Below are 115343 nucleotides of genomic sequence, written 5' to 3'. Positions count from 1 at the left end.
GCCGAGCATATTTCAAACGAGTAGTCTCTAGCGTATGAAAGCGAAATTTTATATCATGCCCGATTCTGTCACCACTGACAGCGAAGCACTCGATAAAATAGTGTGTGAGATCCTCGCACAGTACTATCGAAATGGTGAGCGAATACAAGTGTATACCTCATCAAAACAGCACGCAGAGCGGTTAGACGAAGTGTTATGGCAATTTGAGCCAGAACAATTTGTACCGCACAATCTCAGTGGTGAAGGCCCTCAAGGTGGGGCGCCAGTCGAAATATCTTGGCAGGCACCAAGGCAACGTCGCCAGTGTTTAGTGAACCTCACCAACACCGCGCCAGATTTTGCCCGAAATTTTCAGCATATTATCGATTTTGTGCCAGCAGATGAAACCGGTAAAGCTGCGGCTAGAGAACGTTATCGAGTGTATCGCCAACAGGGTCTACAATTAGACACCGTAGCGTACACAAACCCAGACATTACATAGAGTCAGTACATCCAATGGAAAAGACCTACAACCCAAGCGCAATTGAACAAGCGCTATATCAAGAATGGGAACAACAAGGCCACTTTAAGCCGCATGGCGATACATCTAAAGAAGCCTACAGCATCATGATCCCACCGCCTAACGTAACTGGCAGCTTGCATATGGGACATGCGTTTCAAGACACCATTATGGATACGCTGATCCGCTACCAACGCATGCGAGGTAAAAACACCTTATGGCAAGTTGGTACCGACCACGCCGGTATCGCTACGCAAATGGTCGTAGAGCGTAAGATCGCAGCAGAAGAAGACAAAACTAAGCACGATTACGGCCGTGAAGCCTTTATCGACAAAATTTGGGACTGGAAAGCCGAATCTGGCGGTACCATTACTAAGCAGCTACGCCGTTTAGGTGCATCGGTAGACTGGGAGCGTGAACGCTTCACCATGGATGACGGCATGTCTAAAGCTGTTGAAGAAGCCTTTGTACGTTTATACGAAGATGATTTAATTTACCGTGGAAAGCGCCTAGTAAACTGGGATCCAAAGCTTCATACCGCTATTTCAGACTTAGAAGTAGAAAACAAAGAGCAAAAAGGCCACATGTGGCATTTGCGTTACCCACTGGCAGATGGTGAAACCACCAGCGAAGGTAAGAACTACCTAGTGGTTGCTACCACCCGCCCAGAAACCATGCTGGGTGATACTGGTGTTGCGGTTAACCCCGAAGATCCGCGCTACCAAGCGCTAATTGGTAAGTTTATTGAACTACCTTTAGTTGGCCGTCGCATTCCAATTGTTGGCGACGAACACGCCGATATGGAAAAGGGCACGGGCTGTGTAAAAATCACCCCCGCTCACGATTTCAATGACTGCGAAGTAGGTAAACGCCATCAATTGCCAATGATCAACATTCTTACCTTGAATGCTGATATTCGCGATGCAGCAGAAGTATTTAATACTAACGGTGAACCCTCAAACGCTTATCCAACAGATATTCCTGCAGAGTTTCAAGGTTTAGAGCGCTTTGCAGCACGCAAAGCGATTGTTGCCAAGTTTGATGAATTAGGTTTACTTGAAGAAGTTGCCGACCACAACAACACCGTGCCTTACGGTGACCGTGGTGGCGTAGTGATTGAGCCAATGCTTACCGACCAATGGTATGTACGCGCAGCACCACTAGCTAAAACTGCGACAGAAGCCGTTGAAAACGGTGATATTAAATTTGTCCCTCAGCAATACGAAAACATGTACTTCTCTTGGATGCGTGACATTCAAGATTGGTGTATATCTCGCCAACTTTGGTGGGGTCACCGCATTCCTGCTTGGTACGACGAATCAGGCAAAGTATACGTAGGCCGTAACGAAGCCGAAGTACGCAGCAAACACAGCTTGGCTGACGATGTTGTGCTTCGCCAAGACGACGATGTATTAGATACCTGGTTCTCTTCAGGCTTATGGACATTCGCCACGCAAGGCTGGCCTGAAAAAACGCCGAACCTCGCCACCTTCCACCCAAGTGATGTGTTGGTTACCGGTTTTGACATTATTTTCTTCTGGGTAGCCAGAATGATCATGATGACCATGTATTTCATGAAAGACGAAAACAACAAGCCACAAGTACCGTTTAAAACCGTGTATGTAACGGGGCTTATTCGTGATGAAAATGGCGACAAGATGTCTAAGTCTAAGGGTAACGTGCTTGACCCGTTAGACATGATTGACGGTATCGATTTAGAAAGCTTAGTGACCAAGCGTTGTGGCAACATGATGCAGCCGCAGCTCGCCAAGAAAATTGAAAAAGATACCCGTAAAACCTTTGAAGACGGCATTGAAGCCCACGGTACTGATGCCCTGCGTTTCACCCTTGCTGCCATGGCTACAACAGGTCGTGACATTAACTGGGACATGAACCGCCTGGAGGGTTACCGTAACTTCTGTAACAAGTTATGGAATGCTAGCCGTTACGTACTAATGAATACCGAAGAGCAAGATTGCGGTATAGACGGTGGCGAAATGGAGTTTTCGCTGGCTGATCGTTGGATTGAAGGCCAATACCAACAAACCGTTAAAGCTTACCGTGAAGCACTGGATACTTACCGCTTCGACATTGCTGCCCAGCTAATCTACGAATTCACCTGGAATCAGTTCTGTGGTTGGTATTTAGAGCTGACTAAACCAGTATTGTTTAAAGGCACTGAAGCCCAGCAACGTGGTACACGTAATACTCTGCTTAACGTTCTAGAGAGTCTATTACGTTTAATGCACCCAATCACGCCCTACATTACCGAAACTATTTGGCGCCAAGTCGCCCCATTGGCCGGTAAAGCTGAAGCAACAGACAGCATTATGCTGCAAAGCATTCCTGAGTTTGATGCTTCACGCATCGACGAAGCAGCAGTGGCAGATTTAGAGTGGCTTAAGCAGTTCATTCTGGCTATTCGTAACATTCGTGGTGAAATGGACATTAGCCCTAATAAACCACTAAATGTATTGCTGAAAAATGCTTCAAGCGAAGATTTACGCCGCTTAAACGATAACGCCCCATTCTTAGCCTCTTTGGCTAAGTTAGAAAGCACTACAGCATTAGCCGAAGGTGAAGCGGCTCCAGCCTCTGCCACCGCTATTCTTGGTGATATGGAAATCTTGATTCCTATGGCTGGTCTTATCGATAAAGATGCAGAGCTAGCCCGTATCGGCAAGCAGCTTGAAAAGCTAGATAAAGAGCTGTCTAAAGTATCTGGCAAACTGTCTAACCAAAAATTTGTAGCGAACGCGCCAGAGCAAGTTATTGCAAAAGAACGTGGCAAGCTAGAAGAGATGGAAAATGCCAAAGCTAAGCTAGTGGCTCAGCAAGAGACTATTGCAGCGCTTTAGTATTCTATGATTAAAAAGTCCTCCTGCGGGAGGACTTTTTTGTTTGTGAAAGGACAAAAAATGAATAAAAGCTTAATCACCAACTTAATCACCTTAGCGTTGGTAGCGTTTGGCTACTTTGCTAATCATAGCTTGGTGTTCTCTATCGGATTGTTTGCGCTATCGGGCGCGGCGACTAATTGGATTGCGATTCATATGTTGTTTGAAAAAGTGCCGGGCTTGTATGGCTCTGGAATTATTCCGGCACGTTTTGATGATTTTAAAGCGGGCATTAAACAGCTAATGCTTAATCAATTTTTCACTCCCGAAAACATCGACCGATTTTTGTCTGATGCCAGCGGCAAAGCGGTGCAGCTTAACCTGCGCCCAGTTATCGACAAAACAGACTTCAGCCCAGCCTACCACGCCTTAGTTGAAACTATTGAGAGCTCGTCGTTTGGTGGCATGTTAGCCATGGTAGGCGGTAAAGAAGCACTTACTCCACTAGAACAACCATTCATCGATAAACTTAAAAATGCAGTGATTGAAATTAGCGAAGATGAGCAATTTAGTGAAGCGCTGCGCGAAGAGCTTGAGCAACCTGAACATTTAGGCGACGTGCAGCAAAAAATCACGGTGATTATTGAGCAACGTTTGGCTGAGCTCACCCCACAACTGGTTAAGCAAATTATTCAAGAAATGATCCGCAAACACCTTGGCTGGTTAGTGGTATGGGGCGGCGTATTTGGCGGGCTCTTTGGCTTAATTCACGGCTTGGTATAATTTAAAAAGCGCGCTAGTCGCGCTTTAACAACTTGTTCTGTTCCAGCAAGCTTTGTACTTCTCCACTGTCTAGCATGTCTTGTAAAGCTTTAGATAGTTCTTGTTTTCTCTGTACCAATGGAGAGTGTTTAGAAATAGCAAAATATACGGGCCGATGCTCCTGTTCCACATAGTTAGCGTGTTTAAACCATGCACTAATACTTTGTTCCTTTATGAAATAATCCCCTTCAGCACATGACATTATAAGCGTGTCTACACGCTCTCCTTTTAGCAAACGAAATGCTGCTATGTCATCTATTACTTCATGCTTAAACAGCTGCTCGTCTTTATCAAAGCGCTCGAAGTAAGCCACCTTACTTTGCACTGCAATACGTAAACTTTTCAGGTCTTGATAACTATTAATCTTAAGCTGACTGTCATGTAACAAATAAAAGCAGGTGTTTTGATGACTTCGATAAGGAGGCTCTACAAAAGCCATGTATTGCTCGCGCTCAGCAGTTTTATATAAACCACTCATTAGGTCACTCTCGCCCATCATCATGTGTTTCAAGCAACGTTTCCAACCACATCCTTTTGTTACTAGGTCTAGTTCCAAGCGGGCACTTAACCCTCTCAAGATGTCGATTTCTATTCCACTTAAACTGCCATCAGACTCAATGGTTCGCCAAGGTGGCCAATGGGCGTTCGCAGTTGTGATAGCTTGCTGAGCTGATACAGACCAACACACAAAACACCATACCGACAAGATTCTTAAAATCACTGCTATTCCTTTAGCCCATCGTTACAGTTTCTCTTAGTATAATTAGTGTAGTAAAAAAAAAGCGACGCATTAGCGTCGCTTTTTTTAGAAACCTTTACTACTTAATCGTCATCTTCTTCATCAGACTCAAAGTACGTTCCCCAGCCATCGTAAATCACTTTATTCTTTTCAGCTATTTTAGCCAAGGTTTCAATATCTTGCTTGATACCTTCAGCTTCGAGCGGCGCTTCAACAATTACATCAAAACACCACACCTTAGTGCCGTCTTCTAACTCAGCTTCTTCAGCGTCACTCACTTCAAAACCCGCTTTAAACACGTCTACAGCGGCTTTCTCTAGCACTTTAAAGTCTTTACTCGCTAAGTGGTGTTCAATCGTGTACTCAGCGTCAGGGTCGCTGCCATCGGCCAACAACTCTTGAATAATTAAATCTGTTTCTTCCTGCCAATCGGCAACCACTTGTTGCATGCTCATGATTGTTCTCCTGCCAACACATCTTGGCCTGCTAGCTGTTTATTGTGAACGTCTTGGTAATCTGCCGCTTCACCACGTGCTTCCATGGTGAGCTCATAAATCCGCTGTTCCATGGTGTCGTGTAATTGGCCAATTTCGGCGCGTAGGTTGCTCTTCCAGGCGCTGACATCAATCGGTTGACCAACCTCTACGATCACTTTGCCGTTATTCCAACGATTTAGTTTTACTTGACCATGAGTAGAAGAACAGCAAATCGGTAACATCGGTACTTTTGCTTGCATAGCTAAATGAAAAGCACCGGTTTTAAAGGCTTGCAAACCACGGCCATAACTACGTGTTCCTTCGGGGAACATCCATACCGATAAATGGCGTTTATCAATGGCTTCAGCGGCTTGTTTAATGGTGTCTGCAGCTTTACTACGGCGATCTCGATCAATCAGAATATTGCCGGTAATCCAGTAAATTTGACCGAAAAATGGAATTTTAGCTAAGCTCTTTTTACCAATAGACACCACTCCTTTGCGCAAGGCAAAGGGCAAAGTGAACATGTCGTAGCTATTTTGATGATTAGCAACCCACACCGCTTTATCCGGCAGGTCTTGCGTAACCCAACGTACTTCAACGTTAATGCCCACAAAACGGCCACACTTAGCGATTAATACACCAATTTGATGTACTAAGTCTGGATGACGCGGTCGTGTTAAACAATACAAAATAACAAACGGAAATGCCGTTAGCATTACCACAGCAATAAACAAAATTCGGATTACGGCTAACATAGCACCCCCATTAAAACAGCCCGCAGTATACGCGCTGCATTTTAGGTGAACAAGTGTAAGCTGAAAAACTTAACTTAAGCGTCATCTGCAGATGGCTCGTCAGCGATGCTTGCATTGGTTTCAACTTCAACCGCATCAACACGTTGCAAACCACGCGGCAGTTTATTCCCTCTGCGACCTCGTTCTCCACGGTAATGGTCTAAGTCGCTCGGTTTTAAGGTAAGTTTGCGCTTTCCGGCAAATAAGGTCACCGCTGCATCTGCAGGTACTACGTTAAGTAAAGTGACATACTCTTCACGATTCTTAACCCGTGCCGATGGAATACTAATCAGCTTATTGCCCTTACCTTTCGCCAATGCTGGCAAGCTAGTCAGCGGGAACACCAACATTCTACCTTCGTTAGAAATGGCCAAGCAGCTATCTGTATCATAGTTTTGCACCACAATCGGCGCCATAACTTTACTGCCCAATGGCAGGTTTAAATAAGCCTTACCGTTTTTGTTTTTGCTCAGCATATCGGCGTATTTGCCAATAAAGCCATAACCGGCGTCAGACGCCATTAAATAGCGCTGCTCATCATCGGCCATCACCACATGGCCAAACATTTCGCCCGGTGCGGGATTAAAGCGACCGGTTAATGGCTCACCTTGGCTTCGCGCAGATGGCAAGGTATGCGAATCGAGCGAATAGCTTCGCCCTGCGGTATCAAAGAACACCGCCTGTTGGTTACTGCGGCCACTGGCGCTGCCTAAAAAGCTGTCGCCAGCTTTATAACTCAAACCGTGGGCATCAACTTCATGGCCTTTCGCCGCGCGTGCCCAGCCTTTATCCGATAACACCACCGTGATGGCTTCGTTTGGCATCAATTCTTTTTCGCTCAGTGCTTTTGCTTCGGCACGTACCATCAGCGGCGAACGGCGATCATTACCGTAGGTTTCTGCATCGGCAATTAACTCTTTCTTGAGCAAAGTGCTCATGCGGCGCTCGCTGCCTAATAACTTTTCAAGCTTATCGCGTTCTTCGGCCAGCTCAGCTTGTTCACCACGAATTTTGATTTCTTCTAACTTCGCTAACTGACGCAATTTAATTTCTAAAATTGATTCAGCTTGCTTATTGGATAAACCAAAGCGCTCCATAAGGGCTGCTTTAGGTTCATCTTCGGTACGAATAATCTCAATGACTTCATCAATATTTAAAAAGGCGATTAACAAGCCTTCTAATATGTGTAGTCTGGCTAACACTTTATCTAAGCGGTACTGCAGGCGGCGACGCACTACGTCACGACGAAAACGTAGCCACTCACTTAATATTTGAACTAAACCCTTAACCTGTGGGCGATTATCTAAACCCAACATATTTAGGTTTACGCGGTAGTTGCGTTCAAGATCGGTAGAAGCAAACAAGTGATTCATTAGCTGGTCTACATCCACGCGGTTAGAACGTGGCACTACAACAATTCGGGTTGGATTTTCGTGATCTGATTCATCACGTAAATCCACAACCATCGGCAATTTTTTAGCCTGCATTTGCGCGGCAACTTGCTCTAGTACTTTGGCACCAGATACCTGATGAGGCAGAGCGGTAATAACCACTTCACCATCTTCGGTATGAAACACTGCGCGCATTTTGATTGAGCCACGGCCAGTTTCATAAATTTTTTGAATATCTTTCGATGGCGTAATAATCTCGGCTTCGGTGGGATAATCAGGCGCTTTTACATGCTCTAGTAAATCCCCTAACTGCGCTTTAGGGTTATCCAGCAAATGCACACAAGCATTGGCGACTTCTTTCACGTTATGCGGTGGGATATCGGTCGCCATACCTACAGCAATACCAGTTACGCCATTGAGCAGTATGTGAGGTAAACGTGCCGGCAATACTTTGGGCTCGTTCATGGTGCCATCAAAGTTTGGCACCCAATCACAAGTTCCTTGGCCTAACTCACTAAGTAAGACCTCTGAGAACTTCGATAATTTGGCTTCGGTATAACGCATTGCCGCGAAAGACTTAGGATCATCGGGCGCGCCCCAGTTACCTTGTCCATCAACCAAAGGGTGGCGATAAGAAAACGGCTGCGCCATTAATACCATGGCTTCATAACAGGCCGAATCACCGTGAGGGTGATACTTACCTAATACGTCACCCACAGTACGGGCAGACTTTTTGTATTTAGCGTTCGCCGATAAGCCCAGCTCAGACATAGCGTAAATAATACGACGCTGTACCGGTTTTAAACCATCGCCAATATGTGGCAAGGCACGGTCCATGATTACGTACATGGAATAATTTAAATACGCCTGCTCAGTAAAGTTGCTCATCGATAGGCGTTCTACGCCCTCTAAACTGAGTTCATTCGCATCACTCATGCTTTATAACCCTTTTATGTTCCTTGCAAAGCTAGCACTGCTGATGCTTTGTCTAATTGCCAGAAATAGCGTGCGCTAGCTGGTTTACCTATGTAATAACCTTGCGAGTAATCAACCCCCAAGCTAATCAGTTCGTTATTTAATGCTTCTGATTCGACAAACTCCGCCACCGTTTTATGGCCAAGCTCGTTAGCAATGCCAACCAATGCCTGAATAAGTACCCTATCTTCATTTTGATTAAGGATCTCACGGACAAATGAGCCGTCGATTTTTAAGAAATCAAAAGGCAATTGTTTTAAGGAGTGGAACGACGAATAGCCGACACCAAAGTCATCCAAGGCAATCGCACAGCCTAGCGCTTTTAAACGCTTAATATGATCTTCTGCTTGCTTCATATTGGGCAGAGCTGCGGTTTCGGTAATTTCAAAAATGATCATATCACCCGCAATGTTGCGGCTAACAAACTCACGAGATATACGAGCAATCACTTTTTCGCTACAGAACGAGCGTGCTGATAAGTTAATAGCAAGCTTGTCGGTGTAACCATTACGCAGATTAGTTTCCATCTGCTGCAAGGCTTGTTGCACTACCCACAGATCAATTTTGTCAATTTGGCCATTTTTCTCAGCCGCTAAAATAAGTTGATAAGGCGAATGTAACTGGTCTTTATCATCACGCACTCGCAGCAGCACTTCGTAGTGCTCTACTTTGTTGAGTTTGTTATTCATGATTGGCTGATAAAAAAGCTCTAAGCGGTCTCGCTCAATGGCATTTTGCGCCAAATCTAACCAGTAGTGTTTTTTGGCAAGTTCGGAGTCACTGCTTTCGGCTTGGAAACTCACCACACAATTTTTACCACGTTCTTTGGCTTGGTTGTTACAAATGTCGGCCTTAGCCATTAAATCTTCAAAGCCACTGCCATGCTCTGGGAAGGCAACAATGCCCACACAAGCGGAGGCAGTATGAATAATGTTATGCCCAGGCACACTCACTTGTGCCAGCATGCTAATAATGCGCTGCGCAACCACTTCGGCATAAGCCAAACTGGTATCTTCTAAATAGATCGCAAATTCATCACCGCTAATTCTCGCTAGCAGGGTTTCGTTAGGTAATAAACGCTCTAAACTCGAGGCCACTTGGCGCAACATTTCGTCACCAGCACCATGGCCACTAATGTCGTTTACGTATTTAAAGTTATCCAAATCAACCATTAGTAAACAGCCATAACGCTGTTTTTCAACCATTTGGTTAATCACCCGCTCAAATTTACGGCGGTTAGGTAAATCGGTTAAATTATCGTAATTAGCCACCCACTCAAGCTCTTCAGCACGGCTTTTAAGCTGCTGCTCTAACGCCTCTAACTGATAAGAAAGCCTCACCAGTGTGTGGTTGAGTTCATCAGATTCATCTTGAAGAAACCGTTTGCCGTTGGTTTCTAAATTACGCCTAAACAAGTTGTGTGATGAGCGCGCTAATAAGGGCAAATTATTAATGGTGCGGCGCATTCTTCGCAGTGAAGGGCTAAGGGCAAATACCACAATCGCGCCAGCAAAAAACAAAGCGGCAATACCAAATAACAGATTGTTGTAGTCAGCCCTTTTTAGCTGATTAAGCTGGGTATTAATATCATTTACAATGGCGTAATACACAGGACGAGTTTGGCTAGTATTGTTTACCTTAAAGGCGTGTAATTCAGTCAGCCCCATTTCGCTATCAAACTGCTCAACGCCATTAACAATATCTTTGGCGTTCAGCCCTACCAGAATATCCTGCACCATATCGCGATAAGCCGATTCAGAATAAAGCAGGTTCACTGACAAATCTTCGTTTAACTCTACCAAGAAGTGGTGACTGCCTTGGCTAGCTGGGAATAGTTCAAGTAAGCGCAGCGAGTCAATGCTGTAAAAAATCCGATAACTGCCCTGCTCTTCTAATTGCTCTAAATCGGTGGCGATAATAATCCTACAACTGAGCGGGCAATCTAAAATCCATTTAGCTTCTACTGTCTCCGGGTCTTGAAGCATCCATTCCAAGGCTTTTTGGCTATGAGCAATATAACCAAATTCGTACTTCAAGCCCTCTAGTGGGTCTACCACACTTAAGCTACGCACTGGCAGTTCGGTATTACCGCGTAAATCCTGCCAAAAAGAATCGAAAATAGAAGAGAGTTGTTCGGTTTCAAAGTCATCGAAGCGATAACTTTGGCTAGAGGTTACGCCCTGCAAGCGAGAGAACACGTCACCATAGTATTTTTGTAATTGATATTGCTGGTTTTCAATAACCTGTGCTCTTCCTAGCAAGAAAAAACTCTTAAGATTATCGTGATTAAAACTAATTAAGCCGACTAAAGTCACCAGCAACACACCACATAATAGTAGTAGTGCTTTATTTGCTAGCCCTAAACGTAAGTCGCGCATGCCTTAATAATTCCCTATACCAAATCTGAGGCCATATTGCCTTTCTCTTCTAACCATTGTTTACGGTCACCCGAGCGCTTCTTCGCCAGCAGCATATCCATTAGCTGCAAGGTTGGCTGTTCTTCTTCAACGGTTAACTGCACCAATCGACGCGTATTTGGATCCATGGTGGTTTCGCGCAACTGCAAAGGATTCATCTCACCCAAGCCTTTAAAGCGCTGTACGTTAACTTTACCGCGTTTCTTCTCGGCTTCAATTCTATCCAAAATGCCTTGCTTTTCATCTTCATCAAGGGCGTAAAAAACTTCTTTCCCTACATCAATTCGGTATAAAGGCGGCATCGCTACATAAATGTGCCCTTGCTCAACTAGTGCTCGAAAATGCATCATAAACAAAGCACACAGCAAGGTGGCGATGTGTAAACCATCGGAGTCGGCATCCGCCAGAATGCATATTTTTCCGTAGCGTAAACCGCTTAAATCAGTACTGTCGGGATCAATGCCAATGGCGACCGATATATCGTGTACTTCTTGTGAGGCTAATACTTCACTGGCATCAACTTCCCAAGTATTAAGAATTTTTCCGCGCAGTGGCATAACTGCTTGAATTTCTCGCTCGCGCGCTTGCTTGGCACTACCACCAGCAGAATCACCTTCTACTAAGAACAATTCACCTTTTAAAGGGTCTTGACTAGTACAGTCGGTTAATTTGCCAGGTAAAGCAGGCCCAGAAGTCACCTTTTTACGGGCAATTTTTTTAGTCGAACGTATTCGGCGCTGAGCATTACTAATAAATACTTCGGCCAACAATTCTGCTTGGTCGGTATGGGTATTTAGCCACAGGCTAAAGGCATCTTTAACAATACCCGATACAAAGGCCGCGGATTGTCGTGACGATAAACGCTCTTTGGTTTGGCCAGCGAACTGAGGATCTTGCATTTTTACCGACAGCACATAACAACAACGATCCCATACATCGTCGGGCGTGAGTTTAAGGCCTCGTGGCAAAATATTACGGAATTCACAGAACTCCCGCATCGCATCTAACAAACCTTGGCGCAAACCATTTACGTGAGTACCACCTTGAGCCGTGGGGATAAGATTCACGTAACTTTCGGTAATGCTGTCGCCACCTTCGGGTAACCAACTTACCGCCCAATCTACCGCTTCATCTTTACTAGAAAAAGCGCCAGTGAATGGGTCTTCAGGTAAGCTAATAAAATCTTTAAAGGATTGGCTTAGGTAATCTTTTAAGCCATCTTCGTAATACCATTCGTCGTTTTGTTTATTAACTTTATCGACAAATTTAATGTTAAGGCCAGGGCACAATACTGCTTTCGCGCGCAACAAATGACGTAACCGCGACACAGAAAACTTAGGGCTATCGAAATAACTAGCTGTGGGCCAAAAGCGTACTCGAGTACCGGTATTTCGTTTACCAACGGTGCCCGTTACTGTTAACTCTTCAACTTTATCGCCATTTTCAAACGCCATTTCAAATACTTGGCTATCACGGCGTACCTGCACCTCGACACGTGAAGACAAGGCGTTTACCACCGAAATACCCACACCGTGCAAACCACCTGAAAACTGGTAGTTGTCGTTGCTAAATTTACCACCAGCGTGCAAGCGAGTGAAAATAAGCTCTACGCCACTCACCTTTTCTTCTGGGTGAACATCGGTGGGCATACCACGACCATCATCAATAACTTCAATTGACTGGTCTTCAAACAAGGTGACAGTAATTGAGCGAGCATGGCCAGCGAGTGCTTCATCAACACTGTTGTCTATAACTTCTTGGGCTAAGTGGTTGGGGCGAGTGGTATCGGTATACATGCCAGGGCGGCGTTTTACCGGGTCTAAACCACTTAGTACCTCAATAGAGTCTGAATTATATTGATCAGCCATGATAGAAATCGTTACCTGCGTGCCAAAAAGTCGAGAATGTCACCACAATATTGCTCAAAGCCTTGAAAGCTGTGGTCTCCACCCTCTTCAATAGTGAAAGTTGCCCCATTATACTCAGTGACAGCTAGGTTAAAGTCCAGAACTTCATCTGCTGTTTGTAACATCACCCATAGCCGCTGCTGACAGCTTAGTTGACTGACTTCCAGTTGCTTTAACTGCTCTATGTGTTGTTCTTCTAAGCAGTATGTTTGCTGAGTATAAGGGTTAGTTTGTTCGCCTAAAAAATCTTTAAGCAAGTTATAAGGTTTTACCGCTGGATTAACCAATACCGCTGGCGCGCCGGTTAACTGTGCGACTCGAGTGGCTAAAAAGCCTCCGAGTGAGCTGCCTACCACACCAATGAGTCTATCTTGATATTGGGTTAGTAAGCTTTCAATTTGTTGCCATGCCTCCATGGGATAACAAGCCAACTGCGGGCACACAAACTGAATATCAGAATGATTGTCTTCCAAGAAGCTCGCCATGGCGAGTGCTTTTGCGGAGTTAGGCGAGCTATTAAAGCCGTGTAGATAAAGTAGGACTGAAGGCAGTTCCACTCAGTAACCTTTGGACTTTGGGTCGGGAAGAAAGCTTCGTTCAGGTAAACGGCGCAGTCTAGTGGCAATCCGCCCTTCAGGCGTAAGCTGCAAATAACGCCAGCCTGGCTGTTGATGATCTAATGCAAAGTTTGCCGATAAAGGTAGAAATTGGATGCAGGTGCTAGGGGTTGCAATAAACGCCACACCGTCAAACTGAAATTCGTAGTTTTGATGTACATGGCCAAAAATAACACCGCGAACATTAGGGTAATCAGCAATCACCGCAAAAAACTGTTCCGCGTTTTTTAAGTTATGCTGATCTAACCAATTGCTGCCCACCGGAATGGCTTGGTGATGCATTGCTATCAATACATGTTTATCTGGATATTCTGCTAACGCTTGTGCCAAGTCATCTAACTGTTGCTGGCTCATCACCCCGTGAGGTTCGCCTTCAACTTGGGTATCCAGCATAATCACTTGCCAATGCTCGCTTATCAGTTGCTTTGACGTTAACACCCCATATTGCGCTAGGGTTTGCATGTTAGCTTGTAAATCGTGATTACCCGGTAACCAAAAACTTGGGCGCTCTAGCTCTGCGACTTTTTCAGCAAAGCGTTGATATGAACGTTTGGTATGATCTTGAGATAAATCGCCAGTGGCGAGAATATAATCGAAAGGGATCTGTTCACTTTTTACGTTATCTAAAACTGCACTAAAGCTGTCGCTAGTATTTACACCCAGCAAGCCAGTTTGGTCATCAGCAAACAAGTGGGTGTCGGTAACTTGCAATAAGCGCACGTTGCCATCTTCTGCTGTATTTATATCTAATTTAGTAAATGCCACAATCTTTTCTTGTAGTTTGACTATGCAAACTCAACTTTAATCCGCTGTTTTATACAAAATACCAACCAGTCATTAAGAAACTGATTTGTTTGATGCTTTTCATCTTGGTGATGCATCTTTTTATTCGGGTAATCATACCTTGGTTTTAGCTTATAAATCTGCTGACTAGCACACACTTCCGCCAACCGCGCATCGTGGTACAAACGCACTAACAGTTGCGGTTGCAAATAATTATACGCTTGGGAAGTGGCCTGCCTAATTTCGTATAAGGCAGTATATCGAGTCAACTCTTTACTTTCTAATAAGTAGTCTTCACCGACTTTGGGGATCAAACGTAAACTTTCCCCCACCTCTAAAGAGGCTGGAAACAATCGAGTCATCAAGGTGTAATTAGCCGCATAAAGCTGCATTAATTGGTCAAGATTAACCCGATAGTTAGAGGGCCTTCCCTTATTGGCCATCACCGTCGCCATCATTCTGCCATTGCTGCATCACTTTCTGCAAATTGAGCTGCAACCATTGAATAGCAATCACAGCGGCAGCGTTATCAATAACGCCCGTTTGCACCCACTCAAAGGCCTGTTCACGACTGATCACTTTAACCAATATGTCTTCGTTTTCGTTATCTAAACCATGTACGCCACCAGCATGGCTTGAATCAACTTCACCAATATAGAGGTGAATCCGTTCGCTCAAACCACCTGCTCCAGGCAAAAAGCTATTACACGAAATAACTCGCGCCACGTTAAGTCCGGCTTCTTCTTCAGCTTCACGAACGGCTACTTCTAATGGCGGCTGGCCGCTATCTAACATGCCAGCGACAATCTCCAGCAACCAAGGGCTAGCACCGGTTTCTACCGCACCAATACGAAACTGTTCTACTAGTACCACTTGGTCCAATTTTGGATCAAACAACAAAATGCCCGCAGCATGACCACGATCCATCATTTCTCGAGTCATCCAATTGCTCCACCCGCCTTGGTATAAACGGTGGCGCAGAGTATAGCGTTGTAACTTGAAGAAACCTTGATATACATCTTCAACTGATTGGATTTCTACATCATCATGAGAAAACTGACTACCAGTGTGTGGCTTAGGCATACGAACTTAGTCTCCTTTTTGTAACGGTTGGTATATAATGCGTCAGAATATATTGCTGAAATATCAAATTGCTTTAAATTAGTGGTTTTTCTTTGATATCTAGGTCTTACTCTACAAATAAAGCTGGTATAGACTAGCATTAATTAGCAAATGTTAGTTTTAAACCAAGGACTTTTGTTCCTAAATCAAACTAACTCACTCCGTATCAACATCGCTACATATACTAGCGACCAAAGGAAAGGCGTAATGAAGCTCAAAATCAAATCGTTAATACTAGCTTGTGGAGTAAGCTCTTTAGCTTTTCAAGCTCAAGCTGATGATTTATTGCAAATTTATCAACTAGCCCAAGAAAAAGATCCTGTAATTTTGCAAAGTAAAGCTCAGCGCGACATCGCCTTTGAGCAAATTACCGAGTCTCGCGCATCATTATTACCGCAAATTGGTTTTGCCGCCGGCGCCAAATATACTGGCACTGACGATGACTTAATCGACAGTATTACTAATACTAATGCCTCTGTAGGTTTGAGCCAGTCGCTATATTCTAAGACCAACTGGACCAGCCTTAGTATTTCTGAGAAGAATGCGACGCGAGTAGAAGCAGTATACGGTAATGACGTACAAAGCCTCATCATCCGTGTAAGCAACGCTTACTTCAATGTACTACGCGCCATAGACAACGTAAGCTTTGTAGAAGCTAACAAAACCGCGGTTGGCCGTCAGTTAGAGCAAACTAAACAGCGTTTTAATGTTGGTTTAACTGCAATCACCGACGTGCACGAAGCCCAAGCTGAATACGACCGTACTTTAGCGCAAGAGATTCAGGCGCGTAACGATCTGTCAAACAGCTACGAAGATTTGCGTGAGCTAACTGGTTTAGAGCACCGCGAACTCAATGTTTTAAATACCCAACGTTTTGAGCCAAATGCTTTAGAACAGGGCTCAGATTTTTGGTTAGCAACCGCTACCGACCGTAACTTAGAGCTAAACGCCCAGCGAATCTCTAAAGAAATCGCCCAAGAGCAGATTGAGCTCGCGCAAAGTGGTCACTTACCAACGCTAGACTTAACGGCAGGCATTGGTTACAACAACAATCAGTATGGCAGTGACTTCGCTACAGACAACAAAGCAAATTCAGGTAATATTGGCCTTGAGTTTAACTGGCCTATCTACCTAGGTGGCAGTATTGATTCACAAGTAAGACAAGCGCAGTTTAGCTACATTGCGTCGTCTGAAGCACTAGAGCAAACTTACCGTACTGTGCAAAGTACCGTGAACTCGGTTGTAAACAACGTAAGCGCAAGTATTGGTTCGGTTAAAGCTTTTGAGCAAACCGTGGTATCTTCGCAAAGTGCATTAGAAGCCACCGAAGCGGGTTTCGAAGTAGGTACTCGTACTATTGTTGACGTACAAGACGCTACTCGTAACCTTTACTCAGCGAAAAGCGATTTATCGAATGCTCGTTACGACTACATTCTTAACATGCTAGCGCTAAAACAAGCTGCTGGTACGCTAACTGAAGAAGACGTAGTGTTGGTTAACTCTGGTTTAATGCCTGCTCAATAAACTGAGTAGCATGATCAGAAAGTAAAAAAGGCGCCAATTGGCGCCTTTTTAGTATTTAAGCAAACAGTTAATCTATTTGATTTTGACGAATAGACTTAATGATTTCTGAGGTTGAGCAACCGTCTTCAAAATTAAGTACTTTCACTTGTCCGCCATTGGCAATCACTTCTTCACCACCGGCGATCTCTTCTGGCTTGTAATCGCCACCTTTTACCAGTAAGTCTGGTAACAAGTTAGCAATTAAGCGTTGTGGGGTATCTTCACTAAAATCAACCACCCAATCTACTGCCCCTAAACCTGCTAATACCGCCATACGGCGATCGACACTATTTACTGGGCGGCCTTCACCTTTTAGGCGCTTAACTGAATCATCGTTATTTACGGCGACAATTAAACGGTCACCTAAGGTGCGAGCATGGTTTAAGTAAGAAACGTGACCAGCATGTAAAATGTCGAAACAGCCATTAGTCATAACCACCGTTTCACCACGGCGTTTAGCGGCTTCTAAAGCAAGTTTAAGTTGCTGCTCGCTTAAAACACCAAAGCCAGTTTCTTGCGAACCATAAACCGCATTTGCCAGCTCAATGGTAGATACTGTAGACGTACCCAGCTTGCCAACAACAATCCCAGCCGCGGCATTGGCTAAAGCACAAGCATCATCAAGGCTAGCGCCAGCTGCTAAAGAGCTAGCAAGTGTCGAGATAACCGTATCACCGGCACCGGTAACATCGTAAACCTCTTGGGCCAGCGCCGCTAAATGCAGTTCAGCTTCACCTTTACGAATTAAGGTCATACCGTGTTCGCTGCGTGTCACCAATAGCGCTTCTAAATCAAGCTGTTCAATCAGTGCTAAGCCTTTACTAATAATTTCATCGTCGTCTTTACACGGGCCCACTACCGCTTCAAATTCAGAGTAGTTAGGCGTAAGCAAAGTAGCGCCGCGATATTTATCAAAGGCACTGCCTTTAGGGTCTACCAATACTGGTACCCCTGCTTCACGCGCTAACGCAATTAAATCGCCTACACGATTCAAAGCGCCTTTGTTGTAGTCAGACAGAATAACCACTTGATGCTGTTTTACTTGCTCGGCAAAACTGGCGGTTAAATCTTTACTGTCGACCTCATGAAAATTTTCTTCAAAATCTAAGCGAATAAGCTGCTGATGGCGGCTTAATACGCGAAGCTTGGTAATGGTGGGGTAATCCGCAAATTTAGTGAACTGACACTCTACCCCAACCGTTGCCAACTGGTTCTCAAGGGCTAGCCCAGCTTCATCTTCACCGCTCATGCCTAGTAAGGTTGAGCCAGCGCCTAAGGCCACGGCATTCAATGCTACGTTCGCCGCCCCGCCAGGGCGCTCTTCAATTTGTTCAACTTTAACCACTGGAACCGGTGCTTCAGGTGAAATTCGTCCGGTAGGTCCATGCCAGTAGCGGTCTAACATTACGTCGCCAACCACTAGCACCTTAGCTTGGGCAAACTCAGGGAGGGTAATTCTCATTGTTCACTCTCATCGATAATTAATTACTAACAGTTTATCATAGTTAAATTAATGGTCTGCGGCATAATCTCTTGATATCCAGTAGACTTTACACATTCTTACAACAACTAAGTTAAATATGGCGAAAATATCTCCACCTAAACTCGGCGCAGCATCACTTCACCCTAAAAACTGGGGCGCTTGGATCTTGATAGGCTTTATGTTCAGTATTAGTCTGCTGCCTTTTCGTATTCAGCATTACTTAGGTTTAGGCATTGGCCGCTTAGCTAAAAAGCTACTCAAATCTCGAGTTCATATCACTCGTCGTAATCTAGAAATTTGTTTCCCTGACAAAAGCGCCGAACAGCGCGAACAATTAGTAGAAGGTTGCTTCAAGCACTTAGGCCACTCGGTTGTAGATACCGCTAATGCGTGGTTTTGGCCACAATGGCGGTTTGCTAAGCACTTTAAAGTAGAAGGTGCCGAGCACCTAAACAAGGCGCGTGAAAAAGATGGCGGCATTTTGTTAATTAGTGCCCACTTTTGGACCTTAGAAAGCCACGCCCGTGCTTATGGTACTTTGGATCCCGGCGTAGGTATTTACCGCCCCAATAAAAATGCCGTATATGAGTACTTTCAGTATCACGGCCGCACTAAATCCAACAAATACTTAGTGGATCGCACCGATGTGCGCGGCATGATTAAAGCACTAAGAACCAACAATGCCGTTTGGTACGCACCAGATCATGACTACGGTACTCATGCAGCGGTATTTGTACCGTTTTTTGCTCAAGATAAAGCCGCCACCATTACCGGTACAGCCACTTTAGCCAAAGTAAAAAATGTTCAAATTCTGCCTACCTATGCCTTACGTAACAACGATGGCTCTGGCTTTACCTTGGTGATAGAACCTGCTGTAGAAAACTACCCAAGTGGCAACGATGAGCAAGACGCCCATACCGTTAACCAAATAGTAGAAAAGGCTATTTTGCGCGCACCTGAGCAATATATGTGGATTCACCGCCGCTTTAAATCTCGCCCACCGGGTGAATCAGGCGTTTACTAAATAAAAAGGGCTTGCTGAATCAGCAAGCCCTTTTTCGAATACCCTTGTAGAATGAGCCAACTAGCGAGTAAACAACTGCTGCCAAGTATCAGTCACTATACTCAAATCAAGTTCAAACTCAGCTTTGTTGGCCAAACGAGGTAAACCTTGTAAGCCGCAGCGGTGGCATTCATCGCGAATATCTAGGTAACACTGCGTTAAACCTTGGGCTTGCGTAGCCTCCAATAAACCAAGCTCGGCGCAGCTTTCAAATATTCGTACGTTATCGGTCCATTTGCTCAACTCAGGGTGCTTTTCAGTATTCAATAACACCAAATACTGAGCGATAAATTCGATATCTACCATGCCTCCGGCAGATTGCTTCAAGTCCAACAATTCATCGGTTTCTCGGCTGAGGTGATCCTTCATCTTGTTGCGCATTTCTTGAACTTGTTTGGCTAAGTCTTTGGCATCTCTAGGGATGGCCAAAATCTTACGACGTACTTGCTCAAAGCCCTGGGCTAATTCACCATCACCATAAATTACCCGCGCTCTCACTAACGCTTGATGTTCCCATGTCCACGCTTCGGTAAGTTGATATTGCTCAAAGGCTTCAATGGCCGACACTAACAAGCCAGAGGCACCAGAAGGGCGCAAGCGCATATCAAGCTCATACAACACGCCTGAAGCTGTGCGGGTATTAAATAAGTGCATAATTCGCTGGGCAAGTTTTAAGTAGAACTGCTTGCTGTCGATTTGCTTAGCGCCGTTGGTATAGGTACTGCTGTCACTGTTATGCAAAAACACCAAATCTAAGTCTGAGCTATAGCCGGTTTCAATGCCGCCTATTTTTCCATAGCCAACTACCGCAAAACCACGTTGTTGCTCGGTTAACTGCGACGGATAGCCATGGCGCTCTACCATTTGGTTCCAAGCCTGCTCTACCACCGCATTCACTATCACTTCAGCTACAGCAGTTAAGTGATCGCTTACTTTCATCAAGGGGAGCGCTCCAGCGATATCCGCCGCAGTGATCCGTAATTGTTGAATTTGTTTGAACTGACGCAGCGCTTCCATTTGCTGCTCCATGTCATCAGGCGGAATACGCAGCATAAACTCACGCAGTTGCTGCCCGTAACTGTCTTCGCTTGCGGGGTTATACAGTACACCGGGGTCTAACAACTCATCTAACAGAATAGGGAAGCTCGCCAGTTTTTCGGCCAACATCGCGCTACCCGCACACAAACGTAGCAACTGTTGTAAGGAAGCGGGGTTTTCTGCCAGCAGCTCTAAATAAGCGGTACGCGATAAAATCCGCTCTAGCAATACCATCACCCGAGGCAATACTAAGCTGGTTTTTGGATGTTCAAACAACTGCTGCAGCAAGCTAGGCATCATCCGCTCCAGTGTTTGCCTACCACGCTGGCCAATTTGCCTATGTTCTACCGCGTGCATAAAGTGGTACATGGTTTCTACGCGAGCTTTTTGTTCGGTTTCGCTACATACATGTTTGCCCATTAAACTGGCTAAGTCTTCCCGGTTAGCACCGCAATGCCACAGGTCGTCATACTCTTGCCCTGCTTGGTGCTCTTCTTGTTCCTCCTCACCAATAGCGCTTTGGAAGCAAGCATTCACTTCGCCTAAGCGCTGCTGAAGGTGCTGATAAAATGCTTCCCATGTTGAATGGCCCATTACCCAAGCAATCCGCTGTTGGTCTGACTCACTGTCGGGCAAAGTTTGCGTTTGCTGGTCGTCTATTTGCTGGAGAATGTTTTCTACTTGGCGCAAATACAAATAATGCTCTCGCAACATATCGGTTTGTGCTTCGGTCAGTTCACCGTGTTCGCTAAGCTGAGTAAGTGCGGTGAGCAAAGAGCGTGTTTGCAATACTGGCTCACGACCACCACGAATAAGCTGAAAGGTTTGTACAATAAATTCAATTTCGCGGATCCCGCCGGAGCCCAATTTAATATTATCGCGCAAGCCTTTACGGCGAATTTCTGAATTGATCATCGCTTTCATCGAGCGCAGCGCTTGAATCGCACTGAAATCGATATAACGGCGATATACATAAGGCTTAAGCATGGCTTGAATGTCTTGATCGAAACGCAAATCTTGATTAATCACTCGCGCTTTAACCATGGCATAACGCTCCCAGTCGCGACCATGGTGCTGATAATAATCCTCAAAAGCGGCGTAACTCACCGCTAATGGCCCCGATTCACCAAAGGGTCGTAAACGCATATCTACACGAAATACAAAGCCATCTAGGGTGGGTTGATCAATAAGCTGAATTAAGCGCTGTCCCATGCGAATAAAGAACTGTTGGTTAGCAATACTACGACGCCCACCTTGGGTCTCGCCGTTTTCTGGGTAGCAGAAGATTAAATCGATGTCTGACGAAAAGTTAAGCTCGCGCCCACCTAACTTGCCCATACCAATCACCACTAACGGCTGTGCGTTCCCCTGCTCGTCTGTTGGGGTTCCCGATTCAGCACAGCAACGTTGATACAACCATTGATTGGCGCAATCTACGCAGCTATCAGCCACCGCTGATACTTGTGCAAAGCTATGGCTTACCGTTTGCGCTAACAGCAAGTCTCGCCAAGCAATTAACACCATGTGTAAACGGCGGAACTGGCGAAGCACTTTTTTAGCGCCATCATCATTAACTTGCTCTGCAAGCGCGCTTGATAGCTGCTCTCGCAGTTGCTGTTCATTTTGTGGGCTATCAAGTAATTGCTGCTGCCAAATGTCTAACAGCATACTGGGCTGGCTAATACAGCTGCGAGCAATAAAATCACTAAGCGCAAAAGCCGCTTGTGTTTGAGCTTGCTGCTGCTGGCTCAACTGTTCAAGCAAGCTGGGTTCAAACTCAATCAGTCGCTCCCAAGATTTAGAGGCTAAGGTAGCAAGCTGGCTGGGTAAGGGAAGAGTATTGGTCATGATGAAGAAAACCCGAATGCAAAATTTAACTTAATATCATCACGATTTATCACTAAGTACAAGCGCATAACCATAGAGTGTAAGCGGGTTCAAAAAGCCCTGCTTTATATGCGGTTTATCACGATAGTGAATTGAAAAACCGCGATTTTTAATAAAGCTAAATCTCACTTATCAAAACTACAGTATAGTGAAGATGTTATTGCTCAAATCGCCTCAGGATTGCCTTATGAAAACCACCATCAATGCCTTTGACCTTGTGATGTTATCCTTATCTCTCATCGCTATAGTCATCGTTAGCTGTATCTTTTTTTATCCCGCTGATACGCAACTACGAGCACTGTTAATCAATTTAGATTCTCTGATTTGCGTGGTATTTATTAGTCACTTTATTGTTAGCGCCATCCGCAGTAAAGCGCCACTGATTTACCTAAGACACCACTGGATAGATTTACTGGCGAGTATTCCAATGGTGGAGGCTTTACGTTTATTACGCTTCTTCCACGCCATCAAGCTTATCCGCGGCATTGTTGAGCAGCGTCATTTACTCAAAAACCTAAAACACCGACGTATCGAATCTACCTTAGCTAGCATTTTATTCACGCTGCTAGTGATTATTTTGCTTGGCTCAATTGGTATTTTATTGGCCGAACAAGACCAAGCGAACGGACAAATCAGCAGTGCTGGTGAAGCACTATGGTGGGCCATTGTGACCATTTCTACCGTAGGTTACGGCGATTTTGTGCCAGTATCTGACGCTGGCAGAATCATAGCGGGTTTGATGATATTAACTGGCGTAGGCTTTTTTGGTGCGGTTTCGGGCTTAATGTCGGCCTTGTTAATGCGCGGTAAAACCAACAAAGAGGTACGCATAGAGCAGCTGTTGGTAGAGCATCAAAAAGAACAACGCGTCTTGCAGCAGCAACTGAACGAGATTCAACAACAGCTGAATCAACTGCAGCAAACTAAAGACTAATTAAAGCCTAATAAACACTATCTGCGAATAGATAACCAAGCCATTGCTAATGCTTCGTAAGTGGCGGTATCGGCCTTAGCGATATGACTAAGGCGAGGAATAAAGCTTTGCCAAGTTAAATCCGCATGCCAGTTTTTCACCTGATAATAAGTAGGTGCGGCGGTTGGATAAAGTCCTTGCATCGCAAACAAGCGCATTGCTCTGGGCATATGTGAGGCTTGAGTAATAAGCGTTAAGTTAGTATTTGGATAACGCCGCGCAATATTGGCGGCTTCCTCAGCAGTGTCTTTAAGTTGATAACTGCGAACCAGTTTTGAGTCTGGAACGCCTAAAGATATCGCAAGCTTGGCCAACATATCGGCATGTTGTACACCACTGCCTTCGTTATCACCGCCGGATAGCAAAATTTTCACCTGCGGTTGCTGGCGCCATAAACGCACTGCTTCAACCACCTTAATGGCCCCACAAGGCAATACTTGGCTAGACAGCGGTTGGTTTTCATCTTGGTAATGCAAGCAGCCTAATACTACGATCATTTCCGTATCAAGCGGTAGTTCATGCAGGGCGTTATATTGCTTTTCCCAGTGGTACAACAGTGCACCGCTTACCGGATAAAGGCTTAAACAAAAGGTGAGCAATACACACACAACCATTAAGCTTCGAGCGAGGATTTTGCGGCCAATCAGCAAAAGCACCAAGGCGAACAACAATATTAGCCATAGGGCAGTGCTAGGCATCGCCAGTACCGTAAGCAGTTTTTTTAATGCAAAGCTAAAGCTGTCCATAGGCTACCAATACACGGCTTGTTGCAACGCTTGTTGGCGAGAGAACTCTAAGGCATTTAATAGAGACTGTTCTTTACGGTGAACCCATTTCTCAATAGGTTGCTGTAGTTCACTGTCTAGCTGTGGCAGCATTTCGCGCAAAGGTTTAAACAAACTTAACTCTTCAATACCAGATAAAATATCCACCCAAGGCAGCCTAAATTCTTGACGTAGCTCTTGATCAAACAGCTCCCCTACACACATGCCAACCAATAGGTTACGCCTTAGTTTGGTAGCTTGTTTAATATAGATATCGGCATCAACTTGCTGCTGCGCTAACGCAGACTGTTGCAAATAATCCCAGCTGGTTTGCAACATGCCTTGAGCGAGCTGCTGCATGTTGTGAGTTTGCAACGGCTCATGATGTTGCCATTTAGCTTGATACAACCAGCGGGTAATTTTTAACATTAAACTACAGTATCGTCCGTTGTGAATGAGCGTAATCACGTCGTCTGGTTGTGGTAATGCCAATTGTTGTTTTTGCAAAGATTTAAGTAAAGAACGTTGCTGCGGTAACTTCTTAATAAACGCGCCACGCTCGGCGGTGAGCTTGCTTAAACTAGAGGCTTGATTAAGCCAAGATAGCTGCTGGCGTAACCAACGTAACTCTTTAAGCCAAGAGCATTCTACCAGCGCTAACTCGTTAAACATTTTGCAAGCTTGAAACAGCATTTGTACTGATAATGAAACTTGCTCAAGTGCCGCAAAGCTGCGCTGCTCAACAAATATCTGCTCATGATATTGCCAATGAGCCAGAGCAGACCTGAAAATACGGGTTAAACACTCGGCACTATTTTCAGCGTCACTGATTTTTACCGCCGTTAGCGGTTTTACTGTATCGCGGTGCGCCATGGCCAACATATACCCGCGCTGCGCTTTACTAATGTTAGCTAAACGCAGTCCTTCAATAGATGCGATGTCGCTGGCCAACTCAAATAACTGGCTAACATCCCCTTTCACTAGCTCCAGTTCAATTTCACAAATGGCTTCATGTTCAGCACTGGCGGTTAAAGCCCCCTGATCAAAAGCCACTTCAATTAAGGTATCGTTGGCTAAATCTACCAACCAAGTTTGCCTGTCGAACGTTGTAGTAAATAGAGGGGAAAGCTGAGTATCGATATGAGAGAGGTCAGTGCCAGCGGGCCATTCAACTTGTTCAAACAAGGCGAGTTGCGGCTTATTAGCGTTAATTACGCAGTTGTATTCTGGCCGCTGATGTAAGCCACCTACTGCTAAACCGTCAGTTTTAATGGTTTGTACGTTGTCGCCATCGCCACTGCGAATACGCAAACCCATACCCCAACGCATCAATTGATGGTCGGCAGTATCAAAATAAACACTGGTGAGAGTTTTCACTTCGGTTTGCAGCACACTATACTGATTTAGCCGAGCGAGTAAGACTGACGCGCATTGAGGCGTAGCTAAGAGCTTGATTTCAATTTCATTGTTCATGGTTTATCCATGTTTGCTGATGCAGCGACCTGCTCCCTCTGTTCAGTACGCATATAAAACCTTTGATATAGCTCAAGTTAAAAGCAACAAATTATAAGATAAATGCTTGCAACTGAACTCGGCTACGTTACCATGCGCCTCGCAAAAAATATATCCCTTGCATAGCTAATTGGAACACAGATTATGTCCGGAAATACAATTCTAGGTTTGTTTGCAAAATCGCCAATTAAACCACTAGAAGAGCATATCAATGTAGTGCACGAATGCTGTGAAGTGTTAGTGCCATTTTTCGAAGCTGTACTTGATAAAGATTGGAAGACTGCAGCCAAGCGCCGCAGAGACATTTCCAACTTAGAAAAAGAAGCTGATCGCATGAAGCGCGAAATTCGTTTGAACTTACCGGGCGGCATTTTTATGCCAATCGAACGTTCTGACGTATTAGAGTTGCTTACCCACCAAGATAGAATTGCCAATAAAGCGAAAGATATTTCTGGCCGTATGTTAGGTCGTAAAATGGAGTTACCGCCGAAACTGGCTGAAATGTTTATGGCTTATTTAGCACGTTGTTTAGAAGCAACCGGCAAAGCTAAAGATGCGATTAACGAGCTAGAAGATTTACTTGAAACAGGCTTTAGAGGCCGTGAAGTAGATTTAGTGAAAAAGATGGTACACGAACTCGATGTTATCGAAGACGATACCGACGCGCAGCAAATCAAAATTCGTCGTAAATTACAAAAGATAGAAAAAAAACTAGATCCTATCGACGCAATGTTCCTTTATTTCATCATTGAAGCTATCGGCGAATTGGCCGACCAAGCGCAGCGTGTTGGCGCGCGCTTAGAACTGATGATTTATCGCTAACAAAAATTACTAGGTAACTCCAATGGAAATTCTTGCAACTTATGGCACTACGTTAATCATCATTGCTGCCGTGTTTGGCTTTGTAATGGCGTGGGGTATTGGTGCTAACGATGTAGCTAACGCTATGGGTACATCGGTTGGCTCAAACGCTATTACCATCAAACAAGCGATTATTATCGCAATGATTTTTGAATTCGCTGGAGCCTACTTGGCCGGCGGTGCGGTAACAAATACGGTACGTAAAGGTATCATTGATTCAGGTGCGTTTGTAAACACGCCTGAGCTATTAGTATTCGGTATGATCGCTGCGTTGTTAGCAGCAGGTACTTGGTTACTCATTGCGTCTTACAACGGTTGGCCAGTTTCAACTACTCACTCTATCATTGGCGCTATTGTTGGTTTTGCTGCTGTAGGCGTGGGCACAGAAGCGGTTGAATGGGCTAAAGTTGGCGGCATTGTTGGTAGTTGGGTTATCACTCCTGCCATCTCCGGCGTCTTCGCCTACTTAATCTTTGTCAGCGCACAAAAGCTTATTTTTGATAATGAAAATCCACTAGATGCTGCTAAACGCTATGTACCAGGTTACATGTTCTTAGCCGGCTTTATGATGGCATTGGTAACGATCAAAAAAGGCCTTAAGCACATCGGCTTAGAAATGAGCAGTGTTGAAGGTTACGTTTGGGCAGTAGTGATTGGTTTAGTGGTAGCGATTATCGGTAAAGTCATCATTAGTCGCTTAAAAACAGATCCTAAAGCTGATCGTCAAATGCACTACACCAACGTAGAAAAAGTGTTTGCGGTACTGATGGTAATCACAGCTTGTTGTATGGCGTTTGCGCATGGCTCAAACGACGTAGCCAACGCTATTGGTCCTTTGGCGGCTGTAGTGAGCGTGGTAAGCAACAACGGTGAAATTGGCGCTAAAGCAGCCTTGGCTTGGTGGATTTTACCACTGGGTGGCTTAGGTATTGTGGCGGGTTTAGCCTTGTTTGGTAGCCGCGTAATTGCCACTATTGGTAAAGGCATTACTCACCTAACACCGAGCCGTGGTTTTGCTGCAGAACTTGCTGCCGCCACCACCGTTGTTGTGGCATCTGGCACGGGCTTACCCATTTCTACTACTCAAACCCTTGTGGGTGCAGTATTAGGTGTAGGCATGGCACGAGGCATTGCTGCACTTAACCTAGGTGTAGTACGTAGTATTGTAATATCTTGGGTGGTTACACTACCTGCAGGTGCAGCACTATCTATCGTGTTCTACTACATATTGTTGGCTATTTTTGGCTCATAAGCCCTAAAACTAGTTAACTTTACTCACATTAACAGCGTTGCTGGTTGAGACTAGCAACGTTGTTTCGTACACTAACGGCGAATACTATCTAACTCGAAGAGATACGCCGTGATTGTAAGAACTTTATCTGCTGCATTTTTATCGCTTGCCCTCACCTTTCCTGCTATCGCACAAACTCGCTACATTTCAGATGATTTATACGTTTTCATGCATGCGGGTCCTAGCAACCAGTTTCGCATTGTAGGCAGTGTTAACGCGGGTACTAAAATTAACCAAACCGATTACAACGCAGAGAATAAATACGCCAAAATTGTATTGGAAGGCGGCCGTGAAGGTTGGGTAGAAGCCAAATACTTAAACCGTTCCCCTGGCCTTGCTAATCAACTAGAGCAAATAAAAACCCAATTAGAGAAAAGTGAAACCGCGCGTAAACAACAGTTAGAAGACAGCGGTAATGCGTCATCTGAGCGTGTTCAGCAAATCGAGACTCAACAACAGCAGATTGAGCAACTACAAGTAAACAATGACCAGTTGAACGAACAGTTGAATCAAATCACTAATCAAAATGCTGCCATACAGCATGAGCTAGACACCAAAGATGAAGCCGTGCAAATGCAATGGTTTATGCGCGGCGCTGGCGTTGCTGCGGCCGGTTTGGTGCTAGGTATTTTACTGCCGATGATTCCACGTCGCAAAAAACGCGATAATCAGTGGATGTAATTCTTATCGATACCCAATAAAAAAGGCGCTTAAAGCGCCTTTTTTATTTGCGTTACACTGGGCAAACTCTCGCCTCATATCACAACACTATTGCTCATTAGCGCCTGGCCCCTAGTATTGAGTACCTCTGCGAAACAAACCTTAAATCCGGCTATCGTTTTTCAAATGATTTAAACCAAAGGTACAAGCTTGGAACTACGGTTAACGTCACTATCATCGAAATAATACATCCCCAGCCAACCACTAAGGCCATCGGCGACATGTAGTTATCATAACCGCCAAAACCGTAAGCTAGGGGAATTAGACCTACTACTGTGGTAATTGTGGTTAAGGTGATAGGTCGAATTCGGCTTTGCGTCCCTTCAATAACAAAATCCACTAAGCCACGCTTCGACAGCTGCTGCTCTGTATCTTTTAAATGCCAAATCAGCACCAAGCTATTGTTTACCATAATACCGATTAACGCGATCATGCCAATAATGGAGAAAAAGCTAAGCACTTGATTGTGAATGACTAAAATCAATAGCGCCCCTGCCACCCCAAAAGGTATTACAGATAACACTATCAACGACTCGGCAACGCTATCAAACAGCAACAGCAGTAAGATAGCTATTCCGGCAAAGGCCAGCAAAATAGCGATAGTAAACCCGGTCAGCGCTTCTTGAGTTTCTAAGATTTGTCCGGTTGCAACAATGGATGCGCCTTGGTAACTTTTACTGGAGAACTCGGCTTGTATTTGGCTAAAAGCAGAGACTGGATCAGTGATGCTGGCATCAACCCCAGCAGAAACTCGAACAACTCGCTCGCCGTCAAAGTGTTTTATTTGCGCCTGAGAGTCGGTAAATGTCCACCGCACCAATTCGTTTAAGGGAACCAACTGGCCTGAGCTTGCACGAAGCATCAAGTTATCTAATTCAGGTAACAGCTTGTCATCATCTTCTAAGGTAAGTCGAAAATACACCTCCTCCTCTCCGTTGAAGATACGTGTTACTCGTTTCCCATCAACCGCGTACTTAATAACATCGCCAACCTGACTAGCGCTTATGCCGTAGTAGCTTAACCAACGGTGCTGCAACTCTGCTTGGATTTGCGGTGCAGGTTCATTAATATCCCGACGAACTCGTGTTACCCCACCCATCTGTTCAAGGTAGCTGACCAGTTCGTTAGTTAGTTGTTCGCGGCCACTGTCGCTGCCACCAACCACGCGTAAATCAATAGGCCGCCCTACTGGTGGCCCTCCGCCGTCGATATCAAATTCAACCTGGGCTAAACCAGCAATGCCTCCAGCTTTACTCTCCCATTCTTGTACTAACTGCTCTGCGGTGCGGGAACGAGAGTTGGCAGGTGTCAGCGTCACAACCCAAAAGCTGCTCGGCGAACTCACTTCACCGTACCAATACGATACTTCGGCAGTATCTTTAAACATTGCTTCCAACTGCTGTGTTTGCAACCAAACATCATCTAAATCCAGCTCAGGCTCTGCTTCAACACTTACCTCAATCAAGTAGGCACCATCAGTTGGGAAAAATAAGAAACTCAGATTTTTATACGACAGAAACGCCAAGCTAAATACAACCACCACAATACTGGGTAAAACAAGCTGACGGTTTTTAATTGCGAGTGCGATGAAAGCATTCAATGCGCTTAGCTTCACCCAACTTTTATTTTCGATTTTAGTCGTATTTTTTAAGATGGTTTTAACATGAGCAGGAAGCAAAAACAGCGCATCAATAAATGAAAAACAAAGCGCTATAATCACCGTTAATGGGATCACATATACCAGTTTCCCACTGTTTCCAGGTAAAAACAGCAGCGGTATAAATGCAATCATGGTGGAAAGAATACTGGCTAACAAAGCAGGAAAAACACTTTTAACTCCCAAGCTAACCGCTTTACTTACCGAATGCCCCTGTTCAACTAACGCAATAATTCTATCGCTAACCACCACCGCATCATCAACAATAATACCCACAATCAATATCAATGCTGACAAAGTAAACACATCAAGAATTTGCCCAAATGAAGGGAGTAAAGCTAACGTACCAAAGATACAAACGGGAATGGATACCGCCACCCAAAATGCAATTCGGCGGTCCAGAAACAAGGCTAAAGTTATGAGTACCAATGCAAGACCCAATAAACCATTGTTTTGCACAATATTGGCTTTCTCTTGGATATCGGCTGATAAATCAAAGCCAACATCTAGCGTATATTGTTCACCTAAAAGTCCTTGTTGTTTATCTAAAAGTACCTTAACCGCTGCGGAAGTTTTAATCACATCTGCCGCTTCATCTGTTCTTAAATCAAACAAAATACTCTTATGGCCATTAATCGAGCCGTATACCTCTCCTTTCTCAAAGCCATTATCAATAAGGCCTGCAATATCGTTAAGTGTGAGCTTGGGTTTGAAGGAGATAAACATATCTTGCAGAGCAGTGATGCTATTGAGCTCTGCTTCTGTCATTAACTCCGGGTTGTTTTGAAGTTGCTCTAGTCGTCCGCCGCTAATCAGCGCATTACGCTCGCTAATAATCGACGCAACCTCGTCAATGGTTAGGCCATAACGTTTCAATGATATTGGCTCTAATTGAATGATAAATTCTGGCGCCCGCATATCAACGGGATACACCTCACCAATTCCGTCAATTTTTCTAAGTTCTAGCTCAAGGGATTTTGCTTTGCTTCTCAGCTCGCCATAACTAACATCACCTGAAATGCCTACCACCATGAAATCCAAGCTAAAAGACTTTTTAATACTAAGCGTGGGACCTTCAGTGACACCTAACGGTAAATCAGATAAGCGCGAGAGCGCATCTCGAATATCTTGATAAACACTATTGGGATCAGAGACATTGGGGTTTAGCTCTAGGCTTACTCTAGAAACACCGGTTTCAGAAACCGAGGTAAACTCATTGATACCCGAAATAGACAGTAATTCTTTTTCAATTTTACTGGTGATATTGCTTTCAATGTCTTGAGCACTAGCCCCTGAATACACGGTAACAATATCGCCCTTGCCCATGTCAAACCGCGGTTTCTCAGCTAATGGTAAGTGGTAGGCTGTAAACGCTCCTAGGCTAATCACTATTAGTGTTAACAACTTAGCAGCAAATTTTCTTTGGAATAACAGATCCATAAAGTGGCTCATTCTTCACTCTCCTCATTAAAGTAGATGTGAGAAGTCATGCCTGAATGCAATTGCGCATTGTGGTTATCGAGAACTACTTCAATTAAGAAACCGGGTTCACTCCCTTGCAGGGCCGGCGAGGTAAACGACACTTCAGCGTCAAAGCTTTGATTGATCGAAGGGATACCCACTTTTACCCTGTCCCCTTTGCTAAATTTAAAGAAATCTAACTCGAGCAAGTAAAAACGCACCTTCAAACGATCAATATCCGCGACGGTGTAAAGAGGATCCCCCACCGAAATAAACTGCCCTAGTTCTACATGCCTACTAATAACAACGCCGTCAAAAGGGGAGGTAGGTGTTGATTTACTTAAAGTGCGCTGGGCAATTTTATATTGAGTTTCACTTACTTTAAATTGTGCTCGGCCAATTCCCGTAACACGCAGCTGGTCATCTAAAACACTGGCTGATACACCTTGTATTTTAAACAGTGACTGATAACGCACCAACTGCTTCTCTTGTGCCTTTAACTCTGCGTCACTAACGTCTAATTGGTACTTTGCTAACGCGACATTGAGCGTGTAATCTGCCGTAGACAAAGCCAAAAGTGGCTGTTCACGGCTTACTGTATCGCCATTGTCTACGTGATAAGAATCTACCACCCCACTAAGCTCGCTGCGCACAATTACGCTCTTTGCCGGGATCAGCGTCCCCACTACGTAGTCATTTGCCAGCGCTAGGCTTGATAGGAAATATATAGGTAATAACACTAATAGTTTGTTCATTGTTTTGGCCTCATATCAGTCCATTAGTCATTAGCCATTCACTAAAAACTAACAACAAACGCTGAACAAAGTGTAAATGGCGGCAGCCGACTGAATAGCTATCGTTGCGATACTAAAGAGTCCCTACAACCCGTTACTTCTTAAAACGTCGTTGGCAGTTTCAGAATGAGTAAAAGCTCTGTCTATTCCTCAGATACTTATCTGCGCACGGTCAAAATCCAGTGCAACAAACACCCTCTTAAGGCACACAAAGCATTCAGGATAAGCTAAGAAAAATTCTAAGCCTTAGGGCATGAACAGGGCATGGACGTAAGATGAACAAAAGTTAATTAAGTGGTGATGGCTGAAAGCAAAAGGCAATAAACATCTAGGCATTGATTGCTGAAAACGACTTAATCTGAAATGACCAAGTACAAAAAAAGCCGCTTAAGCGGCTTTTTGGGTGCTGACCAAAGAGACTATCCCCAATCAGACAACGCGTTCAGTCGGCAAAGATTACCCGCTACTCGTAACACGATGTCATCCAATCGAATCGCGACTAATTCGATGTTCTTAGTCACAAAATCCCCCTCAGCAAGCTCTACATTATTAAGCGAGATATAACGACGTGTCGGGTCGGATGAAAAAACATGGGAGTTAAAAGTAAGCGATGGAATTAGCGCTAGTACGTCTGGTGCTAATGCCCCCATCATTGGTGCGGTATCGTAATTAGTAGGATCTGCTTCATCTTTCCAAGCAAGCACCTGAGTGGCCTGCACTGCAGCAGCAAACCGCTGCTCTAGGCCTTTTTCAGTAGCATTTTTCTCAGCGGTAGGATTAGCCACTGTGGCAGTCGTGGTTTGTTTTTCTGCTTGGGGCTTAGGTGTCGCTGCAGGTTTAGGCTCAAGATTGCTTACCTCAACCGGCAATACCGCTTGCTGCACTGACTGCTTTGGCTGCTTTGGTGTTTGCGCTAGCGGTTGATATTGAATCTGAGGTTGTGACTCCGTGTGCGCAAGTAACGCTTCAAATTTTTCTTGGCGCAGCGCTAACAAATCCACTTTTTCTAAGTCATCAGAGCTGGGTAAAGGGCGTAGCTCAAAGCCTAGCTCAAACTCAGGAATGGTAGCCACAGTAACAGTTGGTTTCGCGGGTTTGCTAATCACTTGCTGTAACTCGGCCTCTCTAGCAGCTTCCAGTGTATCGGAGGTAGATTGCTGCCATAGCAAAAAGGCAATAGCGGCAAGTGCCAACGACAAACCTGAACTTAACCCCACCAGTAAAGCAGAGCTAACCGCCGGAGGAGCAACTAATGCCACTGCTTCGTTAGGCTGATTGCGGCGCTGCGCGTCTAGAATACTCGACATTAGTTCAACTCCAGCAAACGTGGTTGGTCTACATATATTTGTTCATTTAAACGCAGTAAGGTGAATACACCGGCAATACCGTCTGCGTTCAAGCTCTGCTGCTGTTGAAAACGTTGTACTTGGCGGCTTAATTCGCCGTCAAATATGTATGTTCTACGTGGCCGCTGCCCATGAAGTAATGACAAGCTTTGATCCAACCAATATACGGCATCACCTTGACTGCCTTGTTTCAATATTCCGTCATAGCCTCTTGGTGGCTGCCATAGTATTTGGAATTCGCCATTCCAACGCCGCTTCAGCCATCGTTCGGTCACCATTAACGAACGATCACCTATCCATAATTCTACTTTGGGCCCCCAATGGCGAATGACAGCATAGAAATACGTACCGCCATCTTCAAGCTCGACCACTGCAGGTAAATTAATACCGCGCAATATGCGTTCTCCGCCACTTAAGCTAAGGCATTTCAAATCTAAACTTGGCACCAACTTACAATTCGCTTGGGCACTCACTACATCGTAACCCCAAGCGCGCAGCAGGAGTTGCCAAGAGTTTCCTGGCAAAGTATTACTTTTTCGTAACTCTTGCCACTCTTGCAGCTGATCCTGATTGTTACTAATAGCAGGAGCCACATCGGCAAACGTAACTTTTGGCTCTTGTTTAGCAGCCACAGGCTCAAGCGGCGCTTCTACAACGGCATTATCAACGGCAACCTCAGGTTGAGAACGTGGCCACTGCTGATACAAAAACACCAAGGCCAAAGCAAGACAGCCCAATACGGCTCCAACATACAAATAGTTAGTATTTACGCTTTTCTCAGGTTCAGACAGCGCAGTTTCTTGAATAGCTTGCTCTAATGCGCTTTTGTCTACTTGCATTTGATCACGCGCAAACGTAGCCAGTAATGCGCGGTCACATAATAAATTAATGACCCTAGGAATACCCTCAGCGGCTTTAAATACATGATTAACAACAGCAGTAGGAAACAAAGGCCGTTGGCAGCCTGCAACCATTAATCGATGGCGAATATATGCTTCTACTTCGTTTATGGTTAGTGGTAACAAGTGGTAACGCGCGGTAATACGCTGTGCTAGCTGTCGTAATTCTGGTTGTTTTAATTTTTGCTGTAACTCAGGTTGGCCAATCAACACCACCCGCAATAATTTACGGGTATCTGTTTCAAAATTAGTTAACAAACGAAGCTGCTCAAGCACTTCTACCGAAAGGTGCTGAGCTTCGTCAATCAGCAACATAGTGTTGCCGCCATTCCAATGATTTTCGAGTAAACGCTGGCGAATCACATCACCAAAGTTTTTTAGAGTAAAGTTGTCATGGTTGTAGTCAATGTTGAGTTCATCACATACTGTGGCTAGCAACTCTAACTCGGTAAGACTCGGATTTAAGACTAAAGCCACTTGGGTATTGTCGGGAACTTGTTTTAATAAGGCACGAGATACCGTGGTTTTACCGGTCCCCACTTCGCCAGTTAACAATACAAAGCCGCCGGTTTCTCCTAAACCAAAGGTTAAGTGAGCCAGTGCTTCTTTGTGGCGCTCACTCATAAACAAGAAGTCGGGGTTTGGCGCAATCGAAAAGGGATTTTCCTTTAAGCCAAAATAATCCAAATACATTTAACCGCTATCCTTTCGCCGATTATGGTTTGCACTTTATCTTAAAGTGGCAATCCAAGCCTTTTGGGCATTTATCGGTGTATAATACCTCCTCGCAAGGCGTTTGTGCACTGAGTTTAACGAGGAGTGATAAGTGGAAACCTATTTAGTCGGCGGAGCAGTACGAGATCAACTACTAGGTTTACCCATTAAAGACCGTGACCACGTAGTAGTGGGAGCTAGCCCTGAGCAAATGCTGCAACTTGGCTACAAGCAGGTAGGAAAAGACTTCCCGGTATTTTTACACCCTCATTCGCAGCAAGAATACGCACTTGCCCGCACCGAACGAAAGCAAGGCTCTGGCTATACCGGCTTTAGTTGTTACTTCGCCGAAGACGTTACCCTTGAAGACGACCTATTACGTCGCGACCTTACCGTAAATGCCATCGCTCGCGCAGAAAGTGGAGCGTTAATAGACCCTTACGGTGGCCAAGCTGATTTACACGCCAAGCTATTACGCCATGTTTCACCAGCCTTTGTGGAAGATCCACTACGGGTATTGCGGGTAGCCCGCTTTGCCGCGCGCTTTTATCACCTGGGCTTTAGCGTTGCCGAAGACACTCTCGTTCTAATGCGAGAAATTGCTGACTCAGGAGAACTGAGTTTTTTAACCCCAGAGCGCATTTGGATGGAGCTAGAAAAGGCTCTACACAGTGAGTCACCGCAGGTCTTTTTTGAAGTACTACAAACCGCCAACGCCCTAGAGATATTATTCCCAGAGCTGCACAACTTGTTTGGCGTGCCCGCCAGCCCTAAATGGCATCCCGAGATAGATAGCGGTATTCATACACTGATGGTGATAGAGCAAAGCGCCAAGCATAATTACAGTAATCAAGTGCGTTTTGCCGCACTTTGCCACGACTATGGCAAAGCACTAACGCCCCAAGAAAAACTGCCTTCGCACCCCGGCCACGGCCCCAAAGGCCTTAAATTAATAAAAGCCTTTTGCCAGCGAATAAAAGTGCCCAACGACTACCGCGATCTTGCGCTGTTAGTGGCAGAGCATCACATCACCATTCATAGCGCGCTAGAACTGCGCCCAGAAACCGTACTAAAGCTGTTTGACCGTTGCGATGCTTGGCGCAAGCCTGAACGCTTTACTCAAATACTAGAAGCCGGCGTAGCAGACATTCGCGGCCGTTTAGGTTTTGAGAATAATGACTACCCCGCTTACGACTACCTACTGAAACAACTTGAAGTGGCTAATAGCGTAAACGTGCAAGCCATTATAAAAGCCGGCTACCAAGGCGCAGAGATAAGAGAGCAACTACATCAGCAGCGCGTCGCGCTGATCAAACAAGAAAAGCTGCGCTACCTCGCCGAATAACAAACGTAAGCAATAAAAAAAGCTAGCCCATTGGCTAGCTTTTTACGTTTTAAGAAACCTGCTTTTAGCTAAGCGCTAAAAAGGCAAATAGCGCAACACCTAGTGCTAAGCGGTAAATAACAAATGGCTTCATGCCTACTTTGTTCACCCACTTAATAAACAAGTGAATACAAGAATACGCACTAACAAACGACACAAATATTCCTAGCGACATTGCCGACCAATCGATATCCACTGGCGTTTCGGCCATATCTTTAGCCATCAATACGCAAGCGCCAACGATCACCGGAATCGACATTAAGAAGGAAAAACGCGCCGCCGCTTCGCGGGTTAAACCCAGCATTAAGCCAGCAGTAATAGTGATACCACTGCGTGAAGTACCCGGAATAATGGCAATAGCCTGAGCGAAACCCACAAACAAGGCTTGTTTCCAGCCTATCTGGTATTCATCTTTTATCAGTTTTGATTGGGAGTCTGCCCACCACAGCAAAGCACCAAATATAATGGTTGTAGACGCAATCACGTAAGCCGAGCGCAAGTACTCTTCAATCAGTGATTTAAACAAACCACCAAATATCACTGCTGGAATGGTAGCCAAAATGATTAACCAAGCTAATAGTGCTTCTGGGCTGCGATTACCGGCAAACGACCCCAGCCATGCTTTAAGCATTGCCCATACTTCTTTTCGAAAGTAGCAAATTACCGCGAATAAACTTCCCACATGCACCGCTACGTCGAAGGTAATCCCTTGATCGTCCCAACCAAAAATCTGCGAAGGTAAGATTAAATGGGCCGAGCTAGAGATAGGGAGAAACTCAGTTAAACCTTGGATCAAAGCCAAAAAAATGGTTTCGAATGTACTCATTAATTGTTCCTTGCTGACAAAAATTAAAAACTGAAAGAATCGACCCGAGTCAAAACTTGGCTGCTATGATCAAAATCTTGCCATAGTTGCGTGTAAGTTTGATGAAGTGTTGGATGTACTAAATCTCCGGCTATATCTGCCAGCGGTTTTAGTACAAAGGCACTTTTTATAATCTCAGCTCTAGGTAGCACGCAGGGAGCAGCTACCACTAATTGGTTATATAAGAGGATATCGATATCTAAGGTGCGTGACGAGTACTTTTGCGCATCCATTGCTCTACCGTGCTCAAATTCAATCCGCTTAATGGCATCAAATACTGCTAACAAAGACAAAGGGCTAGAGATTTTGGCCACCAAGTTGTAAAAAGCTGGACCGCTAAAACCTAAGGCAGGGCTTTCGTAAACCGGACTTAATTCAAGCTCACCAAACTGTTTCTGCAGCGCTTCAACGCCTTGGCGAATATAACGGTCGCGCTCCAAATTACTGCCAATCCCGACAAAAATATCAGCCATTATTGAGAGCTATCCGCTTGGCTACGCTCGATTTGTACACCGACATTACTGGCAAAAGGCACCGCACCAGGCTTGTTAATGGTCACTTTCACCCAAGGAACAGAAAATTTGTTCAATATAAGCGCCGCCACTTTTTCGGCTACCGTTTCCACTAACTCATGTGGCTGCTGGGTCACTAAGTCGCTCACAGCTTGGCTTACCGATGCATAGTCGAGCGCGAGGGACAAATCATCACTCATGGCTGCCGGGCGATTATCCCAGGCCATTTCCAAATCAATTAACAACTTTTGTTTGATTTGCTTTTCCCACTCGTAGGCACCAATGGTGGCGAGTACGGTGAGATCTTTAATAAATACTTTATCCATAATTTTGGGCTGCTGTAGTGTTAACGTGCTTATTAGCCTTAGCTAAAAAAACAGCGTATGATTTGAGCTTTGAAAGAGCGCGATAATACCGCAATTCGGCAATGGGTGGAATGCTTCTAAGCTAATGGGTTTACTCGGTTTATTTTTTATCACAGCAGCGTATTTACTGGGTTCAATCTCCAGCGCTGTACTGATTTGCCGAATTTACCGCCTACCCGACCCTCGCCAGCATGGCTCGAATAACCCCGGCGCAACCAACGTTTACCGTTTAGGCGGAAAGCTCCCAGCAGGATTAGTACTGTTTTGTGACTTACTAAAAGGCACGCTACCGGTGTGGTTAGGCTATTACGCAGGCCTTGCTCCTATCGTATTGGGTTTTGTGGGCATAGCGGCTTGTTTAGGCCATATGTACCCCATCTTTTTCCATTTTGAAGGGGGCAAAGGCGTTGCTACCGCGCTTGGTGGGGTGTTACCTATTGGTTTAGATCTAGCAGCAATGCTGGTAGTAACTTGGTTAATCACTTTAAAGTTACGCGGCTACTCGTCTCTCGCGGCCATCATCAGCGTCAGCTTAGCGCCTCTTTATACTTGGCTGATTAAACCTGAATATACACTGCCAGTGGCTATGTTAGCCTGCCTCATCATTATTCGTCACCAAAGCAACATCACCCGTCTACGTAATCACACCGAAAGCAAAGTGGTGAATAAAGACTAAGTCACGTTAGCGAACAAAAAACAATAAAAAAGGCGCTTTATTCAGCGCCTTTTTTATTGTTGATAGATGTAAACCCTACAAGGGTTTAGCGGCCGGCAACTCATCTAAGGGCCAACGCGGCATCGCTTTAACTGATAAACCTTCGGTTTGCCCTGCTTTAAAGCGCTGCATACCAGCGTAAGCGATCATAGCGCCGTTATCGGTACAAAACTCAGGTCGAGGATAAAACACTTTACCGCCACGAGACTCAAGCAGTTCGCCCAGCTGTTCACGTAAAGACTTGTTTGCACTCACTCCACCTGCTATCACCAAGCGTTTCAGGCCTGTTTGCTTTAACGCGCGGCGACATTTAATGATGAGGGTTTCAACCAAAGCCTGCTGAAAAGCCAAGGCAATATCGGCTTGGGTTTGCTCATCTTTTCCTTCCGCATCAATGGTGTTTTTAGCAAAGGTTTTTAAGCCCGAAAAACTCATATCTAAACCCGGGCGGTCGGTCATTGGTCGTGGGAACTTATAACGACCCGGCGTGCCTTTTTCTGCCATACGGCTAAGTGCAGGGCCACCCGGATAATCTAAACCCAGCAACTTGGCTGTTTTATCAAAGGCTTCACCGGCAGCGTCATCAATAGACTCACCTAGAATTTGATATTCACCAATACCGTCTACTTCTACTAGTAAAGTATGCCCACCCGATACCAGCAAGGCTAAGAAAGGAAACTCTGGCGGATTGTCTTCCAACATGGGCGCTAACAAGTGGCCTTCCATGTGGTGCACCGGTACGGCTGGTTTACCCCACGCCATGGCAATACTGCGCGCAGTGAGAGAGCCCACCAACAAAGCACCCACTAAACCAGGGCCCGCGGTATAGGTCACCGCGTCTATATCGTCAGGCGTACAGTTAGCGAGCTCCATTGCTTCTTTGATAAGAGGAATGGTTTTTCGAATATGGTCACGAGAGGCTAACTCAGGCACCACACCGCCGTAATCGGCATGCAGTTTTACCTGACTGTATAGAACATCTGCCAATAAGCCCTGCTGATCATCATAAATGGCCACGCCGGTTTCATCACACGATGTTTCAATACCTAGTACACGCATAGTCTTGCTTTTCCTGCTTGGTTACTGGCATAAGTATTGTAGAAATTAACCACTTAGCCGGCCTAAAATCGCAGCTATCTTACTTGCTCGAAGCTTATTTCACCAGTGGATTACAAATAGGCTTTACATTGCCCCCTAGTTCGGCTTAAAATTCCGCACCATTTTTAAACACTCAGGCTGATTTTTGTTCGGCCGTTAATAAACCGGAAGGTGATAGGCATATGCCAATCGTTAAAGTACGTGAAAACGAACCATTTGACGTAGCTCTACGTCGTTTCAAGCGCTCTTGCGAGAAAGCAGGCATTCTTTCTGAAGTTCGTCGTCGCGAATTCTATGAGAAGCCAACTACAGCTCGTAAACGTGCTAAAGCGTCTGCTGTTAAACGTCACGCTAAGAAATTAGCTCGTGAAAACGCACGTCGCGTTCGCTTGTACTAAGCGCTGATAATAACCTATGTCATTAAAAGCAACGCTACAAGACGAACAAAAAGCAGCAATGCGTGCCAAAGACAAATTACGTCTTGGCACACTTCGCATGTTGCTTGCGGCGGTTAAGCAAGTCGAAATTGATGAGCGCATTACTTTAGACGATGATCAGATCCTGAGCATTGTTGTTAAACAAGTAAAACAACGCAAAGACGCAGCCGAACAATTTTCGGCCGCTGAACGTCAAGACTTAGCTGATAAAGAACTCGCCGAGATAGACATCTTGGAGACGTTCCTTCCTAAAGCACTTAATGAGCAAGAAGTGGCTTCGTTAATCGAAGACGCCATTGCCAAATCTGGTGCTGCAGGAATGCAAGATATGGGTAAAGTGATGGGCATCCTGAAACCTCAGGTAACAGGCCGTGCAGACATGGGTGCTATTAGCACTGCTGTTCGCAAACAACTAGCCTAAACCCGTCACTTAGATACTCGAACAAGCCGTGTTCTCATTGAGTTCACGGCTTGTTTGTTTTTTGTAATACTGAAGATGGTAGTGAATGGCCGGAAGAATACCGCAACAGTTTATCGATGACTTATTGGCTCGTACCGATATTGTTAGCCTTATCGATCAGCGTGTACGTCTTAAAAAAGCCGGAAAAAACTATTCTGCTTGCTGCCCTTTTCATAATGAAAAATCCCCCTCTTTTACCGTAAGCCAAGACAAACAGTTTTATCACTGCTTTGGTTGTGGCGCACATGGCAATGCAATCAGTTTTTTAATGGAGTACGACAAACTAGAGTTTGTTGATGCCATTGAAGATCTCGCCAGCCAAATGGGTGTAGAAGTAGAGCGGGAAAATAGCAGCAACAGCAAGTTTGATCAGGCCAAGAGCCAGCAACAGCGCCAAGCCAGTAAAGATTTATACGAGCTTATTGGCCATGCTAGCCGTTTTTTTCAACAGCAGTTGCGGGTTCACCCCAACAAGCAGCAAGTGATCGACTATTTAAAAAGTCGCGGCCTAAGTGGCGAAGTGGTTCAACGCTTCTCTATTGGATATGCGCCCGACGAATGGGACGCCTTAGGAAAAGCTCTAGGCGGCTCTAAGCAAGCCAGCCAACAATTGGTTGATGCTGGCTTATCGATAGAAAACGACAAAGGCCGCCGTTACGATCGCTTTCGCGATCGCGTTATGTTTCCTATTCGGGATAAACGTGGCCGTTATATTGGCTTTGGTGGTCGAGTATTTGGTGATGGCACACCAAAGTATTTAAACTCACCAGAAACTAGCGTGTTTCACAAAGGCCGCGAGCTATATGGCTTGTACGAAGTTCGCCAAGCACATAAGCAAATACCACAAATACTGGTGGTTGAAGGCTATATGGACGTAGTCTCGTTAGCTCAATTTGATATTGACTATGCAGTAGCTTCGCTAGGTACTTCAACGACGCCGGAGCATTTACAAACACTGTTTAGAACCAGTAGCCAAATTATTTGTTGTTACGACGGCGACCGAGCTGGACGCGATGCAGCATGGCGCGCCTTAGAAAACGCCTTGCCTCATTTACGTGACAACGTAGAGCTTAAGTTTATGTTTTTGCCTGATGGTGAAGACCCAGATACCTTGGTACGCCAAGAGGGCAAAGACGGCTTCGAGCAACGCATGCGTGATGCGATGCCGTTGTCGCGATTCTTGTTTGAGCGCTTAAGCCAAGAAATAGACATTACTACCGACGCAGGAAAAAGCCATTTAGCCTCTCGAGCTTACGAACTTATCTCGCAGGTAAATGCCGCATTTTATAAAGAAACCTTGCTGACAGAATTGGCCACCCAGAATCGAATGATTCGTAGCCAACTGGAAAAAGAACTGGCGCAGCTAAAACAAGCTGAGCGCAGTAAGCCCAATGCCACCGCTAAAATGAGCTTAACGCCAATGCGCAAAGCCATTGCGATGATTTTGCAGCGCCCAGCTATCGCCAATGACTTACCGCCGCCGGAACAACTAAGGCAAGTAAACATTAAGGGCATGCCCTTACTATTGGCCATTATTGCCGAGATACACAAAAAAACAGATATCACTACCGCCCAGTTATTAGAACGCTGGCGAGACCAACCAGAGCAAAAGCACCTGAGTGCGCTGGCTGGCTATAATTTAGAAATTGATGAATCAGGTTACCCAGACGAGCTGCAAGATATTATTGCCAGTTTTGTCGAAAAATTACTATTGCAGCGTTACGACCAACTCAACGTGAAATCACTAAACGGAACACTGAGTGTGGAAGAAAAACGTGAAATGCTGCAATTAGTAGTGGAATTAAAGCCTTAAATGGGCTGACTAAGTAATAAACAAAAAGTTTTTGGTTAAATGCCCTTGATATAGAAATTTTAACCCATACTTGATATAATTCTTCGTTTGCGCTTATAGCGCTTACGTTTATGGTTTTGCTAGCTTAATCTACTTCGGATGACATCTATGGAACAAACCCCACAGTCTCAACTCAAACTCCTTCTCGCAAAAGGTAAAGAGCAAGGCTACTTAACTTATGCAGAGGTAAATGACCATTTACCTGCTGATATCGTAGATTCCGATCAAGTTGAAGATATCATTCAAATGATCAACGACATGGGTATCCAGGTACATGAAAATGCACCCGATGCCGATGACTTATTGTTGGCGGAAAATACTACCGATGAAGACGCAGCTGAAGCCGCGGCTCAAGCGCTTGCAACGGTAGAATCAGAATTAGGCCGAACTACCGACCCAGTACGTATGTACATGCGTGAAATGGGTACCGTTGAACTGCTTACTCGTGAGGGCGAAATCGACATCGCCAAGCGTATTGAAGAAGGCATCAACGAAGTTCAACGCAGTGTTTCTGAGTATCCAGAAACCATCTCTATCTTGCTTGAAATGTACGACCAGTACCAAGCAGAAGAGCTAAAAATTAGCGACATCGTAAATAGTTTCATCGACGAAGACGAAGTAGCCGAAGCAGCACCGACAGCTACTCACATCGGTTCAGAGCTTGAAGAAAAAGATCTTGAAGATGAAGACGAAGATGAAGACGAGGAAGAAGAAGACACAGGTCTTGACCCAGAATTGGTGAAAGAGCGCTTCGAAACCCTTCGTGACCAATACGATAAAACGCATAAAGCGATTGAGAAGCACGGCCGTATGTCTGCCCGTGCCACCAAAGAGATTTTTGAACTAAGCGAAATTTTCCACACGTTCCGCCTAGTACCAAAACTGTTTGATAAGCTTGTTGCCAGCATGCGTACCATGATGGAACGAGTTCGTACTCAAGAGCGTCTAATTCTTAAATTATGTGTTGAGCAAGGCAAAATGCCAAAAGGCACCTTTGTTAAAGCCTTCTCTAAAGACGAAACAAACGAAACATGGTTTAACGAACATAAAACGTCTGCCAAAGACTACGCACCTGCGTTAATGGCCGTAGACGAAGAAGTTCGCCGTTGTATCTTCAAACTGAAAAGTGTTGAAGAAGAAACCGGCTTAACCATTAACAACATTAAAGACATCAACCGCCGTATGAGCATTGGTGAAGCGAAAGCTCGCCGCGCGAAGAAAGAAATGGTTGAAGCTAACTTACGTTTGGTAATTTCTATTGCGAAGAAATACACCAACCGTGGTTTGCAGTTCTTAGACCTTATCCAAGAGGGTAATATTGGCCTAATGAAGGCCGTAGATAAATTTGAATACCGCCGTGGTTACAAATTCTCTACTTACGCTACTTGGTGGATCCGTCAGGCAATCACTCGTTCAATTGCAGACCAGGCACGAACTATTCGTATCCCGGTTCACATGATTGAAACGATTAACAAGCTAAACCGTATTAGCCGTCAAATGCTTCAAGAGATGGGTCGTGAGCCTACTCCAGAAGAATTGGCTGAACGTATGTTAATGCCTGAAGACAAGATCCGTAAGGTACTTAAAATTGCTAAAGAGCCAATCTCCATGGAAACACCTATTGGTGATGATGAAGATTCGCACTTAGGTGACTTTATTGAGGATACCACTTTGTCGATGCCAGTAGACGCAGCGACCGGTGAGAACCTTAAGTTTGCCACTCAAGAAGTACTAGCAGGCCTAACCCCGCGTGAAGCTAAAGTACTGCGTATGCGTTTTGGTATTGGTATGAACACCGACCATACTCTTGAAGAAGTAGGTAAACAGTTTGACGTAACCCGTGAGCGTATTCGTCAAATTGAAGCCAAAGCACTTCGCAAGCTTCGCCACCCTTCGCGTTCTGAGCAACTACGCAGTTTCTTAGACGAATAGACCGCTAAACGGCGAATAAATAAGCGCTTAGATTCAAACGCATAGACAAGGCTGAGATGTTTTTTTATAATCCAGCCTCGTTGTTTGAGCTAAGCTCGCAACACCCAATTTGGCCCTTTAGCTCAGCTGGTTAGAGCACACGACTCATAATCGTTAGGTCCACAGTTCAAGTCTGTGAAGGGCCACCATATATAAAGGCGTAGAAGGTTAGTAACCACTACGCCTTTTCTATTTCCGCTCTCCGTGTAGCAAATATGTAGCAGATTTCAGGCAGAAACCTGCTATCTCGCATACTTCTTAAAATTACTGAGTGAATTTACAACGGGGATAGGCTGAACAGCCAATAAACGCATTCCCTGCATTCTTACCACGCTTTGCAACTCTTTCTACTAACCCAGCCCCACATTTTGGGCAGGTCTCACCAGATTGTCTCTGACGGCTTTTTTCAGCAACCAGTTTACGAACATGCGTTTTATGATTGCGAGTGGTTTGAAAACCTCTTTTAAGCTTCAACTCCTCAAGCTTAGCGGTGAGCGCCGCAACTTCTGGCTCACTAAACTTGCTCTCCAGCTTCGAACGAATGTAACGCAAGCAACCACGTATATGCGTTACGTTTTCGGGCATAGCCGTTTTAAAGGAGGCATCACCCACAAAACACACTACAGAGAATAAATCTGTGGGCTTTAAATCAAGAGAAAATTCGAGAGCTTTAAGGTGCTTGTAGTTTTGGTGTAGTGGGTTTTGAAATTTACTGCGGTGACGGTAGATCTGCTGCGTCCATTGTTTCTGGCGAACACTTCCAAAGATCCACCCTTTCATGTTCTTTGTCTCAACAACAAAAATACCAAAAGGGGAAATCAAAACATGGTCAACCTGAGTTGTGCCATCTTCACAGTGTAGAGTTACGTCATTAACTAACTTGTATAATTTACCATCAAGAAAAAACCTAAAGGATAGGCTCAGTAGCAATTCACCAAACCAACCTTTAAACCAAGTTTTTCTAATGATAAAGGAGAAGACAACAAGAAAAAGTAGTAACCAGTGTTCAAGAAGCATAACTTTGTAACTCGTCCTAAACTTCAGAGGTGACACAGTGCTCTAAAGAACGATAACCCACCTTATAACCAATAGTCCTTAGAACAAAAGAGCACTTTAGCATTAAAAACAGAAAAACCAATAACCATTGGTCAATAACATTTTGACTAAGAAAGATACCTACTAATTACTTCTCTTTGCTCACTATCAAGAGTCGAAATATCATCAGAGAACACTATTCCTGTTTCATCTACATGATTAACAATACTTTTTATCCATTCAATATCTTCAGGATCAAACCCATACTTTATCAGCCAGATTTCCGTTTCATCATTAGTTCCATATTTAAAATAATTCTTAAGAACCTTTGCTCGTTCATCCTGAGTATCTTCATAGTAAACAGTAAGTGCCGCACATAAGGGATCTGATAAAGACAAGCTAATAACCTTATCCAAGAAGTCATATGTATCATATACAAGGATGTCGTAATCAAAATCATTTACCGATGTTCCTCTAGGAAACAAAGGTACCGCTGACGTAAGCTTGGAATTAGGTAGCTGCTCTGCTTGTGCAGAATATTTGATTTTTATTTTACTAAACTGTGTATTAAATTCTGCTTGGGAGATTTCATTTGTTTTTCTTTGCCTTAGCAAAGCTCGTCGTTTATCTCTTTCTGTTAAGTAAGAGTATCTCAACGAGAGGGTTTCACTGAAAGATTTTCCCTGCACCTTCCATAAAAGTAAAGGAATTGCGGCACTTAGTACAGTTTGCTCTGCAGTGGATAAACTGTCTTTTTTTAAATGAGAGCAATAAATTTTTTTAAGCTTGGTTTTAACTTGTCTTCTTGCACTCTCACCAAGTGCATAGTACTGAGCTGCAGTAATGGTCTGCTCTCCAATGACTAGTTTGTCTAGGACATAACGCATATCTGACTTGAGATTGCTTTCTTTAATTCGATCCACTTGCGACTCGGTAAGGTGCAAATCATCATTAAATGAATCCGTTCTTATCGCATCAACTAAATCAGAGTGATCTTCAGAAATATTTTTAGGGTCATCGTCGAGCTTCGAAGTTTTTTCTAGTGTGACATTCTGTCGAATTCGTGTTGTAAACGTTGCAACGTTAGCCCTTTTTACAATGGTGTAGCCATAGTCAAATTCTCGCTTTGTGCTACTTCTTCCTGAGCGGCCAATCAGGTTTTTTAACGTAAGGGCTTCCATATAACTGAAGTTGTCAATAAATACGCAATCAAAAGGCATGTTAATACCTTGATTGAGGGTAGATGTCGCGAAACAAAGCTTCGCATAACCACTCCTCACAAAATTTTCAATTAAAAGCCTTGCTTTAAGCGGCATCGAGCCATGGTGAACAACCACTCCTTGTGCCATAAGCTGAATAAATGATGACTGTTTAGAAGGGAGAGTATCCGATGAACCAATGTACTTCTTTAAACTATCAATAATACGAAGAGCTTCTTTATCCTCAATAGCAGGGCAAAGATCAATATAATCACCAAACCCTTCAATGTGCCCGCCTTTATAAATTTTGCTCTTAGAAGTATAAATAAGAGCGGTTCCTCCCCGCTTCAAGGTATCAGCTATTAAATCACTTTCTAGCGGTACGTCTTCAGTCGGCGAATAAGGAGAAAAGTAACTAAATGAATTATCTTTCTCCTTAGCTACAAATATTTTGCCCACGTTGCTTTGCCTAAAGTTATCGGCTTTGGAGCTTTCACTAAAACCATGTTTTTCTATTTGAGCTTCGGGGTTCGCTACAAACGGATGGGCAAAAACTTTCTTTGCAGTTGGAAAAGCCCTTTCAGCTCTCCTAACAAAAGCATCAAACGAAAACCCTCTTACAGACTCCTCTGATATCTGAGCCTCGTCAAAAAGAAATAAGCCTATATCAAACTCATCTGCATACTTAAAAATTTCTACGCCTCTTTCTGGAGTAATAATAAAAATACGTCGAGATGTATTGTGCTGATTTATGTTTTCAACAAACTGAAGAACTAGAACATCTTTAGTTACCAAACTAAGTACTATCGAATAAAACTCTGCGATAAGAGCTCTAGAGGGCACAACTATAATAATGTCATTGCTATATTCTTTAATGAGTTCCCTAAACAAGTGAGATTTACCGGTACTTGTTGGGGCGGAGAACGAATAAAAATGCTTTTCAGCTATAGATTTATAAGCACAAGCCTGCATAGGGGTATACGGACGTCCATATCGCTGCTTAATTGAGTCCCCTAAATCTCTGTAAATTGCCTCTAGAAAAGTTCTCGGTTGCTCAAGCTTGTAAAACAAGCCCATTACACTTAATAATTTATCCTCATACCTTGAAAAATCATCTCTATGATACTTCTTGATCAAGCTTAACTTCTCTAGGGTACTAGGGTTTATCGGACCTTTTCGATGGAACTCGCCGATAGCGTGTTCTATAACCTCAGTAACATTAACACCATCTATTAATTGCTTAAGCACTGACTTTAACTCCAATAAGGTAAACAGCTTCGTAACAAAGGAGTGGCCCTAAATGGCTTGAAGTAATAGCATTATCCATTATGCTTTTCACATCATCAGAAACAATTGAAAAGGCAGCACAGAATGTCTTATTTCCGAACGCGGCATTTTGAATGGCAGCCTCAGTCACGAACGACCTTAAATCCGAAAGCTCCTGTACGTCCTTTTTCGCAAGTATAAAGTCATTGATCTGACTAAGGGCTCTGCCATGAGCATTCTGTACGCCACTATATTTTGCTTCTCCGAAAGCGATTAATGCATCAGGTGACTCTGTATGAAAATCGAAGCCGGGGTTACCAGATATTTTTTCCTTAATAAGCTCCGCCAGCGGAAGTCGAATATGCTTTAAGTATTCGCTTAAAGCCATTTGCGCAGAGGCTGATACCATGTATTCACCAAAGTCAGCAGAGATTTCACTTTCTACATTACCTAAAATATCGTTAACTACTTTATCTATTGTGGGTTTTGACCGAGCTTCATAGGTGGCTGTATCTATTATATCAAGTGGCGCCAACCAGCTAGTATCAGTGATAACCCGATGCATCTCAGCTACCCTTTCTTCGATATTAGAAATATCTAAAGCTAAAGAATAAATCTGTCCTGTAGCCTTGACGTCGTAATCAGCCATGTTTGTAACATCCAAACTTAACAACTGCATATTGCTCGAACCTAAGTACTATTAACAAAAAAAATAATACCATAACTTCAATACTAATGTTTCTTTCAAAGCACCTTTGAGCTCACATATATTTCTGAGTATTTGTAACAAACTGCCTGCCTTATATACTTTAAGATACTCATAGACCAATACTAGTCTAGCTAAGTACACTTATTTACAGAACTCCAAGTAAAGCCGAAGAACTAGACCCCCTAACCACCTGCCACTCAAAATGGCGGGTGACTATTTCTAAGCCTTGGTAAAGCACGCCTTTAAGCCGTTTCACAAGTACATCACCATAGGCGTTGGTCTTACACTCGCCTGTTTCGGTATCTACGGTTTGTTGGTAATACACTCGTAATGGCCTATTGGCTAACTTGCACCACACGCCGCCCATTACCTTAGTAAATTCTTTCCAATTGGCAGTATCTGCGGCTGTAAAGGCTTGTTGAATAGTCTCGTCAAACTGGCATACCTTCTTTAGCCTGCGTAGCTCTCGCCATACAGTGACCGATGCCCCGCCCACTTGTTGAAACTGCCTTATGCGCCAGCAAGCCGCCCAAGCGTTTACTCTAGCGGCGGCTTCTATTGGCTCTTCACCATGTATGCCACTCTCTAATGATTTGCCGTTAATGTTCTTAGACACGTATTTGGCTAGGTAACCCGCTGCGCTGCCTTTGTTGGGGTCTATTTCTACCGCTTTAAAGCGGTGTAAGTCTGCGCCCTTTTCATCACCATCTTCTTGAAAAGCATAGTGGCGATAAATATCTAACATGCGCTGCTTTTGCTCAGGAGCAACAAACACTAGCAAGTGCCAATGCGGTGTACCGTCATGGTGAGGCTCGGCAACTCGAATGCCATAAGGTTTGATATTGTCTCTATCGAGCTGGGCGCGGATTTTGGCGTAGATATCACGTAGGTAGTGTTGACCATCTTTAGGTAGTGAGCCATCCCATTTAGCATTACGGTGGCCAGTAGTACCATAACTAGAATGATACTTAGACGGGCAAGTAAGCGTTAAGAACAAACCAACATGCTTATGCTCTTCGGCTAACTCTTGAAATCCCCTCGCCCGTACCATTAACTCTTGTCTGCGGATTTCGGGATTAGACACATTTAAGTCTGATAGCTCTTTTAAGCTATAGCGCTGCCCTGCATCATTTATCACAAACGAGCTAGACATAAGCTTGTCTTGATAGGCTAATTGCGCCGTTCGGCGGTTAAGGGTGATGTTACTGCAATAGATTTGCTTTCTTTTGTTTACTAGGCTTAAGTGCTGAGCAGTAGCTTCAATATCTTGATTCAATTTCTGGCGCAGCTTTCTAAGCCACCAACCACTGTTCTTAGTGCGGTTGATAGCCCCTTTATAAGTATCGCTTTCGGTGTAGGCAGTATCAATTTCACCCTTCAATAGAATACGAGGAATAGGCGGCTTTATGCCTTTACCCCGTATGTAAGCGGCTATATCTTCATAGGCAGCTTTAGGTGAGTTACTTAAGCGTGTAAGCCTTGTGCAGTTATCGGCCTTTTCAGTGGCTTTTTTTCTTAAGTCTTCTTCACACAAATCTAGGTTTATGCTTATGGGCTTAGCACCAATGGCTTTAGCCACATTATCGCGGATAGTGCGGATGCCAATATTGGCATCTCGCTTAGTAGGCGCAGCATGATACTGCGCCATAAGTGGCATTCTAAACTCTGTAGGAAAGCTGGCTAATATACGCAAAACATACGCTTTATCATCTTGCTCAGGTACGGGCATTAAACACCTCCCAGCCTTTAGTACTAATGCGGTATTGCAACCAAAGCACTCCATATTCGCGAAACCGCGAACCATAGATAAGACCTAAGGCTTTTAAACGGTTAAAGGTTCGACTATCAAAGCGTTTACTCAAGTCACCTTGAACCAACATTCCCTCCTCGCTACCTTCAGGTGTTATGTAAAACTCAATGCGTATGCCGTTAGCAAAATCACTCAGCATTCTTAATGCTTCTTTGGTAATTAACTTAGACATGGGCAGCACCTCCCAACTGGCCTAAATGCTCTAGGCGTTGAAAGCTGCAAAGCCATGCGTCTAAGTCTTCGCGTAAATAGCGAACCGCTCGGCCAATTTTAATGAAAGGTGGTGCTGGGGTGTGGTTGTCACGATTACCGCTCATACGCGCTTGGCGTAAATAAGAGCGGCTCATGCCAATGTAGATAGCGGTTTCTTGTTCGGTTAGTACGCGTTTATCTGCTTCACTAAGATTAATCATGTTTGTTGCTCCTGATACATTTAAAGTTCAGGAGCAGTGTTACTTAGTGAAAATGGCTATTTACCGAAGCGTTTAACCCGTTTAACGAAGTGTTTAATTTAAACGTTAATTAACTCTTTAACCCGTGAGATAACCGTAGATAGAGAACCAAAACTAAGGGTGCGTGTATCATTTTTCCTGCGTGTTCGCCAAAGTACCTGACTTTCGCTTACATCTTTAATGATGTTGTAAATATCGTATTTACGCTCACCTTCATCTGTTTTCGCTTCATTTTCCAAATACCGCCAAACACTTTTGTAGTCGGTTTGTTCAGCATCACCTAAGATCCTTGCAATAACTTCATGCAAGTCATTTTTAAACGATATCGAATCTAAAGGTTTGCGTTCTAGTTTATCCCCAATCCTTACTGCATCACTTGGAGCTGTTGACTGCTCTTGAAGTGCTGGCACTTCAACCTCTTCATTGCCAAATATCTGCGCTTCTAGCTTTTTAAGGGAAGCCAAGCTAATGCCTAGATCTTTGTACTCAAATTCGAAAGGGTGTTCTTTCAAAACATATTCTGGCGTTTGCTCGGCTTTCTCTCTTAAGCTGTCACTTACAAAGGGATCGGTTTGGTAACCTGCTGGAGCGTTTTTTTCAAGCATGTTCTGAATCATATCCAAACCTTTAACCCAGTCATGTGTTTCTGATAAAACCTGCTCAAAAAAGGGGAAAATGTTAATAACAGGATGCTCGGTTAACTCTCGGGGATACCCCCATTCGCGATACAACTTATTTGGAAAACCAACGGTATATGGAATAGGTGCTGATAGTAACTCAGCCCCAGTAATATCAACGGCTCGTCCGAAACGTAATCGGACTTTTTTCTCGTCTACAATCGTTACTGCATGTTCAGCGGGAATACCTACCCAACCACGGTAATTGTAGGTTCCTAAGCCTCGGAACCCTTCTTCGAAAAACACACCAAGAATTGATTTGGTTTTTCCAACAAAACAAGCCCACTCAAGCTCTGCTAAGCTGGCACTTCGGACAACTTCGGTTTCCGTTAACTTGGAATGACTCCCAACTTCAGATAACGATATAAACTTTTCCAAAACAACTCCTTTTATTGGGTTTCATCATCCGCTTTAGTTCCGAAACGAAACTCGTACTTGAGCCCATCAGTAGGGAAAACTTCCGTAAATTCGCCATTCCAAATTGCTATGTGAGACTCAGAACGAGCCACAAACATACCATTTGCAATATCACCTTTATGGTTGCTTAAAAAGATGCACGATTTATCAGGGCTTAGCTCTGCTAGCTCACAGCCTTCAAAATGCTCAATACTATCTTGTGCCAAACCTTTACCTTGAGAGTAACTAAACCAAGGTAAAGCGACAGTTGAAAAAAGAATGCACAGCACTATGTATGGAGTTGCAAGCATAAGTACAGAAACCTTTAAGGGACCATACAAGTAAAAATACAACCGCTCGGGTACATCTCCCCCTCTAGACACAGCTTCAAATTTAAACTTCAATGGGTTTCGTATGAAATAGATGGCGATAAAAGAAAATACAAACACGACTGCAAAAAACATTAGTAGGAAGTAAAAGTGGTTTTGTAGGTAAACCCAGAGATCTATCACCACTAAAAAAATAACCATGAAGCTGCCGACCAAATGTTCTTGAATTGATTTTGGAAAAAATTCTCCGCTCATACCAAAACCAATGTGGTAGCCATAGGTATGGAAGTAACCAAGCAGATAGAGTGCAGGAACAGATACTGTCATTAAGCTAATGATGCGATTTGAAGAGACAAACGCCAAAAGTCGGTTATTACCTTTTGTGATTTCCTTATCTTCAGGTTTCATCTAATATCCATTACAACAAAGTTATTGATTAAATGAATACTAAATCAACTTAAGCTGCTGAACAATATAGAATATCTTTTAGAGCACAGTATTGAGAAGATAGGCCAGCTAGTTAGTAGCTAACTTCAATATAACTTGGTTTGTTTCTACATCTTTAACTAGCTGGCCGCTTGCCAAAACGCCTGATTTGAAGCGGCAGGCGTCAAACACCTCCAACGGCGCTTTAGTAAAAGCAGGATTATTGGTAAGACTTTTGACTGAGTCACTGATAAAACTCGTGTCATTCTCAGTAACAGAATTACTTAGCTCACACCCTTTTGTTATGGCTTCAATATTTTGTTTATTTGAAAAAGTGATAATAGCATTAAGCCACCAATCATTGCTGTTAGGAAGAAAGCTTTCTTCGACCGCATCGCGAATGATTGGCCCTGAAGTCCAATACACATCCTCTATCTCCAAACCATCAAGGTTCACAAATAACGCCAAGTCTTCAACACTGCGAGAGTACTCTGTGAAATCACGATTTGTAGGGGCTTCTTCACTACAACCAAATAGGCATAAGGATGTAAATAGAAAGGTCATGACAACCTTTAACCCCATACCTAACTTAATTTAGCACCCCAGTTTTAGGAATGTACTGACCATTAGCATGTCTAAAAAACACATTGCACTCTGTTAGCTCAAAATCATCGCCCGTCTTTTGAACATAAGGGTTTAGCTCGATGTAAACATCGACATTACTCCCCTCACTTTTTGACGCATCTACAATCGCTTTGTACACATTGTATTTTTCATCAATGAAAACTTCAGCAGCACTTAAGTCTGAGTTTGTCCAAGGCATTCTGAGGATCAAATCACTTTTACAATTAGGGGCCTTTATCGGCAAAGCTTTTTGTTGAACCCTCACCTCGAATTGCCCGCCGTTCATAACAAACTGATCTGCGCTAAGCTCTTTTATTGACTTAATGCTTTGATCATCCAATGAAAGCTTCAGGTGATAATAGCTTTTGCCATTAGACGTTGTAGTAACGACATCTTCATTACTCGCACAGCTAACATTACTGAATATTACACCGGCACTAACGTATGCTATGGCTAACGTTTTTTTTATACTCATAATTATCTATCAGCTCTAAATTCTATGGAGTTACAGGAGCAACGTATTTATTCCACTTGTCTATGTACTCATGTGGAAGCCCCTTGCCTAAAGGCGTGTTGTAATATTGCTTCCAATAATTAGCTTGGGCTTTAATGTCACCAGCTTTTGGCAGTGCTGCAGGAACACGCATATAGTGAACCCTCGCCATAGCAGCAGCGTATTTATCGTTGTTTTCTAGCTCAGTGATTTTGTTGGCGTTGGGAGAACTCAGAAATGATATTACGTCTTTTGCGAGCCCTTTACGGTACTTCAAAAAATTGTCCCAAATATCATCATGTGTAGCAGGTTCCATTTGAAAATAACCTTTAGCTGGACCACCTCCAACCTGACTTCGATACATGAAGTTGAGGCTTTCTTGCACCGCTGTACCCAATAGGAGCTCTTCGGCTGCTAAGTTGGCACCACCAATCTTCAAAAGAACAGGCTTTATAACCTGCGTTCTAAACACTCTTGCTTTGCTCATGCTTGTAACTACTTGATAGTTGAAAGCTATATAGTAACCCAAAGGCTAATGACAAAAAACACTAATAACTTAATAGATAATAAGGACGGCAATGACACTGGTATCTATCAAACGAATGGCGTCACCTTCAAAGCAGCTAACATTTGGAAACGACTAGAGCGACTAATCAAGCAGGGACTTTGTTAACTTCGCAACTGCAACACTATAAAAAACGAGAAAGTACCCAAGAATTACCATCGAAAATAGAACAAGCAAAATAACTGGTTGATGGATATTTTCCAATAATATTACTTCTGTGTTACTCGGCAACCTTTTAAACAACCCCGCAATACTAGAGCTCTGCCAAACAAAAAAAAGTAGTAGAGTATACTTGATTGGCCTATTCATAACCGTGTGATTTCTCCAATTTGACATCTGCGACATCAGAGTTGCCATAACTACACCTGAATAAAACAACAAAAAGTTGACCATTTTACTTACTCCTTGCTAAGCATCAGAAAACTATAGGTATTTACTAGAGTGCCTATCATACATGGTTGCTACGCAACCAGATATTCCCGGAAACATTGTCGAAGAGTTGATAAATAAACGATCTAGCTCCCTAAGGAGTTCCCCTGCATATTTGGCTGATAGCCTGAACTCATAACCAATTTCTCCTCCCATTACATCACTGAGCTTTCTTAACATGCTATAAGTTCTATCTTCTTCCATCATTGCTGTTTCTTCTGCCAGTTTCGCTTTTAAGTACTCATTCAATGAAACAGGCTCAAAACTCTCATTCTTAATATTTCCGTACTCAGTACAACACAAAAATATCCCTCTTTGACTGAGAAGATTTTGATTAAAATAGGTTGGAGACTCTACCGTATGATATGTCACGATTGGTGTAGACGAACTGTTTAGGTCCTCAGATAGCAAATGAATGTCCTTGAGCATTGAGGGAGAACTCAATAAGCTACAGCGCTTATTCAAAGCGAAAACCGATAGCGACTTAACACGCTTCCCGTCCTTTTGAAGCGTTAGGCAACCTTTGGCTGCAAAGTAGGCAGCCACCAGAGAGCTGTAAGACCAATCCATTAACCGAGTAGGTAAGCCGTAGTGTTGCGCTAGCGCGAGCATAGAATAATAGTCGTTACTCGGCCAAGAAGTCTCCAATCTAGTTATTTTACTAAGCTCATCAATGTTCTTATAGCGATCAATAAGTCGGTACAAGAGCTGCTCTTCAGGTAGGTGATGCCCATTTCGATTAACTTCGAGTAAAAAATCTCGAAGCATACTCCACTCAACCTCTCTCTGCTCTCTATATGTTTTCATTGGCCCAGTGCAGACACTTCCATTAAATGGGAACTTCGCTGATTTTCGAAATGCTGACGGCATCAGTGCCCAATTTGAATTCCCTTGCCCCCTAAAAATAAATTCCGAGAAACTATTGTTGTTTAACGTGGTACTCATAGGTGAGATTTTACTAATAAACGATTTTACAGACTTAGATACTATTTTCTCCATCAGAAACCTCTTAGTTACTGAACTAACTACAACCAACCAATCAATCAATCAATCAATCAATCAATAGATTAATTCCACTCTACTACTTGGTTATACCTCTATCTCACTAAATATCCTGAGGTTTATTGGATGATTTATCAATAGCCTTAGCTATAATAGATTAACCGCTGCCGCTTTATGCTCTGGCGCTAAATGCGCATAACGTAATGTCATATTCATATCAGCATGGCCTAGTAACTCGCGAACTGTATTTAGGTCGACGCTTTTCATTACTAGCTTGCTCGCGAAGTGGTGGCGTAAGTCGTGAAAATTAAAATCTTCTAATTCGGCAAGCTCAACCACCTTAGCCCAGCCTTTCTTGATATCGGTTAGCGCTTTGCCCTCTTCGCCCTCAAATACATAAAGCTTACTGGTAGTTTGTTTGCGCCAATCTTGAATGACTTGCTGCACTGTAGGGTTTAAAGGAATATGGCGGGTTTTACCTGATTTAGCAGCTTCACCGCGAATGGTTAAGCTGGGAATGTTTAAATCTATATCTGTCCATTTTAAGCCTAGGATTTCGCCTCTACGCATGCCTGTATTCATAGCTATTAGCACTATAGGCTCGATGTGGTCGGCAAAACGGTAGTTATCTAAGCTTGGTAGAGGCTCGTAACCGCGTTGCTCTCTAAAGGCATTACCACTATTGCGTTTTGCTTTGGTGTTTTTATCTCGTTGGCGTAACGCTCCTAGTAATAGCGCTTCTTCATCGTCATTTAAATAACGCACCCTAGAGTTGTCCAATTTGTAGGCTTTTACTTTGCTTAGTTCGTGGGCTTCGATAATTCCCCAGTCAACGGCTCGACTTAGCGCACCTTTAAGGGTGTTAACGTTGTAGTTTATAGTCGCCATTGAAGCGCCCTGTTTCTTGCGCTCTGAACGCCACTTCTCTACATCCCATGCGCTAATATCAACTAACTGCTTATCGGCAAAGCTCGCAAAGTTTTTTAATAATACATTCTTAATTTGGTTTGCAGTACGAGTATTGTTCGTAACCAACCAAGGGTGATATTTGTTTTCTACATAGGTGGCAAAGCGGGTGAATTTTTCGGCAGCGGCTTTGCGCTTTAAGACTTGTTTTTCAAGTTGTACATCTTTGCCAGCGGCTACCTCTCCCACTTTTTGCTTGGCTAAATCACGGGCTTGTACGGGGCTAATATGTCCTGCTTTACCAAGCAAATAATTCACTTGTTTACCGTTAATCCGGTAATAAAGGTAGTAGTTTATTGCCCCAGAGGACGAAATCCGTGCATGAAAGCCCTTTATTTCGGTGTCATTTATGCGTTTATCGGCAGGAGACAGCGCCTTAAGCGTTGATGTACCTATCTTTCCTGTAATAGCCAAGTGCAAATCCTGTGTAGCAAATATGTAGCAGATTGGCAGTATAACAGTGTTTTTCAATATTATTCAGTGAACAAACAATAACAACTTAACCCATTGATAAATAAATACAAAGCAGCACTTTTATGTTCATTGTTGTTCACTGCAATATACCCTAAAACACCCCTAAATCGGACTCATAATCGTTAGGTCCACAGTTCAAGTCTGTGAAGGGCCACCATATACAAAGCCTTGCACCACATCGGTTGCAAGGCTTTTTTCTTGCCTAAAGACCGCTAAAAACTAGGCTCAGACCCAACGTCTCCGGTCCATATCTGGTTCATCTTGGGAAAACTGGGCCTGTTAGCCTGCTTTCAGCTATGGCCGCGCTAGTGTGGCTCACTCAGGTTCACCTCAAAACAAGTCGATTATATACCGCCCTTCTAAGCAAACTCAGAGCAGAGCACATGCTGGGGTTAAGCCCTGAATTCGATTGGGGAAATTTAGTCACCACTCACCAACCCTACGACTCGACGGTAGCTAGAAATGCATAGGTGCAATCGGCAGATTCTTACTTCAATGGAAGGATGATGGCTCCGCTAACTTGCTTTAGCCGCGCAAAAGACCAGAAATAGACCGGAGCGACGGGTCGTCGAGTCGAGGTATAGATTGTTACCCTCTTTCGAACCAGCATAGCTAGCTAGTGATGGGCTAGCTTATTCATAGGTAGTCGCTTTGCCCCATCGACTACCCATCCTCAGCTCTAGCTAGCTCCTTATGCTCTTGGTTAACCTAGAGCCACAAACTAGAAAATGAGCATTTTCATATTAATGGATTGTCTCAATGTAAACAAATAGTAAGCAGCTTTTTCCTTGCCGAGATATTTCTAATTAGAATGAGTTAATGGGAGTTGTGGCGTCTTTTTTCGGAGTGCCGCCGTTTATCATGTGGAAAACAATGATAGCTAGACAAGAGTTACATGAGCCATATCAGTGATAAAGAGATAGAAAAGCACTTAAAACGCAGACGATTTTCTCGCTTGCAGTTTTTGAAACAAACCTACCAAGATGAAGGCAACGAAAAGCACATTGGCTATTACTATTTCCTACTAATGCTTCGTTACCAAGATACCTCTGAAGTGTTTGAGCAAATCATTTTGCGACGTGGTTGCGAATCACAAGCATATTCCTATTTAGGGAATGTAGCAGAAAGCTCCTTTGACGGCCCTCATGTTGCTAAATCTTTCTACAGAAAAGCACTAGCGCTCGACGAAAATAACACCGATGCGCATTGGGGACTGTATATAAAAGAAAGAAACGAACAAGCTCTACATCAAGCAGTACGGCTGACCGAAAAAGCGGGTAATCATGATGCGCTGATACATATGCTGATCAATGTTTATTATGAAGGGAGTGACCACGCTAATTTTCCCATCGAGCACTGGAAGATAGTAAAACGGGAAGCTCTTTCTGCCGAATCTCAGGTTGCTGGTTGTTTGAGACCAGCTTTGGTTTTGGCTTATTTCTACCTCGAAGAGTATCCGCAAGGTGTGCAACTGATAAAAGATCAAAAAGTTCACTATTCTCCGTCTGTTTTACGCCCCTACGAGAAGCAAGGATTACTCTCCTCAGCAGAACTGGCGACAAAAGTATGGGAGTTTGAGCTAGATAAAATATTTGGAGACAACAAGCTAGGCTTGTACTTAGAGAAAGCAAGGCGTTCTGAGCAAGAAGGAGCGAAAGTATCTCAAAACCAACTACTTAGGGCGGCGTTTGACGCACGTGCATTTGATAAGGTTACCTATCACTATCAGCTAGACGTAGACTCCCCCAGAGAGGTGAAGGGCGTCACGGAAAAATTATTCTACCTCTATGCACAAGTAGAGTTAAGCCAGCCTCTAGATCACGAAGTATTAACGCAATTGGAGAGGAGCTCTTCACAGTTGAAGGGGAGCAATAAAGCATGGTTTTGCGCATTGAAGTGCAAGCGATCTATCGCCAACTTGAGAGACAGCCTGCAATCAGACCGCACTATCAGTCTCCCCGCACGAAACCAAGGCTTATTCCAAGATGCAGAAAAACAGCTTAAAACACCCGAATTACTATCGATACCTACCTATGAAGAGCTGAAACAAGAACTAAACGAAGTCGCAAAGGAGTGGGACGAGAAGCTCTTCCATTCTGAGCTTAAGGAGGTTGAGCAAGCCTATAGTGACGGAGATGGAAATGACATTGATCTGTTGGAGTTAGCACAAAGAGCGGCCAACTGCCGAGAGAACGAAAAAGCGATTAACGCAATAACTGAGTATGAAAAACAACATACCGCTACGATGTCCTCCCAAAACACGCTGGCCGTTTGCTATGAGAGAATAGAGGAGCATAAAAAAGCTATGCGGACTTATTCAAATGCTATCAATCTAATGCGTCAATCTGGTGAGCTAGACCTAACAGTTATCAATAATTATATTCTTTGCAATGAGCGCTCTCCCACTAACGAGCTTGAAGAAACCGAAATAGCCACGCTCAATCGAGAGTTTAACTTGGCGCTCATTGAATCATATAAGTGGCATACTTTTACCGCTAAAGCGCAGGGGAGACTATTCAAATATTCACCATTTAACATCAATACAATAGACTCCTTAACCAATCTGTATTTTTACCTCCCGAGCAAAGAGCAACTTAACGATCCAATGGAGCTGTCGACTGAAACATCACTGAGCAAATCATTACACATTGATGAAAACTTGCGCATTTGCTGTTTCTCCAATGATGACAAGTCGACGCTAATGTGGGCGCACTATTCTCAAGAACATCAAGGCGTAATGGTTGAGTACTGGTTTGGTGGAGAGTTGCCCGATGGAGTGGGCTTCAGCAAGGTTAATTACACGCATGAAACCCAAAGGGAAAAAGAAAAAGAAGAATACCTTTTTGATCAGTTTCTGTTAACCAAAAACAAAGCCTGGGCCTACGAGGACGAGGTTCGCTTATTCACCAACAAAAGCCACAAACTTAGCTATGAGGCCTACGACTACCCTGATTTTGACCGTGAAAAAATCAACGCCCGCGTAGACAGAATTACCATGGGCTATAAATTTCCAGGTGACAAGAAACAATTACTACAGGCGCTTGTGTCAACCATTAATGCTAAGCGCAAGCCCCATGAGCCCAAAGTATCTCTACAGGAAGCATACCTAGAAGACTTCACGATCAAGTACAGGAAATATCCAGACTAAGCGTAGAGTGAACAAGATAACAACTTCCGACGATTCGACGACCCGACGCAAAAAACAAACCGTCTCCCCTAAAGGGAACGGCTTTGTTTAACTGCCTATAACACTACTTACATACTCCGATACCTGCCCAGATACGGCTCGTAGCCTATCCGTCGAACGTGTCGTCGTTTGTGGGTTGTGATGCCCTAGCAAATGCTAGGTTTCGTAGAGCGTAGCGCCTGAGTTAATCAACATACTGGCAAAGCTATGGCGCAGGTCGTGGATACGCAGATTACCCAAGCCTCCTGCGGCTTCTTTGATACGCACGAAAGCTTTCTTAGGGCGATTAGTTGGTAAATAGCTTTACTAATATCTGGTTATTTTCAGTATCCTTTACCAACACGCCATTTGACAACACATCAGATTTAAATCGGCACGCATCCTGTACCTCCATTGGCGTTTTACTTACAAATTCTGGGTTATTGGTAAGTTTTTTAACCGTTTCATCGATAAAAGCATTATCGATTTCGGCTAATGAGTAACGAAACTCACAGTCTTTTGTTATCTCACTAATGTCTTGGCCACTAGGGAAGGTTAATACAGCATCTACCCACCAATCATTACTAGTGGCTAGCATGCCTTCGGTTTCTCCGCGAACAGTACTACCTGTAGCCCATTTAACAGATTCGATTTGCAAACCATCCAGATTCATAAACCGAGCTAGTTCATCAGCACTCTGCGAAAACTCAATACTATCCTTTGCTGAACCATTCTTATCGTTCATATCACCACAACCTGTTAATAAGCCTACAGCTATCAGAGAGCTGATTAAAAAATTCCATTTCATTAGATTAGATTCCACACCATACGATTTTGCTTAGGTTGCCTATCGCGCTCAATCCAGCCTTTTTGCTTAGCCATGCTTTGCGCCTCTTTTGGTAATACACCCTTCCAACTAAGTGAACGAACCAGTGTAGAGCTATTCAGATAAGGGTGCGCAAGCCTTACTTGTGTGAAGCGCCCATTTTCACTATCAGGAATCCCCGTTTTTATGTCTTTCTGACCGGGGTTGAAGTTATACATATCTTCAGCATGAAGGGTCATGATTAAATAAAAATGAGGCGTGCTTTTAGTCACAGTGACATTTACTTGGCCACTTAACCAAATGGTATGGGCACCAATAGCCTTTTGCCAGTTTTCTGTTTCTGGGTAAGGAAACAATTTAGCATCGGGAAAACTAGACAAAGCAGCCCCACAGGGAATTGCTGGCCCAGTTACATTAAAAGCAGTTCGATTTTGATCAGCCATCCAAAGGTCAATCACGCCAAGTTTGATGTGATTAATGGCATTGTTTAAGGTTGTTCTACCACTTCTATCACTGGATACATAGCGGTCATAAGCAAAAGTTCGATTAGCCCCTTTACCTCCTAAGAAGTGATTGTATGCTGCCAGTGCATCTACTAAATCAGGACGAAATGTTTCGCCACCTGCAGTCATTGCTTTCCACTTTAGTAAACTAGCCCTATCCCCCATAGTTGGCGCGGCTTGGGGGAATACTAGATGCCCTTTGTCATGCATGATACTAGGACGAGAAGGAGCACCAAGCTGATAAATATAAGAACCTTTAAATGACGACTTTAAGGACTTTATCTGCTTTGGTATATCGCCTGGTGAAAGATCAAGTCGCCCTCTCTCCTGGGCCACACGGCCTTGGTGAGGGTTTCCATTGTAATTACGCTGAAAAGTGTCCAACGAAGCCATAATACTTCCATGTAATTCAAATAAAGATGAATCTATCAATATGAGATGACTCTTTCAATACATATTGATGAACTAGTTAACTTAAGAATCAATATCAACGGTCATCTAAAACAAACTAAACGGGCAGTACATGTTGGTTTTTCACTTCTCGAATCGCAAAGCTGCTGTCTACTTGGCTTACCATTGGCAAACGTTGTAGCTCCCTTACCCATTGTTCGTAGGCGACTAAATCTGCGGTAAGTACTTGTAGCAAGTAGTCAAAAGCACCCGATACTGTATGGCAGCTAACCACTGCAGCCATATCACTCACCGCTGATTCAAAGGCCATTACAGGGGCGTCTTGATGCTCTTTTAAACGCACATGCACAAAGGTGGTAATGTTTAAGCCCAATTTAGATTTACTTAAGTGAGCTCGGTAGCCTTCTATAAATCCTTGGTCTTCCAGTAACCTCAATCGTCTTGCAACGGGTGATGGCGATAGCCCCACTTTATCAGCCAATTCGGCGGTGGTTATTCTGCTGTCTCGCTGAATTAAATAAAGTAGCTCTTTATCAACATTGTTCACACAGCCCTCATTAGCTCAAAACATCACTTAATAAGTAAAATCTAACACTCAGAGCCAACTAAGTCTTCTTTACTGGATCAAAGTGCCAATTATCACTGTTATTAATTAGTAATAATAAAGGGGTAACCAAGGAATGCTCCTATGCAAATACCTCAATCATTGACACATGTTAAACACCACTACTCTGGCAGGCCTCTTGTGCAAGCTATTCAAAGTAGCCAGCAGCAACGGCGTTTAGGCTTGTTAGCGATAATGGCCACGGTATTGATTTGGTCTGCTTACTTTATATCCTTGCGAAGTAGTGCGTTATCGCCCTTAAGCTTACTTGAGCTGAGCTTGTTTCGTTATGTGATTCCAGGATTATTGCTTAGCCCCTTACTGATAAAGCGTTGGCAGCGCATTCGCCAAGTACCGTGGGTTTATTTAGCTGGAATGGTAATTGGAGCTGGTTTGCCATTTTTTCTGGGGTCTGCGGTAGCCATGGGCTTTGCGCCCGTTGCGCATGGCAGTACCTTGGTGCCGGGGGTTGCACCTCTCTTTGTAACGGCTATTGCCGTACTCGTGTTTAAACAACCTTTTGAATCGTTTAAAAAACTTGGTTTAAGCGCTATTGGCGTGGGAGTAATACTGTTGCTGGCGAGTAGTTGGCAGCAAGTAAACTCACAACAAATATTAGGGCAGCTAATATTTTTAGTCGCGAGCTTTTTGTGGGCAGTATTTACCATTTGTGCTAGGCAAAGTGGTTTAAAGCCCTTAGAAACAGCTGCCGTAGTTACGGTACCTAATGCTGTAATGCTATTGATTTATCTTATCAGCTCCGGCTCTCACACTTGGGGCTTTACTCAACTACCTTGGCAAGCCTTAGCGGCACAAATGCTGGTACAAGGGCTTGCAGTGGGTTTGTTGGCCAGTTTTTGCTACGGCTATGCCATTACTCGATTAGGCGCAGAGCTAAGCTCAGCCTTGGGTTCACTAACGCCTGTATTTGCCTCAATGTTTGCTTATTGGCTATTTGCTGAAAGCCTCGATCTACTAACAATTATAGGTATGATAAGCACTGTATTAGGTGTGATTGCCGCCAGTGGATGGTTAGTAAAAACAACCACTAAAGCCACACCCTCTCGCTTAAAGGAATGACTATGTTTGAAGACCTCCCGATTGCTAAAGATGATCCTATTTTATCCTTAGGCATTGCCTATAAAGCCGATCCTCGTGATAACAAAATTGACTTAGGGATCGGGGTGTATCGCAACGAACAAGGCCAAACACCAGTGATGCAGGCGGTAACCGCAGCACAAAACCGTTTGTTAGCACAGCAAACCACTCAAGCCTACATTGGGTTAGCTGGCAATGCTGAATACAACCAAGCCATGTTAGATTTACTACTTACAGGCAATGCCGCTTATTCAAGGTCAATCGCTATGCAAACCCCTGGCGCCAGCGGAGCACTGCGCTTGTTAGCCGATTTAATCGCCAGCGCCAAACCTAACGCTACGGTGTGGCTATCTAATCCTAGCTACGTAAATCATCAACCGATTATGCAAGCGGCAGGCTTAAAGGTGGCGTTTTACCCGTATTTTAATCCCGCAAGTAAACAGGTTGATGAAGCCGCTATGTTAGAGCAAGTCGCTAAACTTGGGCCTGATGACGTACTGCTACTGCATGGCTGCTGCCATAACCCCACAGGGGCCGATATCTCTTTTTCCGCGTGGCAAAGTATTACTGAACTGGCGCTTAAAAATGGTTTTTTACCCTTTGTAGACTTAGCTTATCAAGGCTTTGGCCAGGGCTTAGAAGAAGACATTAAAGGCTTAAGCCATTTAGCTAACCGTGTGCCAGAGCTGCTACTTGCTAGCTCAAATTCTAAAAGCTTTGGTTTATATCGTGAACGCAGCGGCGTGGCGATAGTAGTGGGAGAAACCCTGCAACAAGCCACAAATGCTAGAGGTAAGCTGTTTGAATTAGCGCGCAGAAGTTACACCATGCCGCCCAACTGGGGCGCATCTATAGTGGCTGAGATCTTAAATAACAGCCAGCTAAAAGCTCAATGGGAAAATGAGTTAAATCAAATGAGCCTACGTATGCGTAGTTTGCGACAAAACCTGGCCGATGAGTTTAATCTGCAATCTAACAGTGAGCGTTTTAGTTACTTTACCCAGCACCAAGGCATGTTCTCGCTAACGGGTTTTAGCCACCAGCACACCGAGCAGCTGCGTGAACAACACGCAATTTACATTGTGGGTGGTGGGCGCATTAACATCGCAGGTTTAGCGCAGCAACAGATCCCCCGTTTAGTGGAAGCTTGCCTTGCTGTGGGCGTATAGCTACAAGCTCTAAAAACAAAAAAGCTAGCAACCTTGCTAGCTTTTAATTGTCTGCAAAAAACTGATTAAGCAGTATCTTTTCGTTTGGCTTTTACCGCTAACTCTAACTTTTCGCTTAAGCTGGAGTTGGTTTGGCTTAAACTCGTGATGTCTTGATGGGCTTCGTTAACTTCTCGCTGTAATTGGCGGTTCACTAAATCACTGGCTTTTAGTTTTTCGTCAAATTCCGTTATCTGGCTTTGTAATTTGCCACTATCAATTTGTGCATCGAGGATCTGCTCATCAAGGTTAGTTAACGCCTGTTTGGTCAGCCTGTGGCCTTCTTGTTCTTTTCGCAAGTTGGCTTCAAGAATTTGCAGCTTTTGCTTCACTTCTTTTATTTGATGATCTTTTTCTAATACACGGTTATCAGTATCCGCCATGCTATTGCTAAGCTGCAATTGCGAGCTAGTATCTGCTAGTTGTTTGCGGGTTTTCTCTGCATGTTGCAGTGCATTTTCCTGCTCCGCTTCAAGCTCTTCAATGCGCTGTTTAAGTTCGCGTTCATTTTGCTGAGCTTGTTCTAGCTCCGGTAAAACTTGCTCTAACTGTATCTCGTTACTGCGATTAACGGTATCAAGCGCTTGTTTGTCGCCGCGTACTTCATTTAATTCTTCGTTCAACTCGCTAGTTTGCTGATGCATGCTCTCAATTTTTTGTGCATCCTCTAAACAACGTTGCTCTAAAGCAATCAGTTTTTGCGAGAGCTCTTCTTCGCGCTCAGCCGAGGCGGCCGAATTACTGTTATCTGATTTTTGCTCGGCTAAGGCTTGCTGAGCTTGTTCTAGTTGTTGGTTCAACTGCTCTATCTGTTCAGCTAATAACTGGTTATCGCTTACATTTTGCTGCGTTTGTTCACCTAACTGGTCGCCTTGCTCAGTTAACTCTGCAATTTTTTGTACTTGCTGCTGCTGAGTGTCTTCTAGTTGTTGGTTTTTCAGCTCAATGCTTTGCTTACTTTTCACCAGCTCTGTCATGCGCTCACTCACCTCACAGTGCTCTTCTGTAAGCTGCTTGGTTAGCGCCAGCTCTTTATCCAGCGCTTCGCTCATTTCACCTAATTGCTTACGCAGCGCAAGCTCCATCTCACTTTGTTCTTTGGCCGCAGCTTCTCCGCTTTGCTGAAAACTCGCCAGTTGGTTTTCAGCAGTTTGCAACTGCTCTTCCAGCTCCAGTTTTTCGGTATTAAGTTGTTGGTAGGCTTGTTGCTTGTCTTGCTCAGCAGTATGATTTTGCTCTGCGTCCGCTTGCGCTTGCTCCAACAGCTGTTGCTGCTCTTTGGTGAGCTGCTTACTTTTATCTAATTCAGCGAACAACTCACTGGTTTTTGCCGCTGCCTGCTCTAGCTTTTCGCGCAATTCGAGAAGTTCCGATTCAGCCACCTCAGTTGCATTATTGGCGGCAGACAACTGTTGATTATGTTGGCTAGTTAACGCTAAGCGCCCTTCTTCCCAAGTTTGCTGTTTCTCATGGGTAATACGTTCAACTTTGGCTTCAGTTGACTGTTCCAGCTGCATAAACCAATCGTTTAAGGATTCGGCAAAGCCATTAGGTAAGCTAGCAATGGCATGCTGCTGACTATAAGTTCTGAGAAGATGCTTTTGCCCGCAAGCGGCAACCTCTGCAATTAGCTCATCACTGGGTGACTCACCATTTTGTTGTTTGAGGTATTCTGCTATCGACGATTCGTCGAGCGAACCTTCACTTTTAAGCATTTGACGTACAAGTAAATCTAACTGTTCAGCATCCATGACTTTTCCCTATCAGGTTCAATACCATTGAACCTAATACTGCAATTGGTTTGGCGGCAATCAAAACCACCCGAAGCTATTGATTAGGCGCACTATACCAACCCCGCAATCAAGGGATCAATCAGCAGCAGCTAAAACAGTTAAGGCAATCATATAATTATTGTTATGCGCTGTTATTGACCGCTAGATAAAGCCAACAACCTCACCTAAACAATAAACGCACCCTCTCAAAGTTGTATTTACAATTCTATCACCTAATATTTAAGCAATAATTCATAATGAGTTAATTAACTAAAGATAAAACAAGCAGTAGCGTAGATTTTTTAGTTATTAGAGGTGTTTTATGGGTTCAGAAGACTTTATTAAACAATTACAGGGCTTTCCCTTGGCGTGGCAGTGGCAACGTAAAAACAATGTCTTCAGCTGTGACCAAGCTTTAATTGATGCGCTAGGCTTTTCTGGGCAAAAACTGATCAGCCTTAAGCAGTTTGCTGCACGCTTAGATTCAGGCCAAGTGCAGTATCTTCAAAAAGCGATTCTCGATTCTCAGAAACAACAAGATCCAGAAAGTGAACATACCCTAGAGTTAAATCTAGTTTTTAACATCGACCAAGCCCGTTATGCTGGCCAGGTATTACTCTGGAAAGAGCGCATCAACCAAGTGAATGGTTCCTTAGAATTTCTTTTACCGCTATTAAACAAACACTCTGAAACGGAATTAATAGGCGAGCACCTTACCAACCCCTACTCCCCAGCATTAATATGCAACAACCATCATCAAATTATTTGGCTTAATCAATCCGCTTGCGAAGAGTTAGGTCAGCCTAACTACCAGTTACTCGCCTGCAAGCTAAACAATCAGAATGGAACACCGCCAGAACAAGACTCAGCAACAAACAGCCTGCAATGCAAAAGCTTAAATGGCCTGTCTATTAATTTTGACGCTCAAGCTAAAGACATCCATACCAATGCGCCTAAACAGCGTTTCTTTTTGTACCAACTCGAAGTAGAACACGATAGCGCCACTCAACACACCGCTAACCTGCGCTGGGATAACGAACAAAAATTTGCTCAGCAATTAGCGGAAGCCCAACAGTTTTTAGAGAAGCAAGAAACCCTCGTTGTGTTTGCCTTAAAATTAAGAGCAGAAGGTGATAACTCTTCTGAAAAAATGAAACGAATGATTCTGGATAACTTAAGACGCTTAAACCAAAAGATAAGTGTTGGCTTTATTAATGCTCATACTTTATCTGGCTTTTTAGCAACGCCTAAAAAACTGGCCCATATCCAACATCGTTTAAGTTCAGCAGTAAGCCAGCTTTTAAAGCCAAGTTCGCCAGCGGAGTCCATTCAAAGCCAAATGGGTGTCTCGGTATTGGGTGTTGATGCTAGCAATAGCGAGCAGTTAATAAACCACGCTAAACATGCAATGGCTAACAGCCCATTTTGCGAGGCTAGTGAATTAGCGACTGAGTCTCGCTTTTTCGACACTCGCTTAGAAAAAGCCAAACAACAAGGCTCACCCAAGAAAGCCAGCGAAACACAAGCTCCTCAGTCCAAGCAGCATGATGATATGTACATTGACCTAGATAACTAGGAAAAAGACATGGCACGTTGATAAAGCCCCTTGAACTTAATCTGTTTAAGCCACTCTATATAGCCGAACTCCAAAATAAGTTAAATTTATTAACAAGTTGGCTCGATGCGCTTAGCCATTTAGTGCTATAACAAAGGGTAGCTTGATTGAATTAAAGGTTAATGATGAATTTTATTTTTCGCGCAATAGTAACGCTACTGTCAGTCGCGCTTACGCAAGCGCCCGCTTATGCTACTCCCCTAGAGCAAAGCCCCTTCTACCCTAACGGCGCTTATTACCATTTAGATGGCAAACTGGTGATGGGCCGTATCGAAAATATCTATTATTCAGACGTAGAACAACTCAAGGGCATTGGTGTTCCCGCAAAAATAGATACGGGAGCAGATACCACTTCTATTCATGCTATTAACATCAGTATTCATAGCCAGCACCCAGCACTAGCTAAACTAGAAGGTGAAGTGCTCTTAAAAGCGATTGCCGAGCGTTTTGGCGACCCCGATACAGAATGGTGGCTGGAGAGCTTTGACACACCAGAGCGCAACATAAACGCCACTGTAAAATTTGATTTAGTTCATCCGCAAACTGGCGAACTATTGAGTTTAGAACGGCCATTGGCTCGCCTAAGCGGCATACAGGGGCGTGGAGACCACGGTATTCTTTACCGCCCAGTGGTAGAACTCGCGCTATCTTCTGGCGATATCACGGTAAACACCGCGGTAAACCTAACTGACCGCAGTGCGTTTTCTTACTCCATTTTAATTGGCAAAACCTTCTTGCGGGAGCAAGCCTGGGTAGATTCAAGTTACGATTACTTACAACAAGAACCGCTAGCTAAAATACTCGGCACTAAAGAAACCGCCTATTTAGATACGCTACCACTTGCAGTCAGTATGTCTTTAAATAATCGTCGCAGCAGCTTAAATGCCACAAATATCGAGATAGACGCGAAGAAAAAACAAGTAAGTTTTGAGGTGGTTGCGAGCAATAAAAAAACCAAGGTTTACACCCTCCCCTTGTTAAAAATACTAAAAATTGGTGATAAGTATCACCCCATGGTCAATATGCCGATAAGTTTTGGCGAAGAAGCTAAACACATTGAGTTAGTGTTGCGCGACCGCTCTATGCGAAGCACCCAGCTGCGCTTGGGCAAAGAAGCGCTCAATCAGTATTTTCTTATCGACTTAAGTGCCGAACATTTAGCAGATAAACCGTTGAAGTCTGCCATAGAGCAGGCAAAGCAAGCCCCACTTATGATTACTCCCGAAGAGCAAATAAACATAGATGGCGTGTGGCTAGCGGCTGAACCTTCTTTTGCGGTAAGCACTTCGCTACTGCGTGTGAAAAGCTTAAAAACCTTGGAGCGAAGTGACCAGAAACGTCCCATCGCGGCATTTTCGGCTACCGATGTTCAAGGCAAAGTATACGTATTTGAGCAAGCCATTGACCGTAACATAAGCGTGGGAGAAGTAACGCGCCCGGTTATTAAACCTACCTTAAGTTTTTCCAATTCTCGCCGCCAGACAGACATAGCGCTAGAGCTTGCATCTGCAGACGACCCAGAAATGCTATCCATTGGTGAGAAGTTTGTCGAAGGGCCATTATTAGTAAATACCCGCACCACGAATATTTTGGATAAGCGTAACGCCATTCGTGCGGGATATGTAGAGCAAGCAACAGTAGAAGGTTTAAGCATTCCGGTAAAACTAGATACCGGTGCCGATGTAAGCTCTATGCACGCAGAAAACATCAAGCGCTTTGAACAAGACGGCAAAGCCATGGTCACCTTTACCTATAAAAATGCCGATGGATTACGTCAAGAGTTCACCCGCGAAGTAGTAGACAAAATGGTGATTAAGGCGCGCGTAGGCGAGCAAGCTAACTCTCGTCCAGTAGTCTTAATGAATGTGCAATTGGGTGAAGTGATTGAAACCGTTCGCGTTAATTTACAAAACCGCGAGAACTTCAGTTACAGCATGATTTTAGGCAAGAACTTTTTACGCCATGGTTTTGTTGTAAGCAGCGATGGTGGCTTTATTCTTACCAAGCAGCCTTAACAACCTCATATTACATAATTAAAAAACGGCCCTAGAGCCGTTTTTTGATTGATTAAAGCGGGTGTTAAAACTGGTATTTCAAACCGGTTTTATCCAAGGTTTTGTATATTCCTCGTTGGCTGTCTGAAGTAAACCCCTTCATTCCGCCCTGCTCTCTTACCTTATTGCGCATCTCTAACCACTCGTCACTGCCCCAACGAGACGATTGTGATTTAAGTAAATCAAACTCTTGATTAAGTCTGTTTACGATACCAGAACCTTCGAAGAAAAAGCCCACTTCGTTGTTATAAAGCAATGAGCGAAAGTCTAAGTTGGTGGTGCCTACAAAAGCAAAATTATCGACCACAATAAATTTTGCATGAAGTTTACCGTAGTAAGTTTCCCCTCCTAGCGCGGCGGCATCGGCCCTGCCTAGCTGATAGAAGAAAATACGAGGATGATTAACCAATGCCAGCCACTCTTTAGAAGCGATAAAGTCAGGGTTTTGTTCATGCTTTGCTACATCTGACTCCAGCCACAGCTCTACCATTTCCTTACTCATTAACATCGACGGAACAGTATGCATATCTATCACCGCTTGGGTGAAGAAGTTATCGCTGGTCAATACAGAGTTGGTAATAATCTCAATCTTTCTTTCCGGATCTTTTTCTAACCACGCCAGCGTGGTGTTGAGGTCTTTCTCCAATACTCCTTCGTCTTTGAACAAGTCTGATTGCAAAAACAAATACGGCGATACAACGCGGATGGATTTTAAATCATTGTCGCCATAAGCGACTCGCGCCAAAATGCCACTAATAGAGTTAGCGTTGGCTTTTTTGTTGGTGCTGTAGTGCTTCACTAAATCAGTAGCATTAAGATTATCCAATTCATGAGCAAAACGGGTCGTTGAAGGCGAGAAACCTTGTTGCAAATAAGACGCTACTGATTGGTACGCATTGGCAAACGCAGCAGAAGCCTTTAACTCTGCCAGGCTGTCTAAAGATATTTGCATGCGTTCGGTATAGGGGAAAACAATGGATAGCTTTTTATTACCGGGTTTTGAGAACAATACCGAATAGTAGTATTCAGTCAGCTGGGCAGGTGAGCTTTTTCTATCTGCATCAGGTTCTGGCCTTATTAACACCTCTAGATCCTTAAATGCGTTAGGGTCTGGCTCACCGTGGTGATCCAATCCGTAGTAATGCAAAGAGATATTGCGGCCTCCCGTCATTATCCACGCTTTTTCTGGATAAGCGCCGTCGACCACCAGCAGCTTATCGTGTGAACGGCGATTAGCATTTGAACCAGACTGCGTAAGCGCGTTAAACACTACCGCCTGCACTCGTGCTCTGTTTTTGGTAGCTTCGCCATTTCGCGCTTTAACAAAACCTGCCGTTTTAGCACATTCAATCAAACCTTTGAGGTCACCGTGCTCCATACTTAGCGAGCCTAAACTATCAACCATAATACGTACATCTACGCCACGCTTAACCGCTTCACAAAGTGCACCAAGTATCGCATCACCAGATAGGTCGGGAGTATAGATGTAATAGGCTAAATCTAGGCTGTGCTCTGCCTGTTCAATTAAGTGGATTTTTACAGCCAAACTTTGAATAGCTTCATCAGTGCTTGAGCCAACAACTTTTACCGACGCCAGTTGATGAGGCAGTTTAGATTCTGATGCTAGTTTTAAGTAATCTTGATCCTGTTCATCGGCTGTTCGCCAGCGTCGATCTTCTAACTGCTTTGTGGTCCATGAGTCATCAATGGCATTGTCGGGAACCACTCTCTGCGCTGAACAAGCTTGCAGCAAGGCCAGCAGCAGTATCATACGTCCATATTTGATCATCAATAACATCCTGTTTTATGACTAAGATTGGCAAAAAATAACCACCTACTTTACCGAGTAGCAAGCATCAAAGATAGCCACTCCCACAGATAAACAGAGATGTTAAGCCATCAAGGTTCTCTATGTGAGCGCACAGATAAAGGTACTGTTACCTCTTTATACCTGCTTATTAACTCGCTGTTTTTACTAGCATAGTCTACTTTTAAACAAGTAATAGATCACTCTATAGGAGGTTTCATTACATGTTTAATAGATGGGCCTTTTGCATTGCATTATGTCTAATGCTCAACGCTAAAGCTTATAGCGAGAGCTACACCATTTACAGTATAGAGGCGCCACCACTAACCATGCTTAATAGCCAGCAAGCCGGGATAGTGGGAGATGTAGTGCTAGAAGCATTTCGCCGCTTAGGGCATAGGGTAAAGGTTGAAACCCTTCCTTGGAAGCGCGCTCAACGCTTAGCCAGCCAGGGAAATAACCAGTTCATCATGCCTTTAGCCTTGTTACCTAGCCGTGAGCAACAATTTACTTGGGTAGCCTATATTATGACTTTAGAGCGTAGTTTTGTGAGTACCAATAAACCCATAAATAGCTATCAACAAGCCAGAGAACAAGTACACAAAATAGGGGTTGGCCAAGGCTCTGCGCAAGCAACTATCTTGCAAAGTAAGAACTATAAAAAAGACCAAGTTGTTGAAATTAAAATCGGCAGAGCCGCCGCTGAAATGCTACAACGCGGCCGAATAGATGCGTGGTTTAATGGAACACCGGAATCGGTTTGGTATTGGAATCAACAATACCCAAAACAGCCTTTGATAGTAGGAGACCCGGTTGAATCTAATCAACTATTTTTAGCCGCTTCTAAGAATGTTGATCCAATACTGGTTCAACAACTAGCACTCACTATTCAGCAACTGCACGACGAAGGATTTGTTAAACGCACTGAGCAGCACTATTTAGGAGCACACGCGAAACCTTAACATTAGTTTTCTTTGTTACTTTGCGCTCTCGATAACTCTAGATTTTTAGCCCGGTTGATCAATGGCACTATGCTGGATCCCTGCACTAAAATCGAGAACACAACCACCGCATAAGTCATCACTAAAATAATCTCCCGCACATCAATATTCTTCTCTGGCAAAATCATCACACCCGCCGGTACCGACATCGCCATCGCCAAAGCCAAGCCGCCACGTAAACCACCCCAGGTTAGAATAGCGACCGACATAGGGTTATAAGACTTAACCAGACTAAAACCCAAAAAAGGAAGCCCTACGCTTATCAAACGACTCAACAATACCAAAGGAATGGCTAGCAACATTAACCACACATCTTCGATATGAAAAACAAAGCCGACCAGCACTAAACCAATCAGTAAAAACAGCAAATTATTGAGAAACTCCTCTAGTACATGCCACAGATGATCAAAGCTTTGTTTGCTCGCCTGAGTGAAGTACTTTTCTCGCGTAATGTTGCCAATATAGATACCCGCCACCACCATGGCTAAAGCGCCAGACACACCAAGGTGTTCGGCAAATACAAAACCTGCAGTGGGAATAGACAAGCTCACGAGCAGCTCTAATGAGTCATCATCGGTATGCTTAATTAAGTAGTTGGCTGCTAAGCCAAGCAACAGCCCATATACGATGCCACCACCAGCCTCATGTAAAAACAGCCACGCTATGGCTGGGCCACTGAGCTCTTGGTGAGTAAATGCAATACCAAAAACCGAAACAAACATCACCAATCCAAAACCGTCGTTAAACAATGACTCTCCTTCAACTTGAATAGAGATTTGCTGCGGAGCCTGCATTTTTTTCACAATAGCCAAAACAGCGATGGGATCGGTAGGAGAAATTAAAGCACCAAACAACAGGCAATAAATAAAGTCTAGCGGTAAGCCTACCCAAGGCAAAATCCACCACAGTAAACTGGCAACCAAAAAACTGGAGATCAAAGTAGAAAAAAGCGCTAGTACCGCAATTTCTGTGCGCTGGGCAGCCAAGTGTTTTAAGTTGATGCCAAGACCACCAGCAAACAATAGAAAACCGAGCATGCCGTGTAACAGTAAATTTTGAAAATTGATCGCACTTATTGATTCAATCAACCGGGGGAAGGCCTGAAACAACTTGGTTTCGCCCAATAATATAAGTAACAGAGACAACACTATAGACGCGGCGGTAATTGTAATGGTGGATTGAACTGAGCCTATGCGACTATTCACATAGGCAATTAACATGGCTAAGGCGGCAAGGTAACAGAGGCTGTAATAAGTATCCAAAGATGAGTCCAGTATTCAAGCAAATCATTGCTTAGTTATTAGCTGTAAACTCAAGTATAGACAGTGGCTTAAACAAGCTAACAAAATAGCCTGTTTAAACCCGTTTGATTTAAGCGTTTCTCTTAACCTCTCAATACTAGGCCTTATTAACTTACATTACGCTTGCATGGCCCTTAGAACTTCTAAGCAGGCGCCAATAGTATGATAGTCAATCTTCGCGCCGGGGCTGGCAATCAAAGGATCCATCACTTCACCCTCTCGGCTTAATACACGCCACCAAGGCTGATGTTTAGCCTCGCAAAACTGTTGCCAGCTGTACTTCCACAAACTGTCGTACGCTGTCCAATACGCCTGCTTACCAGTAGCAGTGGCCAGTAATGCTGCAGCAGCAAAAGACTCCGCCTGTACCCAAAAGTATTTTTCGTCATCACATACCGAACCATCGGGTGCTAAGCCGTAATATAAACCGCCATATTGATGATCCCAGGCTTTTTCCATGGCATATGTGAACAGCTTTTCGGCACACGGCAATAACCAATCGGCACTATGGTGACGTGATAACATCACCAGCAATTTAGTCCACTCAGTTTGGTGACCGGGTTGAAAACCCCATGGCCGATACAGGTTTTTAGGATCGTTACGGTTGAACTCCCAATCCACTTGCCATTGCGGGTTGTAATGCTCCCAAACTAAGCCATCTGTGGAATAGCATTGGCGTAAACAAATATTTTGAGCAATGGTAATCGCACGGTGTAAATAACGAGATTCTTGGGTAGCCTCATACGCAGCAATCATTGCTTCGCATGCATGCATGTTGGCATTTTGACCGCGATAATCACTTATCGTTTGCCAATCGGCACTGGCTTCGTCGGCATACAATCCCCACTCCTGTTGCCAGAAACGCTGTTCCATTAGTTCAAAAGTAGCCGCTAGCTGTTGCTTAGCACCTGCTCGTCCCACTTTTACTGCTGCAGAATACATCAGCATGACAAACGCTAAGCCATAACAATAGTTAGTTTGTTCTATCGGGCAATCGCCATCAATCAACCAGTTATACGCTTGCCGTTGAGAGTCAAAATGGTGATTTTCTACATAGCTAAAACCATGTTCAGCTAAGTCTAAAAACGCCTTATTTTGCTCACGTAAACCCACATGAGCAAAAATGTAAGCTAAGCGAGTCGAGCTGACTAATTGCTTTACGCTGTCATGCTGGGCTTCGCCGCTAGGCAATAAGGCTTGAAAATAGCCACCACTCGGGTCTAAAGCATGCTCTTGGTAAAATTCGCTAAGCGCTAAAACATGCTGCTGCAAAAACTGCGAACTACGAAAAACGGGAAGCATAGTCACTCCTTGTGTTGAATAAACTGTTGGATATCGTGATGTGAAGGCAAAGCGCTCCAAGCGCCACGTTTAGTTACCGCTAACGCGCCAGCAACCACCGCATGGTTAAGCGCATCCGCTAAGGGTGAAACTAAAGAAATGGCGTGTTCCAGGGCGGCAGAATCGGTAATGCCCTGCTCAATAAGTGACGCTAGCCATGCGCCGGTAAAGGCGTCACCGGCGCCAGTAGTATCCACCACATCCACCTTAGGTGTAGCCAACTGTAGGGTTTCTTTTGCGCTAAACAGTTGCACGGGCTCTGCCCCATCAGTAAGTAAAATGAGTTTTACGCCAAGTGCAAACATATGACTAGCCAGATCGTCAACTTGCACACCTTTAGCTAAATAATCCCATTCTTCCAAGCTCAACTTAAGCATGTCAGATAGAGCCGCCGCCTGCATAACCCGAGGGATAAGCTGCTCTGTGCTTGGCCACAACGCTAAACGTAAGTTCACGTCAAAACTGATTAACATGCCACCTTGTTTGGCCGCAGTAATAGCCTGTAAAGTGGTGTCGGCAATCGCCGCTTCGGTGAGGGTATTAGAGCAAATATGAAACAGCCCTGCCCCAGAAAACAGTTGCTGAGGAAAATCATTAAACGACAGTTTTAGATCGGCTGAATTGTTACGATGAAAACTAAAGCTGCGCTCGCCACTGACATCTAAACTAACAAAGGCCATTGGCGTAGGGTGTTCAGATGAATGGAGTAAATAGTCACAGTTTACCTGTTGTTGTTGCAAACAATCTCGAAGGTAAACACCAGCAGCATCTTCGCCTAGTTGGCCTAACATGTATGCAGGTTGCCCAAGCCCTGCCACAGCCACCGCTACATTAGCGGGAGCTCCACCAGGGTATTGCCCATAGATAGGAATGTCGATTTTGCCTTGGCGCTGAAATTCCAAAGGGATCCAATCTACCAATACTTCACCAAAGGCCAACAGTCGCGACATAACTACTTCCTTAGTTTTCGGCTAATAAGTGCCTTCAACGTTACACATAAGAAACCGCTTAGTCAGCCCTAAATAGCCTTAGATAATGTGTTTCCTAGTGTTTTCCGAGCAAGGTCACTAATAGCTAATTTTGTTGCGTAATTGTTTGGTTTGGCCGCGTTGGGTTTTCTTATCCATACGTCTACGCTGAGAGCCATACGTAGCTTTAGTCGCTCGGCGGCTTTTTTGTACCACCGCAGCACTAACAATTAGCTCTTTTAGCCGCTGCAATGCGTCTTCTTTATTACGTTCTTGAGTACGGTGGCTTTGCGCCTTAAGCACTAAAACGCCATCTTTACTAATGCGTTGGTCGTTGAGTTTAAGTAAGCGTTCTTTATAAAAGGCAGGAAGGCTAGAACGCTTAATATCAAAGCGTAAGTGCACCGCACTGGACACTTTATTAACATTTTGGCCGCCCGCGCCCTGAGCACGAATGGCAGTGAGTTCGATTTCCCAGTCGGCAAGGCTAACACTATTAGAGATTTCGAGCATAACTGCAGATTACCAAAATGAATGAAGATTTAGTGTAACAAACTCAAGCCAGCTTATTAACTGGCTCAAGCATTATGCGGTAACAACATTGCCTCGCCGTTTAGCAATGCTTCAAAGTCATCTTTAGCTAATGGCTTGGCAAACCAATAGCCCTGAGCAAAATCACAACCTGCTTCGCGCAGCAAACGGGCTTGATGTTCAGACTCAATGCCTTCAGCAATTACCTGAATACCCAACTTATGAGCCATCACAATAATCGCTTTACACACAATCAAATCATCACCATCTTCAGCCAGATTGTGAATAAACATACGGTCAATTTTTAGGTATTCAATATCAAATTTCTGCAAATAAGCTAGCGATGAATAGCCAGTACCAAAATCATCAAGCGCCACTTCTACCCCGGCTTCACTAAACGCTAAAAGTTTTGCGTTTACCACAGGGCTGTTTTCCATCAGCAGTCCTTCGGTGATCTCCATCACCACATCTGCGCTTGATAAGCCCGCCTCAGCCAACTGGGTCAACCAATGATTTACATCACACTCGGCTTCGTAATATTGTTTTGGAGAAGTATTAATACTGAGCTGAATAGGTCGTAGGCCTTGTTCTTTCCAGTGTTTAAGTTGCGCCACAGCGCTGCTGAATACCCAGTTACCAATTTCTACAATCACACCTGTTTCTTCGGCAACATGAATAAAGTCATGCGGGCTAATCCAGCCTTGAGTAGGGTGATTCCAACGCACCAGCACTTCTGCTTTAATCATTTCGCCAGAGGCTAAATCCACAATCGGTTGGTAATGCACACACAGCTGTTTTTTGGCGACGGCTTGGCGTAAATCGTTCGCCAACAAACGGCGCACCTGAGCTTGTTCTTGCAAGGACGCAGTAAAGTAACTAAGTCGATTTCGCCCCTGCTGCTTGGCAACATACATAGCTTGGTCTGCATGTTTTAGTAGATCATCTATTTTATCGCCGTCTTGCGGGGCAAACGCCACTCCAATACTAGTAGAAATGTAAACCCGCTCTATGCCCAGTTGAAACGGTGTACTTAAGGTTTTAAGCACTGCGTCGCCTAACTCGGCGACCCGCGAGCCTTCTTCGTTTTCACTCAGCAAGATAATAAACTCATCCCCTCCCAAACGGGCAACATGTTCACCTTGCAAAATACAATGCTGAATACGCTGGGCGGCAATTTGCAACAACATATCGCCCATATCATGGCCAAGCGTGTCATTAATGCCTTTAAATTGGTCTAAATCCAATAACATTAAACACACGCGCTCTTCAGCAAGGCGAGTCGCCAAGGCGTCACTAAGCAAGCGGTTTAACATTCTCCGATTAGGTAAACCGGTAAGTGGGTCAAAGTTGGCTTGTTGCCATACTTGTTCTTCCGCTTTTTTACGCACAGCCACTTCTTTGCTTAGCGCAGCGGTGCGCTGCTTAACGCGCTGTTCGAGTAAGGTTCTACTGGTATAAACCTCGCCAGCCATGGCATTGAACTGCCCAACCAAACTGTCCATTTCGATGGAAATAAAGCGTCGTTTTGGTGTTACAAACTTGCCCATTTCACCATGAGAGATCCCTTGAGTGGCCTCTACTACTTGGCTGATTGGTCGCACGATAACGCAAGACAGATACCAAGTAATAACCCCAACTACCATCACACACAATATGCTCACCAAAAAGGCGTACTCTTGTAAGCGCATTGATTGAGATTGCAACTCAGCAATGGGCTGCGGAACAATTACGCCCCAACCAGGTCCCTCTACTCTTGAGTAACCGGCGATCATATCGGCCTGCAAAGCCGGTGAATAAAACTGACTGACCCCAAAAGGCTGGTCACGCATTTGCACAATTGGGTCCAGCCCAGATAAATCTTTTGCCCGGGTTGCCCATTGTTGATTAGGATGCGCCAGCACTCGACCAAACTGATCAAACAACGCAACATGTCCTTGGTCGCCAAAGCGCACTTCAGACTGGCTTTCTAGCAAGTAATCGGTTGTTAGTGCCGCCAATAAATAGCGGTCTTGGCCCTGATAGGTAGTTAAAAATAGAGTGGGCTTGGTTACCCCTTCTATAACAACACCGCTGTAAAAAGCTTGGTCTTTGTATACTCTAGCCAACTCCATGGCCACTTGGATTTGCGCAGGAATAGTTTCAAACGGCGTGATATCTTGCTCAGAAAAGTAAAACCGCTGACCACGGCCTACTTGCCATTCAAATAGGGCATAAATATTGATGCTTTTTAATAAAGGTCTAAGTTCCGAGTGAAAGCCGTGATGCGAAATTTGTTGGTTTACGCTGTTAAAAATGGCCGAGGTATCAGCCGCATAACGCGATAACGCGGTGCTTAAGTTTCGGGCAATCAAAAGATGTTTATCTTGCACCAAGGCGGTTTCGTTTTGTTGCACTTGATGCTTCAGCCACGAGCTAACCATTAGAGCAGGCAGCAGTGCAGCAGACATGCAAATAACAAACAATATGTAACGTAAAGAGATCCGCCTATTCATCCTTGAGCCAGAACTTAAAAAAACAAGCGGCGATTTTACATCATATTCACTGGCTTATGAGCTTAATTTTGTAAAAACAGTAATAAATCACCTAACAATCTTTAAGCGCTTAAACACACTTAAAACTTAAGTACTTAATCATGCAACGAATTCACTTTGCTATTTTGCTTTTGCCTTATAATAAGCCTTAGTTAAAATAAGCTAGGCAGCACCACCCAGTGATAAACGGCTACTCTTAATATAATAAGTATGCCGCTTAGCTTAGTGTTTCATCAGCATCAGGAAGCTTCTACATAATGCGGCGTTACTTACTTTTGACAATATTGGCGCTAATCAGCCTTAGCACCAATGCCAATCAAAGCATCGAACAACAACTTCAACGTCAAGCGCTTAACCAGCAATCTCAGCAGCGTATTGATGATCTCGATGCTAAGCGCCAACAAGCCAGCCAACAAACCCGCGGGGTTAAGCAGCAACTCGCCTTAGTGGAGCAATACAATCAACATCTTGGTGCCATGGTGGCACAACAGCAGCAAGAGCTCAGCCAGCTACAGCAAGATATAGCCTCGTTAGATGATACCGAGCAACAAGCGCTGCCGCTGGTTCACTCCATGTTGCAAGAACTTAAGCTTTTCATTACTCAAGACTTACCTTTTTTACAACAGCAACGCCTGCAAAGCATTGCCCGCCTCGAATTACTGTTAGATCGCGCCGATGTCAGTTTGGCAGAGAAGTATCGCCAAGTGCTCGAAGCCTATCAAATTGAAATGGAATACGGTGAAAGCATTGCCGCTTACCAAGGGCCTTTAGCCGAACAACAGGTTAATTACTTTCGCTTAGGCCGCACCGCTTGGTATTACCAAACTTTGAACGGCCACACCTCAGCACTTTGGGACCCTAAGCAGAAACAATGGCAAGCCCTTAACCAAGCCGACAATTTAGCATTGGGTGACGCCTTGGCCATCGCTTGGCAACAGCAAGCCCCGCGCTTATTGAGCTTGCCGTTAAATCAGCTTGAGCAAGGAGCGACCAATGCAAATCCTTAAGTATTTGTGTTTTAGCCTTTGCGCTTGCCTTGTCAGCAGCCAGAGCTGGGCAAGTGAATTAAACACAATTGAGCAAACACAGCTAAGCAATCAGCAGCGCGAGCAAGGCTTTATTGATGCACTGCAACTGCAGCAAGATGCTTTGAAGCAGCAACAACAAGCTCTGACTCATGCGCAAAATCAGCAACAAGAACTCAAGCAACAGTTTAGCGACAACGAACAAGCGCTAACTAAGCAATACCAGCAACTACAACAGCGCAGTGGGCAGTTAGGGCAAGTGCTAGAGGTAGTAAAACTGAAAGCACAAGAAAGCCAGCAAACCATTGCTAGCTCTATTCTCAGCGCTCAGTACCCAGAATCAGTACTTCAATTAGCCTTTGCCGAACAAGCAGCTCTGCCTAGCGCCACTAACATTCAAGACTTAGCCGCCGCTTTACTCAATAATTTACAGCAATCTTCAACTATCAGTTTTTTTGATGCGAAAGTAATAGATAAGCAAGGTGACCGCCAAACCTTGCCGTTAATGCGAATAGGTAGCTTCAATATTATTAGCGAACAAGGCGAGTATGTAGAATGGTTAGCGGCTAACCAACTACTCCAGCTATATGCCACTCAACCTAGTGAAACCAGTGCTGCAGAGGCTTTTTTTAAGGGCCAACAAACTCGTTTACTCATAGACCCTTCTCGCGGCCAGCTTTTAAGCCTACTTGATCTTGAGCCCTCGCTGAAACAACGTGTTCAGCAAGGTGGGGCTGTCGCTATTGTTATCATCTTTGTGGCAGTGCTTGGTTTAGTGGTGGCCTTATATCGCATCGCTCGTTTGCTGCACATTGAGCGCGCCGTGCGCCAGCAACTTAAAGCTTCAACACCGTCTGACTCCAATCCATTGGGGAGAGTATTGTTATCAGCTCAACATGCTCATCAATCACTAGAAGAGCTAGAACTGCGGGTTGATGAAGCTATTTTGAATGAACTCCCCCAGTTGGAGCGCGGCCAAAGCTTAGTGAAGTTGTTTGCTGGTATTGCGCCTCTGCTAGGGTTGCTTGGCACAGTTATCGGTATGATAGCGACTTTTCAAAGCATCAGCTTATTTGGCAATGGCGACCCTAAATTGCTGGCTTCGGGCATTTCTCAAGCCTTAGTTACCACTGTACTTGGCTTGGTCGCTGCAATACCACTGCTATTTTGCTCAAGCTTAATGAGCTCTCGCAGTAGAGTTTTACTGCAACTGCTGCAACAAAAAAGCTTAGCAATGCTGGCCGACCAACAATACCAATCCGCCAGTAAACCAGAGGCCAAAGCGTGAATGCCCTAAGCCAAAGCTGGCAGCAGGCTTGGCTCACTTTGGGCCAACTACTGTATTCAGGTGGCTGGGTATTAGTGCTGCTGCTGGTGATTACCGCTTTGTTAAGCAGCTTACTACTAGAGCGCTATTGGTTTCGTTTTGTTTCCTATCCCCAGTTATTGATTAACTACCAGCGTCGGCTTACGCAACAGCAGTCAGCTAAACATCTCCAAGCAGCCTACTGGCTAAGCCTACGTTGCGATATGGAATTGAAGTTAAACCAACACCTTAGCTTAATTAAAAGCTTAGTTGGCCTATGTCCACTGATTGGTTTACTGGGCACCGTAACCGGGATGATTCACGTGTTTGATACCATGGCTTTAGCCGGCAGCAGTGATCCTAAGTTAATGTCGGCAGGCATTGCTCGAGCAACACTGCCTACGATGGCAGGGATGAGCATTGCCTTAATTGCTGTTATCAATTTTACTTATTTGAAACGTTGGAGTAGCCGCAGCAAACTTTTTCTGCAACAGCGTCCGCAGCATTTAGCGAAAGGAAACCGCTAATATGAAGCGACGTGACTTGCTTAATCGCCCAGAAGAAGAGGCGGAGATAAATTTAACGCCGATGTTAGATATCGTTTTTATCATGCTGATTTTCTTTATTGTTACCAGCAGCTTTGTTAGCCCCAGCAGTATTGACGTAACAACACCGGTGGCACAAAGTGCCGAACAAACGAGTAATAACGCGGTTCTACTTAGCCTTGCCGCCGATGGCAGTGTGCTGTTAAACGGTCAAGCTAGCGATGTACGCTTAATTAAAGCCAAGCTAATACAACTTAAGCAACAACAACCACAACTAGCGGTGTTGGTTCAAGCCGATCAGCAGTCAAGTACTGGCCAGTTGGTGGCCGTTCTCGATCAACTCCGCTTAGCTAAAGTGCCTTATAGCCTAGCCGCTCAAGCGAGCCAGCCTTAATGTGGCGAATTCTGCTCGCGCTTCCTACTGGCACTGTATTAGCTGCTAGCTTGTTTATTCTGTTGGCTGAAGTATCAGGGTTTAACCAAGCCACTCCTCCCTCAGCCCCCAATATTAGTAATTTACAACTGTTTAGCCTGCGACAGACTAGCGAACCACAACATAGACAGCGTTTATTGCCAGAACCACCGCCTTTATTAGCGCCCCAAGACTTGCAAACCCCGCTTCAAGCTGGAGCAAGCCAAAGCGATAACAATATTATTGATACAAGCTCAACACCTTCAATATCTAAGCTTTTACAGCCGTCGCTAACTCCACTCAGTTTAAGCTTACCGCAAATAATTACTGATACCTCTAGCAGCCGAACTAGCGTTAGTTCCGCTGGTTTAGGCCAAGATCCTCAGCTAAATCTGTCTATTCAAGCCAGTTATCGACATCGACCTGAATATCCAATGTCGGCTCAACGGCGCGGGATAGAAGGAGAGGTTGAGCTAGAATTCACCGTTAATCGCCACGGCAACGTTGTCGCTAACAGCATTAAAGTGATTCATGCAGAGCCTCAAGGCTTTTTTGAACAGGCGGCAATACGCACCATTGCCCAGTGGCGCTTTCCAGTGAGAGCACAAAGCAATAACCCAGGCTTTGTTAGTCGGCAAGTAATCGAGTTTAAGCTTAAGCAATGATTAATACCTTATGGGCACTATTAGCTTTATTGATAGCATTTAACCTTGCAGCCCAAGGTTTAAGTGAAAGTGAGGCAAGGCAGCTTAAAGCAGGGCAAACTTTAATCCAACAGGGAGAGTTACCACAAGCAACATCTCACCTGCAGCAACTTAGTCAGCAATACCAGCAACAGCAACGCCAGTATGCCTTGGCGGTTTCTTTGCAATACCAAGCGCAAGCAGCCATAGAGCAACAGCAATATTCGGCCTCGCTTAACTATTTACTTGAATCCTATCAACTCAAGCAACTGCCAGAACCTCAGCAACAACAGGGCTTGTACAGCATTGCGCAACTGCAATTACAGCTACAGCAATGGGCAAAGGCCATTGATTCAATAAGCTCTTGGCAAAGCCAACAAGCCGCTAGCGATGTTACGGCAGAGTCGTACTATTGGCTGGCAAGCGCCCAAGCTAATTTAAGCCTTTGGCCAGCAGCAAGCCACAGTATTGAGCAAGCACTACAACGGCAATCAAGCCCGCTCTTAAGTTGGTGGGAACTTAGCGTAGCATTGCATAGCCAGCAACAACACTGGCGAAAAGCCATTGAAGGCCAGCTTCAAGTATTGCAGCTAGATCAACAAAATATAGATGCCTGGACCCAACTAGCGTCTTTGTACCTGCATAATCAGCAAGCTAATTCTGCCCTCGCCTATTTACAGCAAGCCTACAATAAAGGACTGTTTGCTCAGCCTTCGCAGTTTACTATGTTAATTCAATTACTCGCTCAGCAAGGCGACCCCTACCAAGCAGCGCGCTTGTTAAACACTGCCCTGCAACAAAAACAGCTAGCAAATACCCTTCAACAGCAGTCCCGTTTGTGCACACTTTGGTTGCAAGCAAAGGAATACTCCTTAGCCGCCCCCTGTTTAACCCAGCTTATTCAGCAGCAAGCGTCTGGCACAAACTACCAACTACTGGCTTTTAGCCAAGCCCAGCTTGGGCAATTGGCGGCGAGTATCAGCAGTTATCAACACGCTAACCAATACCCTGATGCCAACCAAGCACAAAACTATTTGGCCCAAGGTTTGTTGTATATTGAGTTAAATCAGTTAGAGGCTGCCAAGCAAGTACTAAAAAAGGCGGCTACCTTTTCAGATACCGCCTCTTCGAGCCAACATGCTTTACGCTACATTGAGCAGCGCCAACTACATTAAGCTACTGACTCAGCAATGTGTTCTTCAGTAGCGTTTAGCTTTACTGGAGCACCCAGCGCTGGGCGTAATGCTTTAAGCACTTGATGACGCGTAACCACACCCACTAACTTACCATTTTCTACCACTGGGAATACTTTAGGGCGGTAAACACTGCTGTTACGTAAGCGTTCTTCAAGCGGTTGGTGAGTAGAGCTTAACAAAACGCCAGAATCAGACACTGGGTATACTTGGGCTACATCAACACTCATGTACTCAGCTAGTTTCAATAAGTTGTGATTAGGTGCCACGGTCATAATATCCTTTTGCATAATGCTTGCTACAGTTGTTGTGCTTGGTTTGCGGTAATCTTCTAGCCATAGTTTGCGTAAGATTTCTAACTCAGAAATAAAACCTTGTAGTTCGTTACTCTCGTTTACAACCACTGCACCAGGCGCTTCTTGCGCTAATAAAGCATCGCAGGCACTTGCAATGGTCATGTCAGGGCTAAGAGCATTATCGGCAGGCGACATAATGTCAGCGACAGTCATAGTTTTAAGATTTTGCATAGTAGGTTCTCCAACAGGACCAGAAGTTTGATTTGGTAAAATAGTAAATGTTGCGGCAGTTGGTGTTGGTTTGTTTGGGTTGCTGCGGCTATAAACCGACCAGTAACCAAGACCAACAATAATTGCGCCGCCAATGATGTTGCCGATAGTGACCGGCAGTAAGTTTTTCCAGGCAAAGGTTGCCCAGTTTAAGTGTTCATAAGCGCTAGCTTGCGTACCGATTTGCGCCCAAAATTCAGGCTCTGCCCAGCTCTTAATGGCAATACCTAAAGGCACCATAAACATGTTAGCCACTACGTGCTCGAAACCGGTACTCACAAACATGGCGACAGGTAGAATCACCAATGCGGCTTTAGCTGCGCTGGTAGTAGCGCTAAAGGTCATCCAAACTGCTAAACACACCAACAAGTTACACAACATGCCTAGTAATAAGGCTTGCATGAAGCCATGTTCCAACTTGTGATTAGCGATAGATAAAGCGTTTAAGCCCCACTGGCCATGGTCTAGCTGATACAATTTGGCTCCGTTTATCACTAGCACTAACAATAGCGCGCCAACAAAGTTACCGAGGTACACTTTGCCCCAGTTGGCCACCATAGCGCGGGTATCTAGCTTGCCACTGGCTCGTGGGATAATAGACAGCACACTACTTGTAAATAACTCTCCGCCACATACCACTAACATTACTAAGCCCATGCTGAACGCCAAGCCGCCTAACAAGCGGCTAATACCCCAGCCAACACCCGATGAGCCGGTAGTTACCGTGATATAGAATACGAAGGCTAAGCCAATGAATACGCCGGCACTTAAGGCCAAGCTCAGCGTTTTAGCACTGCTATTGGTGGCTTTCTTATATGCATACTGCTCAGCATACTGAGTCATTTGGTCGGGACTTAAAGCCGCTAATGGTGAGCTAGCGGCGCCACCGCCAGTGACCATTTTAGGAGCGGGTAAGCGCTCAACTTGAAGATGATTCATTTACACTAAAACCTGTAATAACAAGCAACTAAAGTCGCTAGTGGCTAAACGTGTTATTACCTTAGCGAGAATAACTTTCGCTGGTAAGCGGATAATTTTTATGACCACTATCAATACTTTTGATAACGCCTATGATTACTATGGTCAGCAGACAAACTAAGCCCTTAATTTTTCTCTTTGGAGCGACTAATGCGTTATTCTTTAAAACAGCTCACCGTTTTTGAAGCAGTGGCCACCCATGGGAGTGTAAGTGCAGCCGCAGACCACTTAGCCCTGACCCAGTCGGCAGCAAGCATGTCTTTAGCTCAGCTAGAAAAGCTATTAGGCAAACCCTTATTCGATCGCCGCGGAAAGCGCATGGTGCTTAGTCAGTGGGGTTTATGGCTACGACCAAAAGCGAAACAATTATTGTTAGATGCATTGCAGATTGAAGAAGGGTTTGCCGATCAACATTTAGTGAGCGGTGAATTGCAGTTATGTGCCAGCCAAACAGCTGCAGAGCACTTGATTCCAGACCTTATCAGCATAGTTGATAGTAACTTCCCCCAACTTAGAATTAGCTTCTCCGTAGAAAATACCGCTGAGGTAATTAATGGTTTATTAAACTATGACTATCAGTTAGGTGTAATTGAAGGCCGCTGTGACGATGATAGAATCGCCCACCAAGTATGGTGTAACGACCACTTGGTGATTGTGGCCGCTGCTCACCACCCTTACGCCAAACTTGAACGGGTAAGCGTTTCTCAGCTAGAACAAGCCAGTTGGGTATTGCGAGAACCTGGCGCAGGCACACGCCGAGTATTTGATAGCGCTATTCAAGGCACCATTGAGTCTTTGAAAGTACACCGCGAATACGAACACGTTCCGGTATTGCGCTCCCTAGTGGCAAACAACAACTACCTTAGCTGCTTACCTTATTTAGATGTGATTAAAGCCCTAGAATTAGGAGAGTTGGTGCGCTTAAACGTGCCAGAGCTGAATATTGAAAGGGCACTATCGTTTGTATGGCGTAACGATACCTCGGAGAACCCATTGCGTGACTTGGTGATAACGGAAGCAAAACGAATGTTTAAAGTACAACAACTACATATGTAAGCGCAGACCTTACACAAAAGACTTGCTTTATATTACTGAACACCCTAAGTTAAATGATAATAATTATCATTTAACTTAGGGCTTATTATGCGTTTATCAATGATGCTTATTGCAGCGGCAAACTTGGCCTTTGTTAGCCAAGTACAAGCTGCAAATACCAGTATTGCACTGAGTGAAGTCGAACATATCGCAGTGGCCTTATCGATTTTTGCCACCGCGGCATTTTGCTTATGGTCTCTTCGAAAGATTAAACGAGCCTTAAACACGCCCTTGCCAAACACCTTTAGCAATAAATCGTCTGCAGCTAAAATTACTAAGCCGTCTCTTAGAGCCGTTTAACGCTAAATACTAGTGCCTACGTCTTGATAGACTTTTTGATATTGGTTTTGCGTACGCTGTAATGAAAATTCTTCAAGCACCCGTTCTCGCCCTGCTTTACCGTAGTCGATTAAGGTTTCAGCATGCGCTAAGGCTTGTTGAATAATTTGAGCCAAGCTATCGCTATCATCAAAATCAAATAACCAACCGTTTAACTGCTCTTTCACTAGTACACCATTGCCACCCACTTTACTGGCTACTACTGCACGTTTGTAGGCCATCGCTTCCATAATCGCTAACGACATGCCTTCTGTTTCTGAGGTAACAGCCAGTAGCTCAAAGCGGTTATAGATCTTACTTCTATCACTTTCTAAGCCATGAAATACCACAGTAGACTGCGCTAAATGCTGTTGACTAAAGTTTTGCAGCTTAGGCATTTGGTCGCCAGTGCCAAAAAAGTGCACTTCCACCTTCTGCTGAATATCTTCAGGTAATAGAGCAACTGCCTGCAACAGGCTAATTTGATGTTTTAAACTCACCATTCGCCCTACGGATCCAATGCGCAAACGGCCATCTTGTGGATGAGGAATGATGTCTTGCTCTCGCGGCATTGCAATTCCGTTATCAATCACCGAAGAGTCAACATGCTCCCAACCATTCACATCGTGAAAAATCTGCTGCCCTTCTTCAGACACAAAGCAAATACTGTCGATATAACGGCGGGCAAATTGATGCACCCTACGCCAGCGTTTAGTTGAAAGCTTAGCGGCACCATGTCGGGTATACACAATTTTGCGCTCTAGACACAAAGGCAAAATTGGCAGCGATACCATTAACACAGCAGGAGAGTGAATATGAATAATCGGCTGGTTGCGGTAGGCCTTCCATAAGCGCCATTGCACAAGGCCCTTCATTCCCCTAACTACGGTGACTTTGATACCTAAACCTTCCGCCACTGCAATCAAAGGGTCATCGTGATGGCCTAAAGAAATAATGTCTGGCTCTAAACCTTGTTCACGCTGTTCGATACATAAATCGATAACAAATCGCTCTGCGCCACCCACCTGTAAACTGCTCACCACATGAGATATCTTTTTACTTAACGATTTATTCACAATACTATTACTTACTTGACTATCCTTAGTGCCTGTATGATAAGTCAGTTACGAGTGAAGGAACACTCACTAACTCAAAGAAATTGTTAATTTTTTGTCGAAGGATTGAATAAATGAATGAATCGCTGCGAGTGTTGGAGGTTGTACAAAGCCTCGAACGAGGTGGTCGTACAGTAAGATTCATGACAACCGTTGAAGGCTTGCAAGAGAACGGGGTTTTTGTGCTGCCTGTTAGTTTTAAAGCTGCAAAGCTGGAATCTTGCCAACCAGAGGGCTTAGTGGTGCTTCACACCAAAGCATTCGATGGCCCCTGTATTATGTACAATTTGATAAAACTCATTCGCAAACACCGCATTAATCTGATTCACTGCCATTGCGACCGCAGTATGATTTGGGCTGGCTTTGCCGCTAAAATATGTGGCGTGCCTACGGTTCTTACCTTTCATCGCTCTATATTGCGTTATTACCAACGCAACAAAGTAAACCGTTTACTCATGCGTTTAACCAGCCGCTTTATTGCCGTGTCGGAGCAGCGCCGCCAGTTACTCATCAGTAATTTAGGCTTAAGTGAGCAACGTTGCTTAGCTAATCATGGGGGTATTGATACCCAGATTGAGCATGTTGGCTTTGCTCGTGCTCGCCAGCAACTCGATCTGCCTAGCGACCAAATAGTGCTATTTAGTGCAGGCCACCTCGGGCGAATTAAAGGCCACCAAGATACCCTCAAAGCCTTTAAACAAATCAGTGATAAATACAACTGCCAGCTTTATATTGCTGGTAGCGGTTCAGCCAAAGACACCCAGGTAATTCAGCGCTATAGAGATGAAATGGGTCTGCAAGAGCAGGTGCATTTTCTAGGACAAATTAGTAACTCTTCTTTGTGGATGGAAGCTGCTGATATATTTGTACAGCCGTCTCTTGAAGAAGCCTTTGGTCTAGTGTTCATCGAGGCAGGTTTGCATCATACTCCGGTAGTAGCAACCAACGTTGGCGGAATACCTGACATTATAGTGAATGGGGAGACCGGCTATTTGGTGCCAGCCGCTAACCCTGAGGCTCTAGAACAGGCTTTAGTTAAGCTCATTGAGTCAAGCCAGTTACGTGACCAGTTTGGCGCGGCGGCCAAACAACGCATTGAGTCGCAATTTAATAAGCAACATATGATCGACAAATACCTAAACACTTTTCATCAACTCATCATGGAAGAATAAGCGAGAGCGATATGGATAATTCCGCTATTACCGTTGTCATTACCCCGCGAGATAGATATTCGGGCATCATCAGTTGCATTCGTAACTTGTACCTTTGTACTGAGCACCCTTTTGTATTGAAAGTGATTGATCTGGACTATCCAACCTCGCTAAGAAAACAAATAGTGAAGGAATTGGAACAACGCGACAACGCTGAGTTATTAAGTTATGGATTAATCTCGCCAATTCAAGCCATGCAAAAAGTACGTCCGCTGATCGATACGCCTTACGTGATGTTTCTTGATAACGACTCTAACGTGACCCCTAATTGGCTGCCACCGCTGTTAGAGATCGCCAATTCAGACTCAAGTATTGCGGTTATCAATCCGGTTACTTTGGAGAAGGAAGGGGTAGATAAGGGTGCTGAGTTGCGTAACCACTTATTCACTAATGCAGTGCATACCATTGACTATCAAGGTGAAGACTACTTAATTGAACATAAGTCCTTCCGCCGTTCACTGCCAGAGGAACTACCACAAGGTATTCAAGACAGCGAAATGTTTGAGTTGCATGGAGTATTATTCAGGACTAAGGCGCTATTAGATATTGAACTGCCTGATATGGTAATCCGAGAGCATATCGATATTGGTATTCAGCTGAGACAAAAAGGCTACAAAATAGTCACTCAACCAGACTCTGTGGTTATTTTTGATAACCTAGGAACTCGCATGGCGTGGTACGACATGAAGTTTTTCTTTTTCCGTTGGCACCCTAAATATACCGAAGCCTCTTCGCGCTTATTTGAACAACGTTGGGGTTACCGCTTTTACTCAGAGCAAGCTATGTACTTGTGGGTTTTTCGTCGCAAAGTATTTTTGTTTTCGCGTTGGATATACATTCCAGTCAATGGCGCCAATATGGCGGTACGTATTGCCACTAAGTTGCGTTCATTTATTAAACCGGTGTGGGACCCCATTAAAGGTGTAGAGGAAAAAGCCTCACCAGCTCCGCTCAGTATGTTTTCAAAAGCCAAATAAAAAAGCCCGGTTGAACCGGGCTTTTTTATTTTAGCTGTTATCTAGTCTAACGAAACACTACCGTTTATATCTGAATGTTTGCTGCTATATAGCTTATGTGGAAACTGTTTCTCTAAATGTACTTGGTCTGATTGGGCAATAGAGCGAGAGAAGCGTAAGTGCATCTTGCCGTCAGAATTAAGACCTTTCACTAAACCAACCACCTTGCGGCCGCGCATCATTTGACGACAATCATGAATAAATGAACTTGGAACATGCCCTTTAATTACAGTGACTTTGCCCGAGCGTAATTCACATACAAAGGTATATTGAATATGTCTTAGGCGAAAAACCAATACTGCTAATGCAACCAAGCCGATGATTATGCTGATAGTCAAAAAAACACTCCCTGTGTTCAGTTAGTAGGCACCATTACTCAATACCTCAACAGATATTGAAATGAATAAACTCAACAAGGGTAAACTTTGTAGTATCAAATAACTAGGGCTAAGCTCAAATTCAAGATATCAATCAACCATTTATATTCAATCTGATAACTTGATCAACATAATTATGAAACATCTAGCCCTGAAAACAGTTTCAGAGAAAACTAAACCAAAGCTAATATAATCATATTTACGGGCTGCAGAAAGCGTTAAGAGGGAGATAACGGTAAAGCATAAAAAGCTGCCCAGATGGGCAGCCTCACACATTGCTTATTTTTTGATGCCTTCAATCACCAAGTCCATCGCAACCGTGGTTGAACTTGGACCTAAGTTTGTAGGAATGCCAAAGTCCTTCATTACCAACTCTGTAGAACCTACAAATCCAGCGCGGTAGCCACCCCATGGGTCTTTACCTTCACCAACTTTAGTAACATCAATCACTATCTCTTTAGTCACGCCACGAAGGGTAAGTTGGCCGTATAGCTTGCCGCCATCGTCGCCACTGGCTTGGTACTTAGTGCTACTAAAGCTAGCTTCAGGGAATTTATCTACCGCTAAAAAGTCGCTACCACGAATGTGCTTATCACGCTCTGCATGGTTTGAGTTGACTGAAGTGGCATCAATTTTCACATTAACCGTCGTCGCTTCTGGCACTGCTTGGTCATAGCTAAAATCACCGCTAAAGGTATCAAACCGCCCCACAACAAAACTGTAGCCTAAGTGATTCACTTTAAAATTGATTGAAGCATGCGCGCCACGAGTATCAATGGTGTAATCGGCAGCGCTGGCCGGTAAGGCCAATCCCATTGTGCTAGCAAGTAGCAAAGCGGCTTTTAACTGTGTTTTCATTTTTTGTCCCTTTTAGTCGATTTACTTAGTGGGTTTTAACATCCGAACTAAGGTGCTGTCTTTGTCTATAAAATGGTGTTTAAGTGCTGCTAAGGCATGGCCAGCAACTAAGGCGATTAATGTCCACGCTAGAATCTCATGAACATCTCCAGCCAGTTCTTCTTGTTGATTGATTCCAGTCACGGTTGCAGGGATCTCAAACCATTCAAATACCGAAATGGCGCGCCCATCGGCAGTTGAGATCAAGTAGCCCGAAATCATTAAACAAAACAGTATTAAATAAAGTAGGAAATGGCCTACTTTAGCGCCGATTTTTTCCCACTGCTGATGATTCTCTGGGCTTGCCGGATGCGTATTAAGCCCACGCCACAGCAAACGAAACAACATCACCATAAATAACAATATACCCACGCTTTTATGGATCATTGGCGCAGTTTGATACCAGCTAGAATAGTAATTAAGGTCAACCATAAACAAGCCTAGGCCAAAAAGCCCAAATACACTCAACGCTACCAGCCAATGTAAGCCAATAGCTACCCAACCATAGCCTTGTTCAGTATTGCGAATACTCACCAGCTCTCCTTGTACATCGTTCAACAAACTCTTCTTTTTATAGCATCGCTTAAAAAAGTGTCGAAAAAAATTGAATTTTATGTGAAAAAGCTTTCGAACAATTAGAAAGAAAATCGCTTTAAAATTTACTTTTACAGCAAAAAACCAACAATAAGTGAAGATAAGCTCTATTTGTTTTCAGTTTTATCGATTTCTAAAGCTAGCAGCCAGTGGGATTTCTGTCTTCTAATCAAGCGTTAACTGACAAGCGCTTAAGAGAGCTTGTGGGTCACTTTAGCGGTAACACTGCAGTAACAAAATATTCATTTTACCTACTATACTTTTTACTGCACATTTTGCGTGTCTCGCAACCGCGAGAAAATCAAGAAGTTGGGCTGATCAGTCCCGATGAAATAAGGCTTGGAGCAAGCTTATGAAACGATCACGCTATGACGATATGGACGAATGGGAAGAAGAAGACCTGAGCCATAACGCAAAAAGTCACAAAAACCAACGCGACAAGGCTCGTGCCCGTCGTCGCATTGATGAATACAACGAACGAAAGCAGTTAGAACGATACATTGATGAAGACTATAACTAGTCTCAACTAATACCAAAGGGAGTATTTACTCCCTTTCTTTTTACTGCGCATTGGAGAAATGCCTATGCAAATCATCATTCCCTACCTTAATTTTGCCGGCAAAGCCGAGCAAGCCTTGGATTTTTACCAGCAGTGTTTCGATGGTGAGGTGATAGCCTTAATGCGCTTTAGCGATACACAAACCGATATGCCTATTCCCAGCGAGCTGCTTAACAACATAATGCATTGTCATTTTAAAGCCGGAGAGTTGGAGTTTATGGGTTCTGACGGCATGCCCGGTGAGCAACTAAAAAGTGCCGGTAATATAGAGCTAAACCTAAATTTTAGCGATTTAGCCCACCAGCAAGCGGTGTTTAACAAGCTCTCGGAAAATGGCGAAATCATCATGGGGCTGCAAGATACTTTTTGGCAAGCGCGATTTGGCCGAGTGCGCGACCAATTTGCTATTAACTGGATGCTTAACTGCCCATTAGCCTAAGTACTTTACATGCCGCGTTTACGGTAAAACTGCGCAGGGTCTCCAGGGCTATCTTGAAATAGCTCGAAAGACTTATCCGCAATCAGCTCGCCAGCTAACTCCAAAGTCATTCGCCAAGTACCTAACTTATTACTAATCGGTGCCCAAATGGTGTCACCTAGGTAAAAGTCCCAATCATTGCTGCGCACATATTCTTCCCCATCAAAGGGAGCCATGATTTGGCCATCGGAATCAGGAATATCAGGGTGATAAATGCAGTAACGCACCTTTTGGCCTTTGGCTTTTTTAATGTTCACAATAAGGCCAAATTCTACATCTATTTGCGCTTCAACCTGAGTCGTAAACTCAGTAATCTGCGGCAGCGCTTTGGTATCGCTGTCCCACTTATTATAAATTCCAAAGCTGTGTAGCTTTACTTGGTGCTTTGCTTTCGCCATATAACAATAACTCGGTTTATCCCTTAACAAGCCCACTATTTTAACGCAAGCGCAGCGTGTTCTGCTATTACAATCCTTTCCCCACCATGACAGAAGGTGTAGGCTAAACACCTAAGATTTGAACTATTGATAAGCCATTATCAACTCGTGCCTTCAAGGAAGAACCTATGAAAAAGCTATTTGCTGCCAGCTTAGTCGTTGCCAGTTGTTCACTACAAGCTGCCCCTATCAATGATTTGCTAGAGCTCAATAACAGCGAACAGCAAATGCAGATTATTCGCACCAATCTCAATAAAGCATTGATTCGTCAAAACCCACCGCTGAGTAAATTTGAACCGGTACTTAACCAATGGGCCGAGACTTACCTCACTTGGGATGAAATGAAACCAAAAATTGCAGAGGTATACTTAAAGCACTTTACTGATGAAGAGTTGGAGCAATTGGTGGCTTTTTACAAAACCCCTGTAGGGCAAAAGAGCCAAGCGCTTAATGCAACCTTGATTCGTGAAACCGCCTTAGCCAGCGCAATGGTCGCTAAAGGTCATCACAAAAAACTAGAAGAGATGTTGCAACAAGCCGCCGCTGAAGTGAAACAGCAGCAAGAAGCTGCGAACTAATTAGCAAGCAACCAACAACGCTTGTTGGTTGCTTTATTCTTTTTTACGCCGCCACTTTTGTGCTTTGTAAGCGGTTTTGTAAGAAGTGCAGTAGCATGCCGTATAAAGGTACAAACAAAGCGATATTCACCGCGAGTTTAAAACCGTAATCTACCCAAGCAATTTCTAACCAATGTTCCGCCATAAAGGCATCGCTGCTGGCATAAAAGGCCACCGCAAAGAACAAAATGGTATCGACCAAGTTACCAAATACACTCGAGCCAGCAGGGGCTGCCCACCAGTATTTTAATTGGCGTAAGCGGTCAAACACCTTCACATCAAGTAACTGCCCCACCGAATATGCCAGAAAGCTTGCCAAAGCGATACGTGCCACAAACCCATTCCAAGCTAATAAGCCCGCTAAACCCTGATATTCGCCCTGATAAAACAATACCGAGACCAAGTAGCTCACCAACAAGGCGGGAAACATAGCAGTGAAGATGATTTTACGTGCTCGGCTGGCACCAAACAAACGCACCGTAAGATCTGTTGCGAGGAAAATAAACGGGAAAGTAAACGCTCCCCAAGTGGTATGAAAACCAAATATGGTGAAGGGTAATTGCACTAAGTAATTGCTGGCGGCAATGGCCACAATGTGAAACAAAGCCAAAATAAGAACACTGCGGCGCTCGGCCTCAGTTATTTGTAAAAACCACATATTGTTACGACCTATCTTTTTGATGATTGGGGTAAGAGAACCCAAGGGCGCAGGAGTATTCCACAAGCGCTAGCAATCTGCAATAGTTAAACAACTAGTCAAGAAAACAGCACAACATTGTTTTTTTGGTGATAACTAACAGTTTTTGAGCAAACACTCTTCACAAGACTTCGCTCCATGCCCTTTCTTGGTTAAACTGGGCTATTGCCCTGCCTAGCGGCGGCGCCTACTCATTTATTAAACAGTAGGCTTATCTAGCTTATTAAAAGGATGCATTTTGTCTGGCTTATTGCGGATCATCTTGATCGATACTCACCTTAACGGTGTAGTAGAACTAAAACTCGACCAACACAGTAACATTTGTGGAACCAATGCCTCGGGTAAAACCACCCTGCAGCGTCTTATTCCCGTGTTCTATGGTGAATACCCTAGCCGAGTTGTACCTAGCACCCGTGATAGTTTTGAACGATGGTACTTGCCACGAGAAGCCAGCTATATCATTTACGAGTATGAGCAATATAACGGCCAGCAAGCCCAAGTGGTATTGTCGTCCGGTCGTGAAGACCAAGGGGTAAAATACCGCTTTATTGGCAAACCTTTTGTGCTCGAAGACTTTGTTGAGAAACAAGACGAGCAAGGCACCTGGTTTTTAGCCCCGGCGAAGCTTGGCCAACATCTTAAAAAGCTTGAATTTAATGGTGCTCAACTCGCCACTACTCGCTTTTTAAATACTCGTGAATATCGCGCCATTATTCAAAATGACCGCAGCCTACAAAATGCTGGCGATAGTGACTTAAAAGCCTACGCCCGCCAATTTGCCATGTGTGACCCTAAACACGGCTTACGTCATATCGAAAAATTAGCCAAAGCGGTGCACTCTAAAGAAGGCAAGATGGAAACCATCAAATCGATGATTGCCGCCATCTTAGAGGAAGAAGGCGTGACACTAAAACCCACTTGGGTTGACGCCAACAAAGCCCAAGCCTGGATCCAAGAAACCCGTCTAATTCAGCAATTCGAAATTATTCGCCCTAAATTTGTAAAGCTTGAGCAAATTCACCAGCAGTTACTAGCTAGCGAAGCCCAACTCCTACAACTAGATACCAGCCTACAAAATGACGAAAGCGAGCTATTTGCTCAAAATGAGCAAGCGCAACGTCAGCTCAATCAGCTGAAACATGAACTCAGTGAATTAGAGCAACAATGGCAAAACCAGCGTGAGCAGTTAAACCAAGCCGTCTCTAGCGCCAATGCCGATGTAAATAGCTTTGATAAACAACTTAATCACATCGAAGATGATTACCAAGCTTGGCAAGACAAACAGATTGAAGCAGCGCTTAAAGCCGTTGAGCAACTGCCACAATGGCGTGAACAGGTTCGCGAAGTAAGCGAGCGCCACCAGCTACTCACCGAGCAGCACAGCGATATTGAAGCTCACTTTAATCAGCGTAAAAGCGAGATTAACGAGCAGTTAAACACCGCGTTAAACAAACTGCACAAAAACAAAGACCAGTTACAGCAGCAGTTAAACCAAGAGAAACAACAACAGCAAGCAGAATTGAGTAGCGAGCAACAACAGCAGCAAGCGCAGTTAAGCCAGCTAGAAACCAAATTTCAGCAACAGCAACATCAGCACCAGTTGGAACTGGCCCAGCTAGAAGCTGGCACCTTGCAAATGGGTTATACCGAAGATGAAAGCCGCCAGCTTAACATCATGGATAATCGCCTTGATGAAGCCAGCCAGCAACAGCAACTATTATCTGGCCAATTACGCCAACACTCAGAGCAGCTGCAAGCCCTTAAGCAGCAACGCCAGCAAGCCGACCAGCAACTTGCTAGCACCAGCCAAAATAGTCGCCAACTAGAGGGTAAACTTAGCGCCTTAAAAGACAGCTTACAGCCGGCCGATGGCAGCTTATTAGCTCACTTACGCAGCGAACACCCTCAGTGGGAACAAAGCATTGGTAAGCTGATCAATCCAGAGCTGCTAAACCGCCGTGATTTAAAACCTCACAGCGATGACAACAGCAATAGCGTATTTGGCCTTGCGGTCGATTTAAAAGCCATTGAAGCGCCAGAATGCGCCGCCACCGAAGAGCAAATAAAACAGCAGCTAGAGCAAGTTCAACACGCTTTTCAAGAGGCACAAAAGCAACTGAAGCAAGCTGAAGCCGAGCTCAGTGAAGCCAACAAAGCAGTGCAACAGCAAGATTTAAGCGTAGCCGAAGCCACGGCCACTCATCACAACAGCGAAGATAAACTAAAACGCTTACAAGAAGAAAAGCAGCTACTCAAAGAGAGCTTTTCAAGCGCCCTTAAACAGCGCCAAAGTGAAGCGCGCGAGCAGCAGACCAAACTTAAAAGCTACCTGCAAAACGCGCAGTCTCAGCATCAAGAGTATCTCGAAGAGATCCGCGAACAACATCAAGAAGCCAAGTTAGAGAAAATGGCTTGGTGGGAAGAAAAAGTAGACGCCCTGGCCGAGCAACTAAGCCAAGCACAAGATGCCGTAAGCCAGCGCCAAGCTCAGGCTAAACAAGCCTTAAAGCAATCTGAACAGTGGTATCGTGGCGAACTACAAGCGCAAGGTTTAGACGACCAATTAATCGTTGATTTAGCCAAACAAAAACGCCAACTTAATCAGCAAATTCAAGATGCTGAGCAGTATCGTGATGAAGTGAGCGAGTACAAGATTTGGCACCAGCAAGTCTGGCTAAATCAAAAACCTCAGCTTAATGATGCACTGGCAAAAGCTCGCCAAGAACAAAGCACCGCCAAACAAGCCCTTAATGAGCAACTCGCTACCTACAAGCAACAGCGAGATACTCAGCAAGCTAGCCTAAGCCAGCTCAAACAACAGCTTGAGCAAGTACAGCATCAACATGCACACACTCAGAACCTATTACGCAAAATAAAGCAGTTGGCCTTAGTTGCTCATCCGCAGCATAAAGCTGAGGGCGACGGCAACGGTGGGTCTGCCGCAGAACGAACTCGCCAAGCTGAGCAGCAAATTCAGCAACGTAACCAACAACTAGAACAAGTAAATGAGTCGGTACGTCACTTCGATAGCCTATTAGCTCAGCAAGCGAGCTCTGATCTTAGTGAAACCTGGGAACGCTCGCGCGCCGCTTGTCGTAGACACAGCGAAGACGGTGAACCTACTCTCGCTTATCGTGAGCTGGTGCCGCATTTATCAGAACTGCTGAACGGTTTAGTGCCACAAAAAGTACAAGGGCTGATCGACCATGGCCGCAACCTAGGTATGAGCATTAGCAGTTTCTACCAGAACTTGAGCGACATCGACCAACGCATTCTTAGCCAAAGCCGCCGTATTACACGCGAAATTGGTGAAGATTTAAGCCTTGATGGAGTGTCTGATTCTGCAGTAATTATTCGCTCTAAAATTAGCGAGCTAGAGTTTTGGGACGAGCTAAAAGCTTTTGTAGATAACTTCCAGCGCTGGCAGCAACAAGGCTTTAACCAATTACCAAACGAAGACTACGCCAACAGCATGCGTGTTGCCTTAGACATTATTGGCCGTAGCGCGCTTAAAGAGGGCGTTTCTCGCTTATTGCTGATTGAACTTACCTTGCGTGAAGGCAACAGCGATTTGGTGATTAGAACCGACCGCCAACTCAACGAATCCAGTAGTCATGGTATGGCCTACCTTATTTTGTGTAAGTTTTTATTGGCCTTTACTCGCTTATTACGTGGCAACGCTGATACTTATATTCACTGGCCGATAGATGAACTAGGCACCTTGCACCAAAGCAATGTGAAGAAGATTTTTGATGCCTGTGACCATAACCAAATTCGTATTTTAGGCGCCTTCCCTAATCCAGAATCTGAAGTATTAGATTTATTTACCCACCGCTACATTATTAACCGCGAGAAGCGTCAGCTTCAGGTGGTGCAGCCACGGGTAAACTTACTCAAAGAAAAAATTAAAGCTGCGCAAGCCGCTAAAGCCACCCAACAAGCTGCTAGCGAGGCCGAACTATGAGCAAACTAAGCGCCACCGGCATGAGCGAAACTGGCCGAGTATTAGAAGCCTTGTTAAGCGGGCAGTTTATTTGCCAAATTAGCGATGAAGATGGTTATGCCTTTTTGGCACAAGAAGCCAACCGCGAACGTATCGATAGCCACTTGCATGTACTTAACCGCCGTTTAGCTAGCGCTTGCGAAGGCGAATTGTATTTTTGCGCCTATCGCGAGTTAGGCGATAGCGAACACAAAGTGATTAGCCAACAATTTAGTGATATTGCCGGTAGCTTATTGCCGCTCACCGAGTGGCTAATTCTGAGCCAAGAAGCCCAGGGCCAAGACGCCCCCATTAGCGCAGGTGTCGCTTTACGTTTAAGTGAGCTGCAAACCGTAGTGGAAGATACGCCAGCACTGCGAGAGCAGTTAGCTAAAATTTCCCAATATAGGTTGTTTGGCTCTACTAGCACGCAAGTTGACGGCCAATTAAAACAGATTTTTAAACGGCTATGTGAGCAAGGCTATTTGGTGCGCCCTAACCAAGAAAAGCAAATTTATATTGCCACAGCAAAAGTGGATTACATTTTTGAAGTGATCAGCTTTATTGATGAAGCCGAAGGTTTAGGCTTAGAACAGCAAGCCATGGATGCGATTGGTCAGCAGGAGCCACTACTGTGAACCAACACCTGCAACAAGCCGGGTTAAAACTATTTAAGCTACTGGCTCGCCATGGCGAGAGCTTGATGCATGCTTATGTGAACGGCAAGTTGGATGAAGCCAAACTTGATAGCAAACAAGTTGAGTCACTGCTTAAAGCCGGGGTTATTTGGCGCCCTTCTGCCGACGAAGGTTTGATTTTAAGCTCAAACCTGCGCTCATTGCTCGAAGAAGCACTAAGCGATACTCGTAATCGCCAAATTGACGCCAACGTTGGTTCACGCCTAGAAACAATTAAAACCCTCGCCGCGCATTATAAAGAAGCCCTACACATTGGTGACTTAGCCGCTGCAGACGTTTATCTCAGTGATTTGAACGAACATAGCTATAGCCTTACCGAAAGCTTGCGACACAGCTCTAGGGTGCTTTGGAGCCGTATTAATAATGAGTTTGGTTATGTACCAAGCTTAAGCGCAAAAATTCGCGAGAACGAACTGGCTCAACAACAAGTGGGGGAATTGCTCGACAGTTTATCGCTGCTAAACTTTGATACCTTGAGCCAAATTGCTGGTGATATTCGGGAACTGCGCCGAGTATTAGCAATTAACTTAAGCCAAGCAGTATTTGACTGCACTCAAGAACTGGCGGTGGTACAGACGCGACTGCTGACCTTATTAGGACGTTTTCGTGAGCTACGCGGTAAATCTCGTTTGCTAAAAGGCTTGCAGCTGTTTCATGCTCAGCATCCAGATTTTAGCCCACAAGATCCCACCAATCAGGTAGACGTTGCGAGCTTATTCAACCAAGCACCTGCCTTACTTAACAGCGCCAGCGTTGATATTCACAACCCTGAACACGAACAAGACTTACTGCATGCAGTAAGCCAAATTCACTTACAGCGACAACCCAATAAACTTGATGGTGAGCCTGAGCATGCTGTCTCTCTCGCCAGTGTTGATGAATTCTCTTTGCAAGAGCAAAGGATTAAGCAAGACGTTGAGGATTACTTACTCGGCGTTATAGAAAGCGCTGCAGGGAAAACTGCATTAGAGTATTATCAGCAGCAGCAATTATCTTGGGATGCCGAAGCGTGGCTCTATCAAGTGTGGGGCAGTTATCACGCCTTGCCAGAAGAACAACGCGATTACTTTGCGCTAGACCCAATCGAAGATCCACATCCCATTTTTAGTGGTAATAGAATTGTTCGCGACCTGCAAGTTTGGCTGAGATAATCAGCTAAACTATTGTCTACTGTGACTAATTTGCTTAGTCACAGCCTTGCCGACTAGATCGACTGTGCCTATATTTGAATACAGTTACTGACAGATAGCCGACAGATTTATTTGACTGATTAGTCGATTATCTTAGAATATGCCCACAGTTGAGCCTAGATGTATTAGGAATTAAAGATGAAAGTAGTTGATTTTATTAAGAAAAAACGTGAAATGTTGGCTCAAAATCCATTTGAACTTAAAGATTGGTTGTCTCCAGCCATTCGTGATTATTGGATAGAGTTTCTTAATAAAGCCCATCACCATCAATTAGTTAACTGGGTAAAAGAGCACCAGCTAAGCTCCAATGGCGAGCAACAAGCAAGCTTTAAAGAAACGATTGAGTTACATCCAAAAGCTGAAGCGCTGCTAGAAGAGTTATCGATGCAGTTAGGCGAAGAGATTCATATTGGTGAATGGCTAAGTGTCACTCAAGACCGAATCAATCAGTTTGCCGATGTGACGAAAGATCATCAGTGGTTACATACCGATCCTCAACGCGCGGCTGAAGAATCCCCCTTTAAATCAACCATTGCCCACGGTTTTCTTACTCTGTCTTTATTGCCAGCCTTAACCGAGAGCGTAGATCCAGACAAGCCGCTTTACCCTTCGGCTAAAATGATGGTGAATTACGGGATTAACCAAGTTCGCTTCCCTTACCCAGTAAAAGTGAACAACCGCATTCGTGCCCGCACCCGTTTAACCCGTGTATCGCCAATTAAACGTGGTTTAGAGTTGGTAAAAGAGATTACCGTTGAAATTGAGGGTTGTCGTCGCCCTGCTTGTGTTGTGGAATCGGTGGTTCGTCTCTATTTTTAATCGTTTTATCTCGCTATGATGGTTCACGTTAGGTATTAAGCAAAAAGGAGCTTAACGTGAACTCAGCGCATTCTCATACTCTCTCGGTTCAGCAACATACTCATCAGCAGCGTCCTTCCTACCAATACCTTGTAAGTCAGCCTAGTCAGTTAGACTCTAATACCGCTTATCCTTTAGTGTTGTTTTTACATGGTCGCGGTGAAATAGGCCAAGACATACAGCACTTGTTAGAATTTGGGCCAAATGCCTATCTACAGCAGCATCACCTAGACGCCATTTGCATCACCCCACATGTACCCGAGGGTCGAGAAGGCTGGGCGATTGCCGAGCTCATTAGCTTGCTCGATGAAATTGAGCAACAATTTAACATCGACAAAAACCGCATCTATTTAAGTGGTTTAAGCATGGGTGGATTTGGCGCAATGAATCTAGCCCTGGCTCAACCAAGGCGCTTTGCCGCGCTAAGTGTGTTGGCCGCGGGAGATCCAAACCGTTTGGCACCTTGGTCGCTAAAAACGCCACCGCGACCGGTATGCGAAGAGCTCTACCAACGCCTTAACCACTTACCTATTTGGTTAGCGCATGGGCTTAAAGATGAAGTGATTCCGGCTGAGTTTTCATTGGAATTAGCCGAAAAGCTCGCCCACATGCCACGCCAAGCCATGCTGCAAACCACTTGGTATCCGCAGCACCCACATAACATTTGGCAAGACCTCTATAACAGCCCTAGCTTTTGGACTTGGATGTTTGAGCAGCACAATAGCGATTACCACTTACCCACCAACCAACAACTAGACCTTAGCGCACTCGCTGGAGACTATGGCAATCAGCAAGACTACGTCACCATCGCAAACTGCGAAGCACAAGGCCTCCGTTTGTTATGCAAAGATTTACAAGACAACGAACTTAGCTTTAACCTCTATCCAGTGGCTAGTGACTTGGCGTTTTGTGAAATTGGCTGTTTGCGTTTTATCCAGCAACAGCAAGGCCCTACCCAACTGGCCTTAACTCGCCTCACCTTGCTCGACAAATTTACATTAGACAAAACCAACTAAATAACTCGCTTACTGTAACTTTCGCGCTGAATATCCACCACTTCAGCGCTTAAGCTTTTCACCATGTTTAGCTGAGGTGACAAATGTTCAACCATTGCCTCCGTTAACGCCCGCTTTTGTGCAGTACTTCGCCCCGATAAGATGTGCAGGCGAACATGTACAAAGCTATGTTCATCTAAACCGCTTAGTAAATCTGGGTAAGCAATCGCACGTAGTTTTATTGATGCTTCTTCAAACTCGGCACTGTCTTTTAATACCTCGAACAGGCTTAAAAGTACCTGCTCAATATTGAATGTAGCGGGAAGATCTTTGGAATACTCAACGATGCAATGTGGCATATTTTAGGCTAAGTCCTTGTCTGTATTTTAGGGTTTACAAAAGGTGGAATTAATTAGTCATACAATTTAACAAAAAACCCAAGAAAAGATTGATCTAGATCACATCGATAGATTAAGCTCGCTCAGATAATGCACACCCGTTTAAGCCGAGCGCTTTTTCACCTTTTTATTGGAATCACATACTATGAGCAATACTACTACCGCTAACCCAGCACCACTTGGATTAATGGGTTTCGGTATGACCACCGTTTTACTGAACATTCACAATGCTGGCTTTTTCCCGATTGATGCAATGATTTTGGCCATGGGCATTTTCTATGGTGGTTTGTCACAAGTAATTGTTGGCATTATGTGTTTCAAACGTGGTGATACTTTTGGTACTACCGCATTTACCTCTTACGGTTTATTTTGGCTAACCCTAGTTGGCTTGTTAATCATGCCTAAGATGGGCCTAGCAGAGCCAAGCCCACATGCGTTTATGGGTTGGTATTTAGCACTATGGGGCTTATTCACTGCGTTTATGTTTGTTGGTTCATTGCGTTACCCAACCGCTAAACAAGTTGTATTTGGTAGCTTAACCATTTTGTTTGCATTGCTTGCACTACGTGATTTTACTGGCAGTGAGCTGATTGGCACTATTGCTGGCTTCGAAGGTATCTTCTGTGGTTTATCGGCTATCTACTTTGCGATGGCTCAAGTACTGAACGCAGAATATGGCCGTACTATTTTGCCTGTTGGTCGCCCAGTGCAGTTTCGCCAAGACAACAGCTCGCCACTAAAAGTGGCTGCTTAACAGCAAACTGTTCAATTAAACCTGCTACCACGGCAGGTTTAACTGGCTCCGACTTGTCTTCAAGCAATGATTGCACGTCGTCAATAAAAGCGTCTATCTTAGCCAAGATATGACGCTTTTGTTTTTTATTAGCCAGCGCAAGTACCTCGCTCATACTACTCGCCCACAATACTTGATTTTGCTTGAGTCTTTCCGTTAATCCTGGTGGCCACAGCTGCTCAGAGTTAACCATTAATACATAGAACTGCTGTTCAAAATTATCACTTGTACGCTGTTGTCCCAATGAAAAGGCTAGATACTGCTGCCATTTGCTTTGCACCGTATGCCAGTCTGGTCGCGTATCAATCAACTGCTTAGCCACTTGCTGAATAACTTGTTCTTGCTGGAGGCTTACACTACCTAACCAACGATCAACGCTTTTAGATAAGTGCTCAACGCGGTAGTCGTAATGACTTTGTTGACGATCGGCATCATCTCGCTGCTCAGCCAGTTTGCTCATAAAATCGTTAAGTTGCTGCTGAGAAGCCGTTTGCGCCAGTTGAGCAACATCAAGATATACGTAAGAGGCCAAAACACGATAGTGTTCACGCCACGCATCAACTTGCTCAAGCAACTGTGGTTGGCTAATGCCATTGTTGACTTGCGCCCTAAACAGCTTCAATTGGGCTAAGTAAATCGGTAGTTGTTCTCCACGATGCCAGTCTAACCACTGACTAAGCATGGGTTTGAATACTGCGCGTTGCTCGCTATTCATATCCACATAGTCGTCGATATACCAATAGGCTAACCAACTAAGGTTGTTGTACACAAAACGCATACCGCAACCCGCTAGCACAAAGCTCAGTAACAGCACGCTAGACCAACGGAAAAACTTGTTTTGCATAAACCCTCCCTTTTATTAGCAGACCCAGTAAATCATAAATAGTTCTCACTCTAAGGCTATTTAATTATTAAGGCTTGAGAGATTAATTCAAGCAGAGTAGATTAGCTCTACCTGTAGTAGTGGCGTAAACTTAGCGGCGCAATGGAAGCATAAATGACTGGTTTAATTCAAAAATTGTTACTGGTATTAGCAGTAATTACTGGCGCATTTGGCCTTGGATTAGGTATTAGTTACTGGCAACAACAGCAATTAGCTAGTGTTGAGTTTAGTCACTGTGAACAATTGCAAAACGCAAGCTGTGAATGGCAAGTCGCCGATCAACAATGGCAACTACAGCTGCCAACGAATAGCTTGCCAGCAATGTTAGTGCAACAAATACAGCTCAGTACTAGTCAGTCAAACCCGCCACCATTAACGCTTAGTTTGCAAGGCGTTGAGATGTACATGGGTGAAGTCAGTGTCAGTTTAGAGCCCAATGACAATGGACTGTACCAAGCCGACTTGCTGCTGCCCATTTGTAATACTGGAAAAATGCGCTGGCGCGCTGAAATTGTGTCACTTGATCCTAAACGTCCTGTGGCCCTAAGTTTTGAGGTGGATAGTCAATGAAATACCTAGCATGGATAGCAGTGATAATTGTCAGCGGTTTGGCTGGTGTAATGAGCTTTCAATGGTTCTCAGCCCCGCCTGAACCCTCTACACAAACCGCTTCAGCCAGAGTGATTGCAACTGTACCAACCAGTCTATTTAAGATTGAAAGCAGTGATGGCCGTTTTAGCCAGCTTAGTGCCGACAAAAAGCTCTATATCGCTTATTTTGGTTTTACCCATTGCCCTGACGTTTGCCCTACTTCACTGGCAATATTGAGTGCAGCCTTACAAGAAGTGTCTGAAGAGCAACGCCAGCAACTACAAAGCTTGTTTGTTAGTGTTGACCCTAAACGGGATGACCCAGCTACGGTAAGCACTTACGCTGGTTACTTTCACCCAGACATTGTTGGTTTAAGCCCACAAGAAGGGCAACTTATAGGTTTAACCCAAGCCTTAGGGGTTTATTACAAATACGTAGAAACCCCTGATTCACAACTTGAATACAGCGTAGACCACAGCTCTTTCTTTTATTTTCTCAATGCGGATGGAGAACTGTTAGCCAAAGTTCCTCATACCTTAGACCCAGCTCCTGTTGTCACCAAAATTCAGCAGCTACTCCCTCAATAACAAGGACTATTTATGCGACCGTTTTTGCTAATTATCAGCCTCTTATTCAGTACTTATAGTGTTGCTGCTGAAAGCTCAATAGCAGTTAAAGAGGTTTATGCCCGCGCCACCCCACCCAATGCTCCCACAAGCGCTATTTTTCTAAGCATGCATAACCACGGAGACCAAGACATTAGCTTGGTAGCTGCAGCGACGCCTGCGGCAGGGCGGGTTGAACTGCATACAATGTTGATGGATGGCGATGTGATGAAAATGCGCCAAGTAAAGGAAATAAAAGTAGCAGCCAACACAATGGTGGAGCTTAAGCCCGGCGGCTTACACCTAATGTTGTTTGATTTGCAGATACCGTTTAAAGAAGGCGAAGAGTTGCAGCTAACTCTCAAATTTTCTGATGGCAGCCAACAACAACTGCTGGTACCAGTAAAGAAAGTAATGCACAAGATGAAGCATCACCACTAATACTAAAAGGGTTAGCCTAGCAGCTAACCCTTTTTCTATTCTGCAAGAAACCGGTCTAAAGAAATACCATAATCCCTGGGCGATACTGCGCCCTCAATTTCTTCATGGCTGTACTTGCTTAAATCTATAAGTTTAACCTCAGTATGAGTATTTGTGGCGACATTAAAAACCAGTTTAATAATGGGCTGTAAGGGTTTCAGCTCATTACGCTCAACCACCACACCCAATTTCTTGGATTTGAGTTTCACTAAAGTGCCTACTGGGTAAACCCCCATACAGCGAATAAATTTCTCAATTAACACTTTATCAAACTGCGTGCCTACTCCACTCAGTAAGATACGGAACGCCGCTGTAGGTGGCATACCACTTTTATATACACGGTCAGCGGTGAGAGCGTCGTAACAATCCACAATGTTGGCCATACGGGTGTAGCTAGACAACTGCTCACCTTTCAGCTTGTTAGGGTAACCTAAGCCGTCTAAACGCTCGTGGTGGTTACTGGCAATCTCCAGCATGATTTTGCTAATGCCTTCCTGCGCCTTAAGAATATTATGGCTGTGTACAACATGCTCACGCATGATGACAAATTCGTCGTCGGTGAGTTTGCCAGGTTTATGCAGGATTTCGTCAGGCGTATTAATTTTACCTATATCGTGCAGCATTCCACCCATAAGCAATTGCTTTTGCACCGCCTTGTTCATATCTAATGAACGGCCGAAATAAGCCAGCAACATGCCCACATTTAGGGAATGTTCCATAAGGTATTTGTCTTTGGCTCTAATTTTAGCCAAACACAACATCGCACCACTTTGGTTTTCTAAAGAGTCAATTAAGCCTTCTGCGGCACGCTCCATCGGCTCAATGTCGATGGGTTCGCCTTGTTGTAGCTGCCTAAAAAATTTAGTTTGTAAACTTTTGGCTTCGTTAAACAACTTTTTGGCGGCAAGCTTTTCGCTTTCGCCGCTAAGTTTCTTAACCTTACTACTCGCGGAGTTAATTTCGGTGGTTTTTGGTTGGGAACTATCATCTTCAAAAACGCTACGAGACCAATCTACCGACACCACTTTTACCCCTTTGCGTTTAAGTAACTTTACTTGTTCGGCTTGGGTAATTCGGCCTGATTGGGCTACGCTGGTTTTTCCAGATTGACTGGTAATAGAGACCACATACATGCCTTTTTTTAAGGCATCAATCTCGATAGTTCGAATATCGGTTTTTGGGCTCGTCATACGGCTCAGTCATCACTCATATAAATACTATGTTCTTCCCTGAAGCAGGATTTACAATTACTTAATAATACTAAAGCAAACAAAGAAAATAGCCTGCTCTAAAAGTGTAGATTGTTATCGCTATCAAAAAAGGGGAACAAAATGTAAATTCTTTAACAAGTTTAATCAACTTGAGAATTAGAAAAATTTAGGTATTCAGCCGCTAGTTGTTGAATTTTTTCCCTATCTTTCTCTGAGAATCCTTGTTTTCTGGGCTCTAGGGATGAAAAGTTAAGGGTACCGACGATACAATCATCAATCAAAAGTGGCGTGCCTATATAGCTTTCTAAGTGCATAGCTTGGTAACAAGGATGCAAACACATCTCGGTCATTGCCCCTACTTGATGATAGGCCATTATTTGGGCTTTGCTAACTACATCAGCACAATAGGTCATATCCACTGGAAACTCGTCACCCGCTTTAACTAAATCCAGGCTGGAGTATGCGGCCAACACTTCATAACGGTTGTCTTGAATACGACTAATAATGCCAAGTTGCATATCGAAGGATTGAGCTGCGGTTTTTAACCAATTTTGTAAATCCATGTTGCTCTCCTCAAATAAGAGTCAATTCCCTTATTTTGATTATTGTCATTTTAGCGTAGCTTTACTTGTTGTTTCAATGACGCTTAGTATACTTCGACTTATGCAATCTCTCGATCTGTGGCGACTCATTATCTTCGCCAGTTTATTAGTTCTTTTTATGCTGCTAGAAGTCTTCTGGCCTAGGCATACTCGGGTTATTTCTCGCAAACAACGTTGGCCAGCCAATTTAAGCTTAATAATGATTAATGGCTTAGTGATTAAACTGATTTTTCCCATCGGAACGCTAGCCCTCGCCCATTGGGCCGCTCAACACCAGTTGGGTTTACTCAATCAACTCCGCTTATCTCCTTACTTAAGCATCCCCATAGCGATTGTATTACTAGATTGCGCCATTTATTGGCAACACCGTTTATTTCACGCTTTACCGCTGCTATGGCGAGTACATCGCATGCACCATGTCGACCCAGATTACGATGTTAGCTTAGGCCTGCGCTTTCATCCCATTGAAATAGTGCTATCAATGCTGATTAAACTTGGCTTTATTGTGTTGCTGGGTGTACCAGTAATGGCGGTATTTTTGTTTGAAGTCATCCTTAACGGCATGGCGATGTTTAATCACAGCAACTTAAAACTGCCGCTTAAGTTAGATGCCGTTGTCAGAACGCTACTGGTCACTCCTGATATGCACCGAGTACACCATTCGCGGTTTCGCCATGAACACAATGCAAACTACGGCTTTAACCTTTCCATTTGGGACCGCCTGTTTAATAGCTATGTGGCACAGCCTCAGCAAGGCCATTCTGATCTTCGTTTTGGTTTAAGCCATTGGCCAAAGGCTGAGGATAACCAACAACTTAGCGGTTTACTTAGCCTGCCTTTTCGTTCTGCTAATAAAAAATAATCCTCTACAAAATACTGTCGACACCATGCGCTAGTTGTTCACTGGTGAGAGTTTCATTTTGCTGCTATATTTCAGCTCCGCTTGAGTAAGGACACAGAGATGTATAGCAGCTTATTAATGATTTTAGGTGCATTAATTGTAGGGTATGTCATTCCTATAAAACATCCCGCCATTTTGGCTTCTGTTCGCCGACTAAGTAGCTGGATGTTGTACCTGATCTTATTTTTAATGGGCTACGGCTTAGCCTTTATCGAGAATCTTGGGCAAAACATTGTTCAGTTATTTAGCCAAGCAGCCACCTTAGTCGGCTTGCTATTGGTGTTCAACCTTTCTGCTTTGTATTTTGTGGGCCGCTACTTAGCCATGCCTAAGGCAGAGCCTCAGCATCGAAAAAGCAATAGCAAGTTGGCCATGTTTAAAGAACCGCTAGTGCTGATTGCATTATTAGTGGTTGGTTTATTAGCAGGCATAAGCTACCAAAAAAACCTACCCGCCCAATCAGTATTGGCAGAATACGCGTTAATCATCTTAATCTTTTGCATCGGTATTGAGCTGCGCAGTGCTGGCATTAGCTTGCGTCAATTAGTACTCAATCGGCGTGGTTTAATCATTGCGCTAGTGGTAGTGGCTAGTTCACTGCCTGCAGGCGCACTCACCGCTTACTTATTTGATTTGCCACTAAATATAGGTTTAGCCATGAGTAGTGGATTTGGCTGGTACTCTTTATCAGGTGCATTGCTGAGTAAAGCCACAACACCACTGATTGGTAGCACCGCTTTCTTTGCTGATTTGAGTAGAGAGCTAATTACTCTGCTGCTTATTCCCAGTTTAATGCAGCGCTCGCCAGCGGCGACTATCGGTTACGCCGGCGCAACCGCCATGGACTTTTCATTGCCTATGCTACAACGTGCGGGAGGCAACCAATTAGTGCCTGCCGCCATCGCTAGCGGCTTTATCTTGAGCCTGCTCTGCCCAGTAATGATTTTACTGCTAGTGAACCTAGCCTAGCGCTTAATACCTATTAGCGCTGTTAACTAGGGCATAGTGAGTTAATCGACAGATGCGGAATAGTCACCAATGGCTTTATCTAGTAGCTTTAGGTCTTCTGGGTAATCATGGCTTAATTGAAGTATCCAATCTTCTACGTTATCCCACCAAGCCGGTAACTCTGGCGATTGAATCTTATTGGCTAAACGTTGGATCCTCGCTAAGCCAATAGACCCTGCCGCACCTTTAATTTTGTGCGCTTCCGAGGCAATACCATCTTGGTCTTTGGCAAATAAATTACTTTCTAAGATTTTCATGTAATCTGGCATCACCTGCTTAAACAGGTTAATACTATCGTTCAGCACTTTCACCCCAATGGTATCGCAAAACTGCTCCACCAAATCTAAATCAAGTATCGGTAATGAGCTGCGGCTCAAGGCTTGCTTAGGGCTGATAACTTCTTCGACGACTGCTTCTTCACCAATCGCAAATACCTGATTAAAACAATGCACCACTGCATTTTGGTTAATGGGCTTGTGAATCACATCTACCATGCCGGCTTTAGCAAACTCATTTTTGCTGTTTACTACGTTAGCCGTTAGCGCGACCAATGGCGGCAAATCTGCTGCCTGATATTGCTGCTGCCATTGCTTGGCAATATCAAAACCGGTCATATCAGGCAGTTGAATATCGAGTAAAACCAAGTCAAACATGTCTGGTTCAAAGGCCGCTAGCGCTTCTTTACCGGTCATGGCAACCACAACATAGTGGCCAAGTTTCTCTAGCAGTGCTTTAGCAATAGTGACGTTTAACTCTACGTCTTCCACCAGCAAAATTTCTAATGGTGGGTGATCAATTTGTTCCGCTTCATCAGGAATCGCGTCAAGCTTCACCACTAAACTCACGGTAAAACAAGAGCCTTCACCCTCATCGCTCGTCACAGAAATATCTCCGCCCATAGCCCGAACCAGTTGGCGCGACACCGACAAACCAATCCCTGTACCAGTGGCCGATTTGCTGCCTTCTACCTGATAGTACATGGCAAAAATTTGTTCTAATTGATCTTCAGGAATACCCGGCCCTGTATCTCGAATACTAATATCTAGCTGTACCTGTTGCTCATCTATTGCCTGTGCTTTAACGGTAAGCTCAACCTCACCTTTTTCAGTAAACTTCACGGCATTATGCGTAAGGTTCCACAATACTTGGCGCAAGCGGGTTGGGTCCCCCACTATGCTTGAAGGGATAGGGCCGATTTGTTCAAACACAAAATCGAGGCCTTTGCTTTGCAACTGCATCTCGGTCAAAGTTTCGATGTCAGTGACCAGAGCTTTAAAGTCCATAGGTTCTAACGAAACCGCAAAACGGCGACGGTCGAGCTTATCTAAATCAATAATATCGTTGAAAATATTCCCTAAGGTGGTGGCACTAAGCAAAATAGTATTTACATGTTTGCGCTGCGCATCATCGAGCGGAGTGTCGAGTAACATTTGGCTTAATCCCACAACACCGTTTAATGGCGTGCGCAGTTCATGACTCAGTGTTGAGATAAACTGGGTTTTATCGCGATTGGCTTTTTCAATATTAGCCTGATGAGCCATGCGCTCGGTAATATCCCGACCAAAACCCAGTAAGCCTAAGCGATTACCGTTGCGCCCATAAAACGGTACTTTACGCAGCTCAAAAAAGGCTTTGCGGCCATCGGGGTACTCCAGCCATTGTTCGTATGTAAGCTGCTCATCGTTATCAAACACTTGATGGTCGGTTTCGACAATCTTGTCGGCGATATCTTCTGGATAAACGTCATAAGGGGTTAAGCCGATGAGCTTTTTCTCCGAGCGCCCTACTAGCTGCTCTAACGCTAAGTTACAGCCAGAAAACTGACCTTGTTCATTTCGGTAATAAACTAAGTCTGGCGAGCTATCAATGAAGCTGCGCAGCAAAGCGGAGTGCTCTTCTAGCTCTTGCTGAGCTTGTTGGCGTTGCTTCACCTCTTGCTCAAGGTTGCGAATGGCTTGGCCACGTGCCGCTTCCGCTTTTTCTCGCTCATCAATTTCATTGTTAAGCTGGCTAATGTTGGCTTTAAGCTTATTGGTTAACTGTAAATCACGCGCCCGCATTTTCTCCAATTTGCGGATCATCTTACTTAAGCGCTGCCGTGAGTCCTCAATTTGCTCCACCACCACCGACATAAAAAACACCGCCCAAGGAGTAATAATCAAACCAAAAAACACCGAGCGAATAAGATCAACCGCCGAAACTTGTCCGGTAAGCGCAAAGGTCACACTCATTTGTATCGCTAAGGCGACCAAAATAACCGCGCTGGCTAAGCTGATACTGAATTTAACGATGCCGAGTCGAGATAATAGATGAACATAATAAGTGGCTAAGTTCTTAAGAGGCGTCATTCCAGCCGATTCCTTTTCTTACAGACAGTAACCAAGGCTACTGACATCAAATCCATAGGATAAAGATGGTTAATATTAAACTAGGTTTTATGGTATAACAGCCCATCTTTTTTTCGAGTAAACCCAATGCGCTAAGTGAGTTGTCTTGCGCATTAAGCCTGTGGAGTACTAAGTGCATGTCTACTGTAATGCCTGACATAGCGAATTCAAGCCGCGCCCAAACCGAAGGTAAATTGGATTGGGTAGGCATGAGTCAAATTGAAATGCCGATTATGTTGGCATTTGAAGACCAAGCGCCTAGTCGCGTTAGTGCTCACATTGAAGCCTTTGTTAGCTTGGATGACCCACAGGCGAAAGGCATTCATATGTCGCGCCTTTATTTGATACTGGATCAACTGTCTAACCAAGACGTATTGGATTATGCGGGATTGGGCCACGTTTTGGATCAGTTTATTGAGAGTCATCAAGAATTAAGTGACCAGGCGCAAGTTAGCTTCAAATTTGACTACCACCTGCGTCGACAATCTTTACTGTCGGGCAAAACGGGTTGGAAAGCCTACCCCACCCAAATAAAAGCCACTCGCCGCCAAGGCCTCACTGATATTGAGTTATCAGTAGACGTTCCTTATTCATCCACCTGCCCGTGTTCGGCGGCCTTGTCTAGACAACTCATTCAAGAAGCCTTTGCCGACAAATTTGGTAAGCAACAGGTATCTGGCGAAGCAGTACATCAATGGCTAGGCAGTAGCGAAGGCATAGTAGCCACGCCTCACAGCCAGCGCAGTATTGCTCAAATCAAAGTGAAGCTAAGTGAACAAGCCAGTGACTTGCCGCTCATTAGCTTAATTGATGCGGTAGAAAACAGCCTAAAAACGCCGGTACAAGCGGCTGTTAAACGTGAAGACGAACAAGAGTTTGCTCGCCTAAATGGGCAAAACTTAATGTTTTGTGAAGATGCGGCCCGCCGCTTACAACACACCCTAAATCAAACTCAAGACATCGCCGATTTTTGGGTACGAGTGAAT

At 44.3% G+C, this 115343-nt stretch carries 103 protein-coding genes and 1 tRNA gene (1 of these 104 running past the window's edge); 47 read left to right on the top strand and 57 right to left on the bottom strand.

Features of this window, described 5'->3' with window-relative positions:
* Positions 1-34: 34 nt before the first annotated feature.
* From Q4592_RS09330 to Q4592_RS09320, 3 genes are read left to right on the top strand one after another with little or no spacing between them, the layout of a single operon-like run.
* The gene (locus tag Q4592_RS09330; protein ID WP_303512168.1) at positions 35-481 is read left to right on the top strand and encodes a DNA polymerase III subunit chi; all 447 of its coding nucleotides are present in this window, start codon (positions 35-37) and stop codon (positions 479-481) included.
* 14 nt (positions 482-495) lie between these two features.
* The gene (locus Q4592_RS09325; protein ID WP_303512167.1) at positions 496-3357 is read left to right on the top strand and encodes a valine--tRNA ligase; all 2862 of its coding nucleotides are present in this window, start codon (positions 496-498) and stop codon (positions 3355-3357) included.
* Positions 3358-3417: 60 nt separating this feature from the next.
* A complete protein-coding gene (locus tag Q4592_RS09320) occupies positions 3418-4119 on the top strand; it encodes a DUF445 domain-containing protein (RefSeq protein WP_303512166.1) in 702 nt (233 codons plus the stop codon).
* A 13-nt stretch (positions 4120-4132) separates the two neighbouring features.
* Here Q4592_RS09320 and Q4592_RS09315 read toward each other — a convergent pair whose 3' ends face one another.
* The 10 genes from Q4592_RS09315 to nudF all read right to left on the bottom strand — a co-directional run bounded on the left by Q4592_RS09315 (position 4133) and on the right by nudF (position 15343).
* Positions 4133-4879 carry an ABC transporter substrate-binding protein gene (locus Q4592_RS09315; RefSeq protein ID WP_303512164.1) on the bottom strand — a complete coding sequence of 249 codons (747 nt, stop codon included), beginning with the start codon at positions 4877-4879 and terminating at the stop codon, positions 4133-4135.
* A 101-nt stretch (positions 4880-4980) separates the two neighbouring features.
* Positions 4981-5352, bottom strand: coding sequence for a ribonuclease E inhibitor RraB (gene rraB, locus Q4592_RS09310; RefSeq protein ID WP_137674266.1), 372 nt, complete (start codon positions 5350-5352; stop codon positions 4981-4983).
* A complete protein-coding gene (locus tag Q4592_RS09305; RefSeq protein ID WP_137674267.1) occupies positions 5349-6131 on the bottom strand; it encodes a 1-acylglycerol-3-phosphate O-acyltransferase in 783 nt (260 codons plus the stop codon). Before Q4592_RS09305 ends, rraB begins: the two co-directional genes overlap by 4 nt.
* Positions 6132-6205: 74 nt before the next feature.
* Complete coding sequence (parC, locus tag Q4592_RS09300; RefSeq protein ID WP_303512162.1) at positions 6206-8497, bottom strand: DNA topoisomerase IV subunit A; 2292 nt, start codon at positions 8495-8497, stop codon at positions 6206-6208.
* 14 nt (positions 8498-8511) lie between these two features.
* Entirely contained in the window at positions 8512-10914 is a 2403-nt protein-coding gene (locus tag Q4592_RS09295; protein ID WP_137674269.1) for a bifunctional diguanylate cyclase/phosphodiesterase, read from the bottom strand.
* 14 nt (positions 10915-10928) lie between these two features.
* Positions 10929-12821, bottom strand: a complete 1893-nt coding sequence (gene parE, locus Q4592_RS09290; RefSeq protein ID WP_303512160.1) for a DNA topoisomerase IV subunit B — start codon at positions 12819-12821, stop codon at positions 10929-10931.
* Positions 12822-12832: 11 nt separating this feature from the next.
* Positions 12833-13417 (bottom strand): YqiA/YcfP family alpha/beta fold hydrolase, encoded by a 585-nt coding sequence (locus Q4592_RS09285; protein ID WP_303512158.1) that lies wholly within the window; start codon positions 13415-13417, stop codon positions 12833-12835.
* Positions 13418-14242, bottom strand: a complete 825-nt coding sequence (gene cpdA / locus Q4592_RS09280) for a 3',5'-cyclic-AMP phosphodiesterase (protein ID WP_303512156.1) — start codon at positions 14240-14242, stop codon at positions 13418-13420.
* 20 nt (positions 14243-14262) lie between these two features.
* Positions 14263-14703 (bottom strand): DUF1249 domain-containing protein, encoded by a 441-nt coding sequence (locus tag Q4592_RS09275; protein WP_336622623.1) that lies wholly within the window; start codon positions 14701-14703, stop codon positions 14263-14265.
* Positions 14693-15343, bottom strand: coding sequence for an ADP-ribose diphosphatase (gene nudF / locus Q4592_RS09270; protein ID WP_303512154.1), 651 nt, complete (start codon positions 15341-15343; stop codon positions 14693-14695). Before nudF ends, Q4592_RS09275 begins: the two co-directional genes overlap by 11 nt.
* A 246-nt stretch (positions 15344-15589) precedes the next feature.
* On the opposite strand from nudF, the gene tolC reads away from it, so the two are divergent.
* Complete coding sequence (gene tolC, locus Q4592_RS09265; protein ID WP_303512152.1) at positions 15590-16906, top strand: outer membrane channel protein TolC; 1317 nt, start codon at positions 15590-15592, stop codon at positions 16904-16906.
* A gap of 67 nt (positions 16907-16973) precedes the next feature.
* On the opposite strand, the gene hldE is transcribed toward tolC, so the two are convergent.
* Positions 16974-18407, bottom strand: a complete 1434-nt coding sequence (gene hldE / locus Q4592_RS09260) for a bifunctional D-glycero-beta-D-manno-heptose-7-phosphate kinase/D-glycero-beta-D-manno-heptose 1-phosphate adenylyltransferase HldE (RefSeq protein ID WP_303512151.1) — start codon at positions 18405-18407, stop codon at positions 16974-16976.
* A gap of 118 nt (positions 18408-18525) precedes the next feature.
* Here hldE and lpxL point away from each other — a divergent pair, with 118 nt between their 5' ends.
* Entirely contained in the window at positions 18526-19452 is a 927-nt protein-coding gene (lpxL, locus tag Q4592_RS09255; protein ID WP_303512149.1) for an LpxL/LpxP family Kdo(2)-lipid IV(A) lauroyl/palmitoleoyl acyltransferase, read from the top strand.
* A gap of 60 nt (positions 19453-19512) precedes the next feature.
* Here lpxL and glnE read toward each other — a convergent pair whose 3' ends face one another.
* The gene (gene glnE, locus Q4592_RS09250) at positions 19513-22377 is read right to left on the bottom strand and encodes a bifunctional [glutamate--ammonia ligase]-adenylyl-L-tyrosine phosphorylase/[glutamate--ammonia-ligase] adenylyltransferase (RefSeq protein ID WP_303512147.1); all 2865 of its coding nucleotides are present in this window, start codon (positions 22375-22377) and stop codon (positions 19513-19515) included.
* A gap of 226 nt (positions 22378-22603) precedes the next feature.
* Between glnE and Q4592_RS09245 the strand changes: the two genes are divergently transcribed.
* Positions 22604-23350: a potassium channel family protein gene (locus Q4592_RS09245; RefSeq protein WP_303512146.1), complete on the top strand. Its 747-nt coding sequence runs from the start codon at positions 22604-22606 to the stop codon at positions 23348-23350.
* 17 nt (positions 23351-23367) lie between these two features.
* Here the strand turns inward: Q4592_RS09245 and Q4592_RS09240 are convergent, their stop codons facing one another.
* Complete coding sequence (locus Q4592_RS09240) at positions 23368-24135, bottom strand: YdcF family protein (RefSeq protein ID WP_303512143.1); 768 nt, start codon at positions 24133-24135, stop codon at positions 23368-23370.
* Between the two features lie 3 nt (positions 24136-24138).
* Complete coding sequence (locus Q4592_RS09235; RefSeq protein ID WP_303512141.1) at positions 24139-25626, bottom strand: CYTH domain-containing protein; 1488 nt, start codon at positions 25624-25626, stop codon at positions 24139-24141.
* A gap of 183 nt (positions 25627-25809) precedes the next feature.
* Between Q4592_RS09235 and Q4592_RS09230 the strand changes: the two genes are divergently transcribed.
* From Q4592_RS09230 to Q4592_RS09220, 3 genes are all read left to right on the top strand, one after another.
* Positions 25810-26487, top strand: coding sequence for a TIGR00153 family protein (locus tag Q4592_RS09230; protein ID WP_137674280.1), 678 nt, complete (start codon positions 25810-25812; stop codon positions 26485-26487).
* Between the two features lie 22 nt (positions 26488-26509).
* Positions 26510-27778 carry an inorganic phosphate transporter gene (locus tag Q4592_RS09225; protein WP_137674281.1) on the top strand — a complete coding sequence of 423 codons (1269 nt, stop codon included), beginning with the start codon at positions 26510-26512 and terminating at the stop codon, positions 27776-27778.
* A gap of 108 nt (positions 27779-27886) precedes the next feature.
* On the top strand, positions 27887-28498 hold the full coding sequence (locus tag Q4592_RS09220) for a TIGR04211 family SH3 domain-containing protein (RefSeq protein WP_137674282.1): 612 nt from the start codon (positions 27887-27889) through the stop codon (positions 28496-28498).
* A 151-nt stretch (positions 28499-28649) separates the two neighbouring features.
* Here the strand turns inward: Q4592_RS09220 and Q4592_RS09215 are convergent, their stop codons facing one another.
* The 4 genes from Q4592_RS09215 to Q4592_RS09200 form a co-directional block, all read right to left on the bottom strand.
* Positions 28650-31646 (bottom strand): efflux RND transporter permease subunit, encoded by a 2997-nt coding sequence (locus tag Q4592_RS09215; RefSeq protein ID WP_303512138.1) that lies wholly within the window; start codon positions 31644-31646, stop codon positions 28650-28652.
* On the bottom strand, positions 31643-32410 hold the full coding sequence (locus tag Q4592_RS09210) for an efflux RND transporter periplasmic adaptor subunit (RefSeq protein ID WP_303512137.1): 768 nt from the start codon (positions 32408-32410) through the stop codon (positions 31643-31645). Before Q4592_RS09210 ends, Q4592_RS09215 begins: the two co-directional genes overlap by 4 nt.
* Before the next feature lie 458 nt (positions 32411-32868).
* Positions 32869-33756, bottom strand: a complete 888-nt coding sequence (locus Q4592_RS09205) for a general secretion pathway protein GspB (RefSeq protein WP_303512135.1) — start codon at positions 33754-33756, stop codon at positions 32869-32871.
* Positions 33756-35387, bottom strand: a complete 1632-nt coding sequence (locus Q4592_RS09200; RefSeq protein WP_303512133.1) for an ExeA family protein — start codon at positions 35385-35387, stop codon at positions 33756-33758. The genes Q4592_RS09205 and Q4592_RS09200 overlap by 1 nt, the downstream gene beginning before the upstream one ends.
* 133 nt (positions 35388-35520) lie before the next feature.
* On the opposite strand from Q4592_RS09200, the gene Q4592_RS09195 reads away from it, so the two are divergent.
* Positions 35521-36753: a multifunctional CCA addition/repair protein gene (locus Q4592_RS09195; RefSeq protein ID WP_303512131.1), complete on the top strand. Its 1233-nt coding sequence runs from the start codon at positions 35521-35523 to the stop codon at positions 36751-36753.
* Positions 36754-36817: 64 nt separating this feature from the next.
* Here the strand turns inward: Q4592_RS09195 and Q4592_RS09190 are convergent, their stop codons facing one another.
* Genes Q4592_RS09190 through folB form a run of 3 tightly spaced genes read right to left on the bottom strand, consistent with a single transcriptional unit; the run spans position 36818 to position 38495 of the window.
* Entirely contained in the window at positions 36818-37618 is an 801-nt protein-coding gene (locus Q4592_RS09190) for an undecaprenyl-diphosphate phosphatase (RefSeq protein ID WP_303512129.1), read from the bottom strand.
* Between the two features lie 23 nt (positions 37619-37641).
* A complete protein-coding gene (gene folK / locus Q4592_RS09185; protein WP_303512128.1) occupies positions 37642-38130 on the bottom strand; it encodes a 2-amino-4-hydroxy-6-hydroxymethyldihydropteridine diphosphokinase in 489 nt (162 codons plus the stop codon).
* Complete coding sequence (gene folB, locus Q4592_RS09180) at positions 38130-38495, bottom strand: dihydroneopterin aldolase (RefSeq protein ID WP_137674290.1); 366 nt, start codon at positions 38493-38495, stop codon at positions 38130-38132. The genes folK and folB overlap by 1 nt, the downstream gene beginning before the upstream one ends.
* 124 nt (positions 38496-38619) lie before the next feature.
* Between folB and plsY the strand changes: the two genes are divergently transcribed.
* A complete protein-coding gene (gene plsY, locus Q4592_RS09175) occupies positions 38620-39210 on the top strand; it encodes a glycerol-3-phosphate 1-O-acyltransferase PlsY (protein WP_303512127.1) in 591 nt (196 codons plus the stop codon).
* 75 nt (positions 39211-39285) lie between these two features.
* Here the strand turns inward: plsY and tsaD are convergent, their stop codons facing one another.
* Positions 39286-40308 carry a tRNA (adenosine(37)-N6)-threonylcarbamoyltransferase complex transferase subunit TsaD gene (tsaD, locus tag Q4592_RS09170; RefSeq protein ID WP_303512126.1) on the bottom strand — a complete coding sequence of 341 codons (1023 nt, stop codon included), beginning with the start codon at positions 40306-40308 and terminating at the stop codon, positions 39286-39288.
* Between the two features lie 221 nt (positions 40309-40529).
* Here tsaD and rpsU point away from each other — a divergent pair, with 221 nt between their 5' ends.
* From rpsU to Q4592_RS09145, 5 genes are all read left to right on the top strand, one after another.
* Complete coding sequence (rpsU, locus tag Q4592_RS09165; RefSeq protein ID WP_016403353.1) at positions 40530-40745, top strand: 30S ribosomal protein S21; 216 nt, start codon at positions 40530-40532, stop codon at positions 40743-40745.
* 16 nt (positions 40746-40761) lie between these two features.
* Positions 40762-41205: a GatB/YqeY domain-containing protein gene (locus Q4592_RS09160; protein ID WP_137675400.1), complete on the top strand. Its 444-nt coding sequence runs from the start codon at positions 40762-40764 to the stop codon at positions 41203-41205.
* 85 nt (positions 41206-41290) lie between these two features.
* Positions 41291-43057, top strand: a complete 1767-nt coding sequence (gene dnaG, locus Q4592_RS09155) for a DNA primase (RefSeq protein ID WP_303512122.1) — start codon at positions 41291-41293, stop codon at positions 43055-43057.
* A 147-nt stretch (positions 43058-43204) separates the two neighbouring features.
* Positions 43205-45028 (top strand): RNA polymerase sigma factor RpoD, encoded by a 1824-nt coding sequence (gene rpoD / locus Q4592_RS09150; RefSeq protein ID WP_137675402.1) that lies wholly within the window; start codon positions 43205-43207, stop codon positions 45026-45028.
* Positions 45029-45139: 111 nt separating this feature from the next.
* Positions 45140-45216 (top strand) — tRNA-Ile (locus Q4592_RS09145).
* Between the two features lie 115 nt (positions 45217-45331).
* Here the strand turns inward: Q4592_RS09145 and Q4592_RS09140 are convergent.
* The 13 genes from Q4592_RS09140 to Q4592_RS09080 all read right to left on the bottom strand — a co-directional run bounded on the left by Q4592_RS09140 (position 45332) and on the right by Q4592_RS09080 (position 57859).
* Positions 45332-46084: a nuclease-related domain-containing protein gene (locus Q4592_RS09140; RefSeq protein ID WP_303512121.1), complete on the bottom strand. Its 753-nt coding sequence runs from the start codon at positions 46082-46084 to the stop codon at positions 45332-45334.
* 146 nt (positions 46085-46230) lie between these two features.
* Positions 46231-48549: a DEAD/DEAH box helicase gene (locus Q4592_RS09135; RefSeq protein WP_303512120.1), complete on the bottom strand. Its 2319-nt coding sequence runs from the start codon at positions 48547-48549 to the stop codon at positions 46231-46233.
* Positions 48542-49216 (bottom strand): hypothetical protein, encoded by a 675-nt coding sequence (locus tag Q4592_RS09130; RefSeq protein WP_303512118.1) that lies wholly within the window; start codon positions 49214-49216, stop codon positions 48542-48544. The genes Q4592_RS09135 and Q4592_RS09130 overlap by 8 nt, the downstream gene beginning before the upstream one ends.
* Positions 49217-49421: 205 nt before the next feature.
* Positions 49422-51005 carry a replication endonuclease gene (locus Q4592_RS09125; protein ID WP_303512117.1) on the bottom strand — a complete coding sequence of 528 codons (1584 nt, stop codon included), beginning with the start codon at positions 51003-51005 and terminating at the stop codon, positions 49422-49424.
* Positions 50992-51258 (bottom strand): hypothetical protein, encoded by a 267-nt coding sequence (locus Q4592_RS09120; protein WP_303512116.1) that lies wholly within the window; start codon positions 51256-51258, stop codon positions 50992-50994. Before Q4592_RS09120 ends, Q4592_RS09125 begins: the two co-directional genes overlap by 14 nt.
* The gene (locus Q4592_RS09115) at positions 51251-51499 is read right to left on the bottom strand and encodes an AlpA family transcriptional regulator (RefSeq protein ID WP_303512115.1); all 249 of its coding nucleotides are present in this window, start codon (positions 51497-51499) and stop codon (positions 51251-51253) included. Before Q4592_RS09115 ends, Q4592_RS09120 begins: the two co-directional genes overlap by 8 nt.
* Before the next feature lie 98 nt (positions 51500-51597).
* Entirely contained in the window at positions 51598-52593 is a 996-nt protein-coding gene (locus tag Q4592_RS09110) for a hypothetical protein (RefSeq protein WP_303512113.1), read from the bottom strand.
* 11 nt (positions 52594-52604) lie between these two features.
* Positions 52605-53348, bottom strand: a complete 744-nt coding sequence (locus Q4592_RS09105) for a hypothetical protein (protein ID WP_303512111.1) — start codon at positions 53346-53348, stop codon at positions 52605-52607.
* 108 nt (positions 53349-53456) lie between these two features.
* Positions 53457-53930, bottom strand: coding sequence for a hypothetical protein (locus Q4592_RS09100; RefSeq protein ID WP_303512109.1), 474 nt, complete (start codon positions 53928-53930; stop codon positions 53457-53459).
* A gap of 25 nt (positions 53931-53955) precedes the next feature.
* The gene (locus Q4592_RS09095) at positions 53956-54465 is read right to left on the bottom strand and encodes a hypothetical protein (protein WP_303512107.1); all 510 of its coding nucleotides are present in this window, start codon (positions 54463-54465) and stop codon (positions 53956-53958) included.
* A gap of 22 nt (positions 54466-54487) precedes the next feature.
* Positions 54488-54970: a hypothetical protein gene (locus tag Q4592_RS09090; protein WP_303512105.1), complete on the bottom strand. Its 483-nt coding sequence runs from the start codon at positions 54968-54970 to the stop codon at positions 54488-54490.
* A gap of 501 nt (positions 54971-55471) precedes the next feature.
* Complete coding sequence (locus Q4592_RS09085) at positions 55472-56476, bottom strand: FRG domain-containing protein (RefSeq protein WP_303512103.1); 1005 nt, start codon at positions 56474-56476, stop codon at positions 55472-55474.
* Between the two features lie 150 nt (positions 56477-56626).
* Positions 56627-57859: a site-specific integrase gene (locus Q4592_RS09080; protein WP_303512101.1), complete on the bottom strand. Its 1233-nt coding sequence runs from the start codon at positions 57857-57859 to the stop codon at positions 56627-56629.
* 955 nt (positions 57860-58814) lie between these two features.
* On the opposite strand from Q4592_RS09080, the gene Q4592_RS09075 reads away from it, so the two are divergent.
* Complete coding sequence (locus Q4592_RS09075; RefSeq protein ID WP_303512099.1) at positions 58815-61067, top strand: DUF2971 domain-containing protein; 2253 nt, start codon at positions 58815-58817, stop codon at positions 61065-61067.
* 325 nt (positions 61068-61392) lie between these two features.
* On the opposite strand, the gene Q4592_RS09065 is transcribed toward Q4592_RS09075, so the two are convergent.
* From Q4592_RS09065 to Q4592_RS09055, 3 genes are all read right to left on the bottom strand, one after another.
* A complete protein-coding gene (locus Q4592_RS09065; RefSeq protein WP_303512096.1) occupies positions 61393-61893 on the bottom strand; it encodes a hypothetical protein in 501 nt (166 codons plus the stop codon).
* On the bottom strand, positions 61893-62807 hold the full coding sequence (locus tag Q4592_RS09060) for a hypothetical protein (RefSeq protein ID WP_303512094.1): 915 nt from the start codon (positions 62805-62807) through the stop codon (positions 61893-61895). The genes Q4592_RS09065 and Q4592_RS09060 overlap by 1 nt, the downstream gene beginning before the upstream one ends.
* Positions 62808-62922: 115 nt before the next feature.
* On the bottom strand, positions 62923-63372 hold the full coding sequence (locus Q4592_RS09055; protein ID WP_303512093.1) for an Lrp/AsnC family transcriptional regulator: 450 nt from the start codon (positions 63370-63372) through the stop codon (positions 62923-62925).
* Between the two features lie 141 nt (positions 63373-63513).
* Between Q4592_RS09055 and Q4592_RS09050 the strand changes: the two genes are divergently transcribed.
* Together Q4592_RS09050 and Q4592_RS09045 are read left to right on the top strand one after the other, a co-directional pair.
* A complete protein-coding gene (locus Q4592_RS09050; RefSeq protein ID WP_303512092.1) occupies positions 63514-64509 on the top strand; it encodes a DMT family transporter in 996 nt (331 codons plus the stop codon).
* Positions 64510-64511: 2 nt separating this feature from the next.
* Complete coding sequence (locus Q4592_RS09045; protein ID WP_303512090.1) at positions 64512-65696, top strand: amino acid aminotransferase; 1185 nt, start codon at positions 64512-64514, stop codon at positions 65694-65696.
* 65 nt (positions 65697-65761) lie between these two features.
* On the opposite strand, the gene Q4592_RS09040 is transcribed toward Q4592_RS09045, so the two are convergent.
* Positions 65762-67486 (bottom strand): hypothetical protein, encoded by a 1725-nt coding sequence (locus tag Q4592_RS09040; protein ID WP_303512089.1) that lies wholly within the window; start codon positions 67484-67486, stop codon positions 65762-65764.
* A 343-nt stretch (positions 67487-67829) separates the two neighbouring features.
* On the opposite strand from Q4592_RS09040, the gene Q4592_RS09035 reads away from it, so the two are divergent.
* Together Q4592_RS09035 and Q4592_RS09030 are read left to right on the top strand one after the other, a co-directional pair.
* Entirely contained in the window at positions 67830-69083 is a 1254-nt protein-coding gene (locus Q4592_RS09035; RefSeq protein ID WP_303512088.1) for a hypothetical protein, read from the top strand.
* A gap of 161 nt (positions 69084-69244) precedes the next feature.
* Positions 69245-71137 (top strand): RimK/LysX family protein, encoded by a 1893-nt coding sequence (locus tag Q4592_RS09030; protein ID WP_303512087.1) that lies wholly within the window; start codon positions 69245-69247, stop codon positions 71135-71137.
* A gap of 64 nt (positions 71138-71201) precedes the next feature.
* On the opposite strand, the gene Q4592_RS09025 is transcribed toward Q4592_RS09030, so the two are convergent.
* Positions 71202-72965, bottom strand: a complete 1764-nt coding sequence (locus Q4592_RS09025) for a phosphatidylserine/phosphatidylglycerophosphate/cardiolipin synthase family protein (protein ID WP_303512086.1) — start codon at positions 72963-72965, stop codon at positions 71202-71204.
* A gap of 242 nt (positions 72966-73207) precedes the next feature.
* Here Q4592_RS09025 and Q4592_RS09020 point away from each other — a divergent pair, with 242 nt between their 5' ends.
* Positions 73208-73945: an ABC transporter substrate-binding protein gene (locus tag Q4592_RS09020; protein ID WP_303512084.1), complete on the top strand. Its 738-nt coding sequence runs from the start codon at positions 73208-73210 to the stop codon at positions 73943-73945.
* 2 nt (positions 73946-73947) lie between these two features.
* Here the strand turns inward: Q4592_RS09020 and Q4592_RS09015 are convergent, their stop codons facing one another.
* From Q4592_RS09015 to Q4592_RS08995, 5 genes are all read right to left on the bottom strand, one after another.
* Complete coding sequence (locus Q4592_RS09015) at positions 73948-75246, bottom strand: sodium:proton antiporter (protein WP_303512082.1); 1299 nt, start codon at positions 75244-75246, stop codon at positions 73948-73950.
* A 156-nt stretch (positions 75247-75402) separates the two neighbouring features.
* Positions 75403-76587, bottom strand: a complete 1185-nt coding sequence (locus tag Q4592_RS09010; protein ID WP_303512080.1) for an AGE family epimerase/isomerase — start codon at positions 76585-76587, stop codon at positions 75403-75405.
* Positions 76588-76589: 2 nt separating this feature from the next.
* Positions 76590-77576, bottom strand: a complete 987-nt coding sequence (locus Q4592_RS09005; protein ID WP_303512079.1) for a carbohydrate kinase — start codon at positions 77574-77576, stop codon at positions 76590-76592.
* A 117-nt stretch (positions 77577-77693) separates the two neighbouring features.
* The gene (arfB, locus tag Q4592_RS09000; RefSeq protein WP_137674035.1) at positions 77694-78107 is read right to left on the bottom strand and encodes an alternative ribosome rescue aminoacyl-tRNA hydrolase ArfB; all 414 of its coding nucleotides are present in this window, start codon (positions 78105-78107) and stop codon (positions 77694-77696) included.
* 65 nt (positions 78108-78172) lie between these two features.
* The gene (locus tag Q4592_RS08995) at positions 78173-80617 is read right to left on the bottom strand and encodes an EAL domain-containing protein (RefSeq protein WP_303512076.1); all 2445 of its coding nucleotides are present in this window, start codon (positions 80615-80617) and stop codon (positions 78173-78175) included.
* A 296-nt stretch (positions 80618-80913) separates the two neighbouring features.
* Between Q4592_RS08995 and Q4592_RS08990 the strand changes: the two genes are divergently transcribed.
* The 6 genes from Q4592_RS08990 to Q4592_RS08965 are packed head-to-tail and all read left to right on the top strand — an operon-like array spanning position 80914 to position 85802.
* Complete coding sequence (locus tag Q4592_RS08990) at positions 80914-81663, top strand: DUF3450 domain-containing protein (RefSeq protein ID WP_303512074.1); 750 nt, start codon at positions 80914-80916, stop codon at positions 81661-81663.
* On the top strand, positions 81650-82969 hold the full coding sequence (locus Q4592_RS08985; RefSeq protein WP_303512072.1) for a MotA/TolQ/ExbB proton channel family protein: 1320 nt from the start codon (positions 81650-81652) through the stop codon (positions 82967-82969). Before Q4592_RS08990 ends, Q4592_RS08985 begins: the two co-directional genes overlap by 14 nt.
* Positions 82966-83514, top strand: coding sequence for a MotA/TolQ/ExbB proton channel family protein (locus Q4592_RS08980; RefSeq protein WP_303512070.1), 549 nt, complete (start codon positions 82966-82968; stop codon positions 83512-83514). The genes Q4592_RS08985 and Q4592_RS08980 overlap by 4 nt, the downstream gene beginning before the upstream one ends.
* 1 nt (position 83515) lies before the next feature.
* Positions 83516-83926, top strand: a complete 411-nt coding sequence (locus Q4592_RS08975; protein ID WP_303512068.1) for a biopolymer transporter ExbD — start codon at positions 83516-83518, stop codon at positions 83924-83926.
* The gene (locus Q4592_RS08970) at positions 83926-84609 is read left to right on the top strand and encodes an energy transducer TonB (protein WP_303512067.1); all 684 of its coding nucleotides are present in this window, start codon (positions 83926-83928) and stop codon (positions 84607-84609) included. Before Q4592_RS08975 ends, Q4592_RS08970 begins: the two co-directional genes overlap by 1 nt.
* Positions 84606-85802, top strand: a complete 1197-nt coding sequence (locus tag Q4592_RS08965) for a hypothetical protein (RefSeq protein ID WP_303512065.1) — start codon at positions 84606-84608, stop codon at positions 85800-85802. Before Q4592_RS08970 ends, Q4592_RS08965 begins: the two co-directional genes overlap by 4 nt.
* Here Q4592_RS08965 and focA read toward each other — a convergent pair.
* Positions 85799-87325, bottom strand: a complete 1527-nt coding sequence (focA, locus tag Q4592_RS08960) for a formate transporter FocA (RefSeq protein ID WP_303512063.1) — start codon at positions 87323-87325, stop codon at positions 85799-85801. The genes Q4592_RS08965 and focA overlap by 4 nt on opposite strands.
* Before the next feature lie 189 nt (positions 87326-87514).
* On the opposite strand from focA, the gene Q4592_RS08955 reads away from it, so the two are divergent.
* The gene (locus Q4592_RS08955) at positions 87515-88420 is read left to right on the top strand and encodes a LysR substrate-binding domain-containing protein (protein WP_303512061.1); all 906 of its coding nucleotides are present in this window, start codon (positions 87515-87517) and stop codon (positions 88418-88420) included.
* A gap of 87 nt (positions 88421-88507) precedes the next feature.
* Positions 88508-88759 carry a hypothetical protein gene (locus tag Q4592_RS08950; protein WP_303512058.1) on the top strand — a complete coding sequence of 84 codons (252 nt, stop codon included), beginning with the start codon at positions 88508-88510 and terminating at the stop codon, positions 88757-88759.
* Between the two features lie 2 nt (positions 88760-88761).
* On the opposite strand, the gene Q4592_RS08945 is transcribed toward Q4592_RS08950, so the two are convergent.
* Positions 88762-89853: a glycosyltransferase family 4 protein gene (locus Q4592_RS08945; protein WP_303512056.1), complete on the bottom strand. Its 1092-nt coding sequence runs from the start codon at positions 89851-89853 to the stop codon at positions 88762-88764.
* 113 nt (positions 89854-89966) lie between these two features.
* Here Q4592_RS08945 and Q4592_RS08940 point away from each other — a divergent pair, with 113 nt between their 5' ends.
* Positions 89967-91064, top strand: coding sequence for a glycosyltransferase family 4 protein (locus Q4592_RS08940; RefSeq protein ID WP_303512055.1), 1098 nt, complete (start codon positions 89967-89969; stop codon positions 91062-91064).
* An 11-nt stretch (positions 91065-91075) separates the two neighbouring features.
* On the top strand, positions 91076-92080 hold the full coding sequence (locus Q4592_RS08935) for a glycosyltransferase family 2 protein (protein ID WP_303512053.1): 1005 nt from the start codon (positions 91076-91078) through the stop codon (positions 92078-92080).
* A 41-nt stretch (positions 92081-92121) separates the two neighbouring features.
* On the opposite strand, the gene Q4592_RS08930 is transcribed toward Q4592_RS08935, so the two are convergent.
* From Q4592_RS08930 to Q4592_RS08920, 3 genes are all read right to left on the bottom strand, one after another.
* On the bottom strand, positions 92122-92457 hold the full coding sequence (locus Q4592_RS08930; protein WP_303512051.1) for a DUF3634 family protein: 336 nt from the start codon (positions 92455-92457) through the stop codon (positions 92122-92124).
* A gap of 318 nt (positions 92458-92775) precedes the next feature.
* Positions 92776-93354 carry a YceI family protein gene (locus Q4592_RS08925; RefSeq protein WP_303512049.1) on the bottom strand — a complete coding sequence of 193 codons (579 nt, stop codon included), beginning with the start codon at positions 93352-93354 and terminating at the stop codon, positions 92776-92778.
* A 21-nt stretch (positions 93355-93375) separates the two neighbouring features.
* Positions 93376-93927: a cytochrome b gene (locus Q4592_RS08920; RefSeq protein WP_303512487.1), complete on the bottom strand. Its 552-nt coding sequence runs from the start codon at positions 93925-93927 to the stop codon at positions 93376-93378.
* 412 nt (positions 93928-94339) lie between these two features.
* Between Q4592_RS08920 and Q4592_RS08915 the strand changes: the two genes are divergently transcribed.
* Positions 94340-94507, top strand: coding sequence for a PA3496 family putative envelope integrity protein (locus Q4592_RS08915; RefSeq protein ID WP_174235959.1), 168 nt, complete (start codon positions 94340-94342; stop codon positions 94505-94507).
* 64 nt (positions 94508-94571) lie between these two features.
* A complete protein-coding gene (locus tag Q4592_RS08910) occupies positions 94572-94985 on the top strand; it encodes a VOC family protein (protein ID WP_303512048.1) in 414 nt (137 codons plus the stop codon).
* 5 nt (positions 94986-94990) lie between these two features.
* On the opposite strand, the gene Q4592_RS08905 is transcribed toward Q4592_RS08910, so the two are convergent.
* Positions 94991-95422, bottom strand: a complete 432-nt coding sequence (locus Q4592_RS08905) for a DUF3859 domain-containing protein (protein WP_303512047.1) — start codon at positions 95420-95422, stop codon at positions 94991-94993.
* Between the two features lie 167 nt (positions 95423-95589).
* On the opposite strand from Q4592_RS08905, the gene Q4592_RS08900 reads away from it, so the two are divergent.
* The gene (locus tag Q4592_RS08900; protein WP_303512046.1) at positions 95590-96039 is read left to right on the top strand and encodes a DUF2059 domain-containing protein; all 450 of its coding nucleotides are present in this window, start codon (positions 95590-95592) and stop codon (positions 96037-96039) included.
* 43 nt (positions 96040-96082) lie between these two features.
* Here Q4592_RS08900 and Q4592_RS08895 read toward each other — a convergent pair whose 3' ends face one another.
* Positions 96083-96736 (bottom strand): 7-cyano-7-deazaguanine/7-aminomethyl-7-deazaguanine transporter, encoded by a 654-nt coding sequence (locus Q4592_RS08895; RefSeq protein ID WP_303512045.1) that lies wholly within the window; start codon positions 96734-96736, stop codon positions 96083-96085.
* 277 nt (positions 96737-97013) lie between these two features.
* Between Q4592_RS08895 and Q4592_RS08890 the strand changes: the two genes are divergently transcribed.
* The 5 genes from Q4592_RS08890 (at position 97014) to Q4592_RS08870 (ending at position 104519) form a co-directional block, all read left to right on the top strand.
* A complete protein-coding gene (locus tag Q4592_RS08890) occupies positions 97014-100739 on the top strand; it encodes an ATP-binding protein (RefSeq protein ID WP_303512044.1) in 3726 nt (1241 codons plus the stop codon).
* Positions 100736-101395, top strand: coding sequence for a hypothetical protein (locus Q4592_RS08885; protein ID WP_303512043.1), 660 nt, complete (start codon positions 100736-100738; stop codon positions 101393-101395). Before Q4592_RS08890 ends, Q4592_RS08885 begins: the two co-directional genes overlap by 4 nt.
* On the top strand, positions 101392-102606 hold the full coding sequence (locus tag Q4592_RS08880; RefSeq protein WP_303512042.1) for a phosphoenolpyruvate carboxylase: 1215 nt from the start codon (positions 101392-101394) through the stop codon (positions 102604-102606). Before Q4592_RS08885 ends, Q4592_RS08880 begins: the two co-directional genes overlap by 4 nt.
* Before the next feature lie 177 nt (positions 102607-102783).
* Positions 102784-103464 (top strand): MaoC family dehydratase, encoded by a 681-nt coding sequence (locus tag Q4592_RS08875; RefSeq protein ID WP_137674013.1) that lies wholly within the window; start codon positions 102784-102786, stop codon positions 103462-103464.
* A gap of 56 nt (positions 103465-103520) precedes the next feature.
* Positions 103521-104519, top strand: a complete 999-nt coding sequence (locus Q4592_RS08870; protein WP_303512041.1) for an alpha/beta hydrolase-fold protein — start codon at positions 103521-103523, stop codon at positions 104517-104519.
* On the opposite strand, the gene Q4592_RS08865 is transcribed toward Q4592_RS08870, so the two are convergent.
* Entirely contained in the window at positions 104516-104857 is a 342-nt protein-coding gene (locus Q4592_RS08865; RefSeq protein WP_303512040.1) for a 5-carboxymethyl-2-hydroxymuconate Delta-isomerase, read from the bottom strand. The two genes, Q4592_RS08870 and Q4592_RS08865, sit on opposite strands and share 4 nt — an antisense overlap.
* Before the next feature lie 184 nt (positions 104858-105041).
* On the opposite strand from Q4592_RS08865, the gene Q4592_RS08860 reads away from it, so the two are divergent.
* A complete protein-coding gene (locus tag Q4592_RS08860) occupies positions 105042-105650 on the top strand; it encodes a GPR1/FUN34/YaaH family transporter (RefSeq protein WP_137674010.1) in 609 nt (202 codons plus the stop codon).
* On the opposite strand, the gene Q4592_RS08855 is transcribed toward Q4592_RS08860, so the two are convergent.
* Complete coding sequence (locus Q4592_RS08855) at positions 105580-106533, bottom strand: DUF6279 family lipoprotein (protein WP_303512039.1); 954 nt, start codon at positions 106531-106533, stop codon at positions 105580-105582. The genes Q4592_RS08860 and Q4592_RS08855 overlap by 71 nt on opposite strands.
* 153 nt (positions 106534-106686) lie before the next feature.
* Here Q4592_RS08855 and Q4592_RS08850 point away from each other — a divergent pair, with 153 nt between their 5' ends.
* From Q4592_RS08850 to Q4592_RS08840, 3 genes are read left to right on the top strand one after another with little or no spacing between them, the layout of a single operon-like run.
* Positions 106687-107142, top strand: a complete 456-nt coding sequence (locus Q4592_RS08850) for a hypothetical protein (protein WP_137674008.1) — start codon at positions 106687-106689, stop codon at positions 107140-107142.
* On the top strand, positions 107139-107750 hold the full coding sequence (locus Q4592_RS08845) for an SCO family protein (RefSeq protein ID WP_303512038.1): 612 nt from the start codon (positions 107139-107141) through the stop codon (positions 107748-107750). Before Q4592_RS08850 ends, Q4592_RS08845 begins: the two co-directional genes overlap by 4 nt.
* A gap of 12 nt (positions 107751-107762) precedes the next feature.
* On the top strand, positions 107763-108209 hold the full coding sequence (locus Q4592_RS08840; RefSeq protein ID WP_303512037.1) for a copper chaperone PCu(A)C: 447 nt from the start codon (positions 107763-107765) through the stop codon (positions 108207-108209).
* 35 nt (positions 108210-108244) lie between these two features.
* Here Q4592_RS08840 and Q4592_RS08835 read toward each other — a convergent pair whose 3' ends face one another.
* Complete coding sequence (locus Q4592_RS08835) at positions 108245-109438, bottom strand: HD-GYP domain-containing protein (protein WP_303512036.1); 1194 nt, start codon at positions 109436-109438, stop codon at positions 108245-108247.
* A 161-nt stretch (positions 109439-109599) separates the two neighbouring features.
* Positions 109600-110022 (bottom strand): GAF domain-containing protein, encoded by a 423-nt coding sequence (locus Q4592_RS08830; RefSeq protein WP_303512035.1) that lies wholly within the window; start codon positions 110020-110022, stop codon positions 109600-109602.
* A 100-nt stretch (positions 110023-110122) separates the two neighbouring features.
* Here Q4592_RS08830 and Q4592_RS08825 point away from each other — a divergent pair, with 100 nt between their 5' ends.
* Positions 110123-110923, top strand: coding sequence for a sterol desaturase family protein (locus Q4592_RS08825; RefSeq protein ID WP_303512034.1), 801 nt, complete (start codon positions 110123-110125; stop codon positions 110921-110923).
* A gap of 99 nt (positions 110924-111022) precedes the next feature.
* Positions 111023-111931 (top strand): lysine exporter LysO family protein, encoded by a 909-nt coding sequence (locus Q4592_RS08820; protein ID WP_303512033.1) that lies wholly within the window; start codon positions 111023-111025, stop codon positions 111929-111931.
* Between the two features lie 41 nt (positions 111932-111972).
* Here the strand turns inward: Q4592_RS08820 and arcB are convergent, their stop codons facing one another.
* On the bottom strand, positions 111973-114318 hold the full coding sequence (gene arcB, locus Q4592_RS08815; protein WP_303512032.1) for an aerobic respiration two-component sensor histidine kinase ArcB: 2346 nt from the start codon (positions 114316-114318) through the stop codon (positions 111973-111975).
* Positions 114319-114494: 176 nt separating this feature from the next.
* Here arcB and folE2 point away from each other — a divergent pair, with 176 nt between their 5' ends.
* Positions 114495-115343 carry the 5' portion of a GTP cyclohydrolase FolE2 gene (gene folE2 / locus Q4592_RS08810; RefSeq protein ID WP_303512031.1) on the top strand. It continues 78 nt past the right edge of the window, so the window shows 849 of its 927 coding nt (coding positions 1-849); its start codon is at positions 114495-114497; its stop codon lies off the right edge, out of view.

The organism is Agarivorans sp. 1_MG-2023, assembly GCF_030548385.1.
Classification (GTDB): Bacteria; Pseudomonadota; Gammaproteobacteria; order Enterobacterales; family Celerinatantimonadaceae; genus Agarivorans.
The sequence above is the reverse complement of the archived record's forward strand: the minus strand, read 5'-3'. Positions and strand labels throughout refer to the sequence as shown.

What these genes read in the sequence shown, in the direction of transcription:
- Q4592_RS09330 (WP_303512168.1), top strand. Translation starts at nt 35, where the DNA reads ATGAAAGCGAAATTTTATATCATGCCCGATTCTGTCACCACTGACAGC.
- Q4592_RS09325 (WP_303512167.1), top strand. Translation starts at nt 496, where the DNA reads ATGGAAAAGACCTACAACCCAAGCGCAATTGAACAAGCGCTATATCAA.
- Q4592_RS09320 (WP_303512166.1), top strand. Translation starts at nt 3,418, where the DNA reads ATGAATAAAAGCTTAATCACCAACTTAATCACCTTAGCGTTGGTAGCG.
- rraB (WP_137674266.1), bottom strand. Translation starts at nt 5,352, where the DNA reads ATGAGCATGCAACAAGTGGTTGCCGATTGGCAGGAAGAAACAGATTTA.
- Q4592_RS09305 (WP_137674267.1), bottom strand. Translation starts at nt 6,131, where the DNA reads ATGTTAGCCGTAATCCGAATTTTGTTTATTGCTGTGGTAATGCTAACG.
- parC (WP_303512162.1), bottom strand. Translation starts at nt 8,497, where the DNA reads ATGAGTGATGCGAATGAACTCAGTTTAGAGGGCGTAGAACGCCTATCG.
- Q4592_RS09295 (WP_137674269.1), bottom strand. Translation starts at nt 10,914, where the DNA reads ATGCGCGACTTACGTTTAGGGCTAGCAAATAAAGCACTACTACTATTA.
- parE (WP_303512160.1), bottom strand. Translation starts at nt 12,821, where the DNA reads ATGGCTGATCAATATAATTCAGACTCTATTGAGGTACTAAGTGGTTTA.
- Q4592_RS09275 (WP_336622623.1), bottom strand. Translation starts at nt 14,703, where the DNA reads ATGGCCAATAAGGGAAGGCCCTCTAACTATCGGGTTAATCTTGACCAA.
- nudF (WP_303512154.1), bottom strand. Translation starts at nt 15,343, where the DNA reads ATGCCTAAGCCACACACTGGTAGTCAGTTTTCTCATGATGATGTAGAA.
- tolC (WP_303512152.1), top strand. Translation starts at nt 15,590, where the DNA reads ATGAAGCTCAAAATCAAATCGTTAATACTAGCTTGTGGAGTAAGCTCT.
- hldE (WP_303512151.1), bottom strand. Translation starts at nt 18,407, where the DNA reads ATGAGAATTACCCTCCCTGAGTTTGCCCAAGCTAAGGTGCTAGTGGTT.
- lpxL (WP_303512149.1), top strand. Translation starts at nt 18,526, where the DNA reads ATGGCGAAAATATCTCCACCTAAACTCGGCGCAGCATCACTTCACCCT.
- glnE (WP_303512147.1), bottom strand. Translation starts at nt 22,377, where the DNA reads ATGACCAATACTCTTCCCTTACCCAGCCAGCTTGCTACCTTAGCCTCT.
- Q4592_RS09245 (WP_303512146.1), top strand. Translation starts at nt 22,604, where the DNA reads ATGAAAACCACCATCAATGCCTTTGACCTTGTGATGTTATCCTTATCT.
- Q4592_RS09240 (WP_303512143.1), bottom strand. Translation starts at nt 24,135, where the DNA reads ATGGACAGCTTTAGCTTTGCATTAAAAAAACTGCTTACGGTACTGGCG.
- Q4592_RS09235 (WP_303512141.1), bottom strand. Translation starts at nt 25,626, where the DNA reads ATGAACAATGAAATTGAAATCAAGCTCTTAGCTACGCCTCAATGCGCG.
- Q4592_RS09230 (WP_137674280.1), top strand. Translation starts at nt 25,810, where the DNA reads ATGTCCGGAAATACAATTCTAGGTTTGTTTGCAAAATCGCCAATTAAA.
- Q4592_RS09225 (WP_137674281.1), top strand. Translation starts at nt 26,510, where the DNA reads ATGGAAATTCTTGCAACTTATGGCACTACGTTAATCATCATTGCTGCC.
- Q4592_RS09215 (WP_303512138.1), bottom strand. Translation starts at nt 31,646, where the DNA reads ATGAGCCACTTTATGGATCTGTTATTCCAAAGAAAATTTGCTGCTAAG.
- Q4592_RS09210 (WP_303512137.1), bottom strand. Translation starts at nt 32,410, where the DNA reads ATGAACAAACTATTAGTGTTATTACCTATATATTTCCTATCAAGCCTA.
- Q4592_RS09205 (WP_303512135.1), bottom strand. Translation starts at nt 33,756, where the DNA reads ATGTCGAGTATTCTAGACGCGCAGCGCCGCAATCAGCCTAACGAAGCA.
- Q4592_RS09200 (WP_303512133.1), bottom strand. Translation starts at nt 35,387, where the DNA reads ATGTATTTGGATTATTTTGGCTTAAAGGAAAATCCCTTTTCGATTGCG.
- Q4592_RS09190 (WP_303512129.1), bottom strand. Translation starts at nt 37,618, where the DNA reads ATGAGTACATTCGAAACCATTTTTTTGGCTTTGATCCAAGGTTTAACT.
- folK (WP_303512128.1), bottom strand. Translation starts at nt 38,130, where the DNA reads ATGGCTGATATTTTTGTCGGGATTGGCAGTAATTTGGAGCGCGACCGT.
- folB (WP_137674290.1), bottom strand. Translation starts at nt 38,495, where the DNA reads ATGGATAAAGTATTTATTAAAGATCTCACCGTACTCGCCACCATTGGT.
- plsY (WP_303512127.1), top strand. Translation starts at nt 38,620, where the DNA reads ATGGGTTTACTCGGTTTATTTTTTATCACAGCAGCGTATTTACTGGGT.
- tsaD (WP_303512126.1), bottom strand. Translation starts at nt 40,308, where the DNA reads ATGCGTGTACTAGGTATTGAAACATCGTGTGATGAAACCGGCGTGGCC.
- rpsU (WP_016403353.1), top strand. Translation starts at nt 40,530, where the DNA reads ATGCCAATCGTTAAAGTACGTGAAAACGAACCATTTGACGTAGCTCTA.
- Q4592_RS09160 (WP_137675400.1), top strand. Translation starts at nt 40,762, where the DNA reads ATGTCATTAAAAGCAACGCTACAAGACGAACAAAAAGCAGCAATGCGT.
- dnaG (WP_303512122.1), top strand. Translation starts at nt 41,291, where the DNA reads ATGGCCGGAAGAATACCGCAACAGTTTATCGATGACTTATTGGCTCGT.
- rpoD (WP_137675402.1), top strand. Translation starts at nt 43,205, where the DNA reads ATGGAACAAACCCCACAGTCTCAACTCAAACTCCTTCTCGCAAAAGGT.
- Q4592_RS09140 (WP_303512121.1), bottom strand. Translation starts at nt 46,084, where the DNA reads ATGCTTCTTGAACACTGGTTACTACTTTTTCTTGTTGTCTTCTCCTTT.
- Q4592_RS09130 (WP_303512118.1), bottom strand. Translation starts at nt 49,216, where the DNA reads ATGGCTGATTACGACGTCAAGGCTACAGGACAGATTTATTCTTTAGCT.
- Q4592_RS09125 (WP_303512117.1), bottom strand. Translation starts at nt 51,005, where the DNA reads ATGCCCGTACCTGAGCAAGATGATAAAGCGTATGTTTTGCGTATATTA.
- Q4592_RS09120 (WP_303512116.1), bottom strand. Translation starts at nt 51,258, where the DNA reads ATGTCTAAGTTAATTACCAAAGAAGCATTAAGAATGCTGAGTGATTTT.
- Q4592_RS09115 (WP_303512115.1), bottom strand. Translation starts at nt 51,499, where the DNA reads ATGATTAATCTTAGTGAAGCAGATAAACGCGTACTAACCGAACAAGAA.
- Q4592_RS09105 (WP_303512111.1), bottom strand. Translation starts at nt 53,348, where the DNA reads ATGAAACCTGAAGATAAGGAAATCACAAAAGGTAATAACCGACTTTTG.
- Q4592_RS09100 (WP_303512109.1), bottom strand. Translation starts at nt 53,930, where the DNA reads ATGACCTTTCTATTTACATCCTTATGCCTATTTGGTTGTAGTGAAGAA.
- Q4592_RS09095 (WP_303512107.1), bottom strand. Translation starts at nt 54,465, where the DNA reads ATGAGTATAAAAAAAACGTTAGCCATAGCATACGTTAGTGCCGGTGTA.
- Q4592_RS09090 (WP_303512105.1), bottom strand. Translation starts at nt 54,970, where the DNA reads ATGAGCAAAGCAAGAGTGTTTAGAACGCAGGTTATAAAGCCTGTTCTT.
- Q4592_RS09085 (WP_303512103.1), bottom strand. Translation starts at nt 56,476, where the DNA reads ATGGAGAAAATAGTATCTAAGTCTGTAAAATCGTTTATTAGTAAAATC.
- Q4592_RS09075 (WP_303512099.1), top strand. Translation starts at nt 58,815, where the DNA reads ATGAGCCATATCAGTGATAAAGAGATAGAAAAGCACTTAAAACGCAGA.
- Q4592_RS09065 (WP_303512096.1), bottom strand. Translation starts at nt 61,893, where the DNA reads ATGAAATGGAATTTTTTAATCAGCTCTCTGATAGCTGTAGGCTTATTA.
- Q4592_RS09060 (WP_303512094.1), bottom strand. Translation starts at nt 62,807, where the DNA reads ATGGCTTCGTTGGACACTTTTCAGCGTAATTACAATGGAAACCCTCAC.
- Q4592_RS09050 (WP_303512092.1), top strand. Translation starts at nt 63,514, where the DNA reads ATGCAAATACCTCAATCATTGACACATGTTAAACACCACTACTCTGGC.
- Q4592_RS09045 (WP_303512090.1), top strand. Translation starts at nt 64,512, where the DNA reads ATGTTTGAAGACCTCCCGATTGCTAAAGATGATCCTATTTTATCCTTA.
- Q4592_RS09040 (WP_303512089.1), bottom strand. Translation starts at nt 67,486, where the DNA reads ATGGATGCTGAACAGTTAGATTTACTTGTACGTCAAATGCTTAAAAGT.
- Q4592_RS09035 (WP_303512088.1), top strand. Translation starts at nt 67,830, where the DNA reads ATGGGTTCAGAAGACTTTATTAAACAATTACAGGGCTTTCCCTTGGCG.
- Q4592_RS09030 (WP_303512087.1), top strand. Translation starts at nt 69,245, where the DNA reads ATGATGAATTTTATTTTTCGCGCAATAGTAACGCTACTGTCAGTCGCG.
- Q4592_RS09025 (WP_303512086.1), bottom strand. Translation starts at nt 72,965, where the DNA reads ATGATCAAATATGGACGTATGATACTGCTGCTGGCCTTGCTGCAAGCT.
- Q4592_RS09020 (WP_303512084.1), top strand. Translation starts at nt 73,208, where the DNA reads ATGTTTAATAGATGGGCCTTTTGCATTGCATTATGTCTAATGCTCAAC.
- Q4592_RS09010 (WP_303512080.1), bottom strand. Translation starts at nt 76,587, where the DNA reads ATGCTTCCCGTTTTTCGTAGTTCGCAGTTTTTGCAGCAGCATGTTTTA.
- Q4592_RS09005 (WP_303512079.1), bottom strand. Translation starts at nt 77,576, where the DNA reads ATGTCGCGACTGTTGGCCTTTGGTGAAGTATTGGTAGATTGGATCCCT.
- arfB (WP_137674035.1), bottom strand. Translation starts at nt 78,107, where the DNA reads ATGCTCGAAATCTCTAATAGTGTTAGCCTTGCCGACTGGGAAATCGAA.
- Q4592_RS08995 (WP_303512076.1), bottom strand. Translation starts at nt 80,617, where the DNA reads ATGAATAGGCGGATCTCTTTACGTTACATATTGTTTGTTATTTGCATG.
- Q4592_RS08990 (WP_303512074.1), top strand. Translation starts at nt 80,914, where the DNA reads ATGCGGCGTTACTTACTTTTGACAATATTGGCGCTAATCAGCCTTAGC.
- Q4592_RS08985 (WP_303512072.1), top strand. Translation starts at nt 81,650, where the DNA reads ATGCAAATCCTTAAGTATTTGTGTTTTAGCCTTTGCGCTTGCCTTGTC.
- Q4592_RS08975 (WP_303512068.1), top strand. Translation starts at nt 83,516, where the DNA reads ATGAAGCGACGTGACTTGCTTAATCGCCCAGAAGAAGAGGCGGAGATA.
- Q4592_RS08970 (WP_303512067.1), top strand. Translation starts at nt 83,926, where the DNA reads ATGTGGCGAATTCTGCTCGCGCTTCCTACTGGCACTGTATTAGCTGCT.
- Q4592_RS08965 (WP_303512065.1), top strand. Translation starts at nt 84,606, where the DNA reads ATGATTAATACCTTATGGGCACTATTAGCTTTATTGATAGCATTTAAC.
- focA (WP_303512063.1), bottom strand. Translation starts at nt 87,325, where the DNA reads ATGAATCATCTTCAAGTTGAGCGCTTACCCGCTCCTAAAATGGTCACT.
- Q4592_RS08955 (WP_303512061.1), top strand. Translation starts at nt 87,515, where the DNA reads ATGCGTTATTCTTTAAAACAGCTCACCGTTTTTGAAGCAGTGGCCACC.
- Q4592_RS08950 (WP_303512058.1), top strand. Translation starts at nt 88,508, where the DNA reads ATGCGTTTATCAATGATGCTTATTGCAGCGGCAAACTTGGCCTTTGTT.
- Q4592_RS08940 (WP_303512055.1), top strand. Translation starts at nt 89,967, where the DNA reads ATGAATGAATCGCTGCGAGTGTTGGAGGTTGTACAAAGCCTCGAACGA.
- Q4592_RS08935 (WP_303512053.1), top strand. Translation starts at nt 91,076, where the DNA reads ATGGATAATTCCGCTATTACCGTTGTCATTACCCCGCGAGATAGATAT.
- Q4592_RS08925 (WP_303512049.1), bottom strand. Translation starts at nt 93,354, where the DNA reads ATGAAAACACAGTTAAAAGCCGCTTTGCTACTTGCTAGCACAATGGGA.
- Q4592_RS08915 (WP_174235959.1), top strand. Translation starts at nt 94,340, where the DNA reads ATGAAACGATCACGCTATGACGATATGGACGAATGGGAAGAAGAAGAC.
- Q4592_RS08910 (WP_303512048.1), top strand. Translation starts at nt 94,572, where the DNA reads ATGCAAATCATCATTCCCTACCTTAATTTTGCCGGCAAAGCCGAGCAA.
- Q4592_RS08905 (WP_303512047.1), bottom strand. Translation starts at nt 95,422, where the DNA reads ATGGCGAAAGCAAAGCACCAAGTAAAGCTACACAGCTTTGGAATTTAT.
- Q4592_RS08900 (WP_303512046.1), top strand. Translation starts at nt 95,590, where the DNA reads ATGAAAAAGCTATTTGCTGCCAGCTTAGTCGTTGCCAGTTGTTCACTA.
- Q4592_RS08895 (WP_303512045.1), bottom strand. Translation starts at nt 96,736, where the DNA reads ATGTGGTTTTTACAAATAACTGAGGCCGAGCGCCGCAGTGTTCTTATT.
- Q4592_RS08885 (WP_303512043.1), top strand. Translation starts at nt 100,736, where the DNA reads ATGAGCAAACTAAGCGCCACCGGCATGAGCGAAACTGGCCGAGTATTA.
- Q4592_RS08875 (WP_137674013.1), top strand. Translation starts at nt 102,784, where the DNA reads ATGAAAGTAGTTGATTTTATTAAGAAAAAACGTGAAATGTTGGCTCAA.
- Q4592_RS08865 (WP_303512040.1), bottom strand. Translation starts at nt 104,857, where the DNA reads ATGCCACATTGCATCGTTGAGTATTCCAAAGATCTTCCCGCTACATTC.
- Q4592_RS08860 (WP_137674010.1), top strand. Translation starts at nt 105,042, where the DNA reads ATGAGCAATACTACTACCGCTAACCCAGCACCACTTGGATTAATGGGT.
- Q4592_RS08855 (WP_303512039.1), bottom strand. Translation starts at nt 106,533, where the DNA reads ATGCAAAACAAGTTTTTCCGTTGGTCTAGCGTGCTGTTACTGAGCTTT.
- Q4592_RS08850 (WP_137674008.1), top strand. Translation starts at nt 106,687, where the DNA reads ATGACTGGTTTAATTCAAAAATTGTTACTGGTATTAGCAGTAATTACT.
- Q4592_RS08845 (WP_303512038.1), top strand. Translation starts at nt 107,139, where the DNA reads ATGAAATACCTAGCATGGATAGCAGTGATAATTGTCAGCGGTTTGGCT.
- Q4592_RS08840 (WP_303512037.1), top strand. Translation starts at nt 107,763, where the DNA reads ATGCGACCGTTTTTGCTAATTATCAGCCTCTTATTCAGTACTTATAGT.
- Q4592_RS08835 (WP_303512036.1), bottom strand. Translation starts at nt 109,438, where the DNA reads ATGACGAGCCCAAAAACCGATATTCGAACTATCGAGATTGATGCCTTA.
- Q4592_RS08830 (WP_303512035.1), bottom strand. Translation starts at nt 110,022, where the DNA reads ATGGATTTACAAAATTGGTTAAAAACCGCAGCTCAATCCTTCGATATG.
- Q4592_RS08825 (WP_303512034.1), top strand. Translation starts at nt 110,123, where the DNA reads ATGCAATCTCTCGATCTGTGGCGACTCATTATCTTCGCCAGTTTATTA.
- Q4592_RS08820 (WP_303512033.1), top strand. Translation starts at nt 111,023, where the DNA reads ATGTATAGCAGCTTATTAATGATTTTAGGTGCATTAATTGTAGGGTAT.
- arcB (WP_303512032.1), bottom strand. Translation starts at nt 114,318, where the DNA reads ATGACGCCTCTTAAGAACTTAGCCACTTATTATGTTCATCTATTATCT.